General features: G+C 64.6%; 106 protein-coding genes, 1 tRNA gene and 2 pseudogenes (1 of these 109 running past the window's edge). 63 read left to right on the top strand and 46 right to left on the bottom strand.

From position 1 onward, the window contains the following. Window positions 1-76, bottom strand: the beginning of a protein-coding gene (gene paaN, locus VDP74_RS00545; protein ID WP_322997653.1) for a phenylacetic acid degradation protein PaaN. Its footprint begins 1,592 nt before the window's first position; the window shows 76 of its 1,668 coding nt (coding positions 1-76); the start codon lies at window positions 74-76; its stop codon lies beyond the left edge, outside the window. 363 nt (window positions 77-439) lie between these two features. Here paaN and VDP74_RS00540 point away from each other — a divergent pair, with 363 nt between their 5' ends. From VDP74_RS00540 to VDP74_RS00490, 11 genes and pseudogenes are all read left to right on the top strand, one after another. Further along, a complete protein-coding gene (locus VDP74_RS00540) occupies window positions 440-1,465 on the top strand; it encodes a hypothetical protein (protein WP_322997652.1) in 1,026 nt (341 codons plus the stop codon). A gap of 17 nt (window positions 1,466-1,482) precedes the next feature. After that, window positions 1,483-2,520, top strand: a complete 1,038-nt coding sequence (locus tag VDP74_RS00535) for a 2Fe-2S iron-sulfur cluster-binding protein (RefSeq protein WP_322997651.1) — start codon at window positions 1,483-1,485, stop codon at window positions 2,518-2,520. A 4-nt stretch (window positions 2,521-2,524) separates the two neighbouring features. Continuing rightward, window positions 2,525-3,508: a phenylacetic acid degradation operon negative regulatory protein PaaX gene (gene paaX, locus VDP74_RS00530; protein ID WP_322997650.1), complete on the top strand. Its 984-nt coding sequence runs from the start codon at window positions 2,525-2,527 to the stop codon at window positions 3,506-3,508. A gap of 326 nt (window positions 3,509-3,834) precedes the next feature. Next, window positions 3,835-4,710 carry a branched-chain amino acid ABC transporter permease gene (locus VDP74_RS00525; protein WP_322997649.1) on the top strand — a complete coding sequence of 292 codons (876 nt, stop codon included), beginning with the start codon at window positions 3,835-3,837 and terminating at the stop codon, window positions 4,708-4,710. A 2-nt stretch (window positions 4,711-4,712) separates the two neighbouring features. Next, the gene (locus tag VDP74_RS00520) at window positions 4,713-5,645 is read left to right on the top strand and encodes a branched-chain amino acid ABC transporter permease (RefSeq protein WP_322997648.1); all 933 of its coding nucleotides are present in this window, start codon (window positions 4,713-4,715) and stop codon (window positions 5,643-5,645) included. Window positions 5,646-5,649: 4 nt separating this feature from the next. Further along, entirely contained in the window at window positions 5,650-6,411 is a 762-nt protein-coding gene (locus VDP74_RS00515) for an ABC transporter ATP-binding protein (protein WP_322997647.1), read from the top strand. Window positions 6,412-6,422: 11 nt separating this feature from the next. Further along, a pseudogene (locus VDP74_RS00510) lies at window positions 6,423-6,821 on the top strand (hemerythrin domain-containing protein); the annotation flags it as partial. Between the two features lie 213 nt (window positions 6,822-7,034). Then, the gene (locus VDP74_RS00505; RefSeq protein WP_322997838.1) at window positions 7,035-7,736 is read left to right on the top strand and encodes an ABC transporter ATP-binding protein; all 702 of its coding nucleotides are present in this window, start codon (window positions 7,035-7,037) and stop codon (window positions 7,734-7,736) included. A 21-nt stretch (window positions 7,737-7,757) separates the two neighbouring features. Beyond that, window positions 7,758-8,726: an MBL fold metallo-hydrolase gene (locus tag VDP74_RS00500; RefSeq protein ID WP_322997646.1), complete on the top strand. Its 969-nt coding sequence runs from the start codon at window positions 7,758-7,760 to the stop codon at window positions 8,724-8,726. Between the two features lie 57 nt (window positions 8,727-8,783). Continuing rightward, window positions 8,784-10,451: an FAD-dependent oxidoreductase gene (locus tag VDP74_RS00495; protein ID WP_322997645.1), complete on the top strand. Its 1,668-nt coding sequence runs from the start codon at window positions 8,784-8,786 to the stop codon at window positions 10,449-10,451. A gap of 5 nt (window positions 10,452-10,456) precedes the next feature. Beyond that, complete coding sequence (locus VDP74_RS00490) at window positions 10,457-10,681, top strand: DUF2783 domain-containing protein (RefSeq protein WP_322997644.1); 225 nt, start codon at window positions 10,457-10,459, stop codon at window positions 10,679-10,681. Between the two features lie 83 nt (window positions 10,682-10,764). On the opposite strand, the gene VDP74_RS00485 is transcribed toward VDP74_RS00490, so the two are convergent. Both VDP74_RS00485 and VDP74_RS00480 read right to left on the bottom strand, forming a co-directional pair. After that, on the bottom strand, window positions 10,765-11,358 hold the full coding sequence (locus VDP74_RS00485) for a phosphatase PAP2 family protein (RefSeq protein WP_322997643.1): 594 nt from the start codon (window positions 11,356-11,358) through the stop codon (window positions 10,765-10,767). A 65-nt stretch (window positions 11,359-11,423) separates the two neighbouring features. Next, window positions 11,424-12,791, bottom strand: coding sequence for a nucleobase:cation symporter-2 family protein (locus VDP74_RS00480; protein WP_416232904.1), 1,368 nt, complete (start codon window positions 12,789-12,791; stop codon window positions 11,424-11,426). A gap of 296 nt (window positions 12,792-13,087) precedes the next feature. On the opposite strand from VDP74_RS00480, the gene VDP74_RS00475 reads away from it, so the two are divergent. Next, entirely contained in the window at window positions 13,088-14,635 is a 1,548-nt protein-coding gene (locus tag VDP74_RS00475) for a sensor domain-containing diguanylate cyclase (RefSeq protein ID WP_322997642.1), read from the top strand. Here the strand turns inward: VDP74_RS00475 and VDP74_RS00470 are convergent. Then, window positions 14,595-15,221 carry an FmdE family protein gene (locus tag VDP74_RS00470; RefSeq protein WP_322997641.1) on the bottom strand — a complete coding sequence of 209 codons (627 nt, stop codon included), beginning with the start codon at window positions 15,219-15,221 and terminating at the stop codon, window positions 14,595-14,597. The two genes, VDP74_RS00475 and VDP74_RS00470, sit on opposite strands and share 41 nt — an antisense overlap. Before the next feature lie 284 nt (window positions 15,222-15,505). Here VDP74_RS00470 and acnA point away from each other — a divergent pair, with 284 nt between their 5' ends. Then, window positions 15,506-18,181, top strand: coding sequence for an aconitate hydratase AcnA (gene acnA, locus VDP74_RS00465; RefSeq protein ID WP_322997640.1), 2,676 nt, complete (start codon window positions 15,506-15,508; stop codon window positions 18,179-18,181). A gap of 153 nt (window positions 18,182-18,334) precedes the next feature. Here the strand turns inward: acnA and VDP74_RS00460 are convergent, their stop codons facing one another. Then, entirely contained in the window at window positions 18,335-19,177 is an 843-nt protein-coding gene (locus tag VDP74_RS00460) for an aldo/keto reductase (protein WP_322997639.1), read from the bottom strand. A gap of 79 nt (window positions 19,178-19,256) precedes the next feature. On the opposite strand from VDP74_RS00460, the gene panB reads away from it, so the two are divergent. The 9 genes from panB to VDP74_RS00415 all read left to right on the top strand — a co-directional run bounded on the left by panB (window position 19,257) and on the right by VDP74_RS00415 (window position 29,915). Next, on the top strand, window positions 19,257-20,084 hold the full coding sequence (gene panB / locus VDP74_RS00455; protein ID WP_322997638.1) for a 3-methyl-2-oxobutanoate hydroxymethyltransferase: 828 nt from the start codon (window positions 19,257-19,259) through the stop codon (window positions 20,082-20,084). A 68-nt stretch (window positions 20,085-20,152) separates the two neighbouring features. Beyond that, the gene (locus tag VDP74_RS00450) at window positions 20,153-21,124 is read left to right on the top strand and encodes a LysR family transcriptional regulator (protein ID WP_322997637.1); all 972 of its coding nucleotides are present in this window, start codon (window positions 20,153-20,155) and stop codon (window positions 21,122-21,124) included. A gap of 52 nt (window positions 21,125-21,176) precedes the next feature. After that, window positions 21,177-22,619, top strand: a complete 1,443-nt coding sequence (gene rmuC, locus VDP74_RS00445; protein ID WP_322997636.1) for a DNA recombination protein RmuC — start codon at window positions 21,177-21,179, stop codon at window positions 22,617-22,619. A 34-nt stretch (window positions 22,620-22,653) separates the two neighbouring features. Continuing rightward, the gene (locus VDP74_RS00440) at window positions 22,654-23,688 is read left to right on the top strand and encodes a 5'-methylthioadenosine/S-adenosylhomocysteine nucleosidase (protein ID WP_416232903.1); all 1,035 of its coding nucleotides are present in this window, start codon (window positions 22,654-22,656) and stop codon (window positions 23,686-23,688) included. Window positions 23,689-23,708: 20 nt separating this feature from the next. Next, window positions 23,709-24,710, top strand: a complete 1,002-nt coding sequence (locus VDP74_RS00435) for a magnesium and cobalt transport protein CorA (protein WP_416232911.1) — start codon at window positions 23,709-23,711, stop codon at window positions 24,708-24,710. Between the two features lie 139 nt (window positions 24,711-24,849). Beyond that, the gene (locus VDP74_RS00430) at window positions 24,850-25,881 is read left to right on the top strand and encodes an ABC transporter substrate-binding protein (protein ID WP_322997634.1); all 1,032 of its coding nucleotides are present in this window, start codon (window positions 24,850-24,852) and stop codon (window positions 25,879-25,881) included. A 4-nt stretch (window positions 25,882-25,885) separates the two neighbouring features. Continuing rightward, on the top strand, window positions 25,886-27,007 hold the full coding sequence (locus tag VDP74_RS00425) for an ABC transporter ATP-binding protein (RefSeq protein WP_322997633.1): 1,122 nt from the start codon (window positions 25,886-25,888) through the stop codon (window positions 27,005-27,007). A gap of 9 nt (window positions 27,008-27,016) precedes the next feature. Then, window positions 27,017-28,699: an iron ABC transporter permease gene (locus VDP74_RS00420; protein WP_322997632.1), complete on the top strand. Its 1,683-nt coding sequence runs from the start codon at window positions 27,017-27,019 to the stop codon at window positions 28,697-28,699. Window positions 28,700-28,760: 61 nt separating this feature from the next. Beyond that, on the top strand, window positions 28,761-29,915 hold the full coding sequence (locus VDP74_RS00415; protein WP_322997631.1) for a hypothetical protein: 1,155 nt from the start codon (window positions 28,761-28,763) through the stop codon (window positions 29,913-29,915). Window positions 29,916-29,930: 15 nt separating this feature from the next. Here the strand turns inward: VDP74_RS00415 and VDP74_RS00410 are convergent, their stop codons facing one another. Then, entirely contained in the window at window positions 29,931-30,608 is a 678-nt protein-coding gene (locus VDP74_RS00410) for a YoaK family protein (RefSeq protein WP_322997630.1), read from the bottom strand. 131 nt (window positions 30,609-30,739) lie between these two features. On the opposite strand from VDP74_RS00410, the gene VDP74_RS00405 reads away from it, so the two are divergent. Then, the gene (locus VDP74_RS00405) at window positions 30,740-31,348 is read left to right on the top strand and encodes a 2OG-Fe(II) oxygenase (RefSeq protein WP_322997629.1); all 609 of its coding nucleotides are present in this window, start codon (window positions 30,740-30,742) and stop codon (window positions 31,346-31,348) included. Window positions 31,349-31,454: 106 nt separating this feature from the next. Next, a complete protein-coding gene (locus tag VDP74_RS00400; protein WP_322997628.1) occupies window positions 31,455-33,059 on the top strand; it encodes a methyl-accepting chemotaxis protein in 1,605 nt (534 codons plus the stop codon). Between the two features lie 15 nt (window positions 33,060-33,074). On the opposite strand, the gene VDP74_RS00395 is transcribed toward VDP74_RS00400, so the two are convergent. From VDP74_RS00395 to VDP74_RS00360, 8 genes are all read right to left on the bottom strand, one after another. After that, window positions 33,075-34,259: an MFS transporter gene (locus VDP74_RS00395; RefSeq protein ID WP_322997627.1), complete on the bottom strand. Its 1,185-nt coding sequence runs from the start codon at window positions 34,257-34,259 to the stop codon at window positions 33,075-33,077. A 55-nt stretch (window positions 34,260-34,314) separates the two neighbouring features. Further along, the gene (locus VDP74_RS00390; protein WP_322997626.1) at window positions 34,315-34,797 is read right to left on the bottom strand and encodes a YbaK/EbsC family protein; all 483 of its coding nucleotides are present in this window, start codon (window positions 34,795-34,797) and stop codon (window positions 34,315-34,317) included. A 72-nt stretch (window positions 34,798-34,869) separates the two neighbouring features. Continuing rightward, entirely contained in the window at window positions 34,870-36,141 is a 1,272-nt protein-coding gene (locus VDP74_RS00385) for an O-acetylhomoserine aminocarboxypropyltransferase/cysteine synthase family protein (protein WP_322997625.1), read from the bottom strand. 93 nt (window positions 36,142-36,234) lie between these two features. Then, window positions 36,235-36,984 carry an esterase gene (locus tag VDP74_RS00380; RefSeq protein WP_322997624.1) on the bottom strand — a complete coding sequence of 250 codons (750 nt, stop codon included), beginning with the start codon at window positions 36,982-36,984 and terminating at the stop codon, window positions 36,235-36,237. A 12-nt stretch (window positions 36,985-36,996) separates the two neighbouring features. Then, complete coding sequence (locus tag VDP74_RS00375; RefSeq protein WP_322997623.1) at window positions 36,997-37,863, bottom strand: DMT family transporter; 867 nt, start codon at window positions 37,861-37,863, stop codon at window positions 36,997-36,999. Between the two features lie 71 nt (window positions 37,864-37,934). Continuing rightward, window positions 37,935-39,011 carry a 4-hydroxyphenylpyruvate dioxygenase gene (gene hppD / locus VDP74_RS00370; protein WP_322997622.1) on the bottom strand — a complete coding sequence of 359 codons (1,077 nt, stop codon included), beginning with the start codon at window positions 39,009-39,011 and terminating at the stop codon, window positions 37,935-37,937. Window positions 39,012-39,072: 61 nt separating this feature from the next. Beyond that, on the bottom strand, window positions 39,073-39,849 hold the full coding sequence (locus tag VDP74_RS00365) for a transporter substrate-binding domain-containing protein (protein WP_322997621.1): 777 nt from the start codon (window positions 39,847-39,849) through the stop codon (window positions 39,073-39,075). Window positions 39,850-39,970: 121 nt separating this feature from the next. Further along, window positions 39,971-40,882, bottom strand: a complete 912-nt coding sequence (locus tag VDP74_RS00360) for a LysR family transcriptional regulator (protein WP_322997620.1) — start codon at window positions 40,880-40,882, stop codon at window positions 39,971-39,973. Window positions 40,883-41,031: 149 nt separating this feature from the next. On the opposite strand from VDP74_RS00360, the gene VDP74_RS00355 reads away from it, so the two are divergent. Continuing rightward, window positions 41,032-42,441 carry an MFS transporter gene (locus tag VDP74_RS00355; protein ID WP_322997619.1) on the top strand — a complete coding sequence of 470 codons (1,410 nt, stop codon included), beginning with the start codon at window positions 41,032-41,034 and terminating at the stop codon, window positions 42,439-42,441. Window positions 42,442-42,498: 57 nt separating this feature from the next. Here the strand turns inward: VDP74_RS00355 and arfB are convergent, their stop codons facing one another. Both arfB and VDP74_RS00345 read right to left on the bottom strand, forming a co-directional pair. Next, entirely contained in the window at window positions 42,499-42,927 is a 429-nt protein-coding gene (arfB, locus tag VDP74_RS00350; protein WP_322997618.1) for an alternative ribosome rescue aminoacyl-tRNA hydrolase ArfB, read from the bottom strand. Continuing rightward, the gene (locus VDP74_RS00345) at window positions 42,906-43,517 is read right to left on the bottom strand and encodes a pseudouridine synthase (protein WP_322997617.1); all 612 of its coding nucleotides are present in this window, start codon (window positions 43,515-43,517) and stop codon (window positions 42,906-42,908) included. Before VDP74_RS00345 ends, arfB begins: the two co-directional genes overlap by 22 nt. 154 nt (window positions 43,518-43,671) lie before the next feature. On the opposite strand from VDP74_RS00345, the gene VDP74_RS00340 reads away from it, so the two are divergent. After that, window positions 43,672-44,256, top strand: a complete 585-nt coding sequence (locus VDP74_RS00340; protein ID WP_322997616.1) for a hypothetical protein — start codon at window positions 43,672-43,674, stop codon at window positions 44,254-44,256. 14 nt (window positions 44,257-44,270) lie between these two features. Here the strand turns inward: VDP74_RS00340 and VDP74_RS00335 are convergent, their stop codons facing one another. From VDP74_RS00335 to VDP74_RS00320, 4 genes are all read right to left on the bottom strand, one after another. Then, window positions 44,271-45,038: an anti-sigma factor gene (locus VDP74_RS00335; RefSeq protein ID WP_322997615.1), complete on the bottom strand. Its 768-nt coding sequence runs from the start codon at window positions 45,036-45,038 to the stop codon at window positions 44,271-44,273. Continuing rightward, the gene (locus VDP74_RS00330) at window positions 45,035-45,556 is read right to left on the bottom strand and encodes a sigma-70 family RNA polymerase sigma factor (protein ID WP_322997614.1); all 522 of its coding nucleotides are present in this window, start codon (window positions 45,554-45,556) and stop codon (window positions 45,035-45,037) included. The genes VDP74_RS00335 and VDP74_RS00330 overlap by 4 nt, the downstream gene beginning before the upstream one ends. Before the next feature lie 69 nt (window positions 45,557-45,625). Then, window positions 45,626-45,988, bottom strand: a complete 363-nt coding sequence (locus tag VDP74_RS00325) for a hypothetical protein (RefSeq protein WP_322997613.1) — start codon at window positions 45,986-45,988, stop codon at window positions 45,626-45,628. A gap of 131 nt (window positions 45,989-46,119) precedes the next feature. Further along, entirely contained in the window at window positions 46,120-47,460 is a 1,341-nt protein-coding gene (locus VDP74_RS00320) for a diguanylate cyclase domain-containing protein (protein WP_322997612.1), read from the bottom strand. Between the two features lie 105 nt (window positions 47,461-47,565). Here VDP74_RS00320 and queG point away from each other — a divergent pair, with 105 nt between their 5' ends. Beyond that, window positions 47,566-48,648 (top strand): tRNA epoxyqueuosine(34) reductase QueG, encoded by a 1,083-nt coding sequence (gene queG / locus VDP74_RS00315; RefSeq protein ID WP_322997835.1) that lies wholly within the window; start codon window positions 47,566-47,568, stop codon window positions 48,646-48,648. Window positions 48,649-48,686: 38 nt separating this feature from the next. On the opposite strand, the gene VDP74_RS00310 is transcribed toward queG, so the two are convergent. After that, window positions 48,687-49,007 (bottom strand): cupin domain-containing protein, encoded by a 321-nt coding sequence (locus VDP74_RS00310; RefSeq protein WP_322997611.1) that lies wholly within the window; start codon window positions 49,005-49,007, stop codon window positions 48,687-48,689. 68 nt (window positions 49,008-49,075) lie between these two features. Continuing rightward, on the bottom strand, window positions 49,076-49,735 hold the full coding sequence (locus VDP74_RS00305; protein WP_322997610.1) for a LysR substrate-binding domain-containing protein: 660 nt from the start codon (window positions 49,733-49,735) through the stop codon (window positions 49,076-49,078). 725 nt (window positions 49,736-50,460) lie between these two features. Between VDP74_RS00305 and VDP74_RS00300 the strand changes: the two genes are divergently transcribed. Then, a complete protein-coding gene (locus VDP74_RS00300; protein WP_322997609.1) occupies window positions 50,461-51,234 on the top strand; it encodes an NYN domain-containing protein in 774 nt (257 codons plus the stop codon). Window positions 51,235-51,634: 400 nt separating this feature from the next. Here VDP74_RS00300 and VDP74_RS00295 read toward each other — a convergent pair. Further along, a tRNA-Phe gene (locus tag VDP74_RS00295) sits at window positions 51,635-51,710 on the bottom strand. A 119-nt stretch (window positions 51,711-51,829) separates the two neighbouring features. Between VDP74_RS00295 and hemA the strand changes: the two genes are divergently transcribed. From hemA to VDP74_RS00265, 6 genes are all read left to right on the top strand, one after another. Next, the gene (hemA, locus tag VDP74_RS00290; protein WP_322997608.1) at window positions 51,830-53,107 is read left to right on the top strand and encodes a glutamyl-tRNA reductase; all 1,278 of its coding nucleotides are present in this window, start codon (window positions 51,830-51,832) and stop codon (window positions 53,105-53,107) included. An 83-nt stretch (window positions 53,108-53,190) separates the two neighbouring features. After that, the gene (gene prfA, locus VDP74_RS00285; RefSeq protein WP_322997607.1) at window positions 53,191-54,270 is read left to right on the top strand and encodes a peptide chain release factor 1; all 1,080 of its coding nucleotides are present in this window, start codon (window positions 53,191-53,193) and stop codon (window positions 54,268-54,270) included. Window positions 54,271-54,288: 18 nt separating this feature from the next. Further along, entirely contained in the window at window positions 54,289-55,110 is an 822-nt protein-coding gene (gene prmC, locus VDP74_RS00280) for a peptide chain release factor N(5)-glutamine methyltransferase (RefSeq protein ID WP_322997606.1), read from the top strand. Between the two features lie 17 nt (window positions 55,111-55,127). After that, window positions 55,128-55,472, top strand: a complete 345-nt coding sequence (gene grxD, locus VDP74_RS00275) for a Grx4 family monothiol glutaredoxin (RefSeq protein WP_322997605.1) — start codon at window positions 55,128-55,130, stop codon at window positions 55,470-55,472. Continuing rightward, on the top strand, window positions 55,465-56,073 hold the full coding sequence (locus VDP74_RS00270; RefSeq protein ID WP_322997604.1) for a UbiX family flavin prenyltransferase: 609 nt from the start codon (window positions 55,465-55,467) through the stop codon (window positions 56,071-56,073). The genes grxD and VDP74_RS00270 overlap by 8 nt, the downstream gene beginning before the upstream one ends. A 30-nt stretch (window positions 56,074-56,103) precedes the next feature. Then, a complete protein-coding gene (locus VDP74_RS00265; RefSeq protein ID WP_322997603.1) occupies window positions 56,104-57,330 on the top strand; it encodes an HD-GYP domain-containing protein in 1,227 nt (408 codons plus the stop codon). Window positions 57,331-57,333: 3 nt separating this feature from the next. On the opposite strand, the gene VDP74_RS00260 is transcribed toward VDP74_RS00265, so the two are convergent. Further along, window positions 57,334-58,563: an MFS transporter gene (locus VDP74_RS00260; RefSeq protein ID WP_322997602.1), complete on the bottom strand. Its 1,230-nt coding sequence runs from the start codon at window positions 58,561-58,563 to the stop codon at window positions 57,334-57,336. Further along, window positions 58,560-59,753, bottom strand: coding sequence for an MFS transporter (locus VDP74_RS00255; protein ID WP_322997601.1), 1,194 nt, complete (start codon window positions 59,751-59,753; stop codon window positions 58,560-58,562). Before VDP74_RS00255 ends, VDP74_RS00260 begins: the two co-directional genes overlap by 4 nt. A gap of 260 nt (window positions 59,754-60,013) precedes the next feature. Here VDP74_RS00255 and VDP74_RS00250 point away from each other — a divergent pair, with 260 nt between their 5' ends. The 3 genes from VDP74_RS00250 to VDP74_RS00240 all read left to right on the top strand — a co-directional run bounded on the left by VDP74_RS00250 (window position 60,014) and on the right by VDP74_RS00240 (window position 63,575). Beyond that, window positions 60,014-61,102 carry a TRAP transporter substrate-binding protein gene (locus tag VDP74_RS00250; RefSeq protein ID WP_322997600.1) on the top strand — a complete coding sequence of 363 codons (1,089 nt, stop codon included), beginning with the start codon at window positions 60,014-60,016 and terminating at the stop codon, window positions 61,100-61,102. Window positions 61,103-61,224: 122 nt separating this feature from the next. Then, a complete protein-coding gene (locus VDP74_RS00245; protein ID WP_322997599.1) occupies window positions 61,225-61,836 on the top strand; it encodes a TRAP transporter small permease subunit in 612 nt (203 codons plus the stop codon). Between the two features lie 2 nt (window positions 61,837-61,838). Then, complete coding sequence (locus VDP74_RS00240; RefSeq protein WP_322997598.1) at window positions 61,839-63,575, top strand: TRAP transporter large permease subunit; 1,737 nt, start codon at window positions 61,839-61,841, stop codon at window positions 63,573-63,575. A gap of 85 nt (window positions 63,576-63,660) precedes the next feature. Here the strand turns inward: VDP74_RS00240 and VDP74_RS00235 are convergent, their stop codons facing one another. Then, window positions 63,661-66,243, bottom strand: coding sequence for an EAL domain-containing protein (locus VDP74_RS00235; protein ID WP_322997597.1), 2,583 nt, complete (start codon window positions 66,241-66,243; stop codon window positions 63,661-63,663). Between the two features lie 176 nt (window positions 66,244-66,419). On the opposite strand from VDP74_RS00235, the gene VDP74_RS00230 reads away from it, so the two are divergent. Further along, the gene (locus tag VDP74_RS00230; RefSeq protein WP_322997596.1) at window positions 66,420-67,628 is read left to right on the top strand and encodes a glycine C-acetyltransferase; all 1,209 of its coding nucleotides are present in this window, start codon (window positions 66,420-66,422) and stop codon (window positions 67,626-67,628) included. A gap of 68 nt (window positions 67,629-67,696) precedes the next feature. Further along, window positions 67,697-68,734 (top strand): L-threonine 3-dehydrogenase, encoded by a 1,038-nt coding sequence (tdh, locus tag VDP74_RS00225; protein ID WP_322997595.1) that lies wholly within the window; start codon window positions 67,697-67,699, stop codon window positions 68,732-68,734. Between the two features lie 100 nt (window positions 68,735-68,834). Here tdh and VDP74_RS00220 read toward each other — a convergent pair whose 3' ends face one another. Together VDP74_RS00220 and VDP74_RS00215 are read right to left on the bottom strand one after the other, a co-directional pair. Next, window positions 68,835-69,806, bottom strand: coding sequence for an asparaginase (locus VDP74_RS00220; RefSeq protein WP_322997594.1), 972 nt, complete (start codon window positions 69,804-69,806; stop codon window positions 68,835-68,837). Further along, window positions 69,806-71,095: a Glu/Leu/Phe/Val dehydrogenase gene (locus tag VDP74_RS00215; protein ID WP_322997593.1), complete on the bottom strand. Its 1,290-nt coding sequence runs from the start codon at window positions 71,093-71,095 to the stop codon at window positions 69,806-69,808. Before VDP74_RS00215 ends, VDP74_RS00220 begins: the two co-directional genes overlap by 1 nt. Window positions 71,096-71,348: 253 nt before the next feature. Between VDP74_RS00215 and VDP74_RS00210 the strand changes: the two genes are divergently transcribed. The 8 genes from VDP74_RS00210 to VDP74_RS00175 all read left to right on the top strand — a co-directional run bounded on the left by VDP74_RS00210 (window position 71,349) and on the right by VDP74_RS00175 (window position 80,359). After that, window positions 71,349-72,137 carry a phosphoadenylyl-sulfate reductase gene (locus tag VDP74_RS00210; protein ID WP_322997834.1) on the top strand — a complete coding sequence of 263 codons (789 nt, stop codon included), beginning with the start codon at window positions 71,349-71,351 and terminating at the stop codon, window positions 72,135-72,137. Next, on the top strand, window positions 72,134-73,051 hold the full coding sequence (gene cysD / locus VDP74_RS00205; protein WP_322997592.1) for a sulfate adenylyltransferase subunit CysD: 918 nt from the start codon (window positions 72,134-72,136) through the stop codon (window positions 73,049-73,051). The genes VDP74_RS00210 and cysD overlap by 4 nt, the downstream gene beginning before the upstream one ends. Continuing rightward, complete coding sequence (locus tag VDP74_RS00200; RefSeq protein ID WP_322997591.1) at window positions 73,051-74,352, top strand: sulfate adenylyltransferase subunit 1; 1,302 nt, start codon at window positions 73,051-73,053, stop codon at window positions 74,350-74,352. Before cysD ends, VDP74_RS00200 begins: the two co-directional genes overlap by 1 nt. A gap of 95 nt (window positions 74,353-74,447) precedes the next feature. Beyond that, the gene (locus VDP74_RS00195; RefSeq protein ID WP_322997590.1) at window positions 74,448-75,371 is read left to right on the top strand and encodes a LysR substrate-binding domain-containing protein; all 924 of its coding nucleotides are present in this window, start codon (window positions 74,448-74,450) and stop codon (window positions 75,369-75,371) included. Between the two features lie 132 nt (window positions 75,372-75,503). Continuing rightward, window positions 75,504-76,718, top strand: coding sequence for an ABC transporter substrate-binding protein (locus tag VDP74_RS00190; protein ID WP_322997589.1), 1,215 nt, complete (start codon window positions 75,504-75,506; stop codon window positions 76,716-76,718). A 114-nt stretch (window positions 76,719-76,832) separates the two neighbouring features. Then, window positions 76,833-77,708 (top strand): branched-chain amino acid ABC transporter permease, encoded by an 876-nt coding sequence (locus VDP74_RS00185; protein WP_322997588.1) that lies wholly within the window; start codon window positions 76,833-76,835, stop codon window positions 77,706-77,708. Window positions 77,709-77,711: 3 nt separating this feature from the next. Beyond that, window positions 77,712-79,646: a branched-chain amino acid ABC transporter ATP-binding protein/permease gene (locus tag VDP74_RS00180; protein WP_322997587.1), complete on the top strand. Its 1,935-nt coding sequence runs from the start codon at window positions 77,712-77,714 to the stop codon at window positions 79,644-79,646. Beyond that, the gene (locus VDP74_RS00175) at window positions 79,640-80,359 is read left to right on the top strand and encodes an ABC transporter ATP-binding protein (RefSeq protein ID WP_322997586.1); all 720 of its coding nucleotides are present in this window, start codon (window positions 79,640-79,642) and stop codon (window positions 80,357-80,359) included. Before VDP74_RS00180 ends, VDP74_RS00175 begins: the two co-directional genes overlap by 7 nt. A gap of 33 nt (window positions 80,360-80,392) precedes the next feature. On the opposite strand, the gene VDP74_RS00170 is transcribed toward VDP74_RS00175, so the two are convergent. After that, window positions 80,393-81,067, bottom strand: a complete 675-nt coding sequence (locus tag VDP74_RS00170; protein WP_322997585.1) for a Crp/Fnr family transcriptional regulator — start codon at window positions 81,065-81,067, stop codon at window positions 80,393-80,395. A gap of 147 nt (window positions 81,068-81,214) precedes the next feature. On the opposite strand from VDP74_RS00170, the gene VDP74_RS00165 reads away from it, so the two are divergent. From VDP74_RS00165 to VDP74_RS00135, 7 genes are all read left to right on the top strand, one after another. After that, window positions 81,215-83,176, top strand: a complete 1,962-nt coding sequence (locus tag VDP74_RS00165; protein WP_322997584.1) for an AMP-dependent synthetase/ligase — start codon at window positions 81,215-81,217, stop codon at window positions 83,174-83,176. Beyond that, the gene (locus tag VDP74_RS00160) at window positions 83,177-84,010 is read left to right on the top strand and encodes an ABC transporter ATP-binding protein (protein WP_322997583.1); all 834 of its coding nucleotides are present in this window, start codon (window positions 83,177-83,179) and stop codon (window positions 84,008-84,010) included. A 9-nt stretch (window positions 84,011-84,019) separates the two neighbouring features. After that, window positions 84,020-84,949 carry a branched-chain amino acid ABC transporter permease gene (locus tag VDP74_RS00155; RefSeq protein ID WP_322997582.1) on the top strand — a complete coding sequence of 310 codons (930 nt, stop codon included), beginning with the start codon at window positions 84,020-84,022 and terminating at the stop codon, window positions 84,947-84,949. A 32-nt stretch (window positions 84,950-84,981) separates the two neighbouring features. Then, entirely contained in the window at window positions 84,982-86,043 is a 1,062-nt protein-coding gene (locus VDP74_RS00150) for a branched-chain amino acid ABC transporter permease (protein ID WP_322997581.1), read from the top strand. A 163-nt stretch (window positions 86,044-86,206) separates the two neighbouring features. Then, window positions 86,207-87,499: an ABC transporter substrate-binding protein gene (locus VDP74_RS00145; protein WP_322997833.1), complete on the top strand. Its 1,293-nt coding sequence runs from the start codon at window positions 86,207-86,209 to the stop codon at window positions 87,497-87,499. A gap of 45 nt (window positions 87,500-87,544) precedes the next feature. After that, window positions 87,545-88,372 (top strand): ABC transporter ATP-binding protein, encoded by an 828-nt coding sequence (locus VDP74_RS00140; RefSeq protein ID WP_322997580.1) that lies wholly within the window; start codon window positions 87,545-87,547, stop codon window positions 88,370-88,372. Between the two features lie 15 nt (window positions 88,373-88,387). Next, window positions 88,388-89,659: a phenylacetate--CoA ligase family protein gene (locus tag VDP74_RS00135; RefSeq protein WP_322997579.1), complete on the top strand. Its 1,272-nt coding sequence runs from the start codon at window positions 88,388-88,390 to the stop codon at window positions 89,657-89,659. Window positions 89,660-89,661: 2 nt separating this feature from the next. Here the strand turns inward: VDP74_RS00135 and VDP74_RS00130 are convergent, their stop codons facing one another. The 3 genes from VDP74_RS00130 to dprA form a co-directional block, all read right to left on the bottom strand. Beyond that, window positions 89,662-90,138 carry a hypothetical protein gene (locus tag VDP74_RS00130; protein WP_322997578.1) on the bottom strand — a complete coding sequence of 159 codons (477 nt, stop codon included), beginning with the start codon at window positions 90,136-90,138 and terminating at the stop codon, window positions 89,662-89,664. Between the two features lie 5 nt (window positions 90,139-90,143). Further along, a complete protein-coding gene (locus VDP74_RS00125; protein ID WP_416232910.1) occupies window positions 90,144-91,052 on the bottom strand; it encodes a hydroxymethylglutaryl-CoA lyase in 909 nt (302 codons plus the stop codon). 118 nt (window positions 91,053-91,170) lie between these two features. Continuing rightward, a complete protein-coding gene (dprA, locus tag VDP74_RS00120; RefSeq protein ID WP_322997576.1) occupies window positions 91,171-92,382 on the bottom strand; it encodes a DNA-processing protein DprA in 1,212 nt (403 codons plus the stop codon). Window positions 92,383-92,502: 120 nt separating this feature from the next. On the opposite strand from dprA, the gene def reads away from it, so the two are divergent. Both def and fmt read left to right on the top strand, forming a co-directional pair. After that, a complete protein-coding gene (gene def / locus VDP74_RS00115) occupies window positions 92,503-93,027 on the top strand; it encodes a peptide deformylase (protein ID WP_322997575.1) in 525 nt (174 codons plus the stop codon). A gap of 4 nt (window positions 93,028-93,031) precedes the next feature. Then, complete coding sequence (gene fmt, locus VDP74_RS00110; RefSeq protein WP_322997574.1) at window positions 93,032-93,985, top strand: methionyl-tRNA formyltransferase; 954 nt, start codon at window positions 93,032-93,034, stop codon at window positions 93,983-93,985. Window positions 93,986-93,993: 8 nt separating this feature from the next. Here the strand turns inward: fmt and VDP74_RS00105 are convergent, their stop codons facing one another. The 4 genes from VDP74_RS00105 to rsmB form a co-directional block, all read right to left on the bottom strand. Then, complete coding sequence (locus VDP74_RS00105; RefSeq protein WP_322997573.1) at window positions 93,994-94,695, bottom strand: response regulator; 702 nt, start codon at window positions 94,693-94,695, stop codon at window positions 93,994-93,996. A 10-nt stretch (window positions 94,696-94,705) separates the two neighbouring features. Then, the gene (locus VDP74_RS00100; RefSeq protein WP_322997572.1) at window positions 94,706-97,078 is read right to left on the bottom strand and encodes a sensor histidine kinase; all 2,373 of its coding nucleotides are present in this window, start codon (window positions 97,076-97,078) and stop codon (window positions 94,706-94,708) included. Next, window positions 97,030-97,596, bottom strand: a complete 567-nt coding sequence (locus VDP74_RS00095; protein WP_322997571.1) for a DUF4390 domain-containing protein — start codon at window positions 97,594-97,596, stop codon at window positions 97,030-97,032. The genes VDP74_RS00100 and VDP74_RS00095 overlap by 49 nt, the downstream gene beginning before the upstream one ends. Before the next feature lie 139 nt (window positions 97,597-97,735). Then, window positions 97,736-99,043 (bottom strand): 16S rRNA (cytosine(967)-C(5))-methyltransferase RsmB, encoded by a 1,308-nt coding sequence (gene rsmB, locus VDP74_RS00090; RefSeq protein ID WP_416232902.1) that lies wholly within the window; start codon window positions 99,041-99,043, stop codon window positions 97,736-97,738. A 165-nt stretch (window positions 99,044-99,208) separates the two neighbouring features. On the opposite strand from rsmB, the gene rimO reads away from it, so the two are divergent. Then, the gene (rimO, locus tag VDP74_RS00085) at window positions 99,209-100,531 is read left to right on the top strand and encodes a 30S ribosomal protein S12 methylthiotransferase RimO (protein WP_322997570.1); all 1,323 of its coding nucleotides are present in this window, start codon (window positions 99,209-99,211) and stop codon (window positions 100,529-100,531) included. A 7-nt stretch (window positions 100,532-100,538) separates the two neighbouring features. On the opposite strand, the gene VDP74_RS00080 is transcribed toward rimO, so the two are convergent. Further along, the gene (locus tag VDP74_RS00080) at window positions 100,539-101,489 is read right to left on the bottom strand and encodes a methyltransferase domain-containing protein (protein WP_322997569.1); all 951 of its coding nucleotides are present in this window, start codon (window positions 101,487-101,489) and stop codon (window positions 100,539-100,541) included. A gap of 76 nt (window positions 101,490-101,565) precedes the next feature. Between VDP74_RS00080 and VDP74_RS00075 the strand changes: the two genes are divergently transcribed. Both VDP74_RS00075 and VDP74_RS00070 read left to right on the top strand, forming a co-directional pair. Continuing rightward, the gene (locus tag VDP74_RS00075; RefSeq protein ID WP_322997568.1) at window positions 101,566-102,342 is read left to right on the top strand and encodes a ComF family protein; all 777 of its coding nucleotides are present in this window, start codon (window positions 101,566-101,568) and stop codon (window positions 102,340-102,342) included. An 88-nt stretch (window positions 102,343-102,430) separates the two neighbouring features. Then, window positions 102,431-102,901 carry a tRNA (cytidine(34)-2'-O)-methyltransferase gene (locus VDP74_RS00070; RefSeq protein ID WP_322997567.1) on the top strand — a complete coding sequence of 157 codons (471 nt, stop codon included), beginning with the start codon at window positions 102,431-102,433 and terminating at the stop codon, window positions 102,899-102,901. A 71-nt stretch (window positions 102,902-102,972) separates the two neighbouring features. Here VDP74_RS00070 and VDP74_RS00065 read toward each other — a convergent pair whose 3' ends face one another. From VDP74_RS00065 to VDP74_RS00050, 4 genes are all read right to left on the bottom strand, one after another. Then, window positions 102,973-104,007, bottom strand: coding sequence for an NAD(P)H-dependent glycerol-3-phosphate dehydrogenase (locus tag VDP74_RS00065; protein WP_322997566.1), 1,035 nt, complete (start codon window positions 104,005-104,007; stop codon window positions 102,973-102,975). 68 nt (window positions 104,008-104,075) lie between these two features. Beyond that, window positions 104,076-104,582: a protein-export chaperone SecB gene (secB, locus tag VDP74_RS00060; protein WP_322997565.1), complete on the bottom strand. Its 507-nt coding sequence runs from the start codon at window positions 104,580-104,582 to the stop codon at window positions 104,076-104,078. A 37-nt stretch (window positions 104,583-104,619) separates the two neighbouring features. Next, on the bottom strand, window positions 104,620-104,877 hold the full coding sequence (grxC, locus tag VDP74_RS00055) for a glutaredoxin 3 (protein ID WP_322997564.1): 258 nt from the start codon (window positions 104,875-104,877) through the stop codon (window positions 104,620-104,622). 13 nt (window positions 104,878-104,890) lie between these two features. Next, window positions 104,891-105,301, bottom strand: coding sequence for a rhodanese-like domain-containing protein (locus tag VDP74_RS00050; RefSeq protein WP_322997563.1), 411 nt, complete (start codon window positions 105,299-105,301; stop codon window positions 104,891-104,893). Between the two features lie 88 nt (window positions 105,302-105,389). Between VDP74_RS00050 and gpmA the strand changes: the two genes are divergently transcribed. From gpmA to VDP74_RS00030, 4 genes are all read left to right on the top strand, one after another. Next, window positions 105,390-106,142 carry a 2,3-diphosphoglycerate-dependent phosphoglycerate mutase gene (gene gpmA / locus VDP74_RS00045; RefSeq protein ID WP_322997562.1) on the top strand — a complete coding sequence of 251 codons (753 nt, stop codon included), beginning with the start codon at window positions 105,390-105,392 and terminating at the stop codon, window positions 106,140-106,142. A 1-nt stretch (window position 106,143) separates the two neighbouring features. Then, a complete protein-coding gene (locus VDP74_RS00040; RefSeq protein WP_322997561.1) occupies window positions 106,144-107,544 on the top strand; it encodes a peptidoglycan DD-metalloendopeptidase family protein in 1,401 nt (466 codons plus the stop codon). An 82-nt stretch (window positions 107,545-107,626) separates the two neighbouring features. Further along, a complete protein-coding gene (locus VDP74_RS00035; protein WP_416232901.1) occupies window positions 107,627-109,138 on the top strand; it encodes a S41 family peptidase in 1,512 nt (503 codons plus the stop codon). A 17-nt stretch (window positions 109,139-109,155) separates the two neighbouring features. Then, a complete protein-coding gene (locus tag VDP74_RS00030; protein ID WP_322997831.1) occupies window positions 109,156-109,935 on the top strand; it encodes a HesA/MoeB/ThiF family protein in 780 nt (259 codons plus the stop codon). Here the strand turns inward: VDP74_RS00030 and VDP74_RS00025 are convergent. The 5 genes and pseudogenes from VDP74_RS00025 to VDP74_RS00005 all read right to left on the bottom strand — a co-directional run. Next, a complete protein-coding gene (locus VDP74_RS00025) occupies window positions 109,865-110,614 on the bottom strand; it encodes a pyrimidine 5'-nucleotidase (RefSeq protein ID WP_322997559.1) in 750 nt (249 codons plus the stop codon). The genes VDP74_RS00030 and VDP74_RS00025 overlap by 71 nt on opposite strands. A 5-nt stretch (window positions 110,615-110,619) precedes the next feature. Then, a complete protein-coding gene (gene argB, locus VDP74_RS00020) occupies window positions 110,620-111,522 on the bottom strand; it encodes an acetylglutamate kinase (protein ID WP_322997558.1) in 903 nt (300 codons plus the stop codon). Beyond that, window positions 111,519-112,013 carry a TlpA disulfide reductase family protein gene (locus VDP74_RS00015; RefSeq protein WP_322997557.1) on the bottom strand — a complete coding sequence of 165 codons (495 nt, stop codon included), beginning with the start codon at window positions 112,011-112,013 and terminating at the stop codon, window positions 111,519-111,521. Before VDP74_RS00015 ends, argB begins: the two co-directional genes overlap by 4 nt. Continuing rightward, window positions 112,010-112,726: a BON domain-containing protein gene (locus VDP74_RS00010; RefSeq protein WP_322997556.1), complete on the bottom strand. Its 717-nt coding sequence runs from the start codon at window positions 112,724-112,726 to the stop codon at window positions 112,010-112,012. The genes VDP74_RS00015 and VDP74_RS00010 overlap by 4 nt, the downstream gene beginning before the upstream one ends. Then, window positions 112,726-112,805: pseudogene (locus VDP74_RS00005) on the bottom strand (phosphoheptose isomerase); the annotation flags it as partial. The gene VDP74_RS00010 and the pseudogene VDP74_RS00005, both read right to left, overlap by 1 nt.

The raw sequence follows: 112,805 nt of genomic DNA, 5'->3' as shown, positions 1-112,805 counted from the left end.
AGTAGCCGCGTGTGGCGATGGTGTCCAGTGCGTGTTCGAGCAGGGGGCGGTGTTGATCCAGCAAGGGGTGCGACATGCAAGTCTCCGATACCGGCCAAGGGCGGTGTTCTTATAGAAATACGAAAAATCGATAATTTATGTTGATTAATGTATCACTTCTGATCTGTGATTTTTCACTGGAAATCTATTTATCGGTTTTTATAATGGATTTATCAAGTAATTCTATAACCATTGGAATCAATGATCTTATAGGGGTTATCCGCAGCACTGATCTTCAATCCAGGATTTATCAAGGAAAACCCTAGTGTTAAAGCGATACATATAAATTGACAAGAATGGCTATTGAGTAACATGATTGAGTCGTGCTGGATTGGAAACAGGCAAAAACAGACCGCTACCCATCCGCCACCCCCGTACCCCTATCCAAAGGAGCCTTTTCATGTCCAGCAAAGAACGCTTTTCGGACAAGATGGAATTTCCGCCCGAAATCGAACAGCCCAACGTCTATCCCTTGTCCTGGCACCGCAAGACCCAGAAACTGCAGGAAGTCTGGGAAGCCTCGCTCAGGGAATACTGGGAACCCGAAAAACTGCCCTGGGATACGCTCGATGTCGAGAGCTATTCCTGGGAAGAGCGCGAATCGATCGCCTATTGGTGGACGCTGCTGTCGGTATTCGACGCATCCGCGCCCCCCGTCTTCGCCGAGGCCCTGATCAAGACCTACGAGGTCCACGAGGAAGACCCCGTGCGCAAGTGCTTCTTCTCGGTCGCCAGCGACGAGCAGAATCACGAGATCATGTGCGGCCTGTCGATTACCAAATTGCTTGACCACCCCGATCCCCTCACCTACGAGCCCAAGACCGATATCGGTCGCCGCCTGCAGAAAAATGCCAAGTGGCTGTACTTCAATGGCGCGCGCTATTGGACCGGTTACAAGAACGCCGTGCCCAAATACGATCTGGCAGTGCTGTTCAGCTCATTTCTGATGGGGGAAATCGCAGCGGCCACCATCTTCAAGCAGATGTACGAGAACTCGCGAGAACCTGTCTTCAAGGAAGCCTTCAAGAACATCGGCCGCGACGAAGGCCGCCACATGGCGATCTGCATGGCCGTGATGGAGCGCGACTATCCAGGCCTGAGCGAAGAATACAAATCCGTCGTGACCAAGCAGATCCGGGCGGGCTACCTGTTCCTGTCGGCCGTGCTGTTCGAACCGCCGATGGAATTCTGGGATCTGCCGGAGGACTTCATCGCGACCCAGCGCGAAGCGGAGGCCATCGCCCGCGATGCGGGCTTCGGCATTCCCACCTACGAGGCCAAGCTCGAAAACTGGAAGAACGCGATGCTGAACCTGAAAGGCGTACTGGATCGCTACGGCATTCCGTTTCCCGCCATCCCGGAAGTCGGCATTACCGGCCATGAAGTCTCGGACATCGAAATGCAGGACATCATCCCGGTGTTCTGATCGACGCAGGAAATCCCATGTCACGCATCGTTATTCAGCCCTCCGGAAAATCCGTGGAATGCAAGGACAGCGACACGGTCCTGATGGCCCTGGAGAAGGCCGGGTATGCGCTCCCCAACAACTGCCGGGCCGGCGCCTGCGGAGAGTGCAAAGTCCGGGTCCTGGAAGGGCAGTACGACCAGGGCATGGTGCTGGACATGGCCCTGTCGCCCGAGGAACGCCGCCAGGGATATGGCCTGATGTGCATGGCCAAGCCGATTTCCGACGAAATGGTGATCGAATGGGGCACGGCCGATGCACGGCCGAAGCTGTTCCCGCCCCGGGAAGGCGCGCTGTTCATCCTGATCGAGCGTCGCGAGGTCGCCAATCGCACCCTGGAAGTCCGCCTGCGTCCGGTGGGCCAGCCGATCCGCTACTGGCCCGGCCAGTATGTCACCGTGGGCGACGAGCGTGCCGGCGTCCCTCGGCGGGCCTATTCGATCGCCAATGCGCCCCGGCCCGATGGCGAGATCTCGCTGCAGGTGGCGCGCGCGGACGACGGGGTCACCAGCGCCTGGATCCATGACGAACTGAAGGTCGGCGACAGCGTCAAGATCAATGGCGCCTATGGCACGTTCATCGGGGATCCATCCGCCGAAACGCCGGTGCTGTGCCTGGCGGCAGGTACGGGTCTGGCCCCGATCCTGGACCTGGCCGAAGCCGCTTTGCGACGCGGCTACCGCAAGAAAGTCGACCTGATTTTCTCGGCGCGCACCGAGGCTGACGTCTATGGTCGCGGCATGATGGCCTGGTGGCGTACCAAGCATCGCAATTTCGACTATAAAATAACCCTCACGCGCGAACAGCGGGACGGCTATCTCCAGGGGCACATCGACGCCATCCTGCCAGGCCTGTATCCCGACTTGTCCGCGCACAGTATTTTCATCGCGGGCAGCCCGGAATTCGTGGATGCCTGCGTCGTGGCGGTCAAGGCTCTGGGCGCACAGGACGAACTCATCCACAAGGAAGGTTTCTTCGCCATCCAGAATGTCAGATCCGAGGGCCGCCAACCCTGAACCCATGGGCAGGCCCCGCCTGCGGACCGCCTTGATTCCAGCCATCCAGCATCGCATTGACCGTTTCCGCCAACAGCAACGGGTGCGTGCGGGGTCGCTGATCATGTCCGTCTTCGGTGATGCGGTGCTGCCGCGTGGCGGGCGTATCTGGCTGGGCAGTCTGATCCGGCTGCTCGAGCCGCTGGGTCTGAATGAACGTCTGGTGCGCACGTCGGTATTCCGCTTGGGCAAGGAAAAGTGGTTGCGCGCCGATACGCACGGGCGCCGTGCGGAATACGTGCTGACCGACTCCGGACGTTTGCGTTTCGAGGAAGCGTCACGCCATATCTATTCCTCGCACGCGCCAATCTGGGATCGCCGCTGGCGCCTGATCCTGGTTGTGGGCGAACTCGACTCGCGGCAGCGGGACCACCTGCGGCAGGCCCTGCAGTGGCAGGGCTTCGGCAGCCTGGGCAGCGACTGCTTCGTGCACCCTTCAACCCATCTGGAGGCCGCCTGCGATGCCCTGGAGGCGGACGGCCTGGGCGACATGCTGGGCTGCCTGCTGCCTTTGCTGGCGGCCGATGCGCGCATCGCCATGACGGCGTCCGACTCCGATCTGGTGGCCCGCGCCTGGAACCTGGATCGCCTGGCCGAGTCCTATGCCGCCTTCGTGGCCGATTACCTGCCGATCCTGGCCGACTTGCGGCGTGACCGTCAAGTCCGCCTGGAACCCGAAGAAGCCTTCCTGCTGAGGGTGCTGATGATCCACGATTACCGCCGCCTGTTGTTGCGGGATCCCGAGTTGCCGGAAGTCCTGCTGCCGGCCGATTGGCCTGGGCAGTCGGCGCGCATGGTGTGCCGCGAACTATACCGCCGCCTGGCCGAGCCATCCGAATGGCATCTGGACACTCAGATGCTGCTGGCCGACGGCACGGTGCCGGAACGTCTGGATGGCGGCTTCGAGCGGTTTCCCTCCGACGATCCCCTGGTCTCGATCTCGCTCTGAGGCGTTTGCCTGCCGGGATCGGTCCATATTTTGCTGTTGCGATACAAATAAATAAGAAAAAATCTGATTTTCGTGTTGACTTGAACGCAAGGGATTCAAAGGATGAGCCGATGAATCGATCAGCCAGCCAGCCGGAACACTTGATGGTTTTCCCGGATAAGTGTCGGTTGTTCATCAGATCCTCTTGATCGCGGCCGGCAAGTCCTTTATGTTTTCACCGATACCGAATTAGATGCATAAAGTATAAATTCTGTAATACGTCTGGAAAAAGACGCTCGCGACATGGGGGCGGTGGTCCCGGACGGACCTTGGCGAGGAGACATACCGTGCATGCGGAGTTCCTGCAATTCCTGTTCTCGGGCCTGACCGTCGGAGCGACCTACGCCCTGGCTGCGCTGGGCTTCAATCTGATCTACAACGCCAGCAACGTGATCAATTTCGCCCAGGGCGAATTCATCATGCTGGGCGGCATGCTGGCGGTGTTCTTCACCCAGGCGGGCCTGCATTGGGCGCCCGCCTTCGCGCTGGCCGTGCTGCTGCCGGCCCTGGTCGGGGTGTTGCTCGAAAAGTGCGCCATCGAACCGGTCAAGGACGCCGACACGGTCACCCTGATCATCATCACCATCGGCGCCTCGCTGGTGCTGCGCGGCCTGGTCCAGGTCTGGCTGGGCAAGGGCGCCCACAGCCTGCCGCCGTTTTCCGACCACGCCCCCGTGTCGCTCCTGGGGGCGACGCTGCAGCCCCAGAGCTTCTGGGTGTTCGGGGTGACGGCGGCGGTGGTGGCGCTGCTCTGGTATTTCTTCAGCCGCACGCTGGCGGGCAAGGCCATGCTGGCCACGGCCTACAACCGGGTCGCCGCGCAACTGGTGGGCATCAGCACCGGCTGGGTCCTGCTCATGAGCTTCGCCCTGGCGGCCGCCCTTGGGGCGCTGGGAGGCATTCTCATCACGCCGATCACGCTGACCTCCTATGACGTGGGCATCATGCTGGGCTTGAAGGGCTTCGTCGCGGCGGTGGTCGGCGGTCTGGGCAGTGGCCTGGGCGCCGTGGTCGGCGGCTTGCTGGTCGGGGTGCTCGAGGCAATGGGCGCAGGCTACATCTCGTCGGCCTACAAGGACGCCATTCCCTTTGTGCTGATCCTGCTGATCCTGTTCTTCATGCCGCGCGGCCTGTTCGGCGGTCTTTCCACAGAGCGGGTGTGACCATGCGCGGACGTGCCCTCATCGGTCTGATCATCCTGGCTCTGGCGCTGCTGGCGGCGCCTTTCCTGGTGCCCAACAGCTATTACCTGGACATCATCATCCGCATGTGCATCAACGCCGTGATCGTCCTCAGCCTGAACTTGCTGGTCGGCTACGCGGGTCAGATCAGCCTGGGCCATGCCGGTTTCGTGGGGTTGGGGGCTTACGCCTCGGCAGTGCTGCCGGCGCATTTCGGCTGGCACCCGCTGCTGGCCCTGGTGGCCGGCGCCGCAGGCACCGGGTTGCTGGCCCTGTTGGTTGCGCGGCCGATCCTGCGGCTCAAGGGGCATTACCTGGCCATGGCCACGCTGGGCCTGGGCATCATCATCAATATCGTGATCCGCAACGAAGCCGACTGGACCGGCGGGCCCGACGGCATGCCGGTCCAGTCGATGGAATTGTTCGGCTACGAGCTGGTGCGCGACATCCAATGGTATTGGGTCATTGCGGTCGTGTTGCTGCTGAGCGTCTGGGGCGCGCTGAACCTGATCGATTCGCCGTTCGGCCGCGCCTTGCGGGGCCTGCACGGGTCCGAGATCGCCTCGCAGGTCGTGGGGATCGATGCACCGCGCTACAAGACGATCGTGTTCGTGCTGTCGGCCGTCGCGGCCAGCATCATGGGCAGCATCCTGGCGCATTACGTGGGTTTCGTGACGCCGGAGATCGCGAACTTCTTCCATTCGATCGAGCTGATCACCATGGTCGTGGTGGGCGGCATGGCATCGGTCTTCGGTTCCGTCCTGGGGGCCGTGCTGCTGACGGCGTTGCCACAGGCCCTGGTGACCTTCGAGGGCTGGGAAGTCGTCGTCTTCGGGGCGATCCTGATGCTGTGCATGATCTTCCTGCCGCGCGGCCTGGTGCCTACGCTGGCGGCGCGCCTGCGCCAGGAGGACTGACATCATGGCCTTGCTTGAAGTCGATCGCCTGTCCATCCAGTTCGGCAATGTCCGTGCGGTCCAGGACGTCAGCTTTTCCGTGGATGAAGGCATCGTGTATTCCGTCATAGGTCCAAACGGTGCGGGCAAGACGACCTTGTTCAACCTGATCACCGGAATTTACCGGCCCACCGCCGGTGCCGTCCGCCTCGATGGCCAGGAAATCCAGGGCCGCACCCCCTATGCGTTGGCTCGACGGGGCATGGCGCGTACCTTCCAGAACCTGCAGGTCTGGATGAACATGAGCGCGCTGGAAAACGTCATGGTCGGGGCCCATCTGCATCTGGACGGCAGCCTGCTCAAGGCGCTGTTGCGCACGCCAGGCCTGCGGCGCGGCGAACGGGCGCTGCGCGAGGAAGCCGCCGCCCTGATGGCGTTCGTCGGTCTGCAGGACTACGTCCGGTCGCGGGCCGACAGCATGCCGTACGGTGCGCTCAAGCGCCTGGAGATCGCCCGGGCGTTGGCCATGAAGCCTCGCCTGCTGTTCCTGGACGAACCCGCCGCCGGCCTCAATCCCAAGGAAACCCAGGAGGCCGACGCCCTGGTGCGCAGGATCGCCGAAACGGGCGTGACGGTCGTGCTGGTCGAACACGACATGAAGATGGTCATGAATCTGTCGGACCGGATCCTGGTGCTGGATTACGGCAAGAGGCTGGCAGAGGGCTCGGGGCCGGAAGTCCGCAGCAATCCGGACGTGATCGCAGCCTACCTGGGCGGCCACGCCTGATCGGGGAAGTCATGCACGCATTGGACATCATCCAGGAAGAACATCGAAACCTCTGGCGCATCGCCACCGCCATGGATTGGGTAGCCGATGAATTGCAGGCGGGCGAACCCGTCGAGGAAGGTTTCTTCCTGGCCTTGTTCGACTACATCCGGGAATTCATGGACGGCTGTCATCACGCCAAGGAAGACCAGTATCTGTTCCTGGCGCTGAGGCGGCGCGCGCCGGAATCGGCCACCCCCATCCTGGACGCTCTGGAAGAGGAACACCGCGAGGGGCCTGCCAGCCTGCAGGACCTGCGCCGCTTCTTGGGGCAGGGTGGTCGCCTGGGGGACCATCCTGAATTCATCGACGGCTTGCGTCGCTACGCAGATCAGTTGAAGCGGCACATCCGGACCGAAGAAAAGAGCGTCTTTCCCCTGGCCCGGGAAGCACTGCTGCCCGAGGATTGGGCGGGCATCGCGGCCGCCTTCTCTGATCACCGCGATCCCCTGTTCGGCGAGCAGGCCCGCGCCGAGTACCGCGAACTCTACCACCGCATTGTGTCGCTCGCGCCGGAAACGATCGGGCTGGGGGCCAGCCAGGCGGGCGGTTTGCGGCATCTGGCCGCAGCGGCGCGCGAGCCGCTGCTCGAGGTCCGGGAACTCGAATCCTGTTACGGGCGCATCCAGGCGCTCAAGGGCCTCGATCTCGAGGTCTTCAAGGGCGAGCTCGTGGCCCTGGTCGGGGCCAACGGCGCGGGCAAGACCACGTTCCTGCGCACCTTGTCCGGCATCCAGCCCATGAGCGCCGGCCGGATCCGTTTCGCCGGGCAGGATCTGTCCCGGGTGCGGGCCGATCGGCGGGTGCGGGCCGGCATCTGCCACAGCCCCGAAGGCCGCCAGGTCTTCGGCCCCCTGTCGATCGAGGACAATCTGCGCCTGGGCGCCTATCTGCGGCCCGTCGCCCAGGTGGATGAAGACCTGGATCGCGTCTATGCCATGTTCCCGGTCCTGCGTGAAAAGCGGCGCCTGCCCGCCGGGACGCTGTCGGGGGGGCAGCAGCAGATGCTGGCCATCAGCAGGGCGCTGATGGGCCGGCCGCGCCTGCTGCTGCTCGACGAGCCGTCGATGGGCCTGGCTCCTCTGCTGGTCGAAGAAGTCTTCAACGTCATCCGCACGCTCAAGGCCCAGGGCATCACCATTCTGCTGGTCGAGCAAAACGCCTTTGCTGCGTTGGGCATCGCCGACCGAGCCTATGTCCTGGAGACCGGCCGTATCGTGTTGTCGGGCACCGGACAGGACATGATCCGCAATGAGCAGGTGCGCGCTGCGTACCTGGGCATGTGACACACCACTGAGGATTCCATCATGAACAAACAATTCGCATCCATCGCCGACCTGGAGGAAAAGAAGACCACTTTTTCCCGACTGTCCGAGCACTGCTGGTCCTATACCGCCGAAGGCGACCCGAACACCGGCGTCGTCATCGGCGAAGAGGCCGTCCTGATTTGCGACACGCTGGCCACCCCGGTCATGGCGCGACGGCTGATCGAGGAAATCCGCAAGGTCACCGCCAAGCCCATCAAGTACGCCGTGCTGTCGCATTACCATGCCGTCAGAGTGCTGGGGGCCTCGGCCTACCGCGCCGAGGGGCTGCAGGAGATCATTGCCAGCCAGGGCACCTACGAGATGATCGTAGAGCGCGGCGCCCAGGACATGCAGTCCGAATATGAACGTTTCCCGCGCCTGTTTCAGGCCTTCGAGTCCATTCCGGGCCTGACGTGGCCGACGCTGGTCCTGCAGGACGGCATCAGCCTGTGGATGGGACGAGATCTGGAAGTCCGCGTCTTTCATCCCGGCGCGGGCCATACCCGGGGCGATACCGTGGTGTGGGTGCCTTCCGAGAAAGTCCTGTTCTCCGGGGATCTGGTTGAATATGACGCGGCCTGCTATACCGGTGACGCCCAGCTGGCCGATTGGCCGGCTACCCTGGACGCGCTGGCCGCCCTGGGGGCGGAAAAACTGGTGCCGGGCCGGGGGCCTGCGCTGGAAACACCGGAACGGGTCGCTGCCGGCCTGGCCTACACGCGGGACTTCGTCTCCACACTGTATTCGTCCGCCTGCGAGGCGCACGCGCGCGGGATGGATCTGAAGCAGGCCATGGCGCACATTCGCAGCGCCATGGACCCGAAGTTCGCCCAGGTCTTCATCTACGAGCATTGCCTGCCCTTCGACGTCGTCCGCGCCATGGACGAGGCCAGCGGCATCCGCCACCCGCGCATCTGGACGGCCGAACGCGACCAGGAAATGTGGCATGGCCTGCAAGCAGAACACTGATCGGGCGGCGGACATCGCGGCGTCGAGATCGCGATCCGCCCCAGAGGAGACATGACCATGCTCAGTACTTATCAGTACCAGAAGTTCGAATACCGTTCGCCGCGCGAACTGGGGGCGGGCGCAGCCGTGCGCCATCCGGTGGTGGTCGTGGGGGCCGGCCCGGTCGGCCTGGCGGCCGCCATCGATCTCGCCCAGCAGGATGTGCCCGTGCTGCTGCTGGACGATGACGATACCGTCTCGGTGGGGTCGCGCGGCGTCTGCTATGCCAAGCGGGCACTGGAAGTGCTGGACCGCCTGGGAGTGGCCGATCCCTGCGTGGACAAGGGCGTCAGCTGGAACGTGGGGCGGACTTTCTTTCGCAGCGAAGAGGTCTACAGCTTCAACCTGCTGCCCCAGTCGGATCATCACCGGCCGGGCATGATCAATCTGCAGCAATACTACCTGGAAGAATACCTGGTGAAGCGGGCCCAGTCCCTGCCGTCCCTGGATCTGCGGTTCCGCAACAAAGTCGTGTCCATGCGCGCGCTGGATGACGGTGTCGCACTTCAGGTCGAGACGCCGGACGGCACCTATGCGATCGAGGCCGACTGGCTCATTGCGGCCGACGGTGCCCGCAGTCCCATCCGTCGCATGATGGGCCTGGAAGCCGAGGGCAAGGTCTTCATGGACCGCTTCCTGATCGCCGATGTGGTCATGAAGGCCGATTTTCCTGCCGAACGCTGGTTCTGGTTCGACCCGCCTTTTCACCCCGGCCAGTCGGTGCTGCTGCACCACCAGGCGGACAATGTTTGGCGTATCGACTTCCAGCTCGGCTGGGATGCCGACCCGGAAGAAGAGAAACGCCCGGAAAAAGTCATCCCGCGCATCAGGGCCATGCTGGGGGAAGAGCACGAATTCGAACTCGAATGGGTCAGCGTCTACACGTTCCAGTGCCGCCGCATGGCGAAGTTCCGACATGGGCGGGTGCTGTTCGTCGGCGATGCAGCCCACCAGGTTTCGCCGTTCGGCGCGCGCGGGGCCAATTCAGGCATCCAGGATACGGACAACCTGATCTGGAAGCTGCGGCTGGTCATGGAGGGCAAGGCTCCGGACCGTCTGCTGGATACCTATTCCGACGAACGGACCTTCGCGGCCGACGAGAACCTGTTGAATTCCACGCGATCGACGGATTTCATCACCCCCAAGACCAAGACATCGCTGGCATTCCGCAATGCCGTGCTGGACCTGGCGCGCCATTATCCGTTTGCCCGGGCGCTGGTGAACTCGGGGCGCCTGTCGGTACCGGCGATTCTGGGGGATTCCGTCCTGAACACGCCCGACGAGGCCGGTTTTGCCGGCGAGATGGCGCCTGGGGCTCCCTGTGACGACAGCCCCCTGAGAGCCCAGGTCGATCATTTCTGGTTGCTGGGTCGGCTGGGCAACCGTTTCCAGCTATTGGTCTACGTGGACAAGCCGAGCGACGTATCCCAGGTCGATGCCCTGCAGGCACTGATGTCCGGACCGCTGCCGGTGGACGTGGTTCTCGTGACACCATCGGGCGGGCGTTCGCCGCATGGGTTCAGGGTCTTCGAGGATTACACCGGGCGTTTCGCCGAACGCTATGACGCCCAACCCGGCTCGGCCTGGCTGATTCGCCCCGACCAGCACATCGTGGCCCGCTGGCGAGTCCTGGACACCCAGCGGGTCCGCCAGGCGCTGGCACGCGCCACCTGCAACCAGGAGTGAACCCCATGGGACTGAGCCTGAACCTGAATTTCGGCGAACCTGGACGCCATTACGCGCGCGCCTACACGCCCGGCGATGATTTTTATGAAGAACTGATCAATCTGCATCACGATCTCAGCGACGAGCAGAGCGTGCAGGTCAATGCCCGCCTGATCCTGTTGTTGGCCAACCATATCGGCGATCTGACGATTCTGCGCGAGGCCATGGCGATCGCGCGCCAGGATCTCTGACCGTCTTCAGGGATGCCGACGGCCCTCTCGCCGGTATCCGGACGAGAGGGCCGTCGGCGCATGAACCGAAGATGAATGGCGCATCAGGCCCGGAACCAGCCTTTGCGGATCGGCCAGGCGAAGATCCAGCGGTAGGGCAGCTCGATCAGCGCGCGCAGGCCCGGCACCACCTGCCGGCGCAGCGGCAGGCACAGCAGCGCCGCGATGATGGCGTTCAGCAGGGCGCCGGCCATGTCCAGCGGCCAGTGGATCCCCATGTAGATGCGGGCCCAGGCCACTGCCAGGCCCAGCAGCCCCAGCACCCAGGCCGCCCGGCGCTGTGCGCCATGGGCCCACAGGCCGGCGCACAGCGCCCAGATGAAGCTCAGGTGGTTGCTGGGGAATGATGCCGTCGGTGCGTGGGGCAGGTACTGGTGTCCGATGCCTACGACAAAAGGCCGAGGATGGAACCAGAGCTTGCCGACCAGCCAGGACAGGAACATGGCCACCACGGCAGTCAGAACCGCCTGCACCAGGGCATCCCGGCCCGCCGTGTCGGTTCGCAGCCAGTTCAGGACTACATACAGCGGAAACACGTAGACCAGGACGTTGGCCAGGAATGCCCCCAGCGTCAGGCTGAAGGCGGAAGGGTCTGTGGCGTTGATCCACAGAAACAGGGTCTGATTCAGGTGGTCCATGTGGGTGTCCTACCGTACCGTGTGTGCAGGTACGGCAGCATACACCGGAGTCCCGGGCGCCGGCGTTACCGGCTGTATGGCCGGGTGCCGGCGGCAAAGACCGAGGGCCTATCCGGGTTGCCGCGCTTCAGGTGGTTGAACAGCAGGTTCAGCAGGATCGCCATGATGGCGGTGGAACTGATGCCTGAATGGAAGATCGTCGCCACCCAATCGGGGAAGTGGTTGTAGAACTGCGGGGCGGCGATGGGGATCATGCCGAAGCCCACCGACGTTGCGACGATGATCAGGTTCATGCCGTCTTCGTAGTCGACCTTGGCCAGGGTGCGGATGCCGCTGGCGGCCACTGTGCCGAACAGCACCAGGCCGGCCCCGCCCAGCACGGCGGCGGGCACGGTGGCGATCAGACGGCCCATCACCGGCAACAGTCCCAGGACCAGCAGGATGACTCCGCTGGTGGCCACGACGAAGCGGCTCTTCACGCCAGTGACGGCGACCAGGCCGACGTTCTGAGCGAAGGCGCTTTGCGTGAAGGATCCGAATGCCGGTGCGATCAGGCTGGATACCATGTCGGCGCGCAGGCCGTCGCCCAGGCGGCGGGAATTGATCGGGGTCTTGATGATGTCGCTCACCGCCAGGATGTCGGCAGACGTTTCCACCAGTACCACCAGAATCACGATGAACATGGACAGGATTGCGGCCGGGTGGAATTCCGGCAGGCCGAAGTGAAACAGCGTGGGCAGGGCGAAGGTCGGGCCGTCGGCGACGCGAGAGAAATCCGTCATGTCCGCCGCCCAGGCGATCAGCGTGCCCAGCGCCATGGCCAGCAGGATGGACAGGCGCGAGACGGTGGCATTGCCCAACTTGCTGAGCAGCAGCACGATCGCCAGCGTGACGGCAGCCAGGCCGATATTGGCGGTGCTGCCAAAATCCGGCGCCTTGGCGTTGCCGCCCATGGCCCAGTGTGCGGCCACCGGCATCAGGGACAGACCGATGGTGGTGATGACCGAGCCCGTGACCAGCGGCGGGAAGAAGCGGATGATCCGGGAGAATACCGGCGTGATCAGCAGGCCCAGCAGCGCGGCCGCCATGACGGCCCCGAAGACCGACGGCAGGTCGCCGCCGGACGTCAGGATGGCCAGGATCGTGGCCACGCTGGCGAACGACACCCCCTGCACCAACGGCAGCTGGCAGCCGAAAAATGGAATTCCCAGGGTCTGAACCAGGGTGGCCAGTCCACCCATGAACAGGCAGGAAGCGATCAGGATGCCGATTTCGGCAGGCGCCAGGCCGGCGGCCTGGCCGACGATCAGCGGCACGGCGATGATGCCGCCGTACATGGTCAGCACGTGCTGGAATCCGTACAGGATGTTGGCGGGCAGGCCCAGGCGTTCGTCTTCCGGGCGTTGGGATTGGGGGCGGGTCGGGGTGTGCAAAGCAGTCTCCATCCTGATGGTCGTCGTGGATCGGCCCTGGTATCGTGACGCGCGATGGGGTCGTTGACGGGTGCCTCTGATGTGCCCAGAGCGAGCAGGTCGGCGGTTGCGACTCGGGTCTATTGTGAACGCCGGGAAGGACGATGAGGCGCGCGGCAGCCCATATCCACTATCGTCATGTTCTTATATTGGCCGGGGTCCATCGGTATTTCTGCTAATCTCGCTGGATCGAATCCTTGCCTCCTGCGATGGTGCGGTTGATGGCAATATGCTTATTTCCAGATGGAATCGAAGATATGAGTACCCAGGCTCTTCCCGACGATCAGCAGTCTTCGGTGTCCGGCCCCGACTTGCCGGGCCTGTTCGAAGCCTCGCCTATGGCGTTCTGGTTGGAAGACTACAGCGCGCTGCATGCCTTGTTCCATCGCCTGCGCGAAGCCGGTGTCCAGGACATCCGGCCCTGGCTGCTGCAGGATCGCAGCCGCCTGGCCGAATGCGCCGGCATGATGAGCGTCCTGCGGGTCAATCGCCAGACCCTGCGCATGTACCAGGCCGATTCCCAGGAAGCGCTGCTGGCGCGTCTGGGGGATGTATTTCGCGACGACATGCACGACGGCTTCCTGGAAGAACTGGACCAGCTGTGGCGCGGGGCGACCGAATTCCACGGGGTGACCGTCAATTACACGCTGTCGGGCAAGCGCCTGGACCTGTCACTGAAGGGCGTGCTGCTGCCGCAGGAGCGCCAGCCCTGGGACCGGATCCTGGTGTCCATGGAAGACGTGACCGAACTGCAGAACCTGAAGCGCCAGGCGCAGGACAGCGCCCGCGATGCCCGGGAATTCTTCCAGCAGGCGCCGGTGTCCCTGTGGGTCGAGGATTTCAGCGCCATCAAGCGCCTGTTCGATGAATTGCGCGGATTGGGCGTCAGCGATTTCCGCACGTTCCTGGACGTGCACCAGGAATTCGTGGACCGCTGCCTGCAGGAAATCCGGGTGCTGGACGTCAACGACTACACCCTGAAGATGTTCAAGGCATCTTCACGAGCCGATCTGCTGGCGCGCCTGAGCGACGTGCTGCACGATGAAACCCGCACGACGTTTGCCGAGCAGTTGATCGATCTCTGGGAAGGCCGGTTGTTTCATCAGAAAGAGGTCCAGAACCGCACGCTGCAAGGCGACGTGCTGTATATCCATCTGCAGTTGTCCGTGTTCCAGGGCTGCGAAGACGACTGGTCCCAGGTGCTGGTGTCGCTCACCGACATTACCGCACGCAAGAAGGCCGAGGCCTACCTTGAATACCTGGGCCAGCACGACGTGCTCACGCAGCTGAAGAATCGTTCCTTCTTCGTCGACGAGCTGGCGCGCCTGGCGCGCAAGCGCACGCCGGTAGTGGCCTTCATCGCTCTGGACCTGAACAATCTGAAGCGCACCAACGACGAATCCGGCCATGCTGCCGGCGACGATCTGCTGCGCCGCTTCGGCGAGGTCCTGAACAAGGCCGTCGACCGGCCCGGCCAAGCCGCCAGGATCGGCGGCGACGAGTTCATGGTGCTGCTGCCGGGCATGGACGAAACCGCCGCCCAGGTGGTGCTGGACAACATTCGCGCGCTGGTGGAACTGAACAATCAGTACTACAGCGGCACACCCCTGAGCGTCTCAGCGGGCCTGGCCATCAGCCGGCACCATGCCGACCTGGAATTGGCCATGAAGGAGGCCGATCAGGCCATGTACGCCGACAAGATCGCCTACTACCAGACGCATGAGCGTCGTCGCTCTGCGGCAGATGCCGGGATCGGCAGCAGCGTCAATGGGCCTGGGCAGCGGTCCGACGCGGCTGGATCGTGATGAGCCCCGGCAGATCGGCGGCTTCCAGGATGCGACGCACGCGGTCTTGCCAGATCTGTGCGAATTCCTGTTTCTGCGAGTCGTTTGCCTGGCCCGACAGCACTTTCTGCAGCAGCGGCATGGCAGCGGGTGCGGGTGGCACACCCTGGGCGCTGTAGGACACGACCACGCTGGCTCCGGTGTCCCGGCGGGTGAAACCGATTTCCCCCGGCAGATCCTGGTCGAACGCCAGCAGTTGGCGACGATCGTAGCGGCCGGCCAGACCTTTGAACCCCGTATCCGTCGTCGACCCCGTGACCAGGCTGACGACGTTGGCGATCACCCCGGTGACGCCGTTGGTGGCGCTGTCGGCGAATTCCACCAGGATGTTGCCGCGTTCGGGCAGCGAGTCGGGATACAGCGCTCGCAGCGCCTTGACCGTCATCAGCCACGCGCCTGCCACGGTGGGGCAGGAATGGCCGGCCAGGCGCACGGCGTCCTCATAACCGTATTCGATCCGGCCGTCGTCGGACGCGCCCAGCAACTGGGCCAGGGGGTCATGCAGCGCGATGCGCGGTGCCTGGGTGAAAAATGCGGGAAATGTCATGATGGAACTCCGGAAACCTTCGGTGATGGACCAGTGTAGGGGGCGACCCGGCCCCTGCGGCCTTTAACCCTGAGGAATGTCCGGTCGTTTCCGTCCCTGGATCATGACAAGCGTCAAGATCGGGAATGCTTTCATCGGTGCGGGGCGGCGGCGCCCAAAGCCCTTCTGGTCAACGGGGCAGGATGGAGCTCCTGGAGGGATTGCGTGTAAGATGGGTTGAATCAGGTCGGCCGGGGCCCAGGGGTGCCGGTCGGCCTCAAAATGACGACCCAGGAGGACTTGCAATGGCTCATCCCAATAGTTTCGGCGCGCGGACAACTCTGGATGTGGGGGGCAAGTCCTACCATATCTATCGGTTGGCAGCCCTGAAAGACCATGGACTGGATCCGTCCCGCCTGCCGTACGGCCTGAAGATCCTGCTGGAAAACCTGCTGCGCACCGAAGACGGCGGCGACGTTACGGCCGACGACATCCGCGCGCTGGCGTCCTGGGATCCGAATGCCCAGCCCAATCGCGAAATCTCCTTCACACCGGCCCGGGTGATCCTGCAGGATTTCACCGGGGTGCCTGCCGTGGTCGATCTGGCCGCCATGCGCCAGGCCATGCAGGCCCTGGGGGGCGAACCTGATCGCATCAATCCGCTGGCACCGGTGGAACTGGTGATCGATCACTCGGTCATCGTGGACGATTTCGGCCATAACGACTCCTATCGCCGCAACGTCGAAATCGAATACCAGCGCAACGTCGAACGCTACAAGTTCCTGCGTTGGGGCCAGACGGCCTTCGACGGGTTCCGCGTTGTCCCGCCCAGTACCGGCATCGTGCACCAGGTCAATCTGGAACACCTGGCCCGTGGCGTGTTCACCCGCCAGGTCGATGGCATCACCGAAGCCTATCCCGACACCTGTGTCGGCACCGACTCGCACACGCCCATGGTCAACGGCCTGGGCGTGGTGGCGTGGGGCGTGGGCGGCATCGAGGCCGAGGCCGCCATGCTGGGCCAGCCGATTTCCATGCTGATTCCGCGCGTCGTGGGATTCAAGCTCTCGGGCGCGCTGCCCGAAGGCACCACCGCCACCGACCTGGTGCTGACCATCACCGACATGCTGCGCAAGCACGGCGTGGTGGGCAAGTTCGTCGAATTCTATGGGCCGGGGGTGGCGGCCGTGCCGCTGGCCAACCGCGCCACCATCGGCAACATGAGCCCGGAATATGGTTCCACGATCTCGATCTTCCCGATCGACGACGAGACCCTGAACTACATGCGTTTTACCGGGCGTTCGGCCGAGCAGGTTGCGCTGGTCGAGACCTACGCCAAGGCCCAGGGCCTGTGGCACGACCCGCAGCACGAACCCATCTATTCCGAACGGCTCGAACTCGATCTGGGCACGGTCGTCCCGTCCATTGCCGGGCCGAAGCGCCCGCAGGACCGTATCCTGCTGTCCGAATCCAAACCCTCCTTCCAGAAATCCCTGAAGGCGCTGCCCGGCTCGCCGACGTCCAAGCCTGCTGCCGTTCACATGGGCGACGGCGTCGACTTCGAGATCGACCATGGGGCCGTGGCCATTGCGGCCATCACGTCCTGCACCAACACGTCCAATCCGGCGGTGATGGTGGCGGCCGGCCTGCTGGCCAAAAAGGCAGTGGAACGTGGCCTGAAACGCAAGCCCTGGGTCAAGACATCCCTGGCTCCGGGATCTCGCGTGGTCACCGACTACTACGAAAAAGCCGACCTGATGAAATACCTGGATGCCCTGGGTTTCAATCTGGTGGGCTACGGCTGCACGACCTGTATCGGCAATTCGGGTCCGCTGATTCCCGAAGTCTCCGAGGCAGTCCGGGCCAATGACCTGGCCGTCACATCGGTGCTGTCGGGCAACCGCAACTTCGAAGGGCGTATCCATTCCGAAGTCAAGATGAACTATCTGATGTCTCCGCCGCTGGTGGTGGCGTATGCGCTGGCCGGGTCCATGGACTTCGATCTGTACAAGACGCCCCTGGGGCAGGATCAGAACGGCGCGGACGTGTATCTGCGCGACATCTGGCCCAGCAGCCAGGAAGTCCAGGACGTCATCCAGTCCTCGATCACGGCGGAAATGTACACGCGCGGCTATTCGGACGTCTTCGCGGGCAACGACGCCTGGCGCAACCTGCCCACCCCCGAGGGCAATCTGTATCGCTGGGATGACGAGTCCACCTACGTGCGCAACCCGCCGTATTTCGAAGGCATGCGCCGTGACCCGGACCCGGTGCACGACATCCGGGGGGCGAGGGTGCTGGCGAAACTGGGCGACTCGGTCACTACCGACCACATCAGCCCGGCCGGCTCGATCGCCAAAGACTCACCGGCAGCCAAATATCTGCAATCGCAGGGCGTGCAACCCAAGGACTTCAATTCCTACGGGTCGCGCCGCGGCAACCACGAAGTCATGATACGCGGCACCTTTGCCAACGTGCGCCTGCGCAACCAGATCGCCCCGGATACCGAAGGCGGCTGGACGCGTGACTTCACCCAGGACGGCGCCCCGGTGGCGACGATTTTCGACGCTTCGCAGAATTACCAAAAGGCTGGCGTGCCGCTGGTGATCCTGGCCGGCAAGGAATACGGTTCGGGCTCGTCGCGCGACTGGGCGGCCAAGGGCACCGTGCTGCTGGGGGTGCGGGCCGTCATCGCCGAATCCTACGAACGGATCCACCGCTCGAACCTGATCGGTATGGGCGTGTTGCCGCTGCAGTTCCCGGAAGGCCAGAACGCCGATTCCATGGGCCTGCGCGGCAAGGAGACCTTTGAGATCACCGGGATCGAGGCCTTCAACGAAGGCAAGACCCCGAAAACCGTGCATGTGAAGGCGGGCAACGTGGAATTCGACGCGTTGGTGCGTATCGATACGCCCAGCGAGGCTGCATATTACCGGCACGGCGGGATCCTGCAGTACGCGATCCGGCAGTTGTTGAACTGATAGGGGCGGCCTGCAGGCCGCTTGGATGATTCAGGCACAGGACCGTCCGCAGGGACCCTTTTAAAGTTGGGGCATCCCTCCACCGCGCGGCCTGCAGGCCGCTTGGATGATTCAGGCAAAAAAGGGTCCGCAGGGACCCTTTTTAGTCCTGAATCATCCCTCCATCAAATGGAAGCGGTCGGGGTCGGGGCCGATGCGGCCATCGTTGCGGTCCAGGGTGGCGATGCGGGCCATGGCGGCATCGTCCAGGTACAGATTCCACAGATTGAAGTTTTCCTGGATTCGCTCTGCATGGGTGGATTTGGGGATCACGATACGACCCATCTGGATGTGCCAGCGCAGGATCACCTGGGCGGGCGTGGCCTGGAGTTCGTGAGCGATGGACTGGATCACGGGGTCCTGCAGCACCTGGCCCTGGCCCAGCGGGCTCCAGGCCTCGGTCAGGATCTCATGGTCGGCGTGGTAGGCCTGCAGTTCGGTCTGCTGGAAATACGGGTGCAGTTCGATCTGGTTGACCACGGGCAGCACACCGGTCTTGTCCAGCAGCTTTTGCAGGTGCTCCACCTGGAAGTTGCAGACGCCAATGGATTTTGCCCGTCCCTCGTCGTGCAGCTGGATCAGGGCCTCCCAGGCTTCCAGATAGCGGTTTTCCTTGGGGATCGGCCAGTGGATCAGGTACAGATCGACGTAGTCCAGCTGCAGACGGTCCAGGCTTTCCTGCAGCGCCGCTTTGGCGCTTTCGCGGTCATGGCGGTTGTTCCAGAGTTTGGTCGTCACGAACAGATCTTCGCGGGGGATACCGCATTCGGCGATGCCCTGGCCGACCTCGGTTTCATTGTGGTAGATATACGCAGTATCGATGGCGCGGTAGCCGGCCTGGACCGCCGCCCGGACGGCCGGGGCGGTGTGCTCTCCGGTGACTTGCCAGGTGCCCAGACCCAGTTGCGGGATTCGCCGTCCGTCGTGAAACGTCAGATACGGTTGATTGGATGACATGAAGGTCTCCGTGATGATTCAGTCACTGGCCCTGGGGGCCTGCGATGACCGACAATGATTCTTTTTCGAAGGTAGACCAATGAGTGTACATAGTCAGGTGCAGCGCGTCACGGTACCCCAGCTGATGTCTTACAAAGGGACACGCAAGATTGCCGCGCTGACCGCCTACATCGCCCCCATTGCCCGGTTGCTGGACGAGGCCGTGGACATGATCCTGGTCGGGGATTCCACTGCCATGGTGGGATACGCGCTGCCCGATACCCTGTCGATCTCGACGCAGACGATGGCGGCGCATGCCGCAGCCGTCGTGCGGGCCACGCAGCAGGCCTGCGTGATCGTGGACATGCCGTTCGGCAGCTACCAGCAGTCACCCGCCCAGGCCTTTGCCAATGCCGCGTCCATGCTGTCGGCCAGCGGGGTGTCGGGCGTCAAGCTGGAAGGCGGCCGGGTGATGGCCGAGACCACCCGGTTCCTGGTCGATCGGGGCGTCCCGGTGCTGGCGCACGTGGGCCTGATGCCGCAGTACGTCAATACCATGGGCGGCTTCAAGGCCCAGGGCATGACGGACCAGGCCGCCCGTCTCATCCTTGAGGATGCTCGCGCCCATGCCCAGGCAGGAGCGTTCGGGGTCGTCCTGGAGGGCATCAGCGAGCCCCTGGCGCGCGAGATCACCGCCGACCTGGACATTCCCACGATCGGCATAGGCGCTTCCCCTGCGTGCGATGGTCAGATCCTGGTCACGGAAGACATCCTGGGGCTCAGCGGCGACCGCATTCCCAAGTTCGCCCGGCGTTTCGCCGACGCGGGCCAGGTCATCCGCGACGCTGCGCGCGACTACGCTCAATCGGTGAGGGAGGAAACCTTTCCCACGCTTGATCACTGCTTTGGCGTGCGCCGTAAGAATTAACATGACGATACCAATCGTTTCACTTTGGGGGGGCGCGCCGCGCGCGACCCACTTCCTCTCTTGCCCTTATGGAAATCCGCCAACTTGAGGCGCTCAATGCCGTCGTTGCCAGTGGCAGCGTGACGGCTGCCGGCCGCCAGCTGGGGCGCTCCCAGCCCGTCGTCAGTCGCCAGATCAGTGATCTCGAAGGCGAACTGGGCTTCGTGCTGTTCGAACGCACCCGGCCCATCATCACCCTGACCGAAGCCGGGGCCGAGTTCTATCGCGAGGTGCGCGGCATCCTGGCGGATCTGCAGCAGCTCGAATCCAGGGTGATGGGCATGCGCAGCGGCAAGGTCCGACCGTTGCGCATTCTGGCGACGTCCGACCTGGCGCGCGGCTTGCTGCCCGATGCCCTGGCCCGGATCGACCGTTTCAGCCCGGTGTTCGGCCGGAACCTGATTCTGGAAGAAGTCGTGCACGAGGTCACCGCCAGGGAAATCCTCGAAGGCCGCGCGGACTTCGCCCTGATCAACCTGCCCATCGATACCGATGGCTTGCGTGTCCACTGGTGCGGGCAGGCGCCGTGCCTGCTGGCCATGCCGGTCGGCCACATGCTGGCATCCCAGGATACCGTACGCCTCGATGACATCTGCGACACGGACATCATTACGCTCCTGAGCCGCTATCGCATGCGCTACAACCTGACCAACAGCCTGGTGCAGGCCACTGCAAGCCGCCAGCGCCGCCACATCGAGGTCGGCAGCCAGCAGACGGCGCTGGCCATGGTGCGCGCCGGCCTGGGGGTGGGCCTGATGGATCCGTTCTCAGTCCAGGGCGGGGTCCGGGATGACGTCGTGATGCGTCCGGTGCTGTCCGATGTCCATTATCGGATCGGGGTGGTGTCCCCGCTGATGCACGATCTGCCCGAAGGCACCCAGCGCCTGATTCGCGGGCTGCACAGCCACGTGCTCAAGACCATTCCCCAGTTCGTGGATACGGACACCAACGGCTTGCCGCATTCGGCGCCGCCCCCTGCCGAGACCCTGCATCTGGCCTGATGCCGCCTGCGGTATGCGATGATGTAGGCTTTCCCTCTACAGGATCTGTATCGTGACCGCGTTTTCCCCGGAAACCCTGGTGGGATGGGCCCTGGCTGTGTTGCTGGGGGGGCTGGCAGGATGGTGGCTGGCGCGTCGCCGGGTGGACGGGCTGGCGGCCGATCTGGCACACCAGACGGCCGAGCGGATCCGATTGGACACCGTGCAGGCGGCGCAGGCTCGGCAGATCGAAGATCTGCGGGCCGATCTGGCGCAGTCCGCCCAGGATCTCGCCGAGGGCCGGACGCAGGTCCAGGCGCGTGATCTGGAACTGACCCGCCTGCAGGCCGTGCACCAGGAAAAACTGGCCTTCATCCAGGAACTGCAACAGGCCTTCGACCAGTCCAAGGCCGCCATGCGCGTGGAATTCCAGAACCTTGCCAATCAGGTCCTGGAAGAAAAAGGCAAGGCGTTCGCCCAGACCAGCCAGACCTCGCTGGATGGCCTGCTGCGGCCCTTTCGCGAACAGATCGACGGTTTCCAAAAGCGCGTCAATGAAATCCACGACGCGTCCCTGCGCGGACAGACGCAGCTGGGGGCTGAAATTCGCCGTGTCCTGGATATCGGCCTGAAAATGAGCACCGAGGCCAATACCCTGGCCACCGCGCTGAAGGGTGACAAGAAAACCACCGGCAACTGGGGGGAAATCCAGCTCGAACGCAGCCTGCAGCTGGCGGGGCTGGTTCCGGGCGATCACTACCAGGCGCAGGCCAGTTTCCGGGACGAATCCGGCAATCGGCTGCAGCCCGATTTCGTCATCAAGCTGCCCGACGACAAGCACATGGTGATCGACAGCAAGGTCTCGCTGGTGGACTACGACCGCGCGATCGCAGCGCAGACCGACGCTGAACGCGAGGCGGCCCTGGCCGCACACGTACAGGCCGTGCGCCATCACATCGACGACCTGGCTCGCAAGGACTACAGCAATCTGATCGGCCTGAAGAGCCCCAGTTTCGTGCTGATGTTCATGCCCATCGAGCCGGCCTACATCGAGGCCATGAAGCACAACCGCGACCTGTTCGACTACGGCTACCGGCAGAACGTCATCATGGTGTCGCACACCACGTTGATGCCGATCCTGCGCACGGTGGCCAATCTGTGGATGATCGCTCGCAGCAACGAGCAGACCCGGGCGCTCAGCGACATGGCCGGCGGCCTGTACAACCAGGTGGCCGTCGTGGCCGAACGTCTGCAGAAACTGGGCAATACGCTGAACACCGTCAACACGCACTACAACAGCGCCGTGACCGCAGTGGCGGGCCAGCAGGGGCTGTACGGCAAGGTCAACCGCTTTGCCGAGCTGTCGGCCAAGGCCAACAAACAGATGCCGGATCTCGAGCCCATGCATGCCGACATCGAGGTCCAGCGCCTGCAGGCGGTGATTCCCGATGCGGATGCAGCGGCTTCCGGTGCGTCGGCGCTGCCGGGGCCGGATGAGCCGCCTGCGGCAGGCTGATGGGCCCGGCCCTCGGACAGTCTTAGGAGACAGGATGGAAAGCACGATTTCAGCGGTGCGTTCGGGCGTCGCGACATGTTCGACCTGCTTTCTGGGGCGGCTTGGGATCCTGGGGGCGGCGCTGCTGCTGGGCGCCATGCTGGCAGGGCTGCCGACGAGCAGCCGGGCAGCGGATGCGCCGTCTGCGGATCAGGCAGCGACTGCCGCCATATCCACTGCCGGTCGCCTGGACGATATGCCGCGCATGGCGATCATGTCCGCCTTCGCGCCGGAACTGGCCTTGCTGAATGATCGGTTGCGCCAGCCGCACCGAATCACGATCGATGGCGTGGATTTCACGACAGGCATGCTGGAAGGACAACCAGTCGTGCTGCTGCTGTCGGGCATCAGCATGGTCAATGCCGCCATGAATACCCAGCTGGTGTTCGACCGCTTCAACGTCACGCATCTGGTGTTCAGCGGCATCGCCGGCGGTGTCAACCCGGATCTGCAGATCGGCGACGTCAGCGTCCCGGAGCGCTGGGGGCAGTACCTGGAGGTCCTGATGATGCGGGAAACCGCGCCGGGCCGGTACCAGGCGCCGACATCGAAGACGCTGTCCGGATTCGCCCCCTACGGCATGATGCAGCCGCGCGACGTGCGTGTACGACAGGCCGGCTCCGAGCAGATCCAGGAGAAGTTCTGGTTCGACGTCGATCCGCAGATGCTGGCGGTGGCCCGCAGCATCCAGGGCGTGCCCTTGCGCGCGTGCGACCGGCAGGACCGTTGCGTGGCCGGCCGCCCCCGCATGGTGGTGGGCGGCAATGGCGTGTCGGGCCAGGCCTTCATGGACAATGCCGGGTTCCGCCGCTATGTCCGAGGCACTTTCCAGGCCAATGTGCTGGACATGGAAAGCGCTGCCTGCGCCCAGGTGGCCTGGCGCAGCAAGGTGCCCTTCATCGCCTTTCGCTCGCTCAGCGACCTGGCGGGCGGCGGGCCGGGTGAAAACGAAATGAATGCCTTTTTGCACATCGCAGCGGATAATTCGGCGCAGGTGCTGCTGGCCTTCCTGCGGGCCTGGCCGCGCTGATCGGGGGCGGAGACGCAATGATGACAGCAGCCCTGGACCTGCAAGCCGCATTCCGGCAATCCGCCGTAGCCTCGATTCTGTATGCGGCCTCGCAGCCCCCCCGGGATGTCGGCCTGGATGACCTCGAGGCTGCTGCCTCGGCGGCCGGTCTGCTGTGGGTCGGCCTGAAGGACCCAGAGCCTGAACTGATCCAGTCCGTTGGCGAACGACTGGGCCTGCCGGATCGCGCGATCGAGGAAATCATCTCGCCCCACAGGCGGCCCAAGGTCATTGAATACGACCGGTTGACGCTGGTGGTCGCCATCACCGTCGAAATCGCCCATGAACGCCCGAGCTTCGGCGACACCCAGATCCTGATCGGCCCCGGCTATCTGCTGACGATACGCCGTCACGCAGTCGGGTCGCACCAGGCCTTGCGCAGCCTGCTGGCCGAATCGCCTGAATTCCTGGAACGCGGCAGCGACTACGTGGCATCCGCCCTGTTGGACCTGATGGCGGACCGCTACGTCGAAACCCTGGATCACATGGAAGCCCGGGTCGAGGGCATCGAGCACCAGTTCCTGCTGCGTGGCTTTCGTGAAAAGGACATCCGCCACCTGTACCGTCTTCGCCGCGACTTGCTGCGCATGCAGACGAGCATCGCACCACTGGTGGAAATCTGCCGGCGCCTGGCGCGAGTCGATACCCGCAATATCGACCCGGACAGCCGGGGGTATTTCGGCGAAGTCGCGGATCGTATCCAGCGCGTGATCGAAGGGTTCGCCGGCTTGCGCGAGGCCCTGGTCTTCGCCTTCGAGGCCAGCATGATGATCAGCCAGATGCAGCAGACCGACATCACGCGCAAACTGGCCGCCTGGGCCGCCATCCTGGCTGTGCCCACGGCCGTGGCAGGCATCTACGGCATGAACTTCCACGACATGCCGGAACTCGGCTGGACCTATGGCTATCCCGCCATGCTGGCCGGGACTGCTGCCGTCTGCGGGCTGTTGTACTGGAAGTTCCGCAGGATCAAATGGCTGTGACGCCTTGGGCGCGCGCTGTGCCGGGTCTTGCTTGCGGCGTGCCATGACAGCGCAACGGCCTTGCGCCCGGGTGGCAAAATGATGCTGTTTGGGGCACACTGCTTTGCCATGACAAAAACTTGAACTTCTGGAGACACCCATGAATGCATTGGATCGCCGTGAATTCCTGAAACTGGCCGGGGCCGCCGGCCTGACCGGCGTGGCAGGGTCGCTGCCGGCCCTGGGTTGGGCACAGGGCGTGTCCGCCCAGGCCAAGGCCGAGGGCAAGGCTGTCTTCTACGCCAACATCACCTCGGTCGACAGCGTCATGAAGGCCTTTGATGCCTCCACCGGGCTTCAGGGCCAGTACACGCGGATCTCCAGTTCCAAGTTCATCCCGACGATCGTCACCGAGCACAATGCCGGCAAGCTGCTGGCCGACGTTGTCCAGGCACCGCGCCCCATGCTCAACCTGCTGGAAGAGCACGACGTGCTGGCGGCCTATCAGTCCCCCTCGGCCCAGGGTTATCCCGATTGGGCCGTGAAGGACCCGCGCATGACGCTGTTCGGGATCGAGTACGTCTCCTATCTGTTCAACACGCAGCACCTGAAAAAGGCCGATGCGCCGCAGCGCTACGAAGACCTTGCCGACCCCAAATGGAAAGGCAAGATCGTCATGGCCAACCCGGCCAATCACTCGTCCACCATTTCCTGGCTGATCGGCCTGAAGGAACAGGTCTTCAAGTCGGAATCCGACTGGATGGCCTACCTGAAGGGCCTGGCGGCCAACCAGCCCATGTTCGTGGCGTCTTTCGGTCCTACGCCGGCGCCCATCGAGAGCGGCGAGAAACTGATTGCGATCTCCATGCCGAAATACATCGTGACCAAGGCCCCGGCGCCGCTCGATTGGGGGCCGCGCAGCGGCCAGCCGCTGCTGGGTACGCCCCGGGCCATCGCCGTCACGCAAAAAGCCCCTCGGCCGGCGGCTGCGCGGGCCTTCATGGATTTCTGGCTGTCCAAGGACGCCATGGCGCTGCTGGCCAAACAGGTTGGCGAATACGTGCTGGCGCCGGGCGTGTTTCCGGACATCGAAGGCATCGACCAGGTCAAGGTCCTGCCGGTGCGTGATCTGCCCGACAGTGAAATCGAAAAATGGGGTCGCGAGTTCGGCAAGATCTTCGGCGCCCGGTAACGGCATGGACATCCATATCGAAGGGCTGGTCAAGACCTACCAGTCAGAGGGCCGGACTGTCCGCGCGCTGGATGGCATCGACCTGCACATTCCCGCCAACCAGATCTTCACGCTGCTGGGGCCCAGCGGCTGTGGCAAGACCACGCTGCTGCGTTGCATAGTCGGGCTGGAAACGCCGGATGACGGTGAAATCCGCATCGGCGACCAGGTCGTGTGGTCCGGCCGCAAGCGGATTGCCGTGCCCCCGGAAAAGCGCGGCCTGGGCATGGTGTTCCAGACCTACGCCATCTGGCCGCACATGAATGTGTTCGACAACGTGGCGTATCCCCTGCAGGTGCGCGGGGTGCGGCGCACCATCATCCGGGAAAAGGTCCACAGAGCGCTGCAGTTCGTGCAGCTCGAAGGTCTGGAGAACCGCGCCGCCACGCGCCTGTCCGGCGGCCAGCAGCAGCGCGTGGCTTTGGCGCGGGCGCTGGTGGCCGAGCCCAAGGTCATCCTGTTTGATGAGCCCCTGAGCAATCTGGATGCAAAACTGCGCGAGGAAACCCGCAAGCTCCTGCGCCGCTTCTTGACCGAACTGAAGATCACTGCGGTGTACGTGACTCACGACCGGGTCGAGGCCCTGGCGCTGTCCGATTCGATTGCGGTGCTCAATGGCGGTCACATCATCGAACGCGGCAACCCGCAGAAAATCTATTTCAATGCGGATCATCGTTTCGTGGCGGATTTCATCGGCCGGGCCAACCTGGTGGCAGCCACGATTCAGGACCAGGCGCCCGATGCCACGATCGTGCAGTCTCCTCTGGGGGTCTTGCGCTGCCAGAAGCGCGATTTCCCGGCCGGGACGCCTGTGACGCTGTGCATCCGGCCCGAATTTCTGCGCTTGTCCCGCCCCGATCCCCACGGGCGCGCAGACAGCTCCGGTTCGATGACGGATACGAAGTCCTCCAACGTCATCGAAGGCCGCCTGGAGACCCTGGATTTCGTGGGCGAAGTCTACGAGGCTGAAGTCCGTGTCGGGGATCAGCTGTTGCTGGCGCGGGTGGACCCCGGCGTGCCGGTAGCTGCAGGCGACGCAGTGCGCTTCATGCTGGCGCCGGAACATGGCCTGCTGGTCATGGAATAGGGGGGGGCCATGAGTCCCAAGCGCCCGGGCCTGACCTGGTCCCTGAACCTGATCGTCGGTTTTCTGACGCTGTGTCCCGTGCTGATGCTGTTGATGGGCAGCTTCTCGCAGGGGCTGACTGCCTTTGGGCAGTTCACGCTGGCCAAGTACGTGGCCGCCTATACCGACCCCTATCTGCTGGAGGTCCTGTTCAATACGGTGATCTTCGTGCTGGGGTCGACGGTGTTCGCAACCCTGCTGGCGCTGGTGCTGGCTTACCTGAATACCCGCACCAACATCCCCTGCAAATCGCTGTTCACGGTGTTGTCGATCGTTCCGATGATGATCCCGCACCTGCTGTTTTCCGTCAGCTGGGCGTTGTTGCTGAACCCGTCCAACGGCCTGCTGAACCTGGTGCTGCAGGATTTCCTGGGCCTGTCCGCCGCACCGTTCGATATCTATACCCTGGAAGGCATGATCCTGGTCGAGGGGCTGTTGAACATGCCCATTGCCTATCTGATCATCGCGCCAGCCATGGCGTCGTTCGACGGGGCGCTGGAAGAGGCCTCGCGCGTGGGCGGCGCCGGCGTCTGGCGCACGCTGTGGCGGGTGACCCTGCCCGTGCTGCGCCCCGCGATCCTGGCGGCCTTTGTCCTGGGGATCGTGCGCAGCCTGGCGTCGTATGCGGTGCCCAGGGTGCTGGGCATGCCAGGGCGGGTCGACGTGCTGGCCACGTACCTGTATGAAATGATTTCCACCGGCTTTGCTCCGGACTACGGCCAGGCGGCGGCCCTGGGCATGAGCGTGCTGTCGGTTTCCATAGGTCTCATCGTGCTGTACCGGGCGCTGACGGCTTCTGGCGACAGATTCGTCACGATCTCCGGACGTGGATACCGGCCATCGGTCATCGAACTCAAAAAGGCCCGCCTGCCGTTGTTTGCGTTGATCAGCCTGCTCAGCCTGCTGATGGTGGTGCTGCCCGTTGCCGTGCTGCTGTACACGTCGCTGGTGCCGTATTCCATGGTGCCCAGCGCCCAGGCCTTCGCGTCCATGAGCTGGAATCACTGGGCCGAGGTCCTGCAGGATCCGATCTCTTTGCTGGCCCTGCGCAACAGCCTGTTCCTGGCTGTCGTGGGGGCAACGCTGGGGGTGCTGCTGTCCCTGTTCATCGCCTACGTGATCGTCAAGATCCGCACCCGGGCGGCCGGCCTGCTGGAATCTCTCAGTTTCCTGTCGTTTTCGTTCCCGGGCATCGTGATCGGCATCGGCTTCATGTGGTTCTTCGTACAGACGCCCCTGTACGCCACCCTGACAGCCCTGCTGCTGGCCTATATCGCCACGTATCTGCCGTATGGCGTGCGCCCCCTGGCCAGCGCGTTCGTGCAGGTGCATGCCCACCTGGAAGAATCATCTCTGGTGTGCGGGGCCGGGCCATTGACAACGTTCCGGCGTGTCATTGTGCCGCTGGTGGTCCCGGGCATCGTGTCCGCCTGGATCCTGATGGCGACCATGTTCGTGCGCGAACTGACGGTGTCTGTCGTGCTGTCGCGCCCAGGCAGCGAGGTCCTGGCCGTGCAGATCCTGAATTTCGCCGACGACGGGCTGTGGGGCAAATTGTCCGCCCTGGGAATTGTGATGATCCTGATTTCCACCGGACTGGTCCTGCTGGCTGCCTATGCCGGCCGGCGCTTCAAGGGCATGCGGGCCGGATAGTACACTGGACCCCAGGGGCCTCGGATCCCCTGGTTTCAAGAACATGCTGCCCCGTCGTCGAATGAACAGGATCGTCTGGTTACTGGCTGCAGCGGCGCTGTCCTGCGGCGCCGGTCTTTCGGCTGCCCGCGCCCAGCAGGCCGCCCCGGACGCCCCGGGCCTGGTCGATCTGGCCCCCCAGCGCTATGCGGTGCCCGAGGTGACTCTGGATGCCCCTTCGCCCCTGGGGCCTGTGGATCCGGATCCACAGCCTGTCGAATCCCCCGCCGATGGCGACGCGGGCGGCTCCTATCAGTGGATTCCCTACGATGCCTTGTTTCTGGACCCGTATGGGGCCGATGCCAGCGGCATGGGCGGCTGGGGATGGGCCGGTGATGCCGCGCAGCCCTTGACGGCACGGGACCTGTTCGCCACGCCGGCATCCAGGGGGCTGGATAGCTGGTCCCGGGGCACGCAGCGCTGGCGCTATCTCAGTTCGTCCGGTTATGGGGTGACCCTGGGCCGCATCGACGCCCGTCTGCCGACCTGGGGGCAGGCCGCGCCGCTGGCCGGGGTGGGGGTGTATCGCCTGCGGCCGTCGGGCAGCCTGCCGTCGGGGGCATGGGATTATGCGGTCGCGGCCGGGGCGCTGGATGCGCCGAATGCGGGCTCGGCTGCCGACGGCGACCTGGCCTACGGGGCCATGGCCTTCGATGCTTCCGCCAAATATGCGCTCGATCGCCATGTCGCCCTGGTATCGCGGCTGCAACAGACGCAGGGCTTGTCGGTGCTGGGCGTGGGCGGCTCGTATTCGGCGGGAGACCTGGGCACCTGGCGCGCCGGCGTCTCCGATGCTCGCCAGCCCCAGGGGCAGGGCCTGCGCCGGCAGCTGGGCTACACATTGGGCCTGCGTCCGGGGCTGGATGTATCCTGGGCCAATGTGCGCCAGGAAATCGCCTATGCCGATCTGGCGTCTTACGGGCTGGATGCGGGCTGCGCCTGTATTCGCAACCAGTGGCAGCTGGATCTGGCCGCCGGCAGCTGGGGGTCGTTCAGCGGTTCCTTCGAACGGCGGGAACATCTGGAAGGCGCATCGGATCAGCCGCTGGACCAGCAACTGGGCCTGGCGCATGGTTTTCGCTACGGCCCCTACCTGAGGGTGCGTCTGGAAACCACTCGCAACCTGACGTCGGGTGACTACGGCTGGGGCGCGCGGTTTTCCCTGCCGCTGCCGTGAGCGGGGGCGCAGGTTTCAGCGCACCCGCACGCCTGCCTGCCAGCGGTACAGGCCGTAACCCAGCGCGCCGATGCCGGTCAGCGCGGCAGGGACCAGCAGGGCGTGTTCCCGCAGCCGCGCAAACAGCAGTGCGCCGGCGATGCTGCCGATGATGAAGTGCCCGACGACGATGCCGCACAGCCGCAGGCGCAGCGGATCGACCGGCATGCCGCGCAACAGATGGCCCAGGTACATGCCCAGGTCCGTGAAGATGCCGGTGACGTGGCTGGTGCGGATCACGGCGCCGCTGTAGGCGCTGACCATGCCGTTCTGCAGCCCCATGGCCATGGAGGCCAGATAGAATCCCGCCGGATGGGCGGCGTCCATGAAAGGGACCGCTGCGAACAGCAAGGCGGATTCCAGCAGCATGGCCAGGCCGTAGCGTCGCCCCAGTTGCAGCGTGCTTTGTCGCACGATCATGCCGCTGACGGCAGCGCCCAGCACGAAGGCGCAGATGGTCAGGGCCCAGTGCGCAGTCTGGAGCCAGTCGCCCTGGCTGATCGCCATCCCCAGCTGGGTCGTGTTGCCGGTCAGGTTGGTGATGGGTTCGTGCATGAAGCCCAGATAGCCGATGGCATTGACCAGGCCGGCGATCAGCGCCAGGATGCCAGTGCCGACCCAGGCCCAGCGGGGAAGTTGACGGAGAACAGGCATGCGTGTGTGGCAGTCAAAGGATCGCTTATTGTGGCACGGCACGGGCCGGGTGTAGGGCGGGAAAGTCGGCAGGTGGGATGCACGGCCCCGGGCGGGCTAAAATCGCGGTCTCGACACCGGGCGGAATGGCCATGACTGATTACGATGACATCATCCGCTTGCTGAATCAGCAAGGCTGGGCCATTGCCGATACGGCCGTCATGCCGGCCTGGCGCGACACACTGCTGGACCATGCCCGGCAGCTGTGGGATGCCGGCGAGTTTTCCGGTGGCGAGATTGGTCGCAGGGCCCAGGATGCCCGCCAGCCGGCCGTGCGCGGCGATGCCATCTGCTGGGTGCCACCCGGGTCGGTGCTGGCGCGACACCCGTTTTTTGAATGGATGGCGCAGTTGCGCCAGGTCCTGAACGACCGATTCGGCATGGGGCTGCGCAGCCAGGAATTCCATTTCGCCCGCTACGAGGACGGGGCCGGCTACAAGAAGCACATCGACCAGCATCGCGGCAGCGATCATCGCAAGATCTCGATCGTGCTGTATCTGAATCCGGACTGGAACAGTGCCGACGGCGGCGAGCTGTGCCTGTACGATCCCTACCATCCCGATCATGAGATCGGCCGCTTCGCGCCGCTGGGCGGACGGTTGGCGGTGTTCGTCAGCGGCGTCATGCCGCACGAAGTCCTGCCGGCCCGCGCGGTGCGCTGGAGCCTGACCGGCTGGCTGCGCACCGACGACATCGCTTGAATTGATCGAGACCTAAAGGTTTCTGGTCCGGTGCCGTCAATCACTCCGTCACCCTGCGGAGCAGTTTGCCTGCACCCGTCCCTGCAATCACCGATCCTTCCCCACCGTGAAACTGAGAACACGCATGATCCTGTGCATGGCGTTCGTGCTGGCCTGCTGCGTCATCGCACTGGGCCTGGCACTGGCCGGCATGCAAAGCGCCAAGAACCGCTTCATCACCTTTGTCGATATCGATCAGCAAGTCCTGCAGAACGCCACGACTCTGTATGCGCAAGGCTTGCAGATCGGCCAGGCGCTGCGCAACATCGTGCTGGACCCGAAAGATGGCAAGGCCGTCAAGAACCTGGATGACGCTGTCGCTCAGTTCGATGCGGTGCTGGACAGAAGCCGGAACCTGGGAGGCATTGACTCCGGCCTGATCGATACCTTGCAAGAGATTGCCGACGTGCAGGCCAAGCGGGTGCCTGTGCTGAAACAGACCGTCGATCTGGCGAAACAGGATCAGGCACAGGCTGCCGCCTATCTGCGGGATCACGATACGCCGGCCTGGCGCGCGATGCGGACCCCCTTGACGAAACTGATCAAGGACAAAACGGATGCCGTCGCACAGATCAAGGCCGAGGTCGTGTCGTTCACAGAGCGCATGTTCCTGGCGAGCCTGCTGGTGGCCGTGGCCGCCATCGTTCTGGGCGTCCTGATCGCGCTGTACCTGACGTGTTTCATCATGAGGCAATTGGGGGCCGAGCCGGCCTATACGGTCGAGGTCACGCGCCGCATCGCCGGCGGCGACCTGGCCACGGAGGTGGCCGCCGGGGGCAGCCGGCCAGGCAGCCTGGTACAGGCCATCAGCGCCATGCAGAGCAGCCTGTCGGCGGTCGTGATGCGGGTGCGGGCAGGGGCGGATGCCATTGCCGCCGCATCGCGCCAGATCTCTGCGGGCAACACGGATCTGTCGGCGCGTACCGAAGAGCAGGCGGCGTCTCTGCAGGAAACGGCGGCGTCCATGGAACAGTTGACGGCGACCGTCAAGCAGAACAGCGACAGCGCCCATCAGGCCAACCAGTTGGCGATCACCGCATCCGAGGTCGCCGCCCAGGGTGGGACGGTCGTCAAGCAGCTGGTGGACATGATGGATACCATCCACCAGTCTTCGCAACAGATCAACGAGATCATCGGCGTCATCGACGGCATCGCCTTCCAGACCAACATTCTGGCCTTGAACGCCGCCGTCGAGGCCGCCCGGGCCGGCGAGCAGGGCCGGGGATTCGCCGTGGTTGCCAGCGAGGTGCGCAGCCTGGCTCAGCGGTCGGCTACCGCCGCCAGAGAAATCAAGGATCTGATCGGCCATTCGGTCGAACAGGCCGGATCCGGTGCGCGCCTGGCCGGCAATGCGGGCGACACCATGCGCAACATCGTGACCAGCGTGCAGCGGGTGGCCGACATCGTGAATGAAATTTCCCTGGCCAGCGCTGAACAAACCTCGGGCATCGAGCAGGTGAATCTGGCGATCGGCCAGATGGACAGCGTGACGCAGCAGAATGCGTCGCTGGTCGAGGAAGCCGCCGCCGCGTCGGCCGCATTGCAGGAACAGGCGGCCGACCTGGCGCAGATCGTCTCGATGTTCCGCGTGGCGGGCAGCCTGTCCGGGCAGCCGCCCGCGCTTGGGATGCCGGCCGGACAGGTGGCGACGGGTCGTTTGCGGCTGGCGTAGGCCGCCTTCAAGCCTTCAGCCCGGTACGGTATTGCTGCGAGGTGCCAGACCGCGCCGCCCCAGCCATAGCAGGGCCAGGGCGGTCAACAGCAGGGCAGGCAACGCCCCGATGTTCAGCCAGGCCCAGCCGCTGGTGGCCGCTACCGCGCCGGATGTGAAGGATGTGACCGCCATGGTCATGAAGACCCAGAAGTTAATCGCGGCCTGGGCCCGGTCCTTTTCCTCGGGGCGATAGGCGCGCAGGGCCAGCGCCGTGCCGCCGATGAACAGGAAGTTCCAGCCGACCCCCAGCAGGGTCAGTGCGGCCGTGAATTCCGCCATGCCGGTGCCCGACAGGGCGACCGCGACGCAGACGACCATCAGCAGCACGCCCACGCCCATGACCTGCAGCACGCCGAAGCGGCGGATCAGGTGGCCGGTAAAAAAGCCGGGCGCGTACATGCCGATCACGTGCCATTGCAAGACGGTGGCGATGTGGCCGAATTCGAAGCGATAAACGTCCATGACCAGGGGGGTGGCGGCCATCAGCAGGTTCATCACGCCGTAGCCGATGGCCGTCCCCAGGGTAGCCACGAAAAACACGGGCTGGCGCATGATCTGGCCGATCGGCCGTCCTTTGGGGGCCTCATGCCCGCGATCCGGTGCGGGGGGAAAGGGGATCATGGCCATCAGGCCCATGGCCAGCACCGCCACGACGGCCAGGGCCAGGTAGGCGCCTACGAAGGGAACAGGCAGCACGGCTCGGGTCCAGTTGGCCAGGTTGGGGCCGATCGCGGCGCCCAGCAGTCCGCCGGCCAACACCAGGGAAACCGCCTTTTCGTGCCAGTCTGGCCGGGTGAGTTCGGTAGCGGCAAAGCGATACAGCTGGCCGTTGGCGTTGTAGTAGCCGGCCACCACCGTGGCGGTCACCAGCAGCCAGAACAGCTGATATTGTGCGGCCAGCGCAGCCAGCAGCGCAGAACCCAGCGCCACCAGCAGGCCGATCTGGAACGACCCACGCCGGCCCAGCCGACGCTGTGTGGCGGCCACCAGTGGCGCGGCCAGGGCGCCTCCCACCACATAGGCCATGATGGGCAGCGTCGCCATCCAGGCGTGCGGCGCCAGTTCCAGTCCCACGAGTCCGTTGATGGCGATGAAGGTGACGTTGTTGACGAGAAATAGCCCTTGGCAGACCGTCAGCAGCAGGAGATTGCGGTTCATGGGGTATCCGTTGGTGTGGTGTTCCTGCTGGCGGAAGGCAGTCCGGTCGGGGGCTTCAAGAGTTGGCGTCGCACGGCTGCGTCTGGCAGACATCTACCCAGGTGGCGCCCGTCAATTCGACCAGGCGCTGGGGCGAGATGCGTACGGCGCTGTCCAGGGACCCGGCAGCGGGCATGACGATGTCATAGTCCCGCAGTTGCACGTCGCAGTACACGGGCAGGGGCTGGACCAGGCCGAAAGGACAGACGCCGCCCACCGGATGGCCCGTCAGGGAGGCGACCTCGTCGGGAGGCAGCATCTTCGGGCGACCGCCCAGGGCGTGCCTGAGCTTCTTGTTATCGAGCCGGGTGTCGCCGCAGGCCACGACCAGGACGACTTCCTGGCCCACGCGCAGCGACAGCGTTTTGGCGATCTGGCCCGGAGCCACACCATGGGCCTGGGCCGCCAGGTCTACCGTTGCCGTGCTTTGACCCAGTTCCAGAATGTCGATGTCGGGGGCGTGTTGCGAGAAAAATTGGCGGACGGAGGCGATGGTCATCGGGGGGGGGGGCGGGATGCGGGGCAAGCCTGTAGTCTACAGGACAATGCCCTCGCACCGGCCCTGTCGCGCCTAGGCGGCCGCCAGCGCCTGGTCGACGTCGGCGATCAGGTCGTCGATGTGCTCGATGCCCACGCACAGGCGAACCAGATCGGCGCTGACGCCTGCCGTCTTAAGTTCGTCTTCCGTCAATTGGCGGTGGGTGGTGGTGGCCGGATGGCAGGCCAGGGTCTTGGCGTCGCCGATGTTCACCAGGCGCTTGACCAGCTGCAGCTGGTCCATGAATCGGGTGCAGGCCGCGATTCCGCCTTTGACGCCGAAACTGAACAGCGACGAGGGGATGCCTCCGTCGATGTATTTCTGTGCCAGGGCATAGTCCCGGTTGTCTTCCAGGCCGGCGAAGTTGACCCAGCCGACCTTGGGGTGTTGCTGCAGGTGGCGGGCCAGGGCCAGCGCGTTCTGGCAATGGCGTTCCATGCGCAGGCCCAGGGTTTCGATGCCCTGCAGGATCAGGAAGGCGTTGAAGGGCGAGATGGCCCCGCCGGTGTTGCGCAGAGCGACGGTGCGGGCCCGTCCGGCAAAGGGCACTGCGGCGAAGTCGTCCGCGTACACCACGCCGTGATAGGCGGGTTCCGGCTGGTTGAACTGCGGGAAGCGCGGATTGTCCTTCCAGGGGAAGCGCCCGGCGTCGATCAGAATGCCGCCGATGCTGTTGCCGTGGCCGCCCAGATACTTGGTCAGCGCGTGGATGACGATATCGGCGCCGTGTTCGATGGGGCGGCACAGGGCGGGCGTGGGCACGGTGTTGTCCACGGCCACGGGGATGCCCTTGGCATGGGCGATGTCGGCCAGCGCGGCGATGTCCACCACGTTGCCGGCCGGGTTGCCGACCGATTCGCAGTACACCAGACGGGTGCGGTCGTCGATCGCGCGGGCGAAGGCCTGCGGGTCGCGTCCGTCGACCAGGCGGGCTTCGATGCCCAGGTCCTTCAGCGTGTGGCGCAGGAATGTGTAGGTGCCGCCATAGACCTGGCTGGTCGCCACGATGTTGTCGCCCGCCTTGGCGACGGTCAGCACGCAGGCCGTGATGGCCGCCATGCCGGATGCGAACGCCAGGCCCGCAGCGCCGCCTTCCAGTTGAGCCACGCGGTTTTCCAGGACGTCCGTCGTGGGGTTCTGGATCCGGGTGTAGATATTGCCCGCCACCTTCAGGTCGAACAGGTCGGCGCCATGCTGGGTGTCGTCGAAGTAATAGCTGGTGGTCTGGTAGATCGGCACGGCGACGGAGTGCGTCTGGGGGTCGCCGGCAAAGCCGCCGTGGATGGCGATGGTATCGCGTTGCATGGTGTCTCCTGGTTCGGGGTTTCCAGGCATTTTGTCATGGTTTTCATTGCCTGGGGTTATAAGCAGATGATGGATGGTGTCGTCCTGATCCGGTCAGTGCAGTGTCCCGGAACCCGGGTCTTCGCCGTCCAACGGGTCGTCGGCGCTGTATTCGTCGATGCGCAGGCTGGGCTCGCCCTGGGCGCTTTCCCAACTGCGCAGGGGCACGCAGGTTTGCAGCCGGATGATGGCCTGCCGTATCAGGGCCGCGTGCAGTTCGTGGCCGACGCCCGAGGCGACGTCCAGGGTGGCATCGCCCTGCAGTTCCGCCAGGCGTGCATGGACCAGGCGGGCCTGTTCCACTGGTGCCACGCGGTCTCCTGCTCCGTGCAGCAGATGCAGGGTGGCGGTATGTGGCGCGGCGTCCGGCAGCGCGGCAAACCGTGTGGAAAACAGCAGGGCGCGGCCGGCCAGGCCGGGCACCGAGCACACGGCGTCCAGGGCCACGGCCGCGCCTTCCGAGAAGCCAGCCAGTGCGGTCTGCTCGCCGCTCAGGCCGTGTTGGTCCTGCCAGGCGGCGACTTCGCGGGCCAGGAACTTGCCTGCATCCGCGACCAGCCCGACGTAGGCGTGCGCGTCCGGGATGGCTTTTGCGATCCAGCGCCGATCAGCCTGTGCGCCGAATGGCCCGTAGGGCTGGATGATGACGGCTTGCGGAAATGCCTGGCGGATGGCCGCCACCAGGTCCAGTACCTGGCTGGGTTCGGCGGACTCGCCGTGCAGCACGACAAAGAGCTGGGCCGGCGCATCACCGGCCGGCATAATGCACAGCGGATCGGGACGTAGATCGGGGGTATCGGACATGGGGGACTCCGTTCAGTTGCGCCGCAGCAAAACGGCGCTGATGGCTACCACCACGCACACGGCGGCCAGGCCGTCCTGCCAGCTGGGCCATTCGCCGATCAGCATGCTGCTGAGTATGCCGACGATGGGAATCGCCGTGACGCTCATGGCGCTGGTCGAGGCGGGCAGCGCGCGCGCCATGGCGAACCAGATGACCTGGGCCGCACCGTAGTTCAGCAGCATCGACCACAGCAGCACACCCCACATGGTGGCGCTGATGGGGCCCTGGGGCGAGGGTTCCAGGAGGCTCGCCACCAATCCCAGCGCCAGGGAAGACAGCCCCAGCATCCAGATCACCAGGGTTTCGGGCGCCAGCGTGAGATTGGCGCGCCGCATCCAGACCGTGCCCAGGGCCCAGCAGAAGGCCGCGCCCTGCATCCAGGCGATGCCCACGGGGCTGCCGGCCAGCGTGCTGATCTCGTTCCACAACAGCAGGGCGATAGCGATCAATACGGCCGTGACGGCCAGGGCCAGGCGCGACGTGAAGCGTTCACCGTAGAACAGCACCGACAGCAGCACCGTGAACACGGGCATGGTGAAGCCCAGGATGGCGGCGCGGCCGGCCGGCAGGTGGTCGACCCCGATGATGGACAGGCCATGCCAGCCCATTACGTTGGGCAGGCCCAGCACGACGATGCTGCGCCATTGGCTCGCACCGCGCGGCAGCAGCGGCACGCCTTGTCGCCAGTAATAGACCAGCAGCACCAGCGCGCCGCCGGCCATGGTGATGGCTCGAAACCACAGCGGGCTCCATTCGCGCAGGCCAAGCTTCATCACGGGCCAGTTCAGGCCCCACATCAGCGTCAGCAGGGCAAGGCCGAGCAATTGGCGGGCGTTCAAGTCGGATACCGGAGTCAGGGAAGGCGGGTTGAAATCTTAGCACCCGGCGGGGGATCGCCCGGCCGGGCGGGTCATGTTTTGTTCAGCACTCCGCGCTGGATCTGGTCGCGTTCGATTGATTCAAACAGGGCCTTGAAGTTGCCCTCGCCGAAGCCGTCGTCGCCTTTGCGCTGGATGAATTCAAAGAAGACCGGGCCGAGCAGGGTTTCCGAGAAAATCTGCAGCAGCAGGCGCGGCTGGCCGTGACTGGTGTCGCCGTCCAGCAGGATGCCCCGGGCCTGCAGGTCAGGCACGGCCTGCCCATGGCCGGGCAGTCTTTCGTCGAGCATTTCGTAGTAGGCCGAAGGCGGCGCGCTCATGAGCGGTACGCCGGCGGATTTCAGCCCGTCGATCGTGGCCAGCAGGTCGTCGCTGAGCAGCGCGACGTGCTGGATGCCTTCGCCGTTGAATTTCATCAGGAATTCTTCGATCTGCCCGGCTCCCCGGGAGGATTCTTCGTTCAGGGGGATGCGGATCTTGCCGTCGGGCGCGGTCATGGCCTTGGACGTCAGGCCGGTATATTCGCCCGTGATGTCGAAATAGCGGATCTGGCGGAAATTGAACAGCTTTTCATAGAAGCCCGCCCAGAACTCCATCCGGCCCCGGTACACGTTATGGGTCAGATGGTCGACGATGCGCAAGCCGTGGCCGAATGGGTGGCGGTCCACGTCCGGCAGGAAGGCGAAATCGATGTCGTAGATGGACTCGCCGTCCTCGAAGCGATCGATCAGGTACAGCGGCGCGCCGCCGATGCCCTTGATGGCCGGCAGGCGCAGTTCCATGGGGCCGGTGGGAATGTCCACCGGCTGGGCGCCCAGGTCCAGCGCCCGCTGGTAGGCGTGGTGGGCGTCCCGCACACGGAATGCCAGCCCGCAGGCCGAAGGGCCGTGTTCGGCCGCGAAATAGGCGGCCGGGCTTTTGGGTTCGCGGTTGACGATGAAATTGATGTCGCCCTGCCGGTAAAGCAGGACGTTCTTGGAGCGGTGTCGCGCGACCAGGGTGAAGCCCAGTTTTTCGAACAGCGGCTCCAGCACGTCGGGGGTGGGCGAGGCGAATTCCACGAACTCGAAGCCCATGAGGCCCATCGGATTGTCGAACAAGTCAGTCATGCCGGTTCTCCTCTGAAATCGCCCCGCCCCGCAGCCCCTGCAGAACGTGAGTGGATGTGGCTTACTTCAGCCAGCGGTCTTTGGCGGCGCCCAGTACCCCTCGCTTGTCGAGCAGGTCCCAGTCGAATTGCATGACCCGCAGGTAGTCCGCATCATCCACCGGCAACATGAACCCCAGGTAGTTCGTGGGCGTCAGGGGGTGGTCGATGAAAATGGCGGCCAGTTTTGGATTGTCCTTGGCGTAGTGCAGGGCTTCGTAGGTTTCCGTGATCATGACGTCGCCCTTGCCGTCGGCGATCAAGGCCGGGATCTCGGCATTCTTGTCATGGGTGGAGACAGTGGCCTGCTTCAGGTTCGCCAGCACGAAAGCCTCGTTGGTCCCGCCCGGGTTCTTGATGACCCGAACGGATGATTTGTTCAGGTCGGCCAGGGTCTTGAATTTGGACTGGTCTTCCTTGCGCACCAGCGCGACTTTGCCAAAGGGCGCATAGCCCGGCAGCATCGCGATCTGGCCGATGCGCGCGGCGGTGCGCGTGATCCCGCCTACCGCGACGTCGAACTTGTCGGCCTGCAGGTCTTTCATCAGATTGGGCCAGCTGGTCTGGACGTATTCGACCTTGGCCCCGAGTTCCTTGGCCATGGCCTCGATCACGTCGATGTCATGGCCTTTGTACTGCCCGTCTGCCGTCCGGATGGCGAACGGCTGGTAATCGCCCGGCGTTCCCACACGGAGAACGTGGTTCTGCATGATGTGATCCAGCCGGGGGCCGGCCTGGGCGGATACGGACATCAAAAACGAAAGGCCTGCGGCGGCAAGCAGTGCGGGAATCTGCGGCATGGTGGTCTCCGTTGTTTATCGAGGGTGAAATCTCACTCTAGCATCTTGCCGAGTATCGCGGATCCGCCTGAACCCATACGCAGTACCGGACTTCCGGCCTGACGGCTGGCACCCCTGCAGGCTATTCCCCGCAAACCCGTCGCACCAGCTGCCGCAACCAGCGGTGTGCGGGTTCTGCGTCCAGGCGTGGGTGCCACATCTGCGAGATTGTGATGTTCTGATCCGGGAAGGGGAGTTCGAAGGTCTGGAATGCCGCGCCCCTCTTCTCCTGTGCTGCTGAGTGGGGCAGGTACGAGGCGGGCAGCAGCGCGATCAAGTCTGATGCCGTGGCGACCGCCAGTGCCGCCGGAAACCCGGGCACGACGCTGATCACCTGGCGGCTCAATCCCATTTTCGCCAGCGCGTCGTCGACCGGGCCGTGGGAAAGCCCTCGGCGCGAGGCGACCACGTGGCCGTATGAGACGTAGCGTTCCACTGTGATGGCGGGCGCAGACAGCAGCGGGTGGCCGGCCCGGACCACGCCGACGAAACGATCTCGAAACAGCGCCTGGAGGCGGATTTCCGGCCCCATGTCGCCGACCACGCCGATTTCCAGATCGACCATGCCTTCGCGAAGATATCGGGAATTCTTGTCGATCCTGGGTGTGAAGTGCAGGCAGACGCGTGGCGCCGAGACGGCGACGGCGGCAATCAGCTTCGGGCCGAATGCCTCGATGAACCCTTCGTTGGCGCGGATGGCGAATACGCGGTCCAGTGTGGCAACGTTCAGCTCGGACACGGCGGGTGACAGCAGGATCCGGGCTTCGAGCACTGCATTGCGCGTGCGTTCGCGAATGGCCTGGGCATGAGGCGTCAGGACCATATGGCGCCCGGCTCGCACGAGCAGCGGGTCGCCAGTGACCTCACGCAGCCGGCCCAGCGTCCGGCTCATGGCCGAGGTGCTCAGGCCTGTGCGGCGTGCGGCACCGGCCACACTGCCTTCGGCCAGCAGCACGTCGAGCGCCATCAAGAGATTGAAATCGGGTTCCGGCATCCGTGTGGACCTTGTTGTTGCCAGTACATCGCCGCAGGCGCGAGATATGGCGTTTCGTGCAATGTATAACTGCAATCGATGCATCTTCCGCCTGATCCTCGCCACGATTATATTTTTCGGCAGGATCAACGACAAGCAGGTGGAACGTGATGGAACTGTTCACAGACATGCCCGGCGATGACGGGCTACCGGGTCGCAAGCGCGCGATCGTCATGACGGCGCTGATGGCCGCCACCGTGATGGTGGTGTTCGATGGGACCGTGGTCAATATTGCATTGCCGAACATGGCCGGCGCGCTGCAGGTTTCGCCGGCCGTCGCCGTGTGGTTTGCGAATGCGTACCTGCTGGCGGTCGCCATGACCCTGGCCATCTTTGCCGCCCTCGCCAGCCGCTTCGGGTTTCGGCCCTTGTTCTTGTCCGGACTTGCCGTGTTCACCCTGGCGTCGGCTGCGTGCGCGCTGGCGCCTGATGCAAACGTGCTGATCGCCATGCGGATCCTGCAGGGCGTGGGCGGGGCGGCGGTGGTCAGCATCGGGCCGGCGATCTTGCGGTCGGCGTTTCCCACGCGCCTGCTGGGCCGGATCCTGGGGTTGAACGCGCTGCTGATCGCCGCCAGCACCGCCATGGCTCCGATCGTCGGCGGCACGCTGCTGGATGCCTGGGGCTGGCGATGGCTGTTCGCCTTGAACCTGGTGCCCGGGGTGATGGCGCTGACGCTGGCCGCCAGGGCCATCCCCGCAAACCCGGCAACAGTGCGCGTGCCCTTCGATGTGTCGGGCGCGGTGCTGTCCGCCGTGCTGGTGGGGGCGCTGATCATGGCGGCCAATCATGCGGCGATGCCAGGAGACCTCTGGTACGCGCTGATTGCGGTGCTTGCCGGTGCGGGATTCGTCTGGCGCATGCGCCAGGCCAGGCACCCGCTGCTGCCTCCCGCCATCTTCAGCTCTGCCCGGTTCTCCCTGGCGGCCTTGACCTCGATGGCGTCGTTTGTCGGGCAGGGCATCACCTTCGTGGCCTTGCCCTTTCTGTTCCAGAACGTGTATGGCTACAGCGCCTTCGAGACCGCGCTGTTGTTCACGCCGTGGCCGGTCGGCATTGTGCTGGTCGCTCCTCATGCGGGGCGGCTCGCCGATAGGGTGTCGCCCGCCGTGATCTCCACGGTCGGCCTGTTCGTGCTGGCGGCCGGCCTGGTTTCGCTGGCGCTGCTGCCCGATCGGCCGCAGATCTGGGACATCCTCGCGCGCTGCTTGCTGTGCGGGCTGGGTTTCGGCTGCTTCCAAAGCCCCAATAACCGTGAAATGCTGTCGAACGTGTCGCGTGAGCACAGCGGTTATGCCTCGGGCGTGCTGGCCATCATGCGCACGTTTGGCCAATGTCTGGGGACGGCACTGGTCGGGGTGGTGCTGGCCGTCTATGTCGTACAGGACGCCACGACGGCCATGGAACGGCAGGCGGTGCAGTTCAGCTTGTGGATCGCGGTCGTCGCGACGGTGGCGGCTGTCGTGCTCAGCCTGAGCCGGTCGCGGAAAACGACCTATGACCTGGCATCGAACGCATGAATCACGCAGCGCTGCCGGTTCGAGGGTTTGGGCGGCTCGGGGGACGCACGCCGGGGCTCAGTATCCCTCGACCTTGGCGCGCAGTTGCTTGGTGGCGCTGCGTTCCGTCTTGGCCTGCTGGCGGCGGCGCCTGGACCCCAGCGTCGGGCGGGTGGGGCGCCGGATCGCAGGGGTGGCGCTGGCCCGGTCGATGATCTCCTGCAGACGCGTCAGCGCCTCCAGCCGATTCTGTGCCTGGCTGCGGCTGGATTGCGCCTTGATCACGATCACGCCCGTCGATGTGATGCGATGGTCGCGCAGGCTCAGCAGGCGTTCGCGGATGTGTTCGGGCAGCGAAGAGGCCCCGATGTCGAAGCGCAGGTGGACGGCGCTGGACACCTTGTTGACGTTCTGGCCGCCCGCGCCCTGGGCCCGGATGGCGATGAATTCGACCTCGTGTTCCTGGATCGGATGGCGGTCCTGCGTCACGGGCTGACCTCGCGCCATGCGCCGGGCTGCAGGTCGTCCAGGTTCCAGGGGCCGATGCTCATGCGCACCAGGCGCAAGGTCGGCAAGCCCACGGCGGCCGTCATGCGCCGCACCTGGCGGTTGCGGCCTTCCTGGATGGTGATTTCCAGCCAGGCGGTCGGGATGTTCTTGCGAAACCGCACCGGAGGGTCTCGTGGCCACAGCGAGGGCTCGGCCAGGCGGCGGGCCTGCGCGGGCAGGGTGGGGCCATCCTTCAGGCCCACGCCGGTGCGAAGGCGCTGCAATTGGGCGTCTGCCGGCTCGCCTTCGACCTGTACCCAGTAGGTTTTCGCCATCTTGTATCGGGGATCGGCGATGCGCGCCTGCAGACGACCGTCGTTGGTCAGCAGGAGCAGACCTTCGCTGTCGCGGTCCAGCCGGCCGGCCGGGTAGACGTCGGGCACGTCGACGAAGTCTTTCAGTGTGGCGCGCCCCTGGTCGTCGCTGAACTGCGTCAGCACGCCGAAGGGCTTGTTGAGCAGCAGCAGGAGCGGCCGTGCAGGCGGCGCCTTGGCGACACGGCGTGTCCCGCCGGGCCGCAGGGGTCCGGGCGGATTTCCAAAGGTCATGAGCAAGTTCCTTCCGTCTCCCGGCGCATCCGGGGGGCCATCAGGGAATATTCTAGCTGCGAGCGACGCTTGCCTTGTTTCTCTGCAGACCATTGAAGCTTAAAATTCCAGGATCGCCCGGTGAGGAGGGCGACGATAAGACAGCGGAGGATCTATGGATGCATCGCTTGTTACGACCCCGGAAGCAGGACCGGGGCTGATCCGGTGGCGCTACCTCTGGTATGTAGCAGCGGCGCTGCTGGTCCTGGTGGTGGCCATTGCGGCCGGGAATATCTGGTTTCTCGACTGGGTCCACGTCATGAGCGGCGTATTGTGGACCGGCATCGACCTGTTCATGGGTTTCGTCATCGGTCCGATCATTCGCAGCGTGCCGGTTCCCGTGCGCAAGGAAATCATCATTCGCTTGACCCCGGTCACCCTGTTCCTGATGCCGACCCTGTCCATCATGACGAGCACCGCAGGCTGGTTTCTGGCGGTCCAGCTCGGGTTCATGCAGTTGCCATGGCCGCAGTTCGGCTGGATTGCAGCGGCGCTGGCGCTGGTGACCCTGATGACGATCCAGGGCCTGGGCTATCTGCTGCCCACCAGCGTGCGCGTCTGTCTGGAGATTCAGAAACCCGTGCCCGACGGCCCGAAGATCGGTCGCATGATGAGCCGCTTCTATTACGTGGTCGCCAGCCAGGGCGTCATGCAGATCGCCATCATCGTCGTCATGGCAAAGCTGGCGACGGGGGTATAGGCGCTGCAGATGTGCTACCACTGGGCGGGACGGCCGCCCAGCCCGGTGCATACGTCCAGTGCGATCACCCGCAGGCTTGTTTCGGCCAGATCGCCGGACAAGGCGTATCCCATGCCCTGGCTCACCCAGTAGAAGGTGCGCCGCGTCCCATCGCGCAACAGTTGGAACGAGGCCTGTTCTTGTGGAAATTTGACGATGTACAGCGTCAGCCGTTCACCTGCCTGATTCTGGTACATGAACTGCGCAGCTGGCCCCGACTCGCCGGGCAGCAGGCGGCCGCCGACCAGGGAATAGCCGTATTCCTGCAGGGACGGCACCGACAGCGGACGATTCAGCCGTTTGGAGAGCCATCCTGTCAGATGTGCCTGCTGCGTTGCCGCCACCTCGACGGGATGCCGTTGTTCAGGCGCATACACGGCATAGGCCATATCTGCGTTGCGCGCGAACGCAGGCGGCAGGACATCGAACCGGGCTGGTATCCACGCCAGCGCCAAGCCCAGCGCCATCCCTGCCGTTGCCATCCCGGCCCACTGCCACCAGGGGGCGCGGCGCCGCACGAACAGCGCGGGCTCTGCCTGCGGCAGCGGGAACAGGGCCTTCAGGGCGGCATTCTGCGCGCGGTAGTGGGCGACGGACGCGGCGGCAGCCGGATCGTCGGCCAGACGAGCGCTGATCGCCGCATGTTCGGCCTCGGAGAGCTCGCCGTCGACCAGGGCCGACAGCAGATTCAGCTCGTCCCCGAGTTCCGGGGACGCCGCCGTAGGATGGAGAGATTCGCTCATGACACGTGCTTCACCACTTTCAAGGCGGCTCCTTGGTTGACTGAACCTTCCGACAGCAGGGCGCGCAGGCGTTTGCGGCCGCGTGCTACGCGCGACATCACGGTGCCGATTGGCACTCCCAGCACCTTTGCGGCCTCTTGATAGCTCAGTTCCTCCAGGCCGACCAGCAGCAACACCTCGCGCTGCTCGATCGGCAAGCGATACAGCGCTCGTTGTACATCGCGCAACACCAGGCCATCTGTTTCCGTGGCGGGCGCGGCCATGCTCTGCCATGGGGCAGACTCATCGTCCACTGCCAGTTCGCGCCGGGCGCGCAGTTGGTCGATGAACAGGTTGCGCAGGACCGTGAACAGCCAGGCGCGCAGGTTGCTGCCCGGGCGCCAGAGGCGCGTCCGGCTCAAGGCGCGCTCCAGCGTGTCCTGCACCAGGTCGTCGGCCCAGGCCGGGTCGCCGGAGAGCGCGCGTGCATAGCGCCGCAAGTTTGGCAGCCAGACCAGGAGGTCGGCTTCAAAGCTCACGCAGAGGCCTCGAATCGGCAGGGCGGTTCATGCCGGGCCCTGGATTTCCAAAGGCCTCGTGCCTGTTGGTCATGGCTTGGCCACATGCCAGACGTTCTTGATCCCGTCGCCCATGGCATCGCCCGGTTTCTTGTCCGTGTGCCAGCGGTACAGGGGGTGGCCCTTGTAGGCCCACTGGTGGACGCCATCGTCGCGCTTGATGATGGTCCAGTCGCCGCTTTCCTTGTCGTAGGAATCGGCTGCTGCGGGCGGCCAGTTGGTGGCGCAGGCTCCAGCGCACGTGCTTTTGCCGGCCATGTCGTCTTTGTCGAAAACATACAGGCTCATGCCGTGTTCGTCGACGATGCTGCCGTTCATGACCTTCGGCGGTTCAGCCAGCGCGGGCAAAGACACGGCGGTGCCAAGTGCCAATAACATCAGGGTACGCAACATGATGTGCTCCTCGGTTTGAGTTCAGATTCGCCGCAGCGATGGGTTCGTTGCGGATACGGCGGGCACAGGAGAACACGCGTCACCAGCGGTGTGGAGCCCCCTGTGAACGGTAAACGGCTGGCGCGATCGATTTATTCCCTGTTCAGAGCCTGTTTGTTTTTCGCGCGGTACATGGCGTGGTCGGCATGCTTGAGCAGCTGCTGTTCGAACTCGCCATGTTCGGGGTAGTGCGCAATCCCGATGCTCGGTACGATGCTCAGGGTGTGGCCGTCCAGGGTGACCGGTTGGCTCAGCGCGTCCCGGATTTTTGCCGCGACCACTGTGGCTTGCCTGGGTGTGGGAGCGCGCTGAAGCAGCACCACGAACTCATCGCCTCCGATGCGCGCGACAGTGTCCGACTCGCGAACGCACCGCTTCAGGCGGTTGGCGACATTCTGCAGCAGCAGATCGCCCACGCCGTGGCCCAGGGTGTCGTTGACTACTTTGAACCGATCCAGGTCCAGGTAGAGCACTGACAGCCGCTCGTGTTCCCGCCGCGCCACCGCCAGGGCCATCTTGAGCCTGTCATATAGAAGTCCTCGATTGGGCAGTCCGGTCAACTGGTCGTATTGCGCCATGTGTTGAAGTCGCGCCTGCATCCGCTGACGCTCGATGACGGTCGCGATCTGCGTGGAGATGAACTGCAGCAGTTCCTGGTCTTTCTCGTTGTAGATGGCGCCGCCCGGATAGCTCTTCAACACCAGCACACCGATGGTGTCGTTGCGCGCTTTGAGAGGCACCCCCAATTGGCAAAGCGGGCTCGGACCGACATGGGTGCCCAGTTCATCCGTAAGCACGGTTCCTGGTGGCAACAGAAGCGGCTGCCCGCTTTGCAGGATCGTTGCATACAGGGTTCCGGCCTTTGGTTCCTGGGGTTCGGGTTGGTGCTCGTGTTCATCCACGTAATATGGAAAACTCAGCAGCCCCGTTTCCGCATCGTGGAGTGCGACGGAAAAATTGTCCGCCGGCAGCAAGGCGCCGACGATCTGGTGGATGCGCTGGATCAGCGTGAGCAGATCCCCTGCGCCGTGCGAGGCTTCGGAAATCGCATAGAGCGCGGTCTGTATCGACTCGGCGTGCTTGCGTTCGGTGATGTCGCGCGCCAAGCCTATCCGGAGTTGGTCGGTCGGCGACCAGCGTGTCGCCCACATGAGATGCACGATGCGTCCGTCTTTGCGCACGTATCGATTCTCGAAGTGGAGCTGAGGGTGGCCACTCATGACCTCGCTCACCGAGCGCAGGGTGCGCTCACGATCCTCCGGCAGCATGATGTCGAACATGTTCATGCCGACCATCTCTTCGGGGGAATATCCGAAGATGCGTTCGCAGGCGGCGCTGGCAAACACCACGTTGGCGTCGATATCGACAGCGAACACCGCATCGATCAGGAGATCGATGAAATTGGCGTCAGGCGTGTAGGTTCTTTTCCCCATGAAGAATTATAGGTTTGGTTTCAGGTTCTACACTGTACGATTATGGCGACCCCTTCCATTCCATCCCTGCCGAACAATGCCGATAACGGCCAATGGCTTGAGCAGATCCGGACCTGGGCGCGCGAACTGGGGTTTTCCCAGATCGGCGTGGCAGGCGTGGATCTGTCCTCGGCCGAGCCACGTTTGCTGCAATGGCTGGCTCTGGGCTACCACGGCGATCTGCATTACATGGAGCGCCACGGCCTCAAGCGCGCGCGCCCGGCCGAACTGGTTCCTGGCACTGTCAGTGTGATTACTGCGCGCATGCCCTACCTGCCGCGTGGCACCACTCCGCCAGACTGGCAAAGGCGCGAGCTGTCGCGTCTGGACGATCCGGGCGAGGGCGTGGTGTCGCTGTATGCGCGGGGGCGCGACTATCACAAGGTCGTGCGCGGGCGCCTGAAGAAACTGTGTGACCGCATCGAGGCGCTGGTCGGCCCCTTTGGGTACCGCGTTTTTTCGGATTCGGCGCCCGTGCTGGAAAAGGAACTGGCCAGCCGCAGCGGCCAGGGCTGGCGCGGCAAGCATTCCATGGTGCTCTCGCGCGATGCGGGGTCGATGTTCTTCCTGGGCGAGATCTTCGTGGATTTTCCGCTGGAACCCACCGATCCGGTCAGCGCGCATTGCGGCACCTGTACCGCCTGCATCGACGTCTGCCCCACGGGCGCCATCGTCGCGCCGGGCGTGGTCGATGCGCGCCGCTGCATTTCCTATCTCACCATCGAATATCACGGCTCCATCCCGGAAGATCTGCGCCCGCTGATGGGCAACCATATCTACGGCTGCGACGATTGCCAGACCATCTGCCCCTGGAACAAATACGCTCAGACCACAGAACTGCCCGACTTCGACGAACGTTCGCCGCTGGTCGGCCATCGGCTGGTAGAACTGTTTGCCTGGGACGAGGCGACGTTTCTCAAGCATACCGAAGGCGGGCCGGTCCGCCGCATCGACCACGAGCGCTGGTTGCGCAACATCGCCGTGGCACTGGGCAATGCGCTGCGTCAGGCCGACGCGGCGCAGGCCCAGGAACTGCGCGCCGCCTTGCTCAGCCGGGCCGACCACGAAAGCGCCCTGGTGCGAGAGCACGTTGCCTGGGCGCTGGCGCAGCAAGTCGGTTCCGATGGCCAGGATCGACGGGCGCAGTGACCTCGGCCCCCTGGATATCGCTGGGGTGTGCGTCGCAGTCATGAGCGATGAACGGCCAACCAGATCGTAGGACCATCCTGTGCCGTCGAATGCACGCGATGTCTGAGGCCCGCCGGTATCCAGTAGTGGTCGCCCGGTGCCAGCATGACCAGGTCATTCCGGCCTGTGACCTGCAACGCGGCTGAGCCCTGCAGGACGATGACCCATTCATCCTCGTCCTGTTCGTACCAGAAGTCCGATGGGCTTTTTTGCCCGTGAGACACAATGCGCTCGATCCGCAGGCCAGGGACATCCAATAGATCATCAAAGGCTTCGTGGGCGGCATCGACGGGCATGGCCGCAAAGAGGTTTTTGAGCATATTGACGGTCGTTTTTGAAGACTGAGTCGAACGGTGCAGTTCATTTTGGCACTGACAAGCTACACAAATCAGGCCGGTTCCCGGCGAGGGGTGGAATCAGTCAGCACCGGCTCCAGGGTTTGCACCAGCCATTGACTAAAGGCCTGCAAGCGGCGCGATAGTTGACGCTTGTGTGCATACATCAGGTGCATCGGCATGCTGGGAGCGGGCCAAGCTTGCAGCACCGGCACCAGCGTGGCGGCGTCGAGTTTGTCCTGGACATCAAAGGCAGGCACCTGGATCAGGCCCAGACCCGCCAGGGCACAGGCAATGTAGGTTTCGACGTTATGAGTGACGACCTGCGCCTGCATGACGTATGTCCGGAGTTCGCCCTGGTCTTGCCACAGCCAGGGCGCGACAGGGCCGCCGCCTGCAGCATAGTTCACCGCCTGGTGCTGTGGCAGATCGGCGGGGGAAAGCGGCGTACCCATTTTGGCCCGATATGCCGGGCTGGCGCAGTTGATCATGCGCAGGCTGCCCAGCGGCCGCGCCACCAGGCTGCTGCTGGCCAGTTCGCCCACGCGCACAGCACAATCGACGCCTTCGCGCACCAGATCGACGATGCGGTCGCTGCCGCCCAGTTCCAGTGTCATCTGGGGGTACAGGGCGAAGAACGATGGCAGGGCCGGTGCAATCCAGCGCCTGGCCAGTCGGCTGGGGGTGCAGTCCCCCCCTATCTCGCGCAGCAAATCGCGGATGTTGTCCTTGATTTCCCAGGCAGTGTACGGGCATTGGCGGGTCGAGAGCGTGTAGCCTGCTCATGAGTGATAACGCTGGTTCTGTGAATGACAATTTAACGATTAGACCGCCCTCTCGGCGGGAGCGGTGCTTGCCTGTTGGCCAGTAACTGCGAATTACCCTGCACGGCTCGGACATCTGTGGCCGTGAGTCCGCCGCCTGAAACACTGGCTGTATCGCTGCGCCCTTCCTGCAAGGAGTGCGTGTTGAGGGGTGAGAGCCGCCGCGTTCTGGGTCTGCGGGCCTTGTGTCTTGCAGGCTTTAGGTCAAGCGGAAGTCCCTTTCTGTATCCTTTCTGCATCCTTTCTGCAAATTCGGACTGCAGAAAGAGCTAGTGCTCTGATTCATAAGTGAATTTGCACAATTTCCGTCTGCGTTTATTCTGCAAGCTTCCAGTCTGGATGCCCTCGGCTGCCAGTGTTGCGGATACGCTTTTTACGTCGCAGGTCGGTGAGCAGGTTGGAGATCTTTTTGTCTTTCTGCTTCTCATCCAGTGCATCGCTCAGCTTGCCGGGTGCTTACGATTGGCACTACCAGTAGTCTCGCTATCATGGCATGATGAAGCAATGCCGCCATTGCGCTCCCAGCCTGGGGTTGTTGCGCAATAAGGTACCGAGGGGGAGTCGTGGGCAGGATTGCAATCCGTCACGCCAGAGTTAAATCATAAGAGGGTCTTGTGAACTACATACAGGCAGATGAAGGATCTCGTGTCGCGATTTTGATTGACTGTGACAACGTTCCACCAGAAATTCTCGAATACGCCCTATTGATATCTGCTCAGTTTGGTCGTGCCACGATCCGGCGTGGTTACGGCAACCAGAGAACCCTGGCTGATAGGTGGCGCGATGTGCTGGTCTCTTCTGCCTTTTCTCCTTGCCTGCAATATCAGTATGCTTCTGGCAAGAACACGGCCGATCTTGCCTTGGCGCTGGATGCGCTGGAGGCCCTGTTTGACGAACGGGCTGATGTGTTTTGCTTAGTCACCAGCGACTCGGATTTTGCCTATCTGTGCCGCAAGCTGCGCGAACGTGGGTCTATGGTCTACATCATCGGCGAGCCTAAAACCCCAAGCGCGCTTCGCAATGCCAGTGATCAGTTCTTTGAATGGATTCGAGAGGACGGTACAGCTACACCGGTTGGCGAGGCAGGTTCAGAGGACGCCAAGCAAAAGGCGGCGGATATCAGGGGCATCTCAAATAACAAGACAAAACCCCAGCAACGGCCAATCTCCGTTGTAAAGGCGGTCACTTTGCTTGCGAGTGAGTCGGTGGACGACAAGGTCCACCTTGGCCAGCTCGGGCAATACCTTAAGCGCACTGACCCCGCCTTTTCGCCTAAGACCTATGGATACACAGGTTTGCTGGAAATGTTGAAAACGTATGACCTGCTTGCCGTCCACAAGGAAAGTTCTGGTGGTTGGTCGGTGAGCGTGGTGAATGCTAAGCACTGAGCGTAATAAATGCCGTGCCCGTGATCGTCTGTGACCCGATTGGCAGTATCGCGTATGCCTGCCGCTGGCGGGCTGATAGTTCCAACACAGTAGCCACCGCTCATCAGTTCCAGGCACCAACCCGCAGCCCAGAAATCCGCATAAAACCTGGATGTGACCTCGCGCGCTCGTGAGGCAAAGAGATAAAAACCGAGGGTGGAGAGGCCAGACCGGGCCGAGTGTGGAGTATCGCAGCCCCCAACGCTCGCGAGTCAAACCCGCAAAGCGCCGACTCACCTGGAAGAAGCCAAGAGACTGAACCCGTTAGCGCGTTTGACACTTTGTTGACAGTGCCCTGACGCAGGACGAAAAAAAGGCCTGTCAGAAATCTCACAAGCCTTTGATTCTATTGCTAATTCTATGGTGGCCCGGGGCGGAATCGAACCACCGACACAAGGATTTTCAATCCTCTGCTCTACCGACTGAGCTACCGGGCCAAGACGTCGAATCATACACGAATTTTTTCCCATATGCAGGCGCTTTGGCGGGAAAATATCCCAAGACCCTTCTTGCGACCTATAATGCTGAAGTCTCCCTCTGTGAATTTTTCTGCGGCATGTCCGTTGACGTCCTGACCTTCGGCTTGAACCATGTGTCCGCGCCCGTTTCCGTGCGCGAGCGTGTGTCGTTTCCGATCGAACTGCTCAAGCCTGCGCTATCAGCCCTTCGGACCACGTTCGGTTCCTCGGTGCGCGAGGCCGCGATCCTGTCCACCTGTAATCGCACAGAAATCTACTGCGCGGCCGACCCCGGCGTGCGCGCGGAACTGCCGGCCTGGCTGGCGGAATTCAACCGCGTGGAAGCCGGCCAACTGACGCCGCATCTGTATGAATACCAGCGCAACGATGCCGTGCGTCATGCTTTTCGCGTGGCCAGCGGGCTGGATTCGATGGTGCTGGGCGAACCGCAGATCCTGGGGCAGATGAAAGACGCCGTACGGGCCGCCGAACAGGCGGGCACGCTGGGCACCTTGTTGCACCAGTTGTTCCAGCGCACGTTTTCGGTGGCAAAAGAGGTCCGTTCCCAGACTGCGATCGGCGCCCATTCGGTGTCGATGGCGGCTGCCGCCGTGCGCCTGGCCGAACGCGTGCTGGGGGATCTGTCTCGCGCGAACGTGCTGTTCATCGGCGCGGGCGAGATGATCGAACTCTGTGCGACCCATTTCTCGGCGGCGCAACCCCGCCAGATGGCCGTGGCCAACCGCACCATCGAACGTGCGGAATTGCTGGCGGCGCAATTCGACGCGCGCACGCTGAAATTGTCCGCCTTGCCGGAACATCTGGCCGAATTCGACGTGGTCGTATCCTGTACGGCCTCATCCTTGCCCATCCTCGGTCTGGGGATGGTGGAAAGGGCTGCCCGCACGCGCCGCCATCGTCCCATGGTGATGGTCGATCTGGCCGTGCCGCGCGACATCGAACCGGAAATCGGCCGCCTGGCCGACGTCTATCTGTATACCGTGGATGATCTGGGGCGCATGGTTCAGTCGGGCACGGATGCCCGGCGGGCCGCCGTGGTCCAGGCCGAGGCCATCATCGAGGCCCGGGTGCAGCATTTCATGCACTGGCTGTCCAACCGCGCCATCGTGCCGGCCATCATCGATTACCAGCAAAGTGCCGATGCCCTGCGCCTGGCCGAACTGGACCGCGCCCGGCGCCTGCTGGCGCGCGGCGATGATCCGCAGGCCGTGCTGGAACACCTTGCCTACAGCCTGACGCACAAATACATGCACGGCCCCCTGTCGGCGCTCAATCGCAGCGAAGGCGCCGAACGCGACCAGATGCTGGCCCTGCTGCCGCGCCTGTTGCCCGAATCCGGCGCCCGCCGCCGGTAGCGGCCTTCCTCGTCTCTTGCCTTCCGGTCCGGTGGCCTGCGCCCCGGATCGCGCCCCTTGCATAACCCTCCGGAATCCACTTCATGAAAAGCTCGATGCGCAGCCGCCTGGAACAGCTCAGCCACCGTTTGGCCGAGATTGATGCCATGCTGGCCGAACCCGACGCTGCCGACGACATGGATCGTTTCCGCAAGCTCTCGCGGGAACGTTCCGAACTCGACCCTGTGGTGCAGGTGTTCGAGTCCTGGGAACAGGCGTGCGCCGATCGGGACACGGCTCGCGAGATGCTGGCCGATCCGGACATGAAGGCCTTGGCGGAAGAAGAACTGGCCGGGGCGGACGAGCGCATCGAACGCCTGGAAGCCGAACTGCAGATTCTGCTGCTGCCCAAAGACCCGGACGACGATCGCAGCGTCTTTCTGGAAGTCCGTGCCGGGACGGGGGGCGACGAAAGCGCCCTGTTCGCAGGCGATCTGCTGCGCATGTACACGCGCTATGCGGAAATCCGGGGCTGGCGGGTGGAACTGGTGTCCGAAAGCGCTGCCGAACTGGGCGGCTACAAGGAAGTCATCGCGCACATCGAAGGCGACGGGGTGTACGGCCAGCTGAAGTTCGAATCTGGAGCGCACCGGGTGCAGCGCGTACCGGAAACCGAATCCCAGGGGCGGGTGCATACGTCCGCCTGCACCGTGGCGGTGATGCCGGAAGCCGATGCCCAGTCGGACATCCAGATCAATCCGAACGATCTGCGCATTGATACGTTTCGCGCCAGCGGCGCGGGCGGGCAACACATCAACAAGACCGATTCCGCCGTGCGGATCACCCACCTGCCTACCGGCCTGGTGGTGGAATGCCAGGACGACCGTTCGCAGCATCGCAACAAGGACAAGGCCCTGCAGGTCTTGGCGGCTCGCCTGAAAGACCGCCAGCAGCAGGAAGTCCATGCTCGCGAAGCCGCCCAGCGGAAAAGCCTGGTGGGATCCGGGGATCGATCCGAGCGCATCCGCACCTACAATTTTCCGCAGGGGCGGGTGACGGATCACCGCATCAACCTGACGTTGTACAAACTGGCCCAGGTGATGGATGGCGATCTGGACGAAGTCACCAACGCCTTGCTGGCCGAACACCAGACCGAGCAGTTGGCCGCGCTGGCGCTCGACTGATCCGGCGAAAGGCGAACCATGGCCCATACCGTGCGGGATTTCCTGGCAGCAAGCCCCTTGCCGCGCCTGGAGTCCCAGTTGCTGTGGCGGCAGGTGCTGGGGGTGTCGCGCGCCTGGCTCATCGCCCACGATACCGACGCGCTGGACCCCGCCCATGCCGCCGCCTACCAGGCCCTGGAGGCCCGCCGCCAGGCAGGCGAACCCATGGCCTACATCCTGGGGCAGCGGGAATTCTGGGGCCGGGATTTCCAGGTTACACCCGACGTGTTGATCCCCCGGCCGGATACCGAGGTTTTGGTGGAATGCGGCCTGCAGGCCATCGCCGGCCTGCAGGCCCCCCGCGTGCTGGATCTGGGTACCGGCAGCGGCATCGTGGCGGTGTCCATCGCCCTGGATCGTCCCGATGCCCGGGTGCGGGCCACCGATTGCAGCGCCGAGGCGCTGGCCGTGGCGGAAATGAACGCACGCGCTTTAGGGGCAACGCTATTGTTTTCGCTTGGGAATTGGTACGATACCCAGTTGGATTCGGGGCGCTATGACTTGATCGTCTCGAATCCTCCCTATATCGACTCACAAGACACCCACCTGGTCCAGGGCGACCTGCGGTTCGAACCGCAGGGGGCACTGACCGATGGTGCCGATGGCCTGAGCGCCCTGCGCTGCATCGTGCAGGGGGCGTCGGATCATCTGCGCCCCGGAGGGGCCTTGTGCGTGGAACATGGCTGGGATCAGGCAGCCGCCGTGCGGGGCCTGTTCCAGTCCTCGGGGTTTCCCGATGCCGCCAGCCTGCGGGACCTGGCCGATATCGAACGCGTTACCTGGGGCCGCCTGCCGGCCTGAATTTTAAAGAGATCACCATGACTGATACAGTGCAATCCGAAGTCCAGAATTTCATCCGTGAAACCGTCACCAGCCATCCGGTGGTCCTGTTCATGAAGGGCACGGCGCAGTTTCCCCAGTGCGGGTTTTCCGGGCGCGCCATCCAGATCCTGAAGGAAGTCGGCGTCACCAAACTCGTCACGGTCAACGTTCTGGATGATGCCGAGGTCCGTCAGGGCATCAAGGACTACGCCAACTGGCCCACGATCCCGCAGCTCTACGTCCAAGGCGAATTCGTCGGTGGCACCGACGTCATGAATGAAATGCACGCCAGCGGCGAATTGGCCACCCTGCTGAAGGACGCCGGGGCGATCGGTGACTGACAGACGTCGGCTGGTGGTCGGCATCAGCGGGGCGACGGGTGCGCAATACGCCATTCGCCTGCTGAATCTCGCCCGCAGCCAGGATGTCGAAACCCATCTGGTCGTCTCCCCGTCGGGGGTGCTGAACATCCGCCACGAACTGGGCATGGACCGCCAGGCGGTCCATGCACTGGCCGATCGGGTCTACAGCCCGCGTGACGTGGGGGCCACCCTGGCCAGTGGCAGCTTTGCCACGGCCGGCATGGTGGTGGTGCCGTGTTCCATGCGCACCCTGGCGGCAGTCGCCCACGGCCTGTCCGATAACCTGATCACCCGAGCCGCCGACGTCACGCTGAAAGAACGTCGCCGCCTGGTGCTGATGGTGCGCGAAACGCCTTTCAATCTGGCGCATCTGCGCAACATGACGGCCGTCACTGAAATGGGGGGCGTGATCTTCCCGCCGCTGCCTGCCTTCTATATGCGCCCCACCAGTATCGACGAAATGATCGACCATACAGTGTGTCGGGTGCTCGATCTGTTCGACATCCACGTTCCTGGCCCACGCTGGGAAGGCATGGATGTCCCGGCAGGGGCTGCCCGGCCGTCTTCGGATACACTCTGACAGGCCGTTTCCTCCCTTCCCGATACTGCAATGATCAAAAAGATTCCTGTTCCTCAGTTGTGCGTGGGCATGTATGTTCAGGATCTGGGTGGGTCTTTTCTGGACCACTCTTTCTGGCGGTCCCGTTTCCTGATCTCCAATGATCGCAAGCTGCAGAAATTGCAGAAATCCCGCCTGGAATGGGTGTTGATCGATACCGACCGGGGTGTGGATGTCGCCGGGGCGGGCTCAAACGCCGCCGATGGCCAGTCTGCTGCCGCAGGCGTCGGGGCCCGGTCGGCTGCGGCGCCGCAGGCGTCCGCCCATCAGACTGCCGCGACCAGCGAACGGCAGGCCTTCGACGACGCGCGTGAAATCCTCGACGAGTCGTGCGACCATGTCCGGCAATTGTTTGCCGAAGCCGAACTCGGCAACAAGATCGACATGAGGCAGATCCAGGGGCTGGTGCAGGATATGGCCGATTCTCTGGACGGCCACCCCGACGCACTGACCAGCCTGGCCCGCATCAAGAAAGCGGACCAGTACCTGTATGCGCATTCCGTTTCGGTGGCGGCCTTGATGACGTCACTGGCCCGCACCATGAAGCTGGCCGACGAACATGTGCACATGGCCGGGATGGCCGGCCTGCTGCATGACATCGGCAAGATCCGCGACCCCGCCGAGGTCCAGGGCAAGATTGGCCGCCCGATCCAGCAGCCCCAGGAACTGCTGCGCCAGCACCCCGCTGCAGGCGCGGCGGTGCTGCGGGCTGACCCGTCCATCCCGCCCGAAGTCGTCGAAGTCTGCCTGCACCATCACGAACGCATGGACGGCACCGGCTTCCCGGACCAGTTGGCCGGCAAGCAGATCGGCCTGCTGTCGCGCATGGCCGCGATCTGCAATTTCTACGACGAGATGACGTCCAGCCGCCCGTACCGCAAGGGCTGGGATCCGGCCTTCACCTTGTTCAAGATGCTGAAATCCGAGGGCCAGTTCGACATGGACGTGCTGGGGGCCTTCGTGCGTACCGTCGGCCGTTATCCGGTGGGCTCGATCATCAGCCTGATCAACAGCGAACTGGGCCTGGTGGTGGCGCAGAACAACGACATGCCTGAACTGCCGGTGGTCAAGGTCTTCTATTCCATTCGCTGGGCGCATGCGATTCCCGAACGCCGGGTGAATCTGGCCGAGCCGGATTGCGGCAGTGCAGTGCAGCCAGTGCGTGCCCCTGTGGATTGGGCGCAATCCGGCCTGCCGGTGCCGCCGGTGGTCGATTAGGGTTCAGATCCGTTCGCCGCGTGTCCGCCGGCCGATCTGAATCGCCAGGCCGATCCCGGCCAGCGCCAGGGCGCTGGTCGCAACCCAGGTCCATTGCCAGTCGCCACCTGCCTGGTTGACGACCCAGGCCACCAACGGTGGCCCCACGAACTGCCCCAGGGCCGAACACTGTTGCATCCAGCCGATGGTGACCGATGTGGTCTGGGGGCTGGGCGCCAGGGTCAGGCCCAGCACGAACAGGGTGGCCGGTACCAGGCCACCCACCATGGAAAAGGTCAGCACGGCCAGGAATTGCGCCGTGGCGGGCAGTTGCGCGCCGAAGGCGGCGTAGGAACACAGGATCATGGTGCCCAGGCCCAGCACCAGCAGATGCCAGGCGCGCACGCCCCGATGCAGCAGGCGGCCGGCCGCGAGGTTGCCGATGGCATTGACCCCGGCGACGATGGCGGTCAGCAGGCCCGCCGTGGTGCCGGTGATGCCTGCCGTGATGTAGATCGTCGGCAGGAAGCCGATGACGGCGATCCACTGGCTGGCGTAGGCGCCGAATGTCAGGGCGACCAGCCAGACATTCTGCGATCGCAGGGTTGCGGCCACCAGCGTCATTGCGGCCGGGTGGGGCTGATTGCCGCGTGCCGGGTCCGGGGGCACGATCGACAGTGTCAGCAGCAGGCAGGCCAGCGTCAGGACGGCCAGCAGCAGCCATAACAATCGCCAATCTCCCAGGCTCAGGATCCACGACCCTGACAGCAGGATGATGACGGTGCCCAGCGGCATGTAGCAGCCCCACAGCCCCATGATGCGGCTGAGGCTTGCGGGGGGGACCAGGCGGCGGATCAGAGAGGGCACCGGCATGGCGACCATCAGAAAGCCGCAGCCCTCGATCGCCCGGCACAGCAGCACGGCGGTGGCGGAATCCAGCCAGGCCCCCAGGGCGGATGCGATCGCCAGCGTGGCCAGTCCGATCAGGATGCAGCGGCGTAGGCCGATGCGCTCGGCCACCAGGCCGATCAGCAGGCCCAGCGCCATGCCGCCCATCTGTACGACGGACAGCAGAAAGCCCGATTGCACCAGGCTCAGCTGGAATTGCGCCTGCAGTTGCGGCAGGGCGGGGGGCAGCTTCCAGATGTGCAGAGCGGCACAGATGCCGACCAGGACCAGGAACAGAGCGGCCCGCATGCCGTGGGTTGCGGGCTGTGTGTTGGCGTCATCGGCAGGAAGCTGGGACGCCGTCATCGGATGACCTTGCCGCGCGGCAGCCAGCGCCAGAACATCCAGGCGGCGGCCAGGCCGATGCCGCCGATGGCCATGATGCCGGTCGCCAGGGATGCCACGGCAGTGAGCCCTGACAGCAGCAGGGGCCCGCCGCTGCCGCCCAGATCGGTGATCTGGCGCCAGAGGCCCAGGAAAACCGTACGGCCTTCACGGGGCGAAGCGTCGGCGCCGATGGTCATGATGATGCCCGAACCGATGCCGTTGCCGAATCCCAGGACGATGCAGACCGTCAGCAGGCTGGCGAATCCAGTCGTCCAGGGCATGGCCAGCAGGCTCAGGCCCATGATCAGCATGCAGGGCATGGCCACCCACAGCCGCCCATGCTGGTCCATGACCTTGCCGGCGGGGTAGAACAGCAGCATGTCCACGCCACCCATCAGGCCGTAGATCAGGGCCGTGGTCGTGGCGTCCAGGCCGATGTGGTCGGCCCACAGCGGGATGACGATCTGGCGGCAGGCCCGCAGAGCCGACACCAGCGCCGTGGCCACGCCCAGCGTCAGCAGCACCCGGATGTGGCGGCGCATCATCGCCATCATGCTGACTCGGGGGGCTGCCGCAGTGGCGCCGGTGGTCTCGCGGGGCTCCAGATCGGGTACGGCCAGCGATACGGCGCCGGCGCCCAGCATGGCCAGCGCAGCCAGCCAGTAGGCGCCCTGCAAGCCCATCAGATGGATGAAGCCTGCTCCGGCGAACGGGCCGATGAACATGCCGATGCGCATGGTGCCTCCCAGCGTGGACATGGCGCGGGCGCGCATGTGCAGGGGGACGGCTTCGATCAGGAAGGTCTGGCGGGCCAGCAGGAAGACAGCGCTGGCCAGGCCGATCATGAAGACCCCCACGCCCAGGAGCCAGGGGTTGGACGCCAGCAGGCACAGGATCAGGCCCAGCAGGCTGAATGCCGCCGCCCCGACCATGGCCCGGCGTTCGCCGTAGCGGGTCGCCAGGGCCGCTGCCGGCAGGTTGGCCAGAAGCGATCCGATGCCCACCAGAGCGACGATCAGGCCCGCGCCGGCCGAACTGGCGCCCAGTTCGCGCGCGCTCAGGGCGAGCACCGGGAAGATGGCTCCTTCGCCCATGCCGAACAGCAGGGACGGACCGAAAGCCGGCAGGGCGATTCGGCGCAGACTGAAGGTTTCTGGAGATGCAGGCACGCGAAGAAACGTCAAAAGCGCAATAGAGCATTGTCGCACACGGACATTCGCTCCGTGGCACGCCAAGCCGGCGATACGCAAGGAAATTGCGGCTTGCGCGGCTTGGGCGGGCGGGAGTGGCAGATTCGGTTTCAGAGCCCAGTAAGCGTTATTACTGATTGCGCCGCTGGTTATGTCCGAGGGATAATTCGCGCGCTCTCGCTGTTTACAAAACAGTACAAAAATCCGGGTTTACCATCAACTCATAGGGGCTCTCTCTCATGCAACGTCGTTCCTTCCTCAAGAAGGCCGCCTTTGGCGTGGCCGCCGGCGGCACCACTCTCGCCGCTCCCGTCTTCGCCCAGGATGCGCCCGCACTCCAGTGGCGCCTGGCTTCCAGTTTCCCGCGCAGCGCGGATGCGATCTATTCCGGCGGTGAAAACGTCGCGAAGTTCGTCTCCGAGGCCACCGGCGGAAAATTTCAGATCCGAGCCTTCCCGGGGGGTGAAATCCTGCCGGCGCTGGGCGTGCTCGATGGCGTGCAAAACGGCACCGTCGAATGCGGCCATACTGCGTCCTACTACTACTACGGCAAGGACCCTGCACTGTGTTTCGACAGCGCTGTGCCGTTCGGGCTGAATACGCGCCAGATGAATGCCTGGGTGCTCCATGGCGGCGGCCTGAAGGTCCTGCGCGACATGTACGCGAAGTTCAACATCGTCAACTTCCCTTGCGGCTACACGGGCACCCAGATGGGTGGCTGGTTCCGTAAGGAAATCAAGACCGTCGAAGACCTCAAGGGCCTGAAGTTCCGCGCCTCCGCTTTCGCCGGTGCGGTGCTGATGAAGCTGGGCGTCGTGCCGCAGCAGATTGCGGGCGGCGACATCTACCCGTCCCTGGAAAAGGGCACCATCGACGCCGCCGAATGGATCGGCCCCTACGACGATGAAAAGATGGGCTTCCATCGGGTGGCTCCGTACTACTACTTCCCGGGCTGGTGGGAAGGCACGCTGCAGGTGTCCCTGTACGTCAACAAGGACAAATACGAAGCCCTGCCGAAACACTACCAGGCCGTGCTGGACCAGGCTTCTGCCCTGGCGACCAATACCATGACCGCCACCTTCGATGCCGAAAATCCCAATGCCCTGAAGCGCCTGATCGGCGAAGGCGCCAAGCTGCGCGCCTTCCCGAAACCCGTCATGGATGCCTGCTACAAGGCGGCCCAGGAAACCTACGCCGAACTCTCGGCCAAGGATCCCAACTTCAAGAAGATCCACGACTCCTACATGGCCTTCCGCGACCATGAAATCCCCTGGTTCCGGATTGCCGAAGGCAGCTTCGACCAGTACATGGCCACGGCAGCGAAGTAATCGCTTGCGCGTCCTGTGCCGGCCGCTTTCGGCCGGCCCATGCTGCCGGTTCGTGCATCAGCCCCCGCTTGCGGGGGCTTCTGCGTGTCCGGGGCTCTCTCATTTTTTGATTGGTTTTCTCCATGAATGCACTCCTAGCCCTCTCACGGGTGATTGACGCCGTCAATCGCCGCGTGGGCCAGGCGGTGACTTGGTTGATCCTGCTTGCCGTGCTCGTCAGCGCCACCAACGCGACGGTCCGCAAGGTCTTCAACCTCAGTTCCAATGCCTGGCTTGAATTGCAGTGGTATCTGTTTGGCGGCGTCTTTCTGCTGGCCGCCGGCTATACCCTGCTGAAAAACGAGCACGTCCGCGTCGACGTGCTGGCGTCCCACTTCTCTCGTCGGACACAGCTCTTGATCGAGATCTTCGGGGTCCTGTTCTTCCTGCTGCCCATGGCCGGCCTGATCATGTGGCTGTCCTGGCCCTTCTTCATGGACTCCTTCGTGAACCTGGAACAGTCCTCCAATGCCGGGGGCTTGGTCCGCTGGCCGGCGAAGATCCTGATTCCCATTGGTTTCGCGCTGCTGGTGGCGGCGGGCCTGTCGCATTTGATCAAATGCATCGGCTGCCTGGCCGGACGGTGCCCGGATCCCCGGGACACGCATGTCGGCAAATCGGCAGAAGAAGAACTGGCCGATGAGATCGCCCGGGAAGCCGAACAGCGCGAGGCCGCCTCGCACGGGGAGCGCTGATCATGGAAGCCTTATTGCTTGCCTATATGGCGCCGATCATGTTCGGCATGTTGGTCATCCTGCTGTTGCTGGGTTTTCCGGTCGCCTTCTCGCTGGCGGCCAACGGCATCCTATTCGGCCTGATCGGCATCGATCTGGGTCTGCTGTCGCCAGCCTTGTTCCAGGCCTTGCCGCAGCGGGTGTTCGGGGTCATGTCCAATGAGTCCCTGCTGGCGGTGCCGTTCTTCACCTTCATGGGGCTGATCCTGGAACGTTCCGGCATGGCCGAGGACCTGCTGGAGACCGTCGGTCAACTGTTCGGGCCGCTGCGCGGCGGCCTGGCGATTGCCGTCATCCTGGTGGGGGCCATGCTGGCCGCGACCACCGGCGTGGTGTCGGCCTCGGTGATTTCCATGGGGCTGATCTCGCTGCCCATCATGCTGCGCTACGGCTACGACCGCCGCCTGGCGACGGGTGTGATCGCGGCATCTGGCACCTTGTCGCAAATCATTCCGCCGTCGCTGGTGCTGATCGTGCTGGCCGACCAGTTGGGGCGGTCCATCGGCGACATGTACAAGGGCGCGTTCCTGCCGGGCTTCGCCCTGACGGCCCTGTACATCCTGTATGTGGTGGCCGTGGCCCTGTTCCGTCCCAAGGCAGCGCCTGCCATTCCGCCGGAGGCCCGCACGTTCATCGAGCCCAATGGCGGGCACGGCGTGCCGTCCTTGCTGGTGCTGATGGCCCTGTCCGTCGCCATCGCGGTGGGCGGGGTTGAGCTGCTCCTGGATGACCAGGCCCACGTGGACGAGCTGATCGTCACCAGCATTCTGCTGTGGGGCGCAGCGGCCTTCGTCATGGCCGTCCTGAACAAGGTCCTGCGCCTGGGGCTGCTGTCGAAGATCGCCGAGCGCGTCACCTTCGTCATGATTCCGCCGCTGGCGCTGATCTTCCTGGTGCTGGGCACGATCTTCATCGGCGTGGCCACGCCCACCGAAGGCGGTGCCATGGGGGCGGTCGGCGCCTTGATCATGGCGGTCATCAAACGCCGCCTGAACCTGAAGCTGCTGCGTCAGGCCATGGATACCACCACCACCCTGACCTGCTTCGTGGTGTTCATCCTGATCGGCTCGTCGGTGTTCAGCCTGACCTTCCGGGGCGTCAATGGCGATCTGTGGGTGGAACAGCTGTTGATCGGCCTGCCGGGCGGCCAGATGGGCTTCCTGATCGTCGTCAGCCTGTTGACGTTCGGCCTGGCCTTCTTCCTGGACTTCTTCGAACTGGCCTTCATCATCGTGCCCCTGATCGGGCCGGTAGCCGACAAGATGGGCATCGACCTGATCTGGCTGGGGGTCCTGCTGGCAGTCAACATGCAGACGTCCTTCATGCATCCGCCGTTTGGCTTCGCCCTGTTCTATCTCAGGTCCGTGGCGCCCAAGGATGACTACAAGGACAAGGTCACAGGCAAGCTGATCGCCAAGGTCACGACAGGCCAGATCTACTGGGGTTCGTTGCCGTTCATCATCATCCAGATCGTCATGGTGGTGGCTGTGCTGGCGTTCCCGGGCATGGTGACGCACTACAAGGCGGATCGGCCCCAGATCAATGTCGAGGACATCAAGATCGACGCCGGCAACTTTGGTGGCTATGGCGGCGGGGGCTACGGTGCCTATGGCGGCGGCGATGCAGGATCGGATGGCGCGCCGTCCGACGCGACGCCGTCAGCTCCGTCAGATCAGGACTACAACAATATGTTCAAGTAGGACTGTTGCGTGCCGGCTCGCGCCGGCTGCAGGCCCCGTCCCAGGATGCTGTGGCGGGGCCTTTTTTTGTCCTGGGAATGGGACGTCACTGGACCCGGCCGCGTTCGCGCACGATGCTGATCCAGGCGTCTATGGGCATGGGTCGGGCCAGCAGGAAGCCCTGCAGGGCGTGGCAGTCGTGCTGGAACAGGAAACGGGACTGGTCCTCGGTTTCCACGCCTTCGGCCACGACGCGCAGGTTCAGCTGATCGGCCATGGCCAGGATCATCTGCACGATGGCGATGCCGTCGGTGTCGTGCGGCAGGTCCTGGATCAGGCTCTTGTCGATCTTCAGCTCGTACAGAGGCAGGCGCTTGAGATAGGCCAGGTTGGAGTAGCCCGTGCCGAAGTCGTCGATGGAAAAGCGGATGCCCAGCCGAGCCAGGGCCTGCATGCGCCGGGCGACCGCCTGGATGTCCTGGATCAGGACGCCCTCGGTGACCTCGAAGATCAGGCGGTTGCCCGGCAGGCCCTTTTGTTCCAGCATGTTGCGCACATAGTCCACGAACTGCGGGTCCATCAGCCGCTTGGGACTGACGTTGATCGACAAGGGATAGGTTTCCCCCAGGGACTGCAGCGTCAGCAAGGTGTCGCAGGCCACCCCCAGCGTCCAGGCTCCCAGCAGATTGATCAGGCCGGATTCCTCGGCCACCGGAATGAACAGGGCGGGGGAGATGGCGCCTCGGGTGGGGTGGTGCCAGCGGGCCAGCAGTTCGCCGCCGGACACGCGGCCGTCCTGGCCGAACTGGGGTTGCAGGTGCAGCGACAGCTGCGGGGTGTTGATGGCCTGCAGCAGATCGCGTTCCAGCCACAGGCGCTGTTCGACTTCGGCCTGCAGTTCCTGTTCGTAGAACGTGGCCTGGTTGCCGCCCTGTTCCTTGGCGCGTTGGGTGGCCATGTCGGCTTCGCGCATGACGCGGTCGCTTGTCTGGCTGCCTGCGTGGATCAGGGTCAGGCCGATGCTGGCGGTGACGAAGACCGGGGATTCCTGGATGGTCAGGGCGTTGCCTGAAATCGCCAGCCGCAGCTTGTCGGCGATGTGCATTGCGATGCGGGCTGCGTCGTGCTGTTCCGGCGAGAGGCCATCGATCAACACCACGAATTCGTCGGCGCTGGTGTGGGCGACCAGGTCGCGTTCCCGCGTCGCGTGGGCCAGCCGCTCGGCGATGGCTGCCAGAACCTGGTCCCCGACCCGATAGCCTTGGGTGTCGTTGATCCTCTTGAAGTTGTCCAGATCGATCTGCAGCAAAGCTCCGCAGCCGCGATCAATCTGCGCATGCTCGATGACTTGCTCCAACCGCTCCAGCGCCATGCGTCGGTTGGGCAGATTGGTCAGGCTGTCATAGTAAGTCAGGCGGTGTGCGGTTCTTTCAGCCAACAGCCGGTCGGTGATGTCGGTGGCCACCACGCAGATGGCCTCGATGCCGCCATCGGGGGTGTGCAGGGGCGCTTTCATGGTCAGCAATGTGCGCGCGTCGCCGTCGTCGGGGCGTTTCAGGGTCTGCTGGATGACGCTGCGTTCCCGGGTGTTGAGGATGGTCTGGTCGCTTTGTTCGATCGAGTTCAGAGATTGCGGGTCTGTGATGAAATCCGCGTCGCGGTGGCCGATGGCGTCTCCCGGTCCGACTCCCAGGAATTCTTCGAGTTTGCGGTTGGCGAATACATACAGCCCGTTGGGGTCCTTGATGCTGACGATGGCGTCGACGCTGTCCAGGATCGCATCCAGCCGTCGTTCGCTGGATCGCAGGCGTTCGCGCTGCCGATTCATCTGGATTTTCAGCCCCAGGACGATGCAGAGAACCAGGGCCAGCAGACCTGCCATTCCCGCCACGATCCAGACGGCGTTGTCGCTCAGGACGGATCGAGACTGAGGTGTGCGCCAGTGATCCAGGGTGCGGAAATAAAACGAATTCGGATCTGCCTGCCAGATGCCCAGGTAGCGGTCGATGGCGGCCAGAACCTCGGGGTATTCGCCTTTCGGGGTGGCGAAAAATGCCTGGGTCGGCTGAAAGACGATGGCTGTGACCGCCAGGTTGTAATCGCGGGCGGTCAGCTCGCCGATGTAGAAATCGGCCGCCACCGCGTCCGCCTGGTGGCGGCTGACCATCTGGAAGCCTTCTTCCAACTGCTGGACCGGCACGATCTGGGCCTGGATGCCCAGGCCGTCCAAGGTCGTGCGCAGGTAGTCCTGTTGCGTGGACCCGGCCAGCACCGCCACGGTATGGCCTTTCAGGTCGGTGATCGAGTGGAGGCCGCTGTTGGGCGCGGCGTAGATCTGCGACCAGCTGTGCAGGGCCGGCACGTGGTGCAGGCCGTATATCTGGGCGCGTTCGGGGGTGTAGTACACGTCGGGCAGCAGATCGATCTGGCGATCGGCCAGCAGTTGCAGGCAGGTTTCCCAGGCGCAGGACTGGGTTTGCAGGGTCCAGCCTTCGCGGCGCGCGATCTCGTTCAGCAATTCGCCCAGGATGCCGGCCGGCCGGCCGTTGGCGCCGATGTACACGTCCGGCTTCTGGTCGTAGATGCCGACCTTCAGGGTCAGGGCTTGCGCCCGCACGGCGGCCAGAGCCAGGCAGAACGCCAGGGCCAGCCGGAAAATTGCAAGAATCGTGCGAGCATGCAGACGCATAGGGCTAGATATAGAACGGATGTTGCAATCATAGGCTGCCGCGTTTCAGAGCAATGTCACGCACAGGCAGTCAGATTGTCAACAGTTTCATCGATTGTCCGACAAGATGGGGTTGGCGCGTTGGGGCCCGGCGTACAATGCCAGCAGGTTTTCGACGTTCTCCCAAAAGGTGAATCATGTCCCAGGCATTTCTTGCCGACGCGCGCGCCCGGATCGGGCAGCTGCAGACCGACGGCTTCTATAAGTCCGAACGTATCATCGCCAGCCAGCAGGCGGCGCAGATACAGTTGGCGGACGGCGCCCAGGTCTTGAATTTCTGCGCCAACAACTATCTGGGGCTGGCCAATGATCCGCGTCTGATCGAGTCCGCCCAGGCTGGGCTGGCCGCAGACGGTTTCGGTATGGCTTCGGTGCGTTTCATCTGCGGGACCCAATCCGGTCACAAGGCACTTGAATCCGAACTGGCCCACTGGCTGGGCATGGGTGACGCCATCCTCTATTCCAGTTGTTTCGATGCCAATGGCGGCCTGTTCGAAGCCTTGCTGGACGAACAGGATGCCATCGTCAGCGATGCCCTGAATCATGCCAGCATCATCGATGGCGTGCGCCTGTGCAAGGCGCGTCGCTATCGCTATGCCAACAACGACATGGCCGATCTGCGCGCCCAGCTGCAGGCTGCGCGCAACGGCGGCGCCCGTCATGTGATGATCGCCACCGACGGCGTGTTCTCGATGGACGGCATCATTGCCGATCTGCCTGCCATCTGCGATCTGGCCGACGAATTCGACGCCCTGGTCATGGTCGACGATTCCCACGCGGTGGGGTTCATGGGGGCAGGGGGACGAGGCACGCCGGAATACTGCGGCGTACAGGGGCGGGTGCACATTCTGACCGGTACGCTGGGCAAGGCCCTGGGCGGGGCTTCGGGCGGCTACGTGGCCGCCGATGCAGTCGTGGTCGATCTGTTGCGCCAGCGCTCGCGCCCCTATCTGTTCTCCAATACCCTGGCGCCGGCCATCGTGGCAGCATCGCGCAGGGTGCTGGCCTTGTTGCAGGACGCCGAAGGCGATCGACTGCGGGCCCGGGTGCACCAGAACGGCCAGCGTTTTCGCCAGGCCATGCAGGCGCTGGGATTCACCCTGGTGCCGGGACAGCATCCGATCATCCCCGTCATGCTGGGGGATGCGGCGCTGGCCGGGCGCATGGCCGACGCCCTGTTGGCGCAGGGCATCTACGTGATCGGGTTTTCCTATCCCGTGGTGCCCAAGGGCAAAGCCCGCATCCGGACCCAAATGAGCGCGGCGCATACGCCGGCGGACATCGACCGGGCGGTCGATGCGTTCGCGCGCGTCGGCCGCGAACTGAGCGTCATCGGGCCTGCCTGACGACCTCTCCCGAACCGACACTGCGGGCTGCTCCCGGCCCGCACGTTAAATTGACTGACGGAGTTCCCATGAGAGCCTTGGCCAAGACCCAGCCCGCCGCAGGGCTGGAACTGGTGGATGTGCCCAAACCCGCGATCGGGCACAACGATATCCTGATCCGCATCCGCAAGACTGCGATCTGCGGGACCGACATCCATATCTGGAAATGGGACGAATGGGCGGCGCGCACCATTCCCGTGCCCATGCACGTCGGCCATGAGTACGTAGGCGAAATCGTCGAGATCGGCCAGGAAGTCCAGGGCTTCAGGATCGGCGATCGGGTCTCCGGCGAAGGCCACATCACCTGTGGGCATTGCCGCAATTGCCGGGCGGGGCGCCGCCATCTGTGCCGCAACACCCAAGGCGTGGGCGTCAACCGGCCAGGCGCCTTTGCCGACTACCTGGTGATACCGGCGTTCAATGCCTTTCGCATCCCGGACGACGTCTCCGACGACCTGGCGGCCATCTTCGATCCGTATGGCAATGCCACGCATACCGCGCTGGCCTTCGATCTGGTGGGCGAGGACGTCCTGATCACCGGCGCCGGCCCTATTGGCGCCATGGCTGCCGCCATTGCCCGCCATGTGGGAGCCCGCAACGTCGTCATCACGGATGTGAACGATTACCGCCTGGATCTGGCTGCCCGCATGGGCGCCAGCCGCACGGTGAACGTCGCCCGCGAGGACCTGCGCGACGTGATGCGCGAACTCGGCATGACCGAAGGCTTCGACGTCGGGCTGGAAATGTCGGGGGTGCCCAGCGCGTTTGCGACCATGCTGGAACAGATGAATCACGGCGGCAAGGTCGCCATGCTGGGCATTCTGCCCGATGGAGTCGGCGCCGCCTGGAGCCAGATCATCTTCAAGGGGCTGGAAATCAAGGGCATCTATGGCCGGCAGATGTTCGAGACCTGGTACAAAATGGTGGCGATGCTGCAAAGCGGCCTGGATCTGTCGCCCATCCTGACACATCATTTCCCGGTGGCGGAATATCGTCAGGGCTTCGAGGCCATGTTGTCGGGGCAAAGCGGCAAGGTCATATTGGATTGGATGAGATCGGACATATAAGGATCCCTGCGGACCCTTATATGCCTATCGAATCGGAGCGGCTTGCAAGCCGCGACGTGGAGAGATAGATGCCCCAGCTGCAGACAGGTGCGACGCCTGTCTACAACCGCCGCAGCAATACCCCGATGGCGTCGCGGTCCATTCCGTGCGCCAAGGCCAGGCGCAGCGCGATGCGCGCCTGCAGCGGATTCAGGTCGTGGGCTGCCAGCAGGCCCGTGTCGGCATCGGACGCCTTGTCCGTGACCGGGCCGCGTGGCACGTGGCTGGCCCGCACGCAGATCAGGCCCTTGCGCAGCGCCTGGGCGCAGCCGCGTCCGGCTGCCGGGCTGAGGCTGCCGTTGCCCATGCCCGCCACCACGATGCCCCGGGCCCCGGCCTGAATGGCGGCCTGGTAGGGATGCAGCGGGGCGTCCTGGTAATCATGGATGATGTCCACGGCAGGCAGTGAACGCAGTCCGGATAGGGGCAGGGCTGCGGCCGTCGACGGATCGGGGTGCTGCTGGTAGCGGACCTGGCCGTCGCAGACTGCCCCCAGGACTCCCTGGCCGTCGCCGCCGAAGGCGTCCACCCGGGTGGTGTGGCCCTTGCTGGCGTGGCGCGCCGTCAGGATGCGGTCGTTCATGGCGATCAGGACCCCGCGCCCGACACTGGATGGGTCACGGGCCGTCAATAGCGCGTTGATCAGGTTCAGGGGGCCGTCGGCGCTGGGCGCCGAGGCCGGGCGCATGGCGCCCACCAGCACGATGGGTTTCGCAGTGCGCACCGTCAGGTGCAGCAGAAACGCGGTTTCTTCCAGGCTGTCGGTGCCATGCGTGATGACGATGCCATCCAGCGTGTCGTCCTGGGCCGCCTGGTGAACCCGCCTGGCCAGCTGCAGCACCTGTGCGGTGCGCAGCGCCCTGCTGTCCACGTTGAACGGCTGTTCGCAGCGGATGTCGGCCAGGCTGCGGGCCCCCGGGATGGCGGCCAGCATGGATTCGATGCCCTCCGTGACCTGATAGTCGGTCAGCCGGTGGGCATCGGCCGTGGCGGCGATCGTGCCGCCCGTGCCGATCAGCAGCAGGCGGCGCATCAGGGGTACAGGCCGCGCACCTGGCGGGCTTCGAGAATGCGCGAGCACGCCACGATGAAGGCCGCCGTGCGCAGCGATACCCCGTGCTGGCGGGCCACCCCCGACATCGCGCTGTAGGCCGACCGCATCATGGCTTCCAGGCGGTGGTTGATTTCCTGTTCCGTCCAGAAGAAGCTGGAGAAGTCCTGTACCCATTCGAAGTAGCTGACCGTGACGCCGCCGGCGTTGGCCACCACGTCGGGAACGATGACCGTGCCCTTGGCCGAGATGATGTCATCGGCTTCCGGGGTGGTTGGGCCGTTGGCGCCTTCGACCAGGATGCGGGTGCGGATCAGGCCTGCATTTTCATGGGTGATCTGGCCTTCCAGGGCGGCCGGGATCAGGATGTCGGTTTCCAGCGACCAGAATTCCTTGGGGTCGAGCGACTGGGTGCCGGGCGCGCCGGCCACGCCGCCGGTCTCGTGCACGTGTTCGAGCAGGCCGGGAACGTTCAGGCCGCGCTCGTCGTAGACGATGCCCGTGTGGTCATACACGGCAACGACCTGGGCGCCGGCTTCTTGGAACAGGCGCGCCGCCGTGCCGCCCACGTTGCCGAAGCCCTGGATGGCGATGCGCGCGCCCTTGATGTCGATGCCCGATTCGCGCGCGGCTTCGCAGGCGATCACGTACACGCCGCGCCCGGTCGCCTCGATGCGGCCCAGGCTGCCGCCCAGCGAGACGGGCTTGCCCGTCACCACGCCGGTCGTGGTACGGCCCTCGTTCATGGAATACGTGTCCATCATCCAGGCCATGATCTGGCCGTTGGTGTTCACGTCAGGCGCGGGGATGTCTTTGCTGGGGCCGATGATGTCGTGGATTTCGCTGGTATAGCGGCGGGTGATGCGCTCGAGTTCGGAATGGGAGTACAGGTGCGGATCGATGCGGATGCCGCCCTTGGCGCCGCCGAAGGGCAGATTGACGGCGGCGGATTTCACCGACATCCAGGCCGACAGGGCCATGACTTCGGACAGGGTGACGTCCTGGTGGAAGCGCACGCCGCCCTTGCCCGGCCCGCGCGAGGTATTGTGCTGCACCCGATAGCCTTCGAAGTGGGCCACCGTGCCGTTGTCCAGTTCGACGGGGACGTCCACGATCAGGATGCGCTTGGGGCGTTTCAGGGTTTCAACCCAGCGGGCCAGGTTGCCCAGGTAGGGCGTCACCCGGTCGACCTGCTCCAGGTAGATCCCCCAGGGCCCCGGATGGGCGGGATCCAGGTACGAGGGCACGGGGTGGGAATGCAGTTCAGCCATGATGCTCAGCCTTTTGGTGAATTCAGAAATGACAAGGACATACAACCGGCACCATTTTAGTGCCGCCCCACGCATCTGTGGAACCCATGGGCGGTTGGCTTGTGTCGAAACGGACGGCTGCGCGGCTCCGTTCCGGGTTTGGCCGAGGTTATATGGAATCAACGATTTTTTCGTTCCGTTGCGGCGCCTGCGCGGGCACACTGGGCTTCGTCGCGGGCCGGTGTCGTCCGTTTGTTCTTCCCGCGCCATCCTGATGGAGAATGCCGTGTCCGATCCCCTGACCGCTTCGCTTTCGCGCCGTTGGCAGGCCCTGCTGGCCCGCCTGGAGGCGATTGCTGCGGCGCATCCCGATGCCGTCCTGGCCACGTCCATGGGGGTGGAGGACACCTTGCTGATCCATGCCCTGGCTCAGCGGCCGCAGCCTCTGGGCGTTTTCATGCTGGATACGGGGCGGCTGCACGCGCAGACCCTCGCCATGGTGGACGTTGTCCGCGATCGCTATGGCATCGATGTGCGGATCATGCATCCCGATCCCGTTGCCGTGCAGGCGCATGTGGCGGCGCACGGGGAGTTCGCCTTTTATGAAAGCGTCGAATTGCGCAAGGAGTGCTGCGGCATCCGCAAGGTCGAACCCCTGCGCCGTGTGCTGGCAGGGCATTCCGCCTGGATCACGGGGCAGCGCCGCGAGCAGTCCGTGACGCGCACGGACCTGCCCGAATCGCAGTGGGACGATGCCTTTGGCCTGCAGAAGTTCAATCCGCTGGCCGGCTGGACGTCCGACGAGGTCTGGGCTGTCGTGCGAGCGCTGGGCATTCCCTACAACCCGCTGCACGATCTGGGCTATCCATCCATCGGCTGCGAGCCCTGTACCCGGGCGGTGCGCCCGGGCGAAGACCCCCGCGCCGGCCGCTGGTGGTGGGAACAGCGCGACAGCCGCGAATGCGGCCTGCATGCTTCCAACCTGACGGATCGCCCCGGAGTGCGCCCCCGGGCGGTCGATCCTCTTCATCCTGTTTCTGTCGGATCCATTCTTTCATCATGACCACTGCAATCGCTTCCTCGACCCGCACCCATCTGGATTGGCTGGAATCCGAAGCCATTCACATTCTGCGCGAAGTCGCAGCCGAATGTGCCCGGCCCGTGCTGCTGTTTTCCGGCGGCAAGGATTCCTGCGTCCTATTGCGGCTGGCGGAAAAGGCTTTCCGACCTGGGCGGTTCCCCTTTCCCCTGATGCATATCGACACCGGGCACAACTTCCCCGAAGTGATCGCCTTTCGCGATCGCCGCGTGGCAGAACTGGGCGAAGAATTGATCGTGCGCAGTGTCGAGGATTCCATCGCCCGGGGCACCGTGGTGCTGCGCCACGCCACGGATTCGCGCAATGCGGCGCAGGCCACGACGCTGCTGGAATCCATTGCGGAATTCGGCTTTGACGCCTGCATCGGCGGCGCCCGGCGCGACGAGGAAAAGGCCCGCGCCAAGGAACGCATCTGTTCCTTTCGCGATGAATTCGGCCAGTGGGACCCCAAGGCCCAGCGTCCGGAACTCTGGAATCTGTACAACACGCGCGTCCATGCCGGCGAGAACATCCGCGTGTTCCCGATCTCCAACTGGACGGAACTGGATGTCTGGCAATACATCGAGCGCGAACAGCTGGCACTGCCGTCCCTGTATTACGCGCATGAACGCGAGGTCGTGCGCCGCCAGGGGCTGCTGGTTCCCGTGACCCCCCTGACGCCCCCGCGCGAGGGCGAGCGCGGCGAACGGTTGACGGTGCGCTTTCGCACGGTGGGCGATGTGTCCTGCACCTGCCCGGTGGCGTCCGACGCCGCCACGCCGGCCGACATCATTGCCGAGACGGCGGTCGCCACCCTGACCGAGCGTGGCGCTACCCGCATGGACGACCAGACTTCAGAGGCGTCGATGGAACGGCGCAAGAAACAAGGATATTTCTGATGAATGCAATCAATGAACAATGGCCTGCCGATCCTGAAACCGGGGTGTTGCGCCTGATCACGGCCGGGTCCGTGGACGACGGGAAGTCCACGCTGATCGGTCGCCTGCTGCTGGATAGCAAGGGCGTGTTCGCCGATCAGCTGAAGGCCATCGCCGGGTCCAAATACACCCGCGCGCCGGATGCGCAATACGATCTGGCGCTGCTGACCGACGGGCTGGAGGCAGAACGCGAACAGGGCATCACCATCGACGTCGCCTACCGCTATTTCGCCACGCCGGTGCGCAAGTTCATCGTCGCCGATGCGCCGGGACACGAACAGTACACGCGCAACATGGTCACGGGCGCATCGACGGCGGATGCCGCCATCATCCTGATCGACGCCAGTCGGGTGGCCGACGGCGAACTGCTGCCGCAAACCAAGCGGCACAGCACGCTGGCGCGCCTGCTGGGCCTGCAGCACATCATCGTGGCCGTCAACAAGATGGATCTGGTGGGTTGGGACAAGGCGGTGTTCGACCGTATCCATGCCGCCTACCGGGATCTGGCGGTGCGGCTGGACATCCCTCATTTCCACATCGTGCCGCTGTCGGCCCTGTCCGGCGACAACGTCGTGCGGCCTAGCAGCCTGACCTCGTGGTACCAGGGCCTGCCGCTGCTGCCGCTGCTGGAAAGCCTGCCGCTGGATCCGCACAAGGGCAATGGCCGGGTCCGGTTTTTCGTGCAGTGGGTCATCCGCCATCAGGGCAGCGGCCCCGGTGCGTTCCGGGGCTATGCCGGCCAATTGCAGGGCGGCGCCTGGCGGGTGGGCGAAGCCGTGCAGGTGCTGCCCAGCCGGGAAACGGCAACCATTGCGCGGCTGCTGCGCGGCGATCAGGAACTGGACGAAGCCCAGGCGGGCGACAGCATCACCGTGGTGCTGGACCGCGACATCGACGTATCGCGCGGGGACCTGCTGGTGGACGGTCATGCGCAACCGGTCTTGCGGCAGGATTTCGACGCCGATCTGTGCTGGCTGGATCAGCAGGCCTTGAATCCCGCCCGCCTGTACTGGCTGAAGCTGGGCAGCCGCCTGACCCAGGCCCGCATCCAGGCCGTGCAGACTCGGCGCGACATCCATGAGTTGCGCGCGGTCGAATGGAACGGCACTCTGGCCATGAACGACATCGGCCGGGTGCGGCTGCGCACCCGCGACGCGCTGGCGCTGGACGACTACGGGATGCAGCGCACGACAGGTGCGTTCATCCTGATCGACACCGCCACGAACCAGACGGCGGCAGCGGGGCTGGTGCGTCTGGATTGATGACGGGAGAGGGCGCTGCGGCGACCGATAGGCGGTGATCGGATGCTGTGACACAATGCCTGATCGTTCATCCAATCAGCGCCCGGGATCCCGCGATGATGTCACTCGCCCAACAGAATGTCCGCCTGCCCTCTCTGGCAACGATCCGGGCATTCGAATCGGCTGCCCGCCTGGGTTCTTTTGGCCGCGCCGCTGAAGAACTCTGCCTCACGGCCAGCGCGGTGGGAAAGCGCATCACCCAATTGGAAGCCCTGCTGGGCCAGCCCTTGTTCGATCGGGGCAGCCGGGGCGTGATGCTGACGGCCGTCGGGCATGAATATCTGGAACAGATCGGGACGGCGCTGCACCTGTTGTCCGATGTCTCGCTGCATCATCGCGCCAAGAAACCGCGCGAAAGCCTGCGCCTGGTGACGACCCCGTCCTTCGGCCACTGGGTGCTGGGGCCGCATCTGCACGAGTTCATGCAGATGCATCCCAATCTGGATCTCAGCGTCGTGATGTCCATTCCTTACCTGGACATCGGGCCGTCACAGGCCGATTTCTGGATTCGGTTCGGGCTGGGGCGCTACCCCGGGGCCGTCTCCGAACTGCTGACCGACGATGTGGTCTTTCCTGCGTGTTCCCCGGAATATCTGCGCCACCACGGACCCTTGCGCCAGCCCTCGGACCTGCAGCCCGGCCACTTGCTGCACAGCCCCCTGGATCCCTGGAAACCCTGGTTCGATGCGGCAGGGCTGGACTGGCCCGAACCCGAGGAAGGGGTGAGCTACTTCGATCTGGGCATGGCCATGGCGGCCGCATGCGCAGGCCAGGGCGTGATGATCACCCGCCGCAGCCTGGCCGGCCACAGCCTGCGAACTGGGCAACTGGTGGCGCCTTTTGCGGTGACCGCAGCCCCGGACTCCCACTATTACCTGTGTCACGATGCCTCCGTACCCCAGGTGGGAATCAGACTATCGTTTTCCCTATGGCTCCGGGATCTCTGCCGCCGGATTCCGGGTCTTCCCCTGGGGGAATGAATGGGTGCGGAATTATTTTCCGCACTGCCCCGAGGCATTTTCCAACCGCTCCCGTGACGGATCGCTAGACTTTCCGCCGATACCATTCATGGCCGGCGTCGAAAGTCGGCCGCATCGAGCACAGGAGACCTCATGAAATTTTCCAAGACCTGCCTGGCGGCCGCGCTGACGCTGTCGCTGGCCGCCACGGTTCAAGCGGCGGACACCATCAAGATCGGCGTGTCCGGCCCGTATACCGGGGGTTCTTCCTCCATGGGCGTGAGCATGCGCGAAGGTGTGCGCATCGCCGCCAAGGAAATCAACGCCCAGGGCGGTGTGCTGGGTCGCCAGCTGGAACTGGTCGAACGCGACGACGAGGCCAAGAACGAGCGCGGCGTGCAGATCGCCCAGGAACTCATCAACCGCGAACGGGTGGTGGCATCCCTGGGTTTCATCAATACCGGGGTGGCTCTGGCAGGGACCCGTTTCTACCAACAGGCCCAGATTCCGGTCATCGTCAACGTGTCCACGGGCACGCTGGTGTCCCGGCAGTTTGAACAGCCGAAGTACCCGCACAACTACGTGTTCCGCACCTCGGCCGCAGACAATATCCAGGCGCCGATGATCGCCGCCGAAGCCGTGACCAAGCGTGGTTTCAAGAAGGTCGCCATCATGGCCGACTCGACCAACTACGGCCAGCTGGGCCGCGAGGACATGGAAAAGGCCCTGGAGAAACTGGGCGTCAAACCGGTCGCCGAGGAAAAATTCAACATCGGTGACGTCGACATGACTGCGCAGCTGCTGCGCGCCAAGGAAGCCGGCGCCGAGGCCCTGCTGACCTATGCGATCGGACCCGAACTGGCGCAGCTGGCCAATGGCATGGCGAAGCTGGGCTGGAAGGTGCCGATGATCGGCAGCTGGACTCTGGCCATGGCCAACTTCATCGATACGGCACGTGCCAACGGCGACGGCGCCCTGATGCCGCAGACCTTCATCCAGAACCCCAATACGCCCAGGCGCAAGGCCTTCATCGACGCCTACGTCAAGGCAGACAATCCGAAGAACGGCGTCATGGAATCGGCCGTGTCGGCCGCTCAGGGCTATGACTCGGTCCTGCTGCTGGCGGCCGCCATCCAGCAGGCTGGCAGCACCAAGGGACCGGATATCCGCGCCGCTCTGGAAAACCTGCAGAAGCCGGTCGAGGGCGTGATCATGACCTACAAACAGCCGTATTCGGCGGCTGACCACGAAACCATCGATTCTCCCGACATGGTGTACATGGGCGAGGTGTCCAAGGGCCGTGTGATCTTCGCACACGCGGAAGACGAGAAGCGCAGCATCGCCAATTCCGGCCAGGCCGCGCAGTAACTCTGCCCGATCCGTGCCTCTTCCTCCTGGCCTGTCGGCCTGGGGGAGGCATGTCACGCAGCGCCGTCCGGTGCGGTTCCGCCTGCCGGACGGCGCGTTTCGTTGGAATGTGTCATGACGATTTTTCTGCAGCTTGCCTATAGCGGCATTGCGCTGGGCATGATCTATGCGGTCATTGCCTTTGGTTATCAACTGACGTATGCCACCTCGGAGACCCTGAACTTTGGTCAGGGCGATGCCCTCATGCTGGGTGGGCTGGTGGGGTTGACGCTGGTCGGTTTCGGGATCAGCTACTGGCTGATGATTCCCCTGGTCTGCATCTTCGGCATGCTGCAGGGGGCCGTGGTCGAACGTGTGGCTGTGCGCCCGGCGATCGAGGCCCGATCCGAGTTCGGCTGGATCATGGCCACCATCGCCCTGGGCATCATCTTTCGCAATGTCGCGGAAAATGTCTGGGGGCGGGATGCCTTGCGTTTTCCGTCGCCTGTCTCGGAGACGCCGTTCACGGTCTTCGGCGCCCATATCCTGCCGATGGAATTGCTGGTGGTCGCAGGCGCGTTGCTGATCATGGGCGCCATCGAACTGTTCAACCGCAGGTCGATCTACGGCAAGGCCGTAGTGGCCACCTCGGGCGACCGGGATGCCGCCGGCCTCATGGGCATCAACACCAAGCTGGTCATTACGTTTTCCTATGCGCTGTCGTCGCTGACGGCGGCCTTCGCTGGCGTGCTGGTGGCGCCATTGACGCTGACGGGCGCCTCGATGGGCGCCGTCCTGGGCCTGAAGGCCTTTGCAGTCGCCATTGTGGGCGGACTCAACAGCGGCCTGGGCGCCATCGTAGGCGGCCTGCTCCTGGGTGTGATCGAAACCATGACCGGCTTCTACCTGTCTACGGGCTACAAAGACGTGCCCGGCCTGATCCTGCTGCTGCTCGTGTTGACGTTGCGCCCGGCCGGTCTGTTCGGCAAAACCGCGATCAAGAAGGTCTGATCCATGAACAAGAAGTCATTGCTCTCGTTTGTGGCGCTGGCAGCCATCCTGGCCGCCGTGCCGCTGGTGGTGCAGAACCCGTATTACCTGCATCTGATCGAAACAATCCTGATCTATGCAGTGTTGCTGCTGGGGCTGGACATTGTGGTCGGCTACACAGGCCAGGTATCTCTGGGCCACGCCGGGCTGTTCGGCATCGGGGCCTATACCGTCGGGGTGTTGATCCTGCAGCTGAACATGCCCTTCTGGGTGACGATTCCGGCGGCCATCGCGGTCACCGCCGTCTTCGGCGTGATCCTGGCACTGCCTTCCTTGCGGGTGACCGGGCCTTATCTGGCGATGGTCACACTGGCTTTCGGCACGATCATCCAGATCCTGATCAATGAAATGGGCTTCCTGACGGCGGGGCCTTTGGGCATCAGCCTGGACAAGCCCATGATCGGCGACCACATGCTCAGTGGCCCGGAGTTCTTCTGGCTGGTGCTGGGCCTGCTGTCCCTGTCGGTGCTGTTCACCGAACGGGTGGCGCGTTCGCATTACGGCCGTGCCTTCGAGGCGCTGCGCGACAGCCCGATCGCCTGCGATTGCATGGGGGTGTCCGTCTATCGCTACAAGGTCGTCGCCTTCGTCATCAGCGCCGGTCTGGCGGGGCTGTCAGGGGCGCTGCATGCGTATTCCGAACAGTACATCTCGCCCAACACCTACACCTTTGAACTGATGGTGCTGTTCCTGCTGGCCATCATCATGGGCGGGCGCAAGACGCGTTCCGGGGCCCTGCTGGGGGCAGCCATCATCGTCCTGTTGCCCAAGATGCTGGATGACGTGTCCACGTTCCGTCCGCTGGCCATCGGCCTGGCGGTGCTGGTGTGCGTCGGCGCGACGGTCGCCGTGCGGCGTGGCCGGGCCACCTGGAAACGCATGGCAGCCCCCGTCGTCGGCTCGCTGGCTCTGGCGGCGGGGTCGCTGGTGCTGGAGCAGATGACCGATTGGCGACTGACCATCTTCGGCCTGATGATCCTGTTCGTCGTGTATTACCTGCCGGATGGCATCGTCGGCTTCGTCGCGCAGTTCTGGACCCGGCGCCGACAGGATGCCGAGGCGCCGGCAACCGTGACGCCGGATCTGGCCCAGGTGGGCCGCGATCCGGACGCCTCGCATGGGGTGCTGCTCTCGGTCAATCGGGCCATCATGCAGTTCGGCGGGCTCAAGGCACTCAATGAAGTCGACCTGGAGGTCCGGCGCGGCACGATCCACGGCCTGATCGGGCCCAATGGCTCGGGCAAGAGCACCATGATGAACGTGCTGACCGGCATCTACGTGCCGACGTCGGGTTCCGTGGTCTTCGCCGGCAAGGATCTGGCGGGCCTGTCCTCGTCGGAGATTGCCGCACGAGGTGTGGCGCGGACCTTCCAGAACGTGCAGCTGTTCGGCGAAATGACGGCGCTGGAAAATGTTCTCGTCGGCCTGCACCACACTTTCAAGAGCGGCCTGAGCAGCATCGCTTTGCGTCTGCCGCTGTGGCGCCGGGAAGAACAGGCGGCTCGGACTCGCGCCTATGCGCTGCTGGACTTCGTCGGCCTGGCGTCGTTGGCCAACGAGGAAGCCCGCAATCTGCCCTATGGCAAGCAGCGTCTGCTGGAAATCGCACGGGCGTTGGCCCTGGACCCGCACCTGTTGCTGCTCGACGAGCCTGCAGCCGGGCTGACGGCGCCCGACATCGAGGAACTGTTGACCATCATGCGCAAGATCAAGGATCGCGGCTTGACCGTGATTCTGATCGAGCACCATATGGACGTGGTGATGGGCGTCTGCGACGCCGTGTCGGTACTGGATTTTGGCCAGAAAATTGCCGAAGGCCTGCCGCTGGACGTGCAGGCGGATCCGCGAGTGATCGAGGCCTATCTGGGCGGTGAACAGGCAGGAGCCCAAGCATGCTGAAAATCGAAAATCTGGAAGCCGGTTACGGCAAGGTCAAGGTCCTGCACGGCATCAGCCTGGAAGTCCCGGCTGGCAAGGTCGTGACCCTGATCGGCTCGAACGGGGCCGGGAAGACCACCACCATGAAGGCGATTTCGGGGATGCTGCGGCCATCGGCGGGCGTCATTACGCTGGGCGATCGGCAGATCCAGGGCCTGGAATCCCATCGGATTGCTCGCCTGGGCCTGGCTCACTCCCCCGAAGGGCGGCGGGTCTTCCCGACGCTCAGTGTCACGGACAATCTGCTGCTGGGGGCCTTTCCGCGCCTGACCGGCAGCCGCGCCAAAGGCGATGTGGATCATGACCTGGCCCGCGCGCTGGAATTGTTCCCGCGTCTGCAGGAACGCCGCGCCCAGCTGGCAGGCACCCTGTCGGGCGGAGAACAGCAAATGCTGGCGATGGCCCGGGCGGTCATGCTGAACCCCGAGGTCATTTTGCTCGACGAGCCTTCCATGGGGCTGGCTCCGATTCTGGTGGACGAGGTCTTTCGCATCATCTCTCGCCTGAAGGGCGAGGGCGTCACCATGCTGCTGGTCGAGCAGTTCGCGGCGGCGGCCCTGGCGGTGGCGGATTATGGGTACGTGCTGGAAAACGGCCGCATTGCGCTCGAGGGCCCGGCTGCCCAGTTACGCAGCGACCCGGCCGTGGCGGCGGCGTACCTGGGGGGGCATTGACTCGGAGGCCTCCAGGGAAGCGCCAACGGGGCCTTAGACCCCGTACTGCTTCAGGCCGTCCAGGTCCAGCACCTGGACGGCGCCGTATTCGACCTTCAGCAGGTGGGCGGCCTCCAGGGCGCGCAGCGCCTGGTTGGTGCGCTGGCGGGAGATCCGCGCCAGGTAGCCGATTTCTTCCTGGGTGATTTCCAGGCGCATCGAATTGCTGGGATACAGCAGCGGATTGAACAGTTCCGCCAGGCACCGGGCGACGCGGGCATCCGGGGCCAGCAGGCGGTCGTGCTCGGCCTTGCCGATGAACTGCGCCACGCGTTCGTTCAACTGATGCAGCAGGAACCGGTTGAAGGGGATGCTGTTGTCAATCAGCCATTCGAACGTGTCGCCGCGCAGGCGTGCGATGACGCTGCGGCGCAGCGCGATGATGTCGTATTTTCGGGCCTCGCGCTTCAGCAGGGAGCCTTCGCCGATCCAGCCGCCGGCGGGCACGCCCGTCAGCGAGGCCAGCTTGCCGTCGGCGTTGCCCACCGAGACCTTGATCAGGCCATCGATCACCCCGATCCAGGCGCCGGCCACTACGCCCTTGTGTTCGATGATGGTACCGGCTTCGACCTGCGCCAGCGCGGTGTCCCGGACGACACGTGCTTGCTGGGCATCGTCCAGCAAATCGAACCAGGCGGCATGCGCCTGCAAAGATCGTGTCAGATTCATGGGGAATTACCCTAGATCGTATGCGAATGTCATATGTGCGACAGTCGGACGTGGATGCGCCCTGTACCTTAGAGAGCATGACGTCCCGGATAAGGGACGCACCGCCGGGTCGTCTGCGATGGCAGGCGCCCAGGCCAAGGAGACATCATGGTACAGGAATCCGCTGTGGCGGTGACGTTCCCCGCCTTGTTGATGCATCATGCGCAGGTGCGCGGCCAGCGGCCCGCCATCCGGGAAAAGGATCTGGGCATCTGGCAGACCCTCAGCTGGCAACAGGTGGCCGGCGAAGTCCGCCGCATTGCCGCCGGGCTGGCCGACCTGGGCGTGGCCGTTGGCGAGCACGTGGCCGTCGTCGGCGAGAACCGCCCCCGCTTGTACATGGCGATGATGGCCGCCCAGTGCCTGGGGGCCATCCCCGTGCCGCTCTATCAGGATGCCGTGGCCGAGGAAATGGCCTTTGTTCTGCAGGATGCCCGGATCGGCGTCGTGGTCGTCGAAGACCAGGAACAGCTCGACAAGATGCTGGAAATCTCCGACCGCTGCCCGGCGTTGCGGGCGCTGGTCTACGACGACCCGCGCGGCCTGCGCCATTACAGCGATCCCCGGCTGCTGTCCTGGGGCGCCCTGCTGGAAAGCGGCGATGCGCGCATCGGCCGGCAGCCCGACGAAATCGATGCGCGCATGGCGGCTGTCGCGCCCGCCGACACCGCCGCCATGTTCTACACCTCGGGCACCACGGGCAAACCCAAGGGCGTGGTGCTCAGCCATCAGGCGCTGATCGACCGGGCGCGGGTGATCGAACGATTCGAGGGCCTGACCGACCACGAAGACGTGCTGGCCTATCTGCCGCCCGCCTGGATCGGCCAGAACATGTTCTCTTACACGCAGTTCCTGACCACTGGCTTCACGGTGAACCACCCCGAATCGCCCGATACCGTGTCCATCGACATGCGCGACATCGGTCCCACCTACTATTTCGCTCCGCCACGGGTGCTGGAAGGCCTGCTCACCCACGTCATGATCCGTATGGAAGACGCCGGCCGCCTGAAGCGCTGGCTGTTTCACCGGGCCATGGGGCTGGCGCGGCGGGTCGGCACGCATGTGCTGGACGGCAACGGGGCCGTGGGGGTCTGGGACCGCTTCAAATATGCGCTGGGGGATCTGCTGATCTACGGGCCGTTGCGCAATACCCTGGGCATGAGCCGGGTCCGGGTGGCCTATACGGCCGGCGAAGCCATCGGGCCGGACCTGTTCGTGTTCTATCGATCCATCGGCATCAATCTGAAGCAGCTGTACGGGTCTACCGAGACTTCGGTCTTCGTCTGCGTGCAGGCCAACGGCCAGGTGCGCGACGATACTGTCGGCCCGCCGTGCGAAGGCGTGGACATCCGCGTGGCCGACAGCGGCGAGATCCAGGTGCGCAGCCCGGGGCTGTTCACCGGCTACTACCAGAACCCCCAGGCGACAGCCGAATCCTACACGCCCGATGGCTGGTACCACACGGGGGATGCGGGGTACCTGGATGCAGACGGCCAGCTCAAGATCATCGACCGCGCCAAGGACGTCGGCCACCTGTCCGATGGCAGCCTGTTCGCGCCCAAATACATCGAAAACAAGCTGAAGTTCTTCCCCTTCATCAAGGAAGCCGTGGCCTTCGGTGCCAACCGCCCGGAAGTCTGCGCCTTCGTGAACATCGACCTGGAAGCCGTGGGCAACTGGGCCGAACGCCGGGGGCTGCCCTATGCCGGATACACCGACCTGGCGTCCAAGGACGAGGTCTATGACCTGATCCGCGACTGCGTCGAGCAGACCAATCGCGACCTGGCCCAGGACCCGAAACTGTCGGCCTCGCAGGTCGCCCGGTTCCTGATCCTGCACAAGGAACTGGATCCCGATGATGACGAACTCACCCGCACCCGGAAAGTCCGCCGCGCCTTTATCGCGCAGAAATATGCCGTGCTGGTCGAGGCCCTGTTCGAAGGCCGCGACCGGCAGTACATCGAGACCGAGGTCAAGTTCGAAGACGGTCGCAGCGGCCGGATCGCCGCCGACCTGCGCATCGAACCGGCTGCAGTCACCCGGCCCGCAGCCCTGAAAAAGGTAGCCTGAATGATTGATCAGACCGCCCAGACGGCCGAAGACTTCACCCCCGGGGCGGACCGCGCCAGCCGCATCGGGCCGGCCATCCTGGACCTGCAGAACATTTCCCTGTCGTTTGGCGGGGTCAAGGCCCTGACCGACATTTCCTTTGACGTGCGCGAGCACGAGATCCGCGCCATCATCGGCCCCAACGGCGCGGGGAAAAGCTCCATGCTGAACGTCATCAATGGCGTCTACACCCCTCAGGAAGGTCGCATCCTGCTGCAGGATCAGCAGTTTTCCCGCATGAATCCGCGCCGCGCCGCAGAGATGGGCATTGCCCGCACCTTCCAGAACCTGGCCCTGTTCAAGGGCATGAGCGTGCTGGACAACATCATGACCGGCCGCAACCTGCGCATGAAAAGCGGGGTGCTGGCTCAGGCCCTGCGCCTGGGCTCGGCCGAACGCGAAGAACTCGCCCACCGCGCCGTGGTGGAGAACATCATCGACTTCCTGGAAATCCAGGCCTGGCGCAAGACACCGGTCGGGCGCCTGCCCTACGGGCTGCAGAAACGTGTCGACCTGGGCCGCGCCCTGGCCATGGAACCGCGCATCCTGCTGCTGGACGAGCCCATGGCCGGCATGAACATGGAAGAAAAGCAGGACATGAGCCGCTACATCCTGGACGTGAACGATGAATTCGGCACGACCATCGTCCTGATCGAGCACGACATGGGGGTGGTGATGGACATCTCCGACCGGGTGGTGGTGCTGGACTACGGCCGCAAGATCGGCGACGGCACGCCGGACGCGGTGCGCAGCAACCCGGAAGTCATCAGCGCCTATCTGGGCACCACACACTAGGGAAACAGCATGGGATTCTTTCTGGAAACCGTGATTGGCGGCCTGATGAGCGGCATGCTGTATGCCTTGGTGGCGCTGGGCTTCGTGCTGATCTTCAAGGCTTCGGGGGTGTTCAACTTCGCCCAGGGCGCCATGGTGCTGATCGCCGCCCTGGCCATGGCTCGGCTGTCGGGCTGGATCGACGGCTGGCTGGGCGGGCATTCGCTGTGGCTGTCCAATCTGCTGGCCTTCGCACTCAGTGCCGCGTTCATGTGGCTGATCGCCGTGCTGGTGGAACGCTGGGTGCTGCGCCACCTGGTCAACCAGGAAGCCACCACGCTTTTGATGGCCACGATCGGGATCAGCTATTTCCTGGACGGCATCGGCCAGATCCTGTTCGGCAGTTCGGTGTATTCCATCGACGTGGGCATGCCCAAGGACCCGATCTTCATTCTCGATACCTTGTTCGAGGGGGGAGTCCTGGTCAGCCTGGAAGACCTGACCGCCGCCGCCGTGGCTGCCGTGCTGGTCGCCGTGCTGGCGTTCTTCTTCCAGTACACCACCGTGGGGCGGGCGCTGCGCGCAGTGGCCGACGATCACCAGGCGGCGCAGTCGGTGGGCATCCCCCTGAATCGCATCTGGGTCGTGGTCTGGACGGTCGCGGGCCTGGTGGCTTTGGTGACGGGCATCGTCTGGGGCTCGAAGTTCGGTGTTCAGTTCACGCTGTCCACTGCCGCTTTGCGGGCGCTGCCAGTGGTCATCCTGGGCGGGCTGACTTCGGTGCCGGGGGCCATCGTCGGCGGGCTGGTCATCGGCGTGGGCGAAAAGCTGTCCGAGGTCTATCTGGGGCCCTTCGTGGGCGGCGGTATCGAGATCTGGTTTGCCTACGTGCTGGCCCTGGTGTTCCTGCTGTTTCGGCCGCAGGGGCTGTTCGGCGAAAAAATCATTGACCGCGTCTGACCGGTTCAGACGTCACGGGGGAGTCCGCATCCATGTTCTATCGTGAAAACGGCCAGTTCAAGAGCACCTATCGGGCGGATCAGCAGATCTTCCCGATCCGCCAGGACCGCTGGTTCATGGGCATCCTGCTGGTCGCAGCCTTCGTCGGCGTGCCAGCCGTAGCGTCGGAATACTGGCTGCAGGCCATCCTGATTCCCTTCCTGATCCTGTCGCTGGCGGCCATCGGCCTGAATGTGCTGGTGGGTTACTGCGGGCAGATCTCCATCGGTTCGGGGGCCTTCATGGCGGTGGGCGCCTATGCGGCCTGGAATTTCGGCGTGCGCCTGGACCTGCCCCTGGTTGTGCAGATCCTGCTGGGCGGCGTCTTCGCCACCCTGGCGGGCGTGGTGTTCGGCGTGCCCAGCCTGCGCATTCGAGGCCTGTATCTGGCCGTGACCACGCTGGCGGCCCAGTTCTTCATGGACTGGGCCTTCCTGCGCATCCCGTACTTCACCAACTATTCCACCTCGGGCAACGTTTCTGTGCCGGCCCTGGATTTCTTCGGCTTGCCGGTGGTCACGCCCATCCAGAAATACCTGTTCGTGCTGTGTTTCGTCGTGGTGATCGGCCTGCTGACAAAAAACCTGGTGCGTGGCGCGATCGGCCGGCAGTGGATGGCCATCCGCGACATGGACGTGGCCGCCGCCGTGATCGGCATCCGTCCGGTCTACGCGAAACTCACCGCCTTTGCGGTCAGCTCGTTCATCATCGGCGTGGCGGGCGCCCTGTGGGCCTACGTCCACCTGGGATCCTGGGAACCCCTGGCCTTCGACCTGAACCGTTCGCTGCAGTTGCTGTTCATCATCATCATCGGCGGCCTGGGTTCGGTCATCGGCAGCTTCTTCGGGGCGGCCTTCATGGTGCTGGTGCCCGTGCTGCTGACCAACGTGCCGCATGCCCTGGGGCTGTCCCTGCCGGTGGACGTCGCTGCGCATATCGAACACATGGTGTTTGGTTTCCTGATCGTGTTCTTTCTGATCGTGGAGCCGCACGGCCTGGCCAGGCTGTGGAGCATTGCCAAGGAGAAGCTGAGGATCTGGCCGTTTCCCCACTAGGGCCGGCCGTTCGGCGCAGGCCTGGGTCTGTGCCAAAGGTGGGTTCCAGTGGTGTCATCCCGGGATGCATCCGGTCGGGTGCATCCCATAAAAAAGGTGCCGTCAGCACCAGGAGGAGCTACAGATGAAGCATGCATTGACCAAGACCACGGCGGTCGTCGTGATGGCTGCAGCCGGGCTGGTGGGCGTAGCCAGCACCGCCCAGGCTGCCGAGGAAAATTTCATTCCCCTGCTGGTGTATCGCACGGGGTCGTTCGCGCCGCTGGGGATTCCCTGGGCCAACGGCAAGCTCGATTATCTGAAGCTGGTCAACGAACGCGACGGCGGGGTCAATGGCGTCAAGATCGTCTACGAGGAATGCGAGACGGCCTACTCCACGGACAAGGGCGTGGAATGCTACGAGCGCCTGAAGGACAAGTTCGGCGGCGCCACCGGATACGACACGCAGTCCACGGGCATCACCTTTGCGGTCACCGACAAGGCCATGGTGGACGGCCGGTCTGTCGTGACGGTGGGCTACGGCCTGTCGCAATCGGCGGATGGCCGGGTGTTCAAATGGAACTTCCCGCTGCTGGGCAATTACTGGACTGCCTATGACACCATGATCCAGGATATCGCGAAGAACCTGGGCGGCGAGGACAAACTCAAGGGCAAGAAGATCGCCCTGATCTATCACGATTCGCCCTTCGGCAAGGAGCCCATTCCGCTGCTCGAGGAACGCGCCAAGGCCAACGGCTTCGAATTGCAGGTGTATCCGGTGGCTGCCCCTGGGGTGGAACAGAAATCGACCTGGCTGCAGATCCGCAAGAACCGTCCCGATTTCGTCCTGCTGCAAAGCGCCGGCATCATGACGCCGACCGCCATCCGCGAGGCCCAGGCTGTGGGCTATCCGCGCGACAAGATGTACGGCATCTGGTGGGCCAGTTCGGAAACCGACGTGGCCGACCTGGGCGATACGGCCAAGGGCTATCACGGCATCACGATCCAGAACAGCGCCGAACACGGCCGGGTGCACGACGACGTCAAGAAATACGTCTACGACAAGGGCCAGGGCGCCGATACGGACGGCAAGACCTTCGGGTCCATCGCCTATACGCGCGGCATGATGATTTCCATGCTGCAGGTCGAGGCCATCCGCACGGCCCAGGAAAAATTCGGCAAGGGCAAGGCCATGACGCCGGAACAGGTGCGCTGGGGGTATGAAAACCTGAACCTCGATCAGACCCGCCTGGAAGAGCTGGGCTTTGCGAAACTGATGCGGCCGGTCAAGACCACGTGCCAGAACCATATGGGCACGGACTGGGCGCGGATCATCCAGTGGGACGGCAAGAAGTTCAATGTGGTGTCCGATTGGTATCAGTCCAACCCGAAATACATCACGCCGCTGGTGCAGGCTCTGGGCGAGAAATACGCCACGGAAAAGAAACTGCCCGTGCGTGATTGCGCAGCCGAGTAAGCAGTGCCGGGGCCGGGCCCATGCCTGGCCCCCAGGAGAAGATTCATGGAAAGCGCACAGGCCCCAGAACCTGCCGTCCTGTTGAACGTCAATGGCATCGAGGTCATCTACAACCACGTGATCCTGGTGCTCAAAGGTGTGTCGCTCAGCGTGCACGAAGGCCGCATCGTTGCCCTGTTGGGGGCCAATGGCGCGGGCAAGACCACGACGCTGCGGGCCGTTTCGAATCTGTTGCGCGGTGAACGCGGCGAGGTCACCAAGGGCAGCATCGATTATCGCGGCGAGCGCATCGAATCGCTGTCGCCCGCCGACCTCGTGCAGCGCGGCGTGATCCAGGTCATGGAAGGCCGCCATTGCTTTGCCCACCTGAGCATCGAGGAAAATCTGCTGACCGGCGCCTATACCCGGAACCTGGGGCGAGCTGATCTGGCGGCGGCGCTGGAACGCGTCTACCAGTATTTCCCACGCTTGAAACAGCGCCGCAAGAGCCAGGCGGGCTATACCTCGGGCGGAGAACAGCAGATGGCCGCTATCGGCCGGGCGCTGATGGCCGATCCGCGCATGATCCTGCTGGATGAGCCGTCCATGGGCCTGGCTCCGCAGATCGTCGAGGAAATCTTCGAGATCGTGCGCGGCCTGAACCAAGGCGAAGGCGTCAGTTTCCTGCTGGCCGAACAGAACACCAACGTGGCCCTGCGTTACGCCGACTACGGTTACATCCTGGAAAACGGCCGCGTCATGATGGATGGATCGGCGCAGTCTCTGGCCGAGAACGAGGACGTCAAGGAATTCTATCTGGGGGTTTCGGGATCTGGCCGGACCAGCTTCCGGGACACCAAGTTCTACCGCCGGCGCAAGCGCTGGCTGGCCTGATTCACGGGAGAAGGCATGCAGGCATATTACGATGCGCGTGAGACGGCGTCTGCCGAGCAGCGGGAACAGGCGCTGTTCGCGCGCCTGCCTGCTGTGGTGGCGGCCGCACAGGCCAGGGCGCCGGCCATTGCCCAGCAGCTGCAAGGGGTCGATCCCGCCGGTTTGTCGTCGCGCCGTGCGCTGTCCCAGGTGCCGGTGATGCGTAAAAGCGAGTTGCTGCAGATCCAGCACGCGGCCCGCATCGCCCAGCCGGCCACGCAGGGTGATGCGGAACGGGTGCGGGTGTTCGGCGGGGTCGCTACCATCGGCTGGGGCGCGGCGCGGCGCGTGTTCGCGTCGCCCGGCCCCATTTATGAACCGGAAAGCGCCCGCCCCGATTACTGGGGCTTTGCACGCGCCTTGCATGCGGCCGGGGTTCGCTCGGGCATGTTGGTGCACAACTGCTTTTCCTATCATTTCACGCCGGCTGGCTCCATGATGGAAACGGCCGCTCATGCGCTGGGCTGCACGGTGTTTCCCGGCGGAGTAGGGCAGACCGAACAGCAAGTGCGGGCCATGGCCGATCTGGCCCCGCAGGCGTATACCGGCACGCCCAGTTTCCTGCGCATCATCCTGGAAAAGGCCGATGAAATGGGGGTGGCGCTGCCGTCCCTGCGCCGCGCCCTGTTTTCAGGCGAGGCCTATCCGCCATCGCTGCAGGCCTGGTTCCAGGCCCGGGGCATCCATGGCTTCCAGGCTTACGGCAGCGCCGACCTGGGCATGGTCGCGTTCGAGACCGAAGCCCGCGATGGTTTGGTCCTGAACGAAGACCTGATCGTCGAGATCGTGCGGCCCGGCACCAGCCAGCCCGTGCCGGACGGCGAGGTCGGCGAGGTCGTGGTGACGACCTTCAATCCGGATTACCCGCTGTTGCGCTTCGGTACCGGCGACCTGTCTGCCCTGATGGCGGGGGCATCCCCGTGCGGCCGCACCAATGGCCGCATCCGGGGCTGGATGGGGCGCGCCGACCAGACCACGAAAGTGCGCGGCATGTTCGTGCATCCCGAGCAGATCGCCCGGGTGCTGGACCGCCATCCGCAGATCGGTCGTGCCCGGCTGGTCGTGTCCGGCGAAATGGGGCACGACATCATGACGCTGAAGGTCGAAGCGGCCGACGGCCTGGACGTTGCCGGCGTGACCGACACCGTGCGGGACCAGACCAAACTCCGGGCCGTCGTGGACGTGGTGCCGGTCGGCAGCCTGCCCAATGACGGCAAGGTCATCGAGGACATCCGCCGCTACGACTGAATTCAGGTTCTTTTGCGGTAGACCAGGCTGATGCGGGCGAACGCGGCCTGCAGTTCCGGGCTGCCTGCCTGGAAGAACAGCGGCCGGCCCTTTTGCACGAAGCACACCAGTTTCTTCGAGGCGAACAGCGGAATGAACTTCGTGGACTGGATGTCGTCCCAGGATACTTCGCGGCGCGAAATCCACGATTGACGGATGCCCCAGTCGGAAATTTCCGTCACCGAGGTCCACATGTGCCAGCTCATCCACAGCAGGGCGGCAAAGCACACCACCAGACTGGCGATGACGGGCAGCGGCAGGGCGGTATCCGGGGACAGCTGCAGCACGATGAACAGGCGCACGGCGATCACCGCCATGATGAGCCAGGCGATCGCGCCGATCCAGCGCGGCCAGGCGCGCCCGCGCAGCGGCAGGGGGCCGATCTGGGCCAGGAGTTCAGCATGTTCTTCGGGGGTCGGGCGGCCAAAGGGCGACATCATGGGGATCAGGCCTTCTTCAGGGCCAGCGCCCGGCCGGCCCGGCTGGCGGTGGGGCGGCCGATCTGCTCGGAAATCCATTGGCCGATATCCACGACGGCATCCAGGTCCACGCCGGTGTCCATGCCCTGGCCTTGCATCAGGTAGAGCACGTCCTCGGTGGCCACATTGCCGGTGGCGCCCTTGGCATAGGGACAGCCGCCCAGGCCGGCCACGGAACTGTGGAAGATGCGCACCCCGCAATCCAGGGCCGACAGGATATTGGCCAGGGCCTGGCCGTAGGTGTCGTGGAAATGCCCGGCCACCCGCGTGCCCAGGTCGGTGATCTGGCCCACGGCCCGCAGGACGCGGGCGACCTGGGCTGCCGTGCCGACGCCGATGGTGTCGGCTACGTCGATTTCGTCGCAGCCCAGCCGTAGAAAACGTTCGGCCACGTCGACGACGGCGGAGATCGGGGTCTCGCCCTGATAAGGGCATCCCAGGGAACAGCTGATGCTGCCCCGCAGCCGCAGCCCGGCTTCTTTGGCCGCCGCCGCCACAGGTTCGAACCGAGCGATCGATTCGGCGATGGAACAGTTGATGTTGCGCTGGGAAAAGGCTTCGCTGGCCGCCCCGAAGATTACCACTTCGTCCATATGGGCGGCCAGGGCGCCCTCCAGGCCGCGCATGTTGGGCGTCAGGGCCGAGTAGATCGTGCCTGGGCGCCGGTCGATCCCGGCCATCACCTGCGCGCCGTCGGCCATTTGCGGCACCCATTTGGGCGAGACAAAGGACACGGCCTCGACGTTGGGGAAGCCGGCGGCGGCCAGCCGATTGACCAGTTCGATCTTCACGGAGGAATCGACGAATTGCTTTTCATTCTGCAGGCCGTCGCGGGGGCCGACTTCAACGATCTTGACGTGTTCGCTCATGGGGATCCTTGACGATGCATGGAGGCCGGGCTGGTGCGTCCAGAGTCGGCCTGTGGAGTCATCCCCCGATCATAGCGCGGCGCTCTGGGGGATGGCGCGCTGCGCCGGGGGTGACGGCGTGCCTTCAGGCGGCTGGATTGTCCGGCAGCCTCCGGTAGCGGCCGTCGGGCTGGCGTTCCAGCGCGCCGTTGATTTCCATCAGGGTCAGTTCGCTCATCAGCCGGTCGATGGGCCAGCCGGTGCGCGCCTGCAGGGCGTCGAGATCGGTGGGTTCGTAGCCCAGGGCGCTCAGCAGAGGGGCGGCATCCGGTGGCTGGACATCCGGGACCGCGCTGTCCGCTGCAGGGGCGGGGCTCTGCGGATGCGCCTGTTCCCGCGCAATCGCCTGGGCCTGCCGTGTGCGCACGCCGTCACGTGCCGTCGTGCCCGGCAGCACGCCCTGGCGCAGTTCTTCGATGATGTCCTGCCCCGATTCGACCAGTTTGGCCCCCTGGCGGATCAGCGCATGGCAGCCGCGCGACAAGGGCGAGTGGATGGAACCGGGGATGGCGAAGACTTCGCGGCCCAGTTCGCCGGCCAGCCGCGCGGTGATCAGCGAGCCGCTGCGGGCGGCGGCCTCGACCACCAGCACCCCCTGGCTGAGCGCTGCCACGATGCGGTTGCGCTGCGGGAAATGAAACGGCAGGCCCTGGGCGCCCAGCGGAAATTCGGACAGCATCAGGCCGTGTGCCGCGATGTGGTGGGCCAGGGTGCGGTGGGCGGGCGGGTAGACCCGGTCGATGCCCGTGCCCAGCACGGCCACGGTGCCGCCGCCCTGCGGCCCCGCGTCCAGGGCGCCCTCGTGGGCGGCGCCGTCGATGCCGCTGGCCAGCCCGCTGACCACGCACCAACCCTGCTGGGCCAGGTGGCGCGCGAAATCGTGCGCGTTGCGGGTGCCTTCCGGCGTGGCGCTGCGGGCGCCGACGATGGCCAGCATGGGCCGGTTCAGGATGTCCAGCTGCCCATGTGCGTACAGGATGGGCGGTGGATCGTTCAGTTCGAACAGCGCCCGGGGGTACAGGGGGTCGGCCAGCGTCAGCAGGTGATGATCGGGCTCTGCCAGCCAGCCCAGGCTGGCGTCGATTGCCTTTTGCAGCGGTTCGTCGGGGGCCTGGCGCAGGCGCGCTGCCAGGCCCGGGTCCAGATAGCGGGCCAGACTGCCGGTGGACGCTGCGCAGATGTCTTGGGGCATGCCGAAAGTCGACAGCAGCAGCCGGATGCGCGCGGCCCCCAGTTCGGGTTCCAGGCTCAGGCGGATCCAGGCCCGCAGTTCGTCTTCGGCAATGGTCGATGGCATGGCGTCAGTGTGCCATGGATCTGCGGGGCCGGGCGCCGCCGCCGTGTCGTTCCTATCTCGGCCAATAGGAAAACATGTTTTATCATAGAACTTTAGGCATCACTGAATCAGGCAATCATCATGGCTTTGCTTCCCATCCTCAAATATCCGGACCCTCGGCTGCACAAGGTCGCTGCACCGGTGCAGCAGGTGGACGACCGCATTCGCCAATTGGTCCGCGACATGGCTGAAACCATGTATGCTGCGCCGGGCGTGGGCCTGGCGGCCACGCAGGTCGACGTTCACGAACGGGTGGTCGTCATCGACGTATCCGAAAACGGCGACGAACTGCATGTGCTGATCAACCCCGAAATCACCTGGAAAAGCGACGAACTGCAGGTCTACGAAGAAGGCTGCCTGTCGGTGCCCGGGATCTACGACGAGGTCGAACGTTCGGCCCGCATCCACGTGCGCGCGCTCAACGAACAGGGCGAATCCTACGAATTCGACGCCGAAGGCCTGCTGGCCGTCTGCGTGCAGCACGAACTGGATCATCTGCTGGGCAAGGTCTTCGTCGAATATCTGTCCGTGCTGAAACAAAACCGCATCCGCACACGCTTGCGCAAGCAGCAGCGCGAATCCCAGCGCGAAGCTGCCGGGGTCTGAAGGCGTGCGGGTCGCTTTTGCAGGAACTCCTGAATTTGCCCGTCAGGCCCTGGCTGCCATCCTGGGCGCAGGCCATCAGGTCGTGGGCGTGCTGACTCAGCCGGATCGCCCATCGGGGCGCGGCATGAAATTGCAGCCCAGTCCCGTCAAACAGGCGGCGCTGGATGCTGGCGTCGCCGTGCTGCAGCCGCGCAGCCTGCGTCTGGACGGCAAGTATCCGGACGAGGCCCGGTCGGCGCGGGCGGCCCTGCAGGCCTGGGCACCGGACGTCATGGTGGTGGCGGCCTACGGCCTGATCCTGCCACAGTGGGTGCTGGATCTCCCTCCTCATGGTTGCCTGAACATCCATGCCAGCCTGCTGCCGCGCTGGCGGGGGGCTGCACCCATCCAGCGGGCCATCCAGGCGGGTGATGCCGCCACCGGCATCACCATCATGCAGATGGACGCGGGCCTGGATACCGGCGCCATGCTGCTGCGCGCGGAACGGCCCATCGGACCGGAAGACACCGGGGCCAGCCTGCACGATGCGCTGGCGGATGACGGCGCTCTGGCGATTGTCCGGGTGCTGGGCGAGCTGGATGCGGGACATGCGCCGACACCAGTGCCGCAGCCTGCGGATGGCGTCACCTATGCCGACAAGCTGCAGAAATCCGAATCTGCGCTGGATTTTTCCTTGCCGGCTATCGTGCTTGCCCGGCGCATCCGCGCCTTTGATCCCTTTCCGGGAACCACGATGGTCCTGCCGGGAATCGAGCAGCCGGTGAAGGTCTGGGCAGCCCGTGCCTTGGATCATGGACAGGGCGGGGAATCGTCCGAGCCGGGTACCGTTGTGCAGATGGGCCGTGATGGCATCGATGTGGCGACGGCCCAGGGCCTGCTGCGGATCACCGCGCTGCAAAAGCCCGGTAGCCGGCGCCAGCCCGTGGATGTTTTCCTGCAGTCGTATCGGGCACCGTAGGGCGGGTGTCAGCCGCCCGATGACTTTTTGCGCGACGTATCGATACCCAGCTGTTTGAGCTTGCGGTACAGGTGAGTGCGTTCCAGGCCGGTGCGCTCGGAAACCCGCGTCATGCTGTGATTTTCGTGCAGCAGATGGTATTCGAAATAAATGCGTTCGAATTCATCACGTGCCTCGCGCAGCGGCTGGTTCAGGGAAATCGCGCCCAGGTGGGAATCATCGGCTGCGGGGGCGGCAGGCGTGGCGGCGGGCGTCGCCCCGGTGCTGCTGATGGCGGGCGGCTGGGTGAAGACCGGATCGGGCATGACGGGCCGTTCGGTGCGGCTGCGCATGGATGCCGGGATGACCGGACGGGCCAGGCCAGCGGCCACGGTCTTCAGCAGCTTTTGCAGGGTGATGGGCTTTTCCAGGAAATCGACGGCGCCGATGCGCGTGGCCTCGACGGCAGTGTCCACGGTGGCGTGGCCGCTCATCATGATGACGGGCATGTTCAGCAGCCCCTGGCTGGACCATTCCTTGAGCAGGCTGACGCCGTCGATGTCGGGCATCCAGATGTCCAGCAGGACCAGATCCGGTCGTTGGCGCAGGCGATAGTCGCGAGCCTGAGCAGCATTTTCCGCGAGTTCGACCGTGTGGCCTTCGTCGTAGAGAATTTCAGACAGCAGTTCGCGAATGCCGATTTCGTCGTCGACCACCAGAATTCTGGCCATATCACCTCACCTATGTATTGTGCGTATTATCCTGTGCCTGATCTTCGGCGTCCAGCAGTCCCGTCCCATCGGCCAGCCGTGAGAACAGGATCGAGATGCGCGCGCCGCCTTCGGATCGGTTGGAGATGTCGACCTGGGCGCCGTGTTCCTCGATGATCTTCTTGACGATGGCCAGACCCAGGCCGGTGCCGGCGGCTTTGGTGGTGACGTAGGGCTCGAAGACCCGATGCAGGACCTCAGGCGCGAATCCAGGGCCGTTGTCCGAGACCGTCAGGCGGATGCGGGCGTGATCGGCGGCGTTTTCCGGGGCGATCAGCCGCGTCTGGATGCGGATCTCCGCCGAGCCGGGGGCGGCGTGGGTGCTGGCGGCATCGCGCGCATTGGCCAGCAGGTTGTGGATCACCTGGCGCAGCTGCGCGGGGTCGCCCTGGATCATGGGCAGCGGGTCGGCCAGCCGGGCATCGATGCTCACCCCGGCTCGGGTGGATACATTGCCCGGTTCGGCGGGGTCCCAGCCGTACAGGGTCAGCACGTCGCTCAGCAAGGCGTTCAGGTCGATATCCTGCATCTGCGCGGGCGGCGTGCGGGCGTATTCGCGGAAATCGTCCACCATGCGCTTGAGCGACGCAACCTGATTGACGATGGTCTGGGTGGACCGTTGCAGCATGGCAGCGTCATCGGTATCCAGGCGGTCGGCCAGTTTCATGGCCAGGCGTTCGGCCGACAGCTGGATGGGGGTCAGCGGGTTCTTGATCTCGTGCGCCAGGCGGCGGGCGACTTCGCCCCAGGCAACCGTGCGGTTGGCGGAAATGACCTCGCTGATGTCGTCGAACACCACCAGATAGCCGTCTTCATGGCCGGCCATCACCAGGCGGGTGCCCCGGGCCAGCAGGGTAACGACGTGTTTTTTGCGTTCGTTGTCGGGCGCCTGCTGCAGTTCGACCTCGAACTGCTGTTGCCAGTAGGGACGCGTGGATTCCACGGCGTCATGGGCCGAGAATGCCTGGCGGATCAGTTGCGCCAGGGCCAGGGCTCCATCCACGGTTTCCAGGGGCCGGCCCTGGCAGGTGCGCAGATCCAGGTGCAGGATGGCCTGTGCCCCTTGGTTGAACAGGCTCAGGCGGAAGGCGTGGTCGAACACCAGCACCCCAGACGACAGGTTGCTTAGCACCGACTCCAGGTACAGGTTGCTTTGTTCCAGCTGGTGCCGGTGGCGGTCCACCATGCGCCGGGCCTCGTCCAGCTGCCGCGTCATGGCGTTGAACGAGCGGGTCAACTGACCGACTTCGTCTCGGGCCGGCGGTTCGGGCAACGGGCGGTAGTCGCCCACCCCTACTGCCTGGGTGCCCGACGCGAGCGTCAGCAGGGGGCGCACCAGCCGTCGCGATACCGCAAGGGCGACAACGACGGCGGCGAACACGGCCAGGATCAGGGCCAGGGTCAGGGTGATGCCGTACAGCTTGCGCAGCCCCAGCCGCGACAGGGCCAGTTCCTGGTAGTCGCGGAACCCCTGCTGGACCTGGCTGGCGTTATGGGCGATGCGTTCTGGCACTGCCTGGATCACCTGCAGCCACCGGGTGTCGCTGCCCAGGCCCATCGGGGTGCCCAGGCGGTCTGCGGTGGATCCCAGCGGGATGATGACGCGCAGGTGCAGGCCGGTGCTGGTGGGGCCGCTGCCGGGCGCGACGTCGGCTTCGGCCGCCGAGTAGCCCTGTGACACCCGCAATTGATTCATGACGCTGCTGGGCGGCAGATCGGGCAGCAGCTGGCCGAAGGCGGATGAGGAAAACGCCACCAACCGTCCGTTGCCGGTGAACACCATGGCCTCGTCGATGCTGCTGCTTTCACGCAGCGATGTGATCAGCAGGGCGGTTTCGGCGTCGCTGGCATTATTCAGCCGCAGGGCCATGTTGTGCGCCCGGCCGTTCAGCTCGTTCAGTTGGGCGTCCAGGGCGGCGCGGCCCAGGTTCAGGCCGGCTTCCAGGGCGCTGTCCACGCGCACGTTGAACCAGGACTCGATCGAGCGCGACATGAACTGCACCGACAGCACGTAGATGATGACGCCCGGCAGGATGCCGATCAGGGTGAAGTACAGGGTGAAGCGGGCAGTCATCCGCGCGCCGAACTGGCGCCGTCGGATCTGTCGGATCAGCCGAATGGTCAGCATGGCGACCCAGGACATCAGGGCCACTGCCAGGATGCCGTTGAACAGCAGCAGCAGATCGTATTGCTGCGCGTAGCGCGAGGCGTTGCCCGTGGACCAGACCAGCAGCCCCAGCAGGGCCACGGCACTGACGGCCGCGACCAGCAAGGCGATGCGCAGCGCCCAGCGTGTCAGTTTCGGGGCGTGTCGGCGGAAAGAGAAAACGTGAATTTTTTCCATGGGGTGGTCAGGGACCAGGCATTGCTGTTGAGGGCATCGACCTGAAACGGTCGAGCCAGCCGCGAGGTGTCCAGCCGCAGGCGTAACTGGCCTTCATAGTCGACGCCGGGGGTGAGCAGGGCGGCCGAACCCACTTGCCAGCTTCGGATGTGACGTACCAGATCCAGGGCCTCGTCCAGCGTCGTGGCGGGCAGGGACAGATCGTCCAGGCTGACGCGCCATTGGCGGGTCAGGGCGTTGAACTGAATGCGCCAGGTCTGTTCCGTGTCGAGGACGGTCTTGTCGAACCACCACCAGCGGGGCTGCTGAATCTGCAGATCGACGGTGAAATACAGGGGCACGCCCTTTTGGGCGGCGTCGTGCAGGTCGTCGCCCAGAGAGAAGTCGATGTCGGCGTCGATCAGCAACTGGCCCTGCCGCACCTGGGGTTCGATGCGCGTGACCTGGCCTTCACGGCCATGGGCAGCCGGCAGCAGGTTGAGCAGGCAGAAGGTCAGGGTGATCAGGAATCGGAGCATGCACGAGACCGGGCGACTGGGCGGACAATGGCGGTATTGTTGATGACCCAGCGCTTGAGCGCAAGCCGGACATGATCCTGCGCCCTGCCGCTGCCGTCTCGTGCGCCTCTGTTGGCGGAGTGCGATTGCCTGTCGGACACTAGAGGGCAGTGTTTTCCGGTTTGCGGATCAGCGCGTAGAAGAACCCGTCGCCCTGGTCGGCGCCGCCAGGCAGGATCTGGCCGGGGGCGGGCAGGCGCCGGGCGTCGGCGTGGCGGTCCAGGAATGCCTGGATCTGCGATTCCCCTTCCTGGGGAAAGATCGAGCAGGTGGCATACAGCAGGTGGCCGCCGGGCGCCAGCAACGGCCACAGGGCGTCTGCGATGCGAGTCTGCAGCGCGGCCGTGCGGGCCACATCTTCGGCGCGCCGCAGCCAGCGGATGTCAGGGTGGCGGCGCACTACACCGGATGCAGTGCAGGGCACGTCCGCCAGGATGGCATCGTACGGCTGGCCGTCCCACCATGCGGCAGGGTCGGCAGCGTCGGCGCAGCGCAGTGTGACGTCGGGGGATTCCAGGCCTAGCCTCCGCAGGTTCTCGTCCACGCGTTCCAGGCGCCGGGCATCGCTGTCCAGCGCCGTCAGGCGCAGCGTGTGGCGTTCCAGCAGGTGGGCGGTCTTGCCGCCAGGCGCGGCGCAGGCGTCCAGCACCCGCATGCCGTCTTGCAGCGGCAGCAGTGCGCCCGCCCGTTGTGCCGAGGCGTCTTGCACCGACCAGCAGCCTTCGGCAAAACCGGGAATGTCGCGCACGGGCAGGGGGCGATCCAGGATCAGGCCAGCGATGCCGACTGGCTGCGCGGTGATGCCCGCGTGCGCCAGCCGTTCGAGCAGCGTGTCGCGGGAAGTCTGGCGAACATTGACCCGCAGTGTCATGGGAGGAGGCTGATCGGCCGCCTGCAGGATGGCTTCCCAGTGCTGCGGCCAGGCTTGCTGCAGGGCTTCGATCCACCAGTCCGGGTGGTTCCAGCAGGCCAGTGGCGTAGCCAGGATCTGCGGCAGTAGCGCCGTTCGTTCCCGTCCGTAGCGGCGCAGGACCGCATTGATCAGGTTTTTCGCGGGGCGCGTGTGGCGGTCGGATTCCGCCGCCTGCACTATCTGGTGCACCAGCGTGTGTGCGGCGTAGAGCGGAGTGCCCGGTGGTTGGGCCGTGCCGTCGGACTGGCGCTGGCTGGCTTCCAGCAGGCTCAGGCCCAGCAGCAGCAGGGCCTCGGTCAGGCGGTCGGACGGACGGCGCGGCACCAGCAGCGCCCGCGCCGTCTGGGCGAATCCCAACTGGCGCATGGCATGGAAGGACAGCGCCTGCGCGGCCGGACGCAGGGCCGGGGGCGTGCGGTCCAGGGATTCCGACAGGGACAGCCCGGTCAGCACGCCGCGCACGGCCTGGGCGGCGGCCAGCAGTTGTCGGGACAAGGGGATGTCGGCGGCCTGGTCGACCGCGCTGTCGGATGGGGCCCTGCGGGAGTGTGGTGATTCTGGCACGATAAGAGCGGGAATTCCGCCGGTGAGGAATGTTTTTGGGGGACTGTAGCACCAATTCATTAAAATCAAGGGTTTGCTCTGCACCTCGAGGATTTCATGAGCCCATCCCCCCGTGTCGGTTTCGTCAGTCTGGGCTGCCCCAAGGCCCTGGTTGATTCGGAACGCATTCTGACCCAGCTGCGCATGGATGGCTACACCATCAGCGCCGATTATGACGGCGCCGACGTCGTGGTGGTCAACACCTGCGGCTTCATCGACAGCGCCAAGGCTGAATCGCTGGATGCCATCGGCGAGGCCATCACCGAAAACGGCAAGGTCATCGTGACCGGCTGCCTGGGCGTCGAAGCCGACATGATCCGCGACGTGCACCCGGCGGTGCTGGCCGTGACCGGCCCGCAGCAGTACGAACAAGTGGTGCGGGCGGTGCACGACGCCGCGCCGCACGACCGCGCCCACGACCCCTATGTGGATCTGGTGCCCCCCCAGGGCATCCGCCTGACGCCTCGCCATTACGCCTATCTGAAGATCTCTGAAGGCTGCAACCACAATTGCAGCTTCTGCATCATTCCTTCCATGCGCGGTCGCCTGGTCAGCCGGCCCATCGGCGATGTGCTGGGCGAGGCCCGCCGCCTGGTGGATGCCGGCGTCAAGGAACTGCTGGTGATTTCACAGGACACCAGCGCCTACGGCGTGGACGTCAAGTACCGCACGGGGTTCTGGGATGGCCGCCCCGTCAAGACCCGCCTGACCGAATTGGCTCAGGCGCTGGGGGAATTCGGCGTCTGGGTGCGCATGCACTACGTCTACCCCTATCCCCACGTGGACGAACTGATTCCCCTGATGGCCGAAGGCCGGATCCTGCCGTATCTGGACATCCCATTCCAGCACGCCAGCCCGCGCATCCTGAAGGCCATGAAGCGCCCCGCCTTCGAGGACCGCACCCTGGCTCGCATCCGCCAATGGCGCGAGGCCTGTCCGGACCTGACCTTGCGGTCCACCTTCATCGTCGGCTTTCCGGGCGAGACGGAAGATGATTTCCAGTATCTGCTGGATTGGATGAGCGAGGCGCAACTGGATCGCGTCGGCTGTTTCCAGTATTCGCCGGTAGACGGCGCCAAGGCCAACGAGTTGGCCGATCCGGTGCCCGACGAGATCAAGGCCGAGCGCTGGGAACGCTTCATGGCGCATCAGCAGGCGATTTCCACCCGACGCCTGGCTGCCAAGGTCGGGCGGACCTTGACCGTGCTGATCGACGAGATCGACGATCAGGGCGGCGCCACCGCTCGATCCATGGCGGATGCCCCCGAGATCGACGGCAGCGTGCTGTTGCGCGATGCGGCCGGCCGCGCCCCGGGCGACCTGATACAGGTCCGCATCGAGGATGCCGACGAATACGACCTGTACGGGGTGCCGGTCTAGATCGGGATCAGGCGTCCGGCTTGCGCGGCACCACCCGAGGCGGGGGCTTGCCGGCTTCCAGGGGCTGGGCGCGCTTGAAGACCGTGACGGGCAGCTCGCCGATCACGCCGCGCCGGGCAGCGGCCCGCCAGGCGTGGCCGTAGGCGACTTCCAGGCTCAGGTGGATGGTGCCGTCCTGGTGCCGCCGCCGTTCCAGCGCCTGGATCAGGCGGTTGCGCCAGGCGCGGCCCGCCAGGCCTGGTCGCCGCTGGGCGTGCGGGTTGCCGCCCAGCAGATGGACGTCTTCCAGCAGCTTGTCGGCGGTCTTGTAGGTCAGGGTGATGATTTCCTGGTCCATCACCGGATCGGCAAAACCCACCTGCAGCATCAGGTCGCCGAAGTCGTGCATGTCTACGAATTCCATGGGCTGGGTGTCCAGGCCCGCCTCGGAGACCGCCTCGCGCAGCTCTCGCAGCGATCCGGGCCCCAGGCTGGAATACATGGCCAGGGCGTCGTTGCGCAGGATCCTGCGCCATTCCTGCAGCACCAGGTGTGGTTCGGGGTGCCAGTGCAGCGCCAGATTCGACCACACCAGATCCAGGCTTTCGTCGGGCAGGCCGGATTCCGCCAGATCCGTCTGCAGGAATTCGGGCTGCGGCGTGGGTTTGTTGCGCAGGCGGTGCCAGAAACCGGGCTTGCTCATGTACCGCTCGCGGGCCGTGTCCAGCAGCGTGGCGCAGTGGTCCTGACCGATGTAGCGCAGGTTCGGATAGCGGGCCCGCAGCGGATCCAGGGCATGCGCCGCCCCGCAGCCGGCATCCAGGATGTCGTGCGGATCGATGCGGATGTAGCTCAGCCGGCGCAGCATGCGCTGGGCGATCTCACCGAACAGGAACTGGGGAGCGTCCAGGGGCGCGCGCCGGGCGAATTGCCGTGAAACGGCCGCAGGGTCGATGGGCAGGCGGGGAAGCTGTGACATAAGGGATCAAGACCGGTGCCGCTGCGCCCGTAACTGTGATGTGATGGAGCGTACTGGCGGAAAGGAAGGTGACATTATGCGGCATCTGGCAGTCTGGCGCGACTGGCGGCACTGGGTCCCGGCGGAATGTCCGGGCTGCGAACGGCGGATGGCCGGGCAGGGACTGTGCGCGGCCTGCGCGGGCGCCTTGGCGATGGACTGGCATCATCCCCGTTGCCTGGTCTGCCTGCATCCCCTGGCGGCAGGCATCTGCCCGGATTGCCCGCCGTCGGCCCCGGCGTACGACCGGATCGTCGCTGCGTTCGACTACCAGGACCTGGGCCGCCGGCTGGTCCAGGATTACAAGATTCGTTGCCGCCTGTCTTTGGCGGGCGTGCTGGCTGAACAGCTGGCCTGCGCGGTGCGCCGCTCGGGAATGAACCCTGACGCTGATCCGGATTGGATCGTTCCGGTGCCGGCCAGGCGGCCCGCCTTGCGCGAGCGCGGCTTCAGTCCGCCCGCCGAGATTGCCCGCCTGCTGGCGCGCCGCTTAGGCATCCCCTGCCATCTGACGGCCGTGCGTCGCCGACAGGATGGCCGCAAGCAGGCGGCATTGCGGCGTGCCGACCGCTTGCAGGCCCAGCAGGGGCTGTACGTCTGCGACGAGTCTTCGCCGCTACGCGGCGAACGTGCAGGGCATTGGCGGCCTGCCGCGAACCTGGCGGGCGCTCGGGTCGCCGTCATCGACGACGTGTTGACGACCGGCGCAACGATGCAGGCCGTGGCGGCTGCGCTGAAGGCCGCCGGGGTGGCCCGGGTGGAAGGCTGGGTGCTGGCCCGCGCCGTGCGCCAGGCTGCGCAGCCGGGGCCGTGACAGCGCACCAGCGCATCGTCCCGTCGGGCATTGGCGGCGTTCTACAATCTGGACTTCGCACGCCGCGCGCATCCCTGATCCCGTCCGCATGTTTCATATCGTCCTTGTCGAACCTGAAATCCCGCCCAATACCGGCAACATCATCCGGCTGAGCGCCAATACCGGCACCCATCTGCATCTGGTGCGCCCGCTGGGTTTTCCATTGGATGATGCCCGCATGCGCCGGGCGGGCCTGGATTATCACGAGTGGGCCGACATGCTGGTGCACGACAGCCTGGCGCAGGCGCTGGACTCCATCGGCGGGGACCCCGCCCGGCGCTACGCGCTGACGACGCGTGGCTCGGTCCTGATCGGCGAACGCGCCCTGCGGCCGGGCGATGTGTTTGTCTTCGGCCGGGAAACCGCAGGCTTGTCGGACGAGCAGCTGCAGTTCTTCCCCCCGGATCAGCGCGTCCGCCTGCCCATGCGGCCGCAGCAGCGCAGCCTGAACCTGTCCAATGCGGTGGCGGTGACGGTGTTCGAGGCCTGGCGGCAGGCCGGCTATGCGGGCGGCATCTGAGAGGGCTGCCGAGGCAGGCCATGATCGCCGCACGGAGCACGTGGCGCGCTGTTCCTGCTGCGGGAGACGATTTATTCCGGCCGCGCCTCTCGTGCCAGCAAGGCCGCGACGGCCAGATGGGGCGCCAGGCCTTCGAACAGCACCTGGCACACGGCCTGCGTGATGGGCAGTTCGATGGCGTGGCGTTGCCCCAGCGCCAGGGCCGCGCGGGCGCAGCGCACGCCCTCGGCCGTCATGCCGCCGGCCAGGATGGCGTCCAGCGGCTGTCCCTGGCCGATCGCTACGCCGACCTGGCGGTTGCGCGACAGGTCGCCCGTGGCGGTCAGCACCAGGTCGCCCAGGCCCGTCAGTCCGGTGAAAGTTTCCGCCCTGCCGCCCAGCGCCACGCCCAATCGCTGTATTTCCGCCAGGCCGCGCGTGATCAGCGCTGCGCGTGCATTGGTGCCCAGGCGCAGGCCGTCGCTGATGCCGCAGGCGATGGCCATGACGTTTTTCATGGCGCCGCCGACTTCCACGCCGATGATGTCCCGAGTGGTGTAGATCCGGGCCTGCGTGCCGTGAAAGGCCGCCTGCGCCGCCTGCCCGGTTTCCGCGTGGGAACTGGCGATCGTCAGGGCGACGGGCAGCCCCTGGGCGACTTCCCGGGCAAACGAGGGCCCCGACAGCACGCCGGCCTGCACCCGGTCGTCGTGCGACAGGCAGCCGCTGACGATCTGGTGTGGCCATTGCAGGGTGTCGGGACTGATGCCTTTGCAGGTCCACAGCAGATGGATGGGGTGCCGGGGTTCGGCGGGCAGATCCTGGGCCAGCCGCTGGCAGATGTCTTCCAGGCCGGCCATGGGCACCCCCAGAACGATCAGCCGGGTGGCATCGGCCGGGCCCTGTTGCACGTGGGCCAGGGCCGCCGACCAGTCGTCGGTGGCCGCAAGGGAAGGCGGCAGATCGGTGCCTGGCAGGTAGCGCGGATTGCGCCGGGTCTGCTGGATGGCGTGGATGGTGTCGGTGTCGCGCGCCCAGAGCAGGGTGTCGCTGCGCTGGCTGGCGAGTGCTGCCAGCGCCGTGCCCCAGCTGCCTGCGCCCAGCACCGTGAGCTGAACGGATGACATAGGGTGGATCCTGGTGGTGGCCGTGGGGTGCGGGTCCGCCGGATGGGGGCCGGGGACCCGTCGGTTCGTCAGTTGCGGGCGCCCGGCGGCAGGATCAGGCCGGAGTCTTCGCCCTGGGACTGTTCGCCGGCCTGTTGCGCCACGCGCTGTTCGTACAGCGCCTGGAAGTTCATCTCGCTGAGGTGCAGCGGCGGCAGCGAGGTGCGCGTGATGGCATCGGCCACGTTGGCCCGCAGGTAGGGGTAGAGCATGGTCGGGCAGACGATGCCCAGCAGCGGGTCGAGCTGCTCGGCCGGAATGTTGGCGGCTTCGAAGATGCCGGCCTGGCTGAGTTCGACCAGGTACAGGACCTTGTCGCCGATACGCGTGGTGACGGTGGCGGTGACCACGGCTTCGAAGACGGATTCAGCCAGTTGCTGGCCGCCGACCTGGATCGAGACTTCTACGGTCGGGGCTTCCTGTTCCAGGAAGATGGCCGGCGCGTTGGGCATTTCCAGCGACAGGTCCTTGACGTAGGTGCGTTGCAGCCCAAAGCTGGGGGCCTGGCCGTTTTCGGTTTGGTTTTCTTCAGACATGGGGATTTCCGTGCAAGAGAGGGTGAAGGGGGCGGGGTCAGGCCTGCAGCAGCGGCAGCAGGCCGTTGGCGCGGTCCAGGGCGGCAAGATCGTCGAAACCGCCCACGTGGCGTTCGTCGATGTAGATCTGCGGGACCGTGCGCCGGCCTGTGCGTTCCATCATGATGACGCGCTGGTCGGGGTTGCGGTCCACGTAGATCTTGTGGATGTTCTGGACGCCGCGTTGTTTCAGCAGCATCTCGGCGCGTGTGCAGTAGGGGCACACGGTGGTGCAATACATGGTGACTTGGGCCATCGGGGTGACTCGATCAGGATTTTCTCAGGGGCATGCCGCCTTCGGTCCAGGCGTTCAGACCGCCGTCCAGGCAGAATGCCCGGGCAAAGCCGTGCTTGCGCAACTGCGCCACGGCGCGGGCGCCTTCGCGCCCCTGGGCATCGACGATGACCACGGGTTTGTCCTGGGACAGGGTGCCCAGGTGCGCGTCCAGCGTGTCCAGGGTGATGTTGCGCGCCTGGGGGATGTGGCCGGCCTTGAATTGTTCGGCCGGGCGGATATCCACGAACACGCCCTGTTCGCGGTTGATCTGTTCGATGGCGTCGGCCAGGGCGATGCGCGCGTTCGAGCGCCCTTTGGCCAGGCCAGGCCACAGCAGCATCGCTCCGGATGCCAGGGCGATGAGCAGGATCCAGAGGTTGTTCTGGCTGAGTAAAAAGTCCACAGAAGTTCCTGTAACAACGGTCAAGGGAAATTGTATGCCGGGGATTATAAAATGGTCGGCAGTTTTGAACTTCGCAGGTTAACCGATCATGCACAAACTGGTCCTCATGCGCCATGGCGAAAGCCAATGGAATCTCGAAAACCGCTTCACCGGCTGGACCGACGTGGACCTGACCGACACCGGCCGGGCCCAGGCGCGCCAGGCGGGCGAACTGCTCCGCGCCCAGGGGTATGAATTCGATCTGGCCTTTTCCTCGGTGCTCAAGCGCGCCATCCGCACGCTCTGGATCGCCCTGGATGCAATGGACGCCATGCACACGCCGATCGGGCTGAACTGGCGCCTGAACGAGCGTCATTACGGCGCCTTGCAGGGCCTGAACAAGGCTGAAACCGCCGCCAGATACGGTGAAGCCCAGGTGTTGCAGTGGCGCCGCGCCTATGCCATCGCACCCGAGCCCCTGGCCCAGGACGACCCCCGCCATCCTCGGTTCGATGCCCGCTACCACCGCGTACCGGCTGATCAGCTGCCCGCCACCGAATGCCTGCGCGATACCGTCGATCGGGTGGTGCCGTTCTGGAATGACTCCATCGCGCCGGCGATCCGGTCGGGGCGGCGCGTGCTGGTGTCGGCTCATGGCAACAGTCTGCGCGCGCTGATCAAGCATCTGGATGGCATTTCCGATGACGACATCGTGGGTGTGAACATCCCGACCGGCCAGCCGCTGGTCTACGAACTGGATGACGATCTGCGGCCGCTGCGTCATTACTATCTGGGCGACGAAGACCAGATCCGCGCCGCCATGCAGGCAGTGGCCAATCAGGGCAAGGCAAGTCAGGCCTGATATGCGTCATGTCGGCCTGGGGCTGTTGCTGTGCCTGGTTGCGGTGTGCGTTCAGGCGCAGCCTTCGTTGCAGGCGCGCCAGACGCAGGCCCGCGAGGACCGGCAGGCATTGCGCGAGCAGATCGATGCCTTGCAAAAGCGCATCGGCGCGACCGAATCCGCTCGCCAGGATGCCACGGTCGCGCTGAAGGATTCCGAGCAGGCGATCTCCGATATCAGCCGCATGCTGGCCGATCTGGATCAGCGCCACAAGGTGCTGACCGAGACCTTGCGGCGCCTGCAGGATGCTCACCGGCAGCAGACCGCCGAGTTCGATCGCCAGCGCCAGGCGCTGGCCGATCAGTTGCGGGCGCAGTACGCCAGCGGCCTGTCGCCCTGGACGGCGCTGCTGTCGGGCCGCGACCCCCAGGACATCGGCCGCGAGCTGGCCTACCTGGCGTACGTGTCGCGCGCCCGGACCCAGTCGCTGAAGGCCCTGCAGGACACCGTGGCGAGGCTGACGGAATTGCAGCGGCAGACCGATGCCAGCCAGAAGGAACTGGACGCCCTGGTGGCGGATACACAGACGCAGAAACAGGCCTTGCAGGCCCAGCAGGCCCAGCGCCGCGACGTCCTGGCCCAGGTGCAGGCCCGCCTCAAAGACGAACACCAGCAGGCCAAGGGCCTGCAGGCGCGGGACGAGCGGCTGGGGGGCTTGATCCAGTCGCTGGATACCGAGATCGCTCGCGCGGAAGCCCGCCGCCAGGCGGCGCTCAAGGCGGCGGCCGAGCGTCGCGCCAAGGAACAGGCGGAACAGGCGCGGCGCGAGCAGCAGCGCCTGAAGGCTCAACGCGAGGAAGCGGCCCGCCAGGCGCAGCAGGTCCGGGAGCAGGCCGAGCGCCATGTCCATGAATCGGCGGGGCAGGGCCTGTCCGCCGAAGAACAGGCCGCAACGCCGGGCACTGCCCGGCCCGCACAGCCGGCGGCATCCGATGCCGATCAGGAAGAGGTCCGGGCGGTGCCCGACGCCGGTTTTGCCGGCCTGCACAAGAACCTGCGCCGTCCGGTGTCGGGTGAAGTCCAGGGGCGGTTCGGCATGCAGCGCCCAGAGGGCGGGGTATGGCGCGGCATCGTGCTGCGTGCTGCCGTCGGCACGCCGGTGCATGCGGTGGCCCCCGGCCGGGTTGTTTATGCGCACTGGCTCAGCGGCTTTGGCAATCTGCTCATCATCGACCACGGTCGGCAGTATCTCAGCATCTATGGCTACAACCAGGCGGTACTCAAGCAAGTGGGCGACGTGGTGGCAGCCGGGGACGTCATCGCACGGGTGGGGGCCACCGGTGGGCAGGTCGAGCCGGGCCTGTATTTCGAGCTGCGCCACCAGGGGGCCCCGATCAATCCCCAACTATGGTTGCAGCCTTAATTTCTGTACTATGTTGAGTTTGGTGCGGGCGTCCTGTGCGGCGTCCGATCCTGGCAGCAGGATACTTGTTTAGGAAACGTGCATGGGCATGCGAAAGAATCGATCATTGGGCTGGATTGCGGCGGGTTTCCTGGGGGGCATCCTGGTCAGCCTGGGCATTACCGCCGCCGCCCAGAAGGGCGAACCGCTGCCGCTCAAAAGCCTGCAGCAGTTCGCCAACGTCTATGGCGCCATCAAGTCCAGCTACGTCGAACCCGTGTCCGATCAGGTGCTGATGGACGACGCCATCAAGGGCCTGTTCACCGACCTGGACCCGCATTCCGTCTACCTGGACGAAGAAGCCTACAAGCAGATGCAGGACATCACGCGAGGTGGTTTCGGCGGCCTGGGCATCGAGATCGGCACCCAGGACGGCATGCCGAAAGTCATCGCTCCCATCGAAGACACGCCGGCCGCGCGCGCCGGGATCCTCACCGGCGACCTGATCACGCAGATCAATGGTGAACCCACAAAAGGCATGTCCCTGAACGACGCCGTGAAGAAAATGCGCGGCGAACCGGGCACACCCATCGACCTGGCCGTAGAGCGCGCCGGCAGTCCCAAACCCCTGAAATTCCACATCGTTCGGGAAATGATCAAGACCCGCAGCGTGCGGGGCAAGATGCTGGCGCACGACATCGCCTACGTGCGCATCAGCCAGTTCCAGGACCGCACCACCACCGATCTGGTCAAGATGCTGGTCGATCTGTCCAAAAAACAGGCGCCAAAGGGCCTGATTCTGGATCTGCGCAACGATCCGGGCGGCCTGCTGGACGGGGCCATCGGCGTGACCTCGGCCTTCATCGAACCCGGAAAGCTCGTCGTATCCACCAAGGGCCGCATCCCCTCGTCCAACGAGGAATTCTATGCGCGTACCCTGAACAGCAGCCACGGCCTCGATGCCGGGGTCACGCTGCCGGCCTGGACGCGCACGGTGCCCATGGTCGTGCTGGTCAACGTCGGTTCGGCCTCGGCCTCGGAAATCGTGGCGGGCGCATTGCAGGACTACAAGCGCGCCCAGATCATTGGCAACCGCACCTTTGGCAAAGGCTCGGTGCAGTCGGTGCTGCAGCTCAGCAAGGACACGGGCATCAAGCTCACCACGGCGCGCTACTACACGCCCAGTGGCCGCTCCATCCAGAACACCGGGGTCGCGCCCGATCACGTCGTCGACGACAGCGCCGCCGGCAACCTGTTCCAGATCCAGCGCGAGGTCGATCTGCAGCATCACCTCGCCAACCAGACGGCGCCGCAGACCGAGCAGGTAGAAGAAAGCGATTTCGTCCCGGGCGAGATCAAGATGTTCGAATTCGGCGGCGCCGACGACTGGCAGCTGCAGCAGGCGCTCAATGTCCTGCAGGGGCGCCCGGTGCTGAAGTCCGACCCGGTGCTGGTGCGCCAGGCGCGGGCGGCCACCGACAAGGACGCTGCCGCCAAACCGCCCGCATCGTCTGCCGCCAAACCGTCGCCCGCTGAAAAAAAAACCCTGAATAACGGCTCGGGCCAGGTGGAACACTATCGGATCACCCCGGAAGGGCTGATCAAGGTCCAATGACCCGCGATTCGACCGGTTTGGGCGATGCGCAGCTGATGCGCTACGCCCGGCACATCCTCCTGGATGAGCTGGGCGTCGAAGGCCAGGAGCGCCTGTTGGCCGCCCGGGTGCTGATCCTGGGGGCCGGCGGCCTGGGGTCGCCCGCTGCCCTGTACCTGGCGGCTGCGGGGGTAGGCCGGCTGCTGCTGGTCGACGATGACGTCGTGGAACTCAGTAATCTGCAACGGCAGATCCTGCATACGACGGCGGGCCTGGGGCGGCCGAAGGCCGAATCGGGGCGCGAGGCCCTGCTGGCCATCAACCCCGATATCCAGGTCCAGGCCCTGGTCGAGCGGCTGGACGACGCCCGGTTGCTCGAATTGACCGCTCAGGTCGATCTGGTGCTGGATTGCAGTGACAATTTCGCCACCCGGCACGCCATCAACCGCGCCTGCGTGGCCAATCGGGTGCCGCTGGTGTCAGGGGCTGCAATCAAATTCTCGGGCCAGATCAGCGTCTACGATCTGCGCGACGATGCATCCCCCTGCTATCACTGCCTGTTTCCCGAGGCCGACGACGTCGAGGAATTGCGCTGCGCCACGACCGGGGTGCTGGGGCCGCTGGTGGGGATGGTGGGCAGCGTGCAGGCTGCCGAGGCCATCAAGCTGATCACGGGCATGGGCGAACCCCTGGTGGGGCGCCTGCTGTCGGTCGATGCCTTGCGCATGCAATGGCACACGATCCGTTTCAGGCGCGATCCCGAATGCCCGGTGTGCGCCCGGCGCGAGCCTGCAGCAGCAGGGTGCTCAGGCGATTGATGCGCACGTCCACGTACAGGTCGCGGCCATGCTGCTGCCGGGTGAACGGCGTGCCTGGATGGTACAGATAGGCGGTTTTCAAGCCGGCCTGGCGCGCGGGTTTCAGATTGCGCAGCGTGTCTTCCACCAGGATGATGCGGTGCGGCGGGCCACCCAGCCGGGCGACGATCTGGCGCATCAGCGCCAGGGACGGCTTGGGGCGCGGCAGTCCCATGGGCATCATGTGGTCGATGGCCCAGAGCCCGTCGAATTCCTGCAGCACCCCCAGCGCCTTCAGCACCCGACGGGCGTAGTGGGCGGGGGCGTTGGTCAGTACGATGCGGGTGCCGGGCAGATCGCGCAGGCGGGCCTTCAGGCCGGTTTCCGTCCGTACCAGCGGGGCTACGTCGAAATCGTGGCAGGTCGCCAGGAATTGCCGCAGGTTGACGCCGTGATGCCGGGCCAGGCCGATGGCGGTTGCCCCGTAGCGCTTCCAGTAGCGCTGCCTCAGGATATCCGCTTGGTCGGCGGGCACGTCCAGAGCTTTGGCGACGGCAGCGCCCATGCGCTGATCGATCATGCCGAAAATGGCATGGGATGCGTCATGCAGGGTATTGTCCAGGTCGAACAGCCAGACAGGGGCATCCGGCGGGACAGGCCGCCCCCGCCGCAGCGGGCTGGGGGCACGCAAGGGCAGCATCGGTGTCAGTGCGAACTGATCATCGTGCCGACGCCACGGTCGGTCAGGATTTCCAGCAGCAGGCAGTGGGGCACGCGACCGTCGATGATGTGGACAGAATTGACGCCGAACCGCGCTGCGTCCAGCGCGGACGAGATCTTCGGCAGCATGCCGCCAGACAGCGTGCCGTCCTGGAACAGCGTGTCGATGGTCTGGGCCGAGAGGCTGCGCAGCAGTTCGCCGTTCTTGTCGAGCACGCCCGGAGTATTGGTCAGCATGACCAGTTTTTCCGCCCCGAGCACTTCGGCCATCTTGCCGGCAACCACGTCGGCATTGATGTTGTAGGCCTGGCCGTCTTCGCCATAGCCGATGGACGAGATGATGGGGATGAACTGGTCGTCCTGCAGGGCCTTGACCACGGCAGGTTCGATGCGTTCGATGTCGCCCACGAAACCGATGTCCAGCATGTCGCCGGGGTGGTCGGGGTCAGGCATCAGTTTTTTGCGCGCCTGGATCAGGCAGCCGTCCTTGCCGGTCAGGCCCACGGCCTTGCCGCCGGCTTCGTTGACCATCATGACGATGTCCTGCTGGACCTGGCCGCCCAGCACCCATTCCACGACTTCCATGGTTTCGGCATCGGTGACGCGCATGCCCTGGATGAAGGTGCCTTCCTTGCCGATGCGCTTCAGGGCGCTGTTGATCTGCGGGCCGCCGCCGTGCACCACGACGGGGTTCAGGCCGACCAGTTTCAGCAGCACGACATCGTGGGCGAAGGTCCGTTGCAGGTGTTCGTCGGTCATGGCGTTGCCGCCGTATTTGATGACGACGGTCTTGCCGTGAAAGCGGCGGATGTAGGGCAGGGCCTCGGAGAGGACTTCGGCCTTGATGGTGGCCGAGAGCGCCGGGGCAGTGTCCGTCAGTGTGTTCATGAAACCAGTGCCTTTTCTACCGTGGCCAGAAAGGCCTGTTCGTCATAATTGCCCAGGTAGCGCTTGATGATGTTGCCCTGTTTGTCGATCAGGAAGGCCGTCGGGGTCAGGCGCACGTCGCCGAACGCCTGGGCGATCTTGCCCTGGGCATCGATCACTACCGGGAAAGGCAACTGGCGGGTTTCCGTGTAGTTCTTGACGTAGTTGGGCGGGTCGTACTGCATGGCCACGCCGATGGTGTCGAAGCCCCGGGATTTGAGATCCTGGTAGTGGCGGATGGTGTCGGGCATCTGGGCGATGCAGGTGGTGCAGCTGGTGGCCCAGAATTTCACGAGCACGACCTTGCCGCGCAGATCCTGCATGGTGACGGTTTTGCCCTGCAGATCGGTGAACGCGACGTTGGGGGCTGCTTGGGCGGCCCCCTGGAATTGCCATAGGGCAGCGGCGCCGATTGCAATCACCGCTGCCAGGCCGAGAACGATTTTCTTCATTGCACAGGCATGGGTTGTGCGCCTGCGTCGTTGGCCGGCGGCGGCGAGGCCGGTGCGTCAGCCGAGGAAGAGGCGCTGGAATCCGTGACGGGAGCCGGTTTGCCGGGATCGGTGATCAGGCTTTCCCGCGACACGATCTGGAATAATTTTACGACTTTGTTGACCCCGGAGACACCCGAGACGACTTTGGCAGCCAGTTCGCCTTCGGTGGCGGTGACTTTGCCCATCAGGTAGACGATGCCGCGTTCAGTCGTGACCTTGATGGTGCGAAACGGCACGTTCTCGGTCGTCATGAGTTCGGTCTTGACCTTGGAAGTGATCCAGGTGTCGTTGGTGCGTACGCTGAGCGGCGTGAGATCGCCCACGCGGATGTAGTCGTCGACCGTGCGGACCTTGGTGATGCCCTGGGCGATGGTGACGGCCTGCTTGCGGTCGGCGTCGGTGGGCACGTCGCCCACCAGCAGCAGCCGGCCTGCGTAGGCGGTGCCGACGATGCGGGCCTTGTCGCCGAAGGCCTTGTTCATTTCGCTGGAGGTGCGCAATTCGATGGTCTGGTCGTCGACCTGTTCGCCGGCAGTGCGGCGGTCGGTGGCGACGACAGCTGTGGTGGCGGCTGTGCCGCCGACCACCAGCAGGCCGCAGCCTGACAGGGTGGACAGGCAGGCCAGGGTCAGCAGGCAGCGGGCCAGGGGACGGGTGGCGGACAGGGGCATCAGAGGGGGTCTCCCAGGAGCAGGGCGTCGATGCCGTCACACAGCGCATGCAGCAGCAGGATATGGACTTCCTGGATGC

Source organism: Castellaniella sp. (assembly GCF_034674885.1).
Lineage (GTDB): Bacteria > Pseudomonadota > Gammaproteobacteria > Burkholderiales > Burkholderiaceae_B > Castellaniella.
The sequence above is the reverse complement of the archived record's forward strand: the minus strand, read 5'-3'. Positions and strand labels throughout refer to the sequence as shown.

Bases quoted from the DNA above. Each gene is read 5' to 3' on its own strand.
- VDP74_RS00540 (WP_322997652.1), top strand. From the start codon at position 440: ATGTCCAGCAAAGAACGCTTTTCGGACAAGATGGAATTTCCGCCCGAA.
- VDP74_RS00535 (WP_322997651.1), top strand. From the start codon at position 1,483: ATGTCACGCATCGTTATTCAGCCCTCCGGAAAATCCGTGGAATGCAAG.
- paaX (WP_322997650.1), top strand. From the start codon at position 2,525: ATGGGCAGGCCCCGCCTGCGGACCGCCTTGATTCCAGCCATCCAGCAT.
- VDP74_RS00520 (WP_322997648.1), top strand. From the start codon at position 4,713: ATGCGCGGACGTGCCCTCATCGGTCTGATCATCCTGGCTCTGGCGCTG.
- VDP74_RS00515 (WP_322997647.1), top strand. From the start codon at position 5,650: ATGGCCTTGCTTGAAGTCGATCGCCTGTCCATCCAGTTCGGCAATGTC.
- VDP74_RS00500 (WP_322997646.1), top strand. From the start codon at position 7,758: ATGAACAAACAATTCGCATCCATCGCCGACCTGGAGGAAAAGAAGACC.
- VDP74_RS00495 (WP_322997645.1), top strand. From the start codon at position 8,784: ATGCTCAGTACTTATCAGTACCAGAAGTTCGAATACCGTTCGCCGCGC.
- VDP74_RS00490 (WP_322997644.1), top strand. From the start codon at position 10,457: ATGGGACTGAGCCTGAACCTGAATTTCGGCGAACCTGGACGCCATTAC.
- VDP74_RS00485 (WP_322997643.1), bottom strand. From the start codon at position 11,358: ATGGACCACCTGAATCAGACCCTGTTTCTGTGGATCAACGCCACAGAC.
- VDP74_RS00475 (WP_322997642.1), top strand. From the start codon at position 13,088: ATGAGTACCCAGGCTCTTCCCGACGATCAGCAGTCTTCGGTGTCCGGC.
- VDP74_RS00470 (WP_322997641.1), bottom strand. From the start codon at position 15,221: ATGACATTTCCCGCATTTTTCACCCAGGCACCGCGCATCGCGCTGCAT.
- acnA (WP_322997640.1), top strand. From the start codon at position 15,506: ATGGCTCATCCCAATAGTTTCGGCGCGCGGACAACTCTGGATGTGGGG.
- VDP74_RS00460 (WP_322997639.1), bottom strand. From the start codon at position 19,177: ATGTCATCCAATCAACCGTATCTGACGTTTCACGACGGACGGCGAATC.
- panB (WP_322997638.1), top strand. From the start codon at position 19,257: ATGAGTGTACATAGTCAGGTGCAGCGCGTCACGGTACCCCAGCTGATG.
- VDP74_RS00450 (WP_322997637.1), top strand. From the start codon at position 20,153: ATGGAAATCCGCCAACTTGAGGCGCTCAATGCCGTCGTTGCCAGTGGC.
- VDP74_RS00440 (WP_416232903.1), top strand. From the start codon at position 22,654: ATGGAAAGCACGATTTCAGCGGTGCGTTCGGGCGTCGCGACATGTTCG.
- VDP74_RS00435 (WP_416232911.1), top strand. From the start codon at position 23,709: ATGACAGCAGCCCTGGACCTGCAAGCCGCATTCCGGCAATCCGCCGTA.
- VDP74_RS00430 (WP_322997634.1), top strand. From the start codon at position 24,850: ATGAATGCATTGGATCGCCGTGAATTCCTGAAACTGGCCGGGGCCGCC.
- VDP74_RS00425 (WP_322997633.1), top strand. From the start codon at position 25,886: ATGGACATCCATATCGAAGGGCTGGTCAAGACCTACCAGTCAGAGGGC.
- VDP74_RS00420 (WP_322997632.1), top strand. From the start codon at position 27,017: ATGAGTCCCAAGCGCCCGGGCCTGACCTGGTCCCTGAACCTGATCGTC.
- VDP74_RS00415 (WP_322997631.1), top strand. From the start codon at position 28,761: ATGAACAGGATCGTCTGGTTACTGGCTGCAGCGGCGCTGTCCTGCGGC.
- VDP74_RS00410 (WP_322997630.1), bottom strand. From the start codon at position 30,608: ATGCCTGTTCTCCGTCAACTTCCCCGCTGGGCCTGGGTCGGCACTGGC.
- VDP74_RS00405 (WP_322997629.1), top strand. From the start codon at position 30,740: ATGACTGATTACGATGACATCATCCGCTTGCTGAATCAGCAAGGCTGG.
- VDP74_RS00395 (WP_322997627.1), bottom strand. From the start codon at position 34,259: ATGAACCGCAATCTCCTGCTGCTGACGGTCTGCCAAGGGCTATTTCTC.
- VDP74_RS00390 (WP_322997626.1), bottom strand. From the start codon at position 34,797: ATGACCATCGCCTCCGTCCGCCAATTTTTCTCGCAACACGCCCCCGAC.
- VDP74_RS00385 (WP_322997625.1), bottom strand. From the start codon at position 36,141: ATGCAACGCGATACCATCGCCATCCACGGCGGCTTTGCCGGCGACCCC.
- VDP74_RS00380 (WP_322997624.1), bottom strand. From the start codon at position 36,984: ATGTCCGATACCCCCGATCTACGTCCCGATCCGCTGTGCATTATGCCG.
- hppD (WP_322997622.1), bottom strand. From the start codon at position 39,011: ATGACTGACTTGTTCGACAATCCGATGGGCCTCATGGGCTTCGAGTTC.
- VDP74_RS00365 (WP_322997621.1), bottom strand. From the start codon at position 39,849: ATGCCGCAGATTCCCGCACTGCTTGCCGCCGCAGGCCTTTCGTTTTTG.
- VDP74_RS00360 (WP_322997620.1), bottom strand. From the start codon at position 40,882: ATGCCGGAACCCGATTTCAATCTCTTGATGGCGCTCGACGTGCTGCTG.
- VDP74_RS00355 (WP_322997619.1), top strand. From the start codon at position 41,032: ATGGAACTGTTCACAGACATGCCCGGCGATGACGGGCTACCGGGTCGC.
- arfB (WP_322997618.1), bottom strand. From the start codon at position 42,927: ATGGCGCGAGGTCAGCCCGTGACGCAGGACCGCCATCCGATCCAGGAA.
- VDP74_RS00345 (WP_322997617.1), bottom strand. From the start codon at position 43,517: ATGACCTTTGGAAATCCGCCCGGACCCCTGCGGCCCGGCGGGACACGC.
- VDP74_RS00340 (WP_322997616.1), top strand. From the start codon at position 43,672: ATGGATGCATCGCTTGTTACGACCCCGGAAGCAGGACCGGGGCTGATC.
- VDP74_RS00335 (WP_322997615.1), bottom strand. From the start codon at position 45,038: ATGAGCGAATCTCTCCATCCTACGGCGGCGTCCCCGGAACTCGGGGAC.
- VDP74_RS00325 (WP_322997613.1), bottom strand. From the start codon at position 45,988: ATGTTGCGTACCCTGATGTTATTGGCACTTGGCACCGCCGTGTCTTTG.
- VDP74_RS00320 (WP_322997612.1), bottom strand. From the start codon at position 47,460: ATGGGGAAAAGAACCTACACGCCTGACGCCAATTTCATCGATCTCCTG.
- VDP74_RS00310 (WP_322997611.1), bottom strand. From the start codon at position 49,007: ATGCTCAAAAACCTCTTTGCGGCCATGCCCGTCGATGCCGCCCACGAA.
- hemA (WP_322997608.1), top strand. From the start codon at position 51,830: ATGTCCGTTGACGTCCTGACCTTCGGCTTGAACCATGTGTCCGCGCCC.
- prfA (WP_322997607.1), top strand. From the start codon at position 53,191: ATGAAAAGCTCGATGCGCAGCCGCCTGGAACAGCTCAGCCACCGTTTG.
- prmC (WP_322997606.1), top strand. From the start codon at position 54,289: ATGGCCCATACCGTGCGGGATTTCCTGGCAGCAAGCCCCTTGCCGCGC.
- grxD (WP_322997605.1), top strand. From the start codon at position 55,128: ATGACTGATACAGTGCAATCCGAAGTCCAGAATTTCATCCGTGAAACC.
- VDP74_RS00265 (WP_322997603.1), top strand. From the start codon at position 56,104: ATGATCAAAAAGATTCCTGTTCCTCAGTTGTGCGTGGGCATGTATGTT.
- VDP74_RS00260 (WP_322997602.1), bottom strand. From the start codon at position 58,563: ATGACGGCGTCCCAGCTTCCTGCCGATGACGCCAACACACAGCCCGCA.
- VDP74_RS00250 (WP_322997600.1), top strand. From the start codon at position 60,014: ATGCAACGTCGTTCCTTCCTCAAGAAGGCCGCCTTTGGCGTGGCCGCC.
- VDP74_RS00245 (WP_322997599.1), top strand. From the start codon at position 61,225: ATGAATGCACTCCTAGCCCTCTCACGGGTGATTGACGCCGTCAATCGC.
- VDP74_RS00240 (WP_322997598.1), top strand. From the start codon at position 61,839: ATGGAAGCCTTATTGCTTGCCTATATGGCGCCGATCATGTTCGGCATG.
- VDP74_RS00235 (WP_322997597.1), bottom strand. From the start codon at position 66,243: ATGCGTCTGCATGCTCGCACGATTCTTGCAATTTTCCGGCTGGCCCTG.
- VDP74_RS00230 (WP_322997596.1), top strand. From the start codon at position 66,420: ATGTCCCAGGCATTTCTTGCCGACGCGCGCGCCCGGATCGGGCAGCTG.
- tdh (WP_322997595.1), top strand. From the start codon at position 67,697: ATGAGAGCCTTGGCCAAGACCCAGCCCGCCGCAGGGCTGGAACTGGTG.
- VDP74_RS00220 (WP_322997594.1), bottom strand. From the start codon at position 69,806: ATGCGCCGCCTGCTGCTGATCGGCACGGGCGGCACGATCGCCGCCACG.
- VDP74_RS00215 (WP_322997593.1), bottom strand. From the start codon at position 71,095: ATGGCTGAACTGCATTCCCACCCCGTGCCCTCGTACCTGGATCCCGCC.
- VDP74_RS00210 (WP_322997834.1), top strand. From the start codon at position 71,349: ATGGAGAATGCCGTGTCCGATCCCCTGACCGCTTCGCTTTCGCGCCGT.
- cysD (WP_322997592.1), top strand. From the start codon at position 72,134: ATGACCACTGCAATCGCTTCCTCGACCCGCACCCATCTGGATTGGCTG.
- VDP74_RS00200 (WP_322997591.1), top strand. From the start codon at position 73,051: ATGAATGCAATCAATGAACAATGGCCTGCCGATCCTGAAACCGGGGTG.
- VDP74_RS00195 (WP_322997590.1), top strand. From the start codon at position 74,448: ATGATGTCACTCGCCCAACAGAATGTCCGCCTGCCCTCTCTGGCAACG.
- VDP74_RS00190 (WP_322997589.1), top strand. From the start codon at position 75,504: ATGAAATTTTCCAAGACCTGCCTGGCGGCCGCGCTGACGCTGTCGCTG.
- VDP74_RS00185 (WP_322997588.1), top strand. From the start codon at position 76,833: ATGACGATTTTTCTGCAGCTTGCCTATAGCGGCATTGCGCTGGGCATG.
- VDP74_RS00180 (WP_322997587.1), top strand. From the start codon at position 77,712: ATGAACAAGAAGTCATTGCTCTCGTTTGTGGCGCTGGCAGCCATCCTG.
- VDP74_RS00175 (WP_322997586.1), top strand. From the start codon at position 79,640: ATGCTGAAAATCGAAAATCTGGAAGCCGGTTACGGCAAGGTCAAGGTC.
- VDP74_RS00170 (WP_322997585.1), bottom strand. From the start codon at position 81,067: ATGAATCTGACACGATCTTTGCAGGCGCATGCCGCCTGGTTCGATTTG.
- VDP74_RS00165 (WP_322997584.1), top strand. From the start codon at position 81,215: ATGGTACAGGAATCCGCTGTGGCGGTGACGTTCCCCGCCTTGTTGATG.
- VDP74_RS00160 (WP_322997583.1), top strand. From the start codon at position 83,177: ATGATTGATCAGACCGCCCAGACGGCCGAAGACTTCACCCCCGGGGCG.
- VDP74_RS00155 (WP_322997582.1), top strand. From the start codon at position 84,020: ATGGGATTCTTTCTGGAAACCGTGATTGGCGGCCTGATGAGCGGCATG.
- VDP74_RS00150 (WP_322997581.1), top strand. From the start codon at position 84,982: ATGTTCTATCGTGAAAACGGCCAGTTCAAGAGCACCTATCGGGCGGAT.
- VDP74_RS00145 (WP_322997833.1), top strand. From the start codon at position 86,207: ATGGCTGCAGCCGGGCTGGTGGGCGTAGCCAGCACCGCCCAGGCTGCC.
- VDP74_RS00140 (WP_322997580.1), top strand. From the start codon at position 87,545: ATGGAAAGCGCACAGGCCCCAGAACCTGCCGTCCTGTTGAACGTCAAT.
- VDP74_RS00135 (WP_322997579.1), top strand. From the start codon at position 88,388: ATGCAGGCATATTACGATGCGCGTGAGACGGCGTCTGCCGAGCAGCGG.
- VDP74_RS00130 (WP_322997578.1), bottom strand. From the start codon at position 90,138: ATGATGTCGCCCTTTGGCCGCCCGACCCCCGAAGAACATGCTGAACTC.
- dprA (WP_322997576.1), bottom strand. From the start codon at position 92,382: ATGCCATCGACCATTGCCGAAGACGAACTGCGGGCCTGGATCCGCCTG.
- def (WP_322997575.1), top strand. From the start codon at position 92,503: ATGGCTTTGCTTCCCATCCTCAAATATCCGGACCCTCGGCTGCACAAG.
- VDP74_RS00105 (WP_322997573.1), bottom strand. From the start codon at position 94,695: ATGGCCAGAATTCTGGTGGTCGACGACGAAATCGGCATTCGCGAACTG.
- VDP74_RS00100 (WP_322997572.1), bottom strand. From the start codon at position 97,078: ATGGAAAAAATTCACGTTTTCTCTTTCCGCCGACACGCCCCGAAACTG.
- VDP74_RS00095 (WP_322997571.1), bottom strand. From the start codon at position 97,596: ATGCTCCGATTCCTGATCACCCTGACCTTCTGCCTGCTCAACCTGCTG.
- rimO (WP_322997570.1), top strand. From the start codon at position 99,209: ATGAGCCCATCCCCCCGTGTCGGTTTCGTCAGTCTGGGCTGCCCCAAG.
- VDP74_RS00080 (WP_322997569.1), bottom strand. From the start codon at position 101,489: ATGTCACAGCTTCCCCGCCTGCCCATCGACCCTGCGGCCGTTTCACGG.
- VDP74_RS00075 (WP_322997568.1), top strand. From the start codon at position 101,566: ATGCGGCATCTGGCAGTCTGGCGCGACTGGCGGCACTGGGTCCCGGCG.
- VDP74_RS00070 (WP_322997567.1), top strand. From the start codon at position 102,431: ATGTTTCATATCGTCCTTGTCGAACCTGAAATCCCGCCCAATACCGGC.
- VDP74_RS00065 (WP_322997566.1), bottom strand. From the start codon at position 104,007: ATGTCATCCGTTCAGCTCACGGTGCTGGGCGCAGGCAGCTGGGGCACG.
- secB (WP_322997565.1), bottom strand. From the start codon at position 104,582: ATGTCTGAAGAAAACCAAACCGAAAACGGCCAGGCCCCCAGCTTTGGG.
- grxC (WP_322997564.1), bottom strand. From the start codon at position 104,877: ATGGCCCAAGTCACCATGTATTGCACCACCGTGTGCCCCTACTGCACA.
- gpmA (WP_322997562.1), top strand. From the start codon at position 105,390: ATGCACAAACTGGTCCTCATGCGCCATGGCGAAAGCCAATGGAATCTC.
- VDP74_RS00040 (WP_322997561.1), top strand. From the start codon at position 106,144: ATGCGTCATGTCGGCCTGGGGCTGTTGCTGTGCCTGGTTGCGGTGTGC.
- VDP74_RS00035 (WP_416232901.1), top strand. From the start codon at position 107,627: ATGGGCATGCGAAAGAATCGATCATTGGGCTGGATTGCGGCGGGTTTC.
- VDP74_RS00025 (WP_322997559.1), bottom strand. From the start codon at position 110,614: ATGCTGCCCTTGCGTGCCCCCAGCCCGCTGCGGCGGGGGCGGCCTGTC.
- argB (WP_322997558.1), bottom strand. From the start codon at position 111,522: ATGAACACACTGACGGACACTGCCCCGGCGCTCTCGGCCACCATCAAG.
- VDP74_RS00015 (WP_322997557.1), bottom strand. From the start codon at position 112,013: ATGAAGAAAATCGTTCTCGGCCTGGCAGCGGTGATTGCAATCGGCGCC.
- VDP74_RS00010 (WP_322997556.1), bottom strand. From the start codon at position 112,726: ATGCCCCTGTCCGCCACCCGTCCCCTGGCCCGCTGCCTGCTGACCCTG.